The organism is Halorubrum miltondacostae, assembly GCF_041379815.1.
GTDB lineage: Archaea > Halobacteriota > Halobacteria > Halobacteriales > Haloferacaceae > Halorubrum > Halorubrum miltondacostae.
This window is the reverse complement of sequence record NZ_JBEDNY010000009.1, coordinates 1-112,239: the sequence shown is the minus strand read 5'-3', so window position 1 is coordinate 112,239 and position 112,239 is coordinate 1. Positions and strand designations below refer to the sequence as shown.

Below are 112,239 nucleotides of genomic sequence, written 5' to 3'. Positions count from 1 at the left end.
CCTCAATTATTATCGGATCTATCATTGGGTGAGGTTCCCGGTCGGTAGATAATTGATGGAGGCCATTATTGTCAAGTATATTAACACCCCATGAGATAACATAGCCATCCCTAATGGTAATTCTATCTCTACATTGTAATCGTAAATCACCACTCATCCATACAGATCCTAAAATTGATTCACCACCATCAACCTGAATAGTAGATTGGGCCCTACAGCTGGAGATCTAGATGATGTTTTATTTTCCGTTAGATGAAACAGTCAGATATGATTTTCCTAGATAGTGGTGGGCGAGTTGTTTTGTAGTAAAGCCAAAAACAAATGGTCCAGATAATTGGGATGTGGCGTTTCTGTTAAACCTAGTTTTTGTACGTTTCCCGAGCAATATCGGAGATCTAAAATTCATTCACTACTGAATGGAACACAGATAATAAAGCCCCTCTAATGCCGATATTAGCAAGGGGGTACGAATAATTGATGAGTTGTAATAATCTGGAATCATAGTTATAGAGTCGTAATTATTGTAGTACAAATAAATTCTCACATTGTGTTATAGGATGGGCCAACCGAGTCATTAATATCTGAGCAGAGGTGATAGATGGATCTATGGACATACTACAAGTTTCCAAATATTTTAAGCCTGCTTGGCAATCGGGGGGAGTAGCCAGATATTGTTATGAAGTCTCTAGAGCCCTTCAGGAGCGAGGTCACACGGTTTCAGTATATACGACAGACAAGTATATTCCTCAAGACACACGTAGAGATGATCTCATTAATGTAGATGGCATAAAAACCAGATATTTTGAAAATAGGTCAGATTATATGGCCAATAATTTCAGAATTACAACCCCATCTGCGTTACCATCAATCATAAGAGCAAATATTGATGAGTTTGATATCATTCATATTCATGAGCACCGTTCATCACTAGCTGCTATTGTATTCTATTATGCGAATAAGACTGGAGTTCCTTACGTCATCCATGAACATGGGTCGCTCCCGTATGATCGTGGTAATAAATATTTAAAATATGGATTTGATTTACCGTTGGGTAGAAAAATTGTTTCAGAAGCTGCTTCTATGCTAGCATTGAATGAAGATGAGGCAAATGCGTTCCAGAAATGGGGAATAAAAAATTGCCGAATAAACATTGTTCCGAATGGGGTAAGGGTAGAGGAAACGAGTCTAAAAGGTGAAGTCAGATTGCACGAAAGAGACCATTTAGAGCTATTATATATTGGAAGGATTAGTGAACGCAAGGGTATAGATATCCTACTTGATGCCGTATCACAGTTGAAAAATATTAATCTGAAAATTGCAGGGCCCGACGATGGCTATCTTAAACAGATGAAAATGAAAATGTCGAATATGAATAGCAATAATAATATCGAATATCTTGGTTTTATTTCTGAAGAGAAAAAAAGAAAGTTATACGTGAATTCTGATGTTCTTATACTTCCATCTCTCTATGGAGAAGGTTTTCCTACCACAATCTTAGAAGCAGCCTCATTCGGGACACCAACTATTGCATCGACTGCTTGCAACGTCAATTTCTTAGGTGACTATGATGCTGGATTAATCATAGAACCAGATACCGAGGCTCTTATTGATGCGTTATTAAAGTTACAAAGAGATGATGAATTATTGAGAAAGATGAAGCGAAGGTCAAAGGAGGTGATCCAAGAGGAATATTCTTGGTCTGATGTTTCAGGACAACTTGAAAATCTATATCAAGATATCGTACACAAGGAATAAGTAAATTATGGTCCGTATTTCAGCTGTTGGCGATGTATCGTTAAGAACCGAATCCTATCCCTTCCAAGAGGTCCAAGAGATTTTTTTGGAATCGGATATATCCATTGCAAATTTAGAGACAGTTATTTCAAATCGAAAGGAATCGAGCCCAGAGAAATCTGTAATATTGGACTCAGATCCAACCAATCTTCAATATTTATCACAATCTGGCATTGACCTAGTTAATATTGCAAATAATCACATCCTTGATAAGGGAATTCCGGGTCTTGAAGATACGGTATCAAATTTATCAGATTGCGATATTGAATATATCGGGGGAAGTAGTTCAAAAAAGTATAATAAATTTGAGATTGATGGTGTTGATATCGGTTTCGCCGGGTTTACAGAAAGTACTGGGTTTGGGCGGCTTCCAAAAAAGGATATATTAGACACAATTATACAGAATAAACGCTTTATCACTGGACGTACAAACGTTCTACAGCGTAATCACGCTATATCTGAAATTAATACAATAAATGAAGATGTGGTCCATGATATGACAGAGAAGATAGATGAAGAGTGTGATTTGTCTGTTATCTCGCTCCATTGGGGGGTAGAGAACGTCCGATATCCATCACCGTGGCAGGTAGAGTTTGCCCGTTCCCTGATCGATCATGGGGCTGACGTCATTCTAGGACATCACCCCCATATATTACAAGGAATTGAGGAATACAATAATGGGCTGATTTGCTATTCGTTGGGAAATTTTCAATTTAATCCAGATATATCAAAGAGCCCCGATGATCGATCGGTGATAGTAAATATATGTTTAGACAAAAGCGGTTATAATGAGTTTGATCTTATTCCAGTTCGCATACTGAATTCAAAACCTAATATTATCCATGATTCTAATGACACGATCCAATTATCTAAAGATATGGAAAACTATTCAGCAAATTTGTCGGGTGGGAAAGAGTATGACTACCCATGGTGGTTTAGGAATATTGGTGGTACATACCTGAAAGACAATATTAAATCATATAGAGAGAGAATTCGGAAATTCGGGCTTGCCCATGCTCTAGAATTATTGGTCTGGTTATTCATGCCTTTTACTGTGAGATCAGCCTTAGGCTATATCCGAGATCTACTCTATGATTAGGTATTAACTATCTATATTTCGAATAAATAGTTTTTGTTTCCCAGAATCTGTTAATTCTACCCCCTTAACTAAAGTAGCGTTAATTTGATTTCCACATTTCCGCCGAACATCCTCGAGAATCCGTTGCTTATCCACATCATCAAAAGTACTCGTAACCTCTACCCTGATCTCTATCTCTCCGGGCTGTTCTTGGTAGAACTGGACAGAGTACACGTTTTCTAGAGTGTCCCCGTGCATCGTATAGTAAAGAGAATGGAGCGGGAATGTAGTTCCATCATCTTTCACCACGGGGAGTTCTTTCTCATTCTTCCCCGTAACCTCTTGAAATATCGGGTAGGCTCGCCCACATTCACAAGTGTCTGGTGAGAGTGATCCCATATCACCAGTCTGATATCGAATAAAGGGCATTGAATAGTTCAGGAGGCTTGTTCCTAATATCTCCCCCGTCTCACCATGTGAGACGGGTTCACCGGTGCTGTCTACGACTTCTGGGACGCAGTATTGTGGATAGACGTGATAAGTAGTATTTTGTTCACATTCAGCTGCCAGAATTGCCTTCTCGCTGAGACCGTAGTGAGAAAAGACGCGTACGTCAAATACATCCTCCATCAGTTTTCGTTGGTGATCGTAGATATTCTCAGATGCGGCAAATATTGCTTGTACAGAAGGAATTGTGATATCATTCTGCTTGACATAGCTTGCGAGGGTTGTAATCGCAGATGGATATCCATGAATATACCTCGGTGATTCGCTCTGGATCTTTTCGATATATCGAGGGAGCGTAGCGTCATTCATATGGAATGGAGACATCTCATATGAGTTATAGAACGGGTTGAATTGCCAGTAAACGCCTTTGTCAGCGTCAGGAAATTCAACCCCACGGAACGAAACCATCTTGTCTCCGGGAGAATATCCGACTCGTTTCCATCCTGTCATGATGAATGCCCACTCTCGTCCGTATACGGAGTTATCCAACCTGAACCGGAACGGGTTACCGCTTGTACCCCCTGTGGTTACCTCGTGGGTTTTATGATCCGGAATGTTTACTGCTTGGAATAATTCTCTGTTCTCTTGTATATCTTTTTTTGTTATAATTGGAAATTCCTGAAGGTTGTCGAATGGATTATCGTGGAACAGTTCGATATCAGAGTAGTATGGTACATTATCAACAGCGTGCTGAAGTAAATCTGAAAGACGATCTCGTTGTAACTGTTTAAGTCGATGCTCTCCCCATTGCTCTGAACGCTGTAGTAGTTGCCATTCCGACGAGAAATCGTCTCCACCGAGTCGGTATCGAATTGGGATGGCTGTGACTAGTTTCCGTAAACTGTCCGGTGATTTTCTGAAAAGATCGTGTATCCAATTATAGAGCATACTCGAGATTACTCACCCAATGACCCTAAATCAACAGATATAGGTTGATTCTTCGACATCGAGTTATGAATACGAAGGGTCGCCAAGGAAGAACTTGCAATTTCTTCAATCGAAATCGGATTCGGGGACCCGTCTCGAATCGTATCGATAAATGCACGGTATTCCGTAGTATGTCCCTTATCCTGTCGAGCACCAAAGAGCCCATGTTTGAAGTTATTGATGAGCTGTGATTTTCCGGCGCCGAAGACCTCGATACGCTCCTTGGGAAGAGAAGAATCACCGATTGCAGTATACTGGACAACGGCTGAGCTTCCATCCTCGAAATCGACGATGATGTTCGCATTTTCGTGAGCAGTGATATTGCCGTCAGGAGAAAGACCACTTGCGTACACTCTCGATGGTGGAGACCCAGTAACGAACTGAGCGAAGTCGATAAAGTGGCAGACCTCACTGCGGATGCGCCCGCCTCCTTGCTCGATATCGTGAATCCAATGATCTCCCGGGACAGATTCCGCATTGACACGATAGTTTATCATCACAGGCGATTGCTGGTCTCCAAGCTCTGCCTTCAGTTCCTCAGATAGATGGGAGAACCGACGATTGAACCCGACCATGAGCCGACCATCGGACTGTTGCTCTGCACTAAGTACGTCGTGTAATTCTGATTCGGTAAGTGCAAGCGGCTTTTCAACGAATACGTGCTTGCCTTGATTGAGAGCATCCTCAGCCATCTCAGCATGAAGATGGTTTCGTGTGGCGATGACCACAAGATCAATCTCAGGATCATCCAACAGATCGTGGTAGTCAGTCGTTACGTACTCACAGGAATGATCCTTCCCGATACTCGAAGCTGTCTTCCCGGTTGCGGTAGCTACTGCCCGGAGCTCAACCGACGAGATATCCGAGAGTGCCGGTAATATCGTCGTTCGTGCAAAGTTTCCACCTCCAATTAACCCAGCACGTACCACAGATCCCTCTACTTGCTGTTTCTGGCGTGTACTACCTAACGAAACTTTTTGGCTGTGTGGGATATCCGTGTCGTACTCAAGGAGGACACCGGTGAAGTCCTCGTCATTTGGATTATCGAGGATTAGATCATACGCATCTAAGGCCTCAGAGAAATCAAACGAATGAGTCCGAATTGAATCCAGCGATATGCGTCCATCAGCGATGAGCCGGAGAAATTCCTTCATGTTTCGGTTCTCAGTCCACCGGACGTATTCGATCGGATAGCTCAGACCTTTCTCCTCATAGGTTTGGTCGTATCGACCGGGACCATAGGAACGAGAGATCCTCAGATCCAGCTCTTTTTCGTAGTACAGGTTACGAGGAACGTCCATTCCGACCTGCCCAACAGCAGAAATTCGGCCCTGTTCACGGACGATTTCTCCCGCCATTTCGATAGGCTGATCGCTATCTGTTGACGCGGTAATAATAACAGCGTCAACGCCATGGCCATCAGAGAACGATTGAGCGGTCTGTTCGACACCGTCATCAATAGTAACCCCTTGATCGAGACCGCAGTCAAGTCCTTTTTTTACTTGCGTGGGGTCGATATCAATTCCAAGGACAGGAGAGCCATACGCATTCAGAATTTGGGTAGTGAGAAGACCGATAAGTCCGAGACCGATTACCGCAACGTTCTCTCCAGGAGAGATATCTGCTCGACGAACGCCCTGCATCGCAATTGCCCCAATCGTGGCAAACGCTCCGTCCTCAGGATGGACACCATCAGGAAGGGGTGTAGCAAGATTCTCTGGCACATATACGACCTCTGCATGGTTTGCATATCCCGCCCCGCCACAAGCAACCATATCTCCTTCAGAGAAGGATTCGACATTTTCACCAACTTCTATGACTCGGCCACAACAGCTGTAGCCAAGTGGAGAGGGCGACTCCAGACGGCCCATAACTGCACGATACGTTGGAACCAAGCCATCATTCTTAGCCTTCTCAAAGACCTTCTTCGCAAGATCGGGACGCTCGCGGGCCTTTCCAACCAGGTTCTTCTTGGCGAGTTTGATGACTGCCTCTTCTGTACCTGCGCTCACGGAAGAGTAGTAATTTTGGACTAGAATACCGTTTGGCTTCACTTCTGGTCGTGGAACTTCCTCGATCCGAAGATCGCCGTCCTTAAAATTCTGAATTAACTGTTTCATAACTCGTAGTGTGGATAGTCTTTCAGAATCGTTATCATGGGAGTTAGCTATCGTTTTTTATCTCTCGGTTAACCAATATCTTCTGGTTTTCTAAACGTCTCAGTCTCGTCAGATTTGATGCTAATTTCTGTCACAATCTCGTTTTCAATAGACCCTTTTGCTTCTATAACTGGGCGCTGGGATTCCTGACCAAAATACTCGAAAATTCGACTTTGTGAGACAGTAGCTGATTCTGTACCCGAGAACTGAAATGAAATTGATGAACCTGTTTTTGGATAGATACTGAATCCCTGTGAATGGCTTTCGATTTCACATCCCGGTGCAAAATGAAATCGTACCGTAACTGGTTGTCTGAGATCTCCGCTTATGATATCTGAAACCTCCCAACCGGAATTGAAAGTTGTGATTCTTCGCCGGTGTGTGTATCTTTTTTTCAAAAGATCATCACGAGTGAATTCTGCAGCAATAGAGGTAGTATCTTGATCAACCACTATTGGAGCATTCCGTTTTCCCATTAAATACCGTCCACCTGTTTGTATGGGTTCAACTGTGTCAAATTGGGCAGTATTGTGAGCTTTGACGCTCCGTGAGTACTGCCGTCTGGCATTTGGGGCATAATCGTACACACCGGTATCAGTGAGGATGGGCTGGTCATCCACCCACAGAATAATACTCAGCTGATCATTGTGTGAATGGGCCGGAAGGTGAGGAGGCCCTATTTCACCGACATCGAATATGAGCGTTCCAATATCGTTCTCCAGGATTCTGTATCCAGACCCTTCCGGGACGTCTAAATCCACCGAGTTAGGCGTAAACGAACACCTATGGCCGTACTCAAGACAAGTAGATGCCGGCAATTGTTCTCCGTAAACAGAATCATTCAACAGAGGTATGTCATCTAAACTACAGGAAAGTTTATAAAGGAACCCAAGTGCGTCCTGAGTCACCTGATGAAGTCTATTGAGTTCGTGTCCTGAATCGCGGAGAATATCAGAGGCAGTGATATATCTTTGGAGGACCATCACATGGTACATTGGACTTCGTTCGAAGTGACCTCCATCCTCAAGAAATTGCGAGTTACCTGCCTGCTCTAAAATTTGTAGCCCAATATTTTTCCACTCTGGACGTTCCTGCCGAAAAACGACGCCAGCAACAATTAATGCGATCGCGTTCTCGATGAGATGGTTACCCCCAACTTCATACTCAATATGATGTTCAAGAAAAAGAGCATTCTTGTAAATTGCCCGATAGAGCGCAGTAGAAGGTGTAGAAGCCTCATCCTTCTCACACCAAGCCGCATACCGACAGAGATTCAGAACACGTAGTGAGACAGAATGCGGAATCCATGAACGTCGAAGATACTTCTCCTCTCCTATTGGGTTCTCTTTTGACCAAGAGAGAAACCAGCGTTCAAACGAATGGTTAAGCGAACGAGCATCCTCGGGATCATCATAGCCTAAGAAAAGCCACTCAAGATGTTCTAACGACTGGAGCTTCAATCGCCAGAGCAATGGGTATTCATCCATCTTCTCGTGATTCCAATTGATCTCATCGCCGAAGTCGATCGGTCGATTTAAGAACGTAAACCGTCCGTCGGCTGCATCAGCAGCTAGTGACCGGTTCTCTTCACGTTCTGTCTCGGACAGGCTTTGGCGAAGTTTCTTTGAATTCTCTCGGATCGGACCGAAATGCGGTGATAAATTCTCAGGAATTTGCTGCTCGTATCTCTTATCGAAGTCGATTGGTAAACGTGGAACGACGGCCTGTCGGATCTTTCGCTCTGCGATCCCTGCTAGCTGTTGTGTTTTCATGTTCCGTGCCGTGTGATAGAACAGTGGCCAGTTATTCGGGTTTGCGAAAAATGAGATCCGACTTTCAGATGCCGAGGACTGTGAAAATTCGGACATGTCCTCAAAGTCAGTACTTTCCTCACTCATTTAGTGTGATCTCTCTAAGAGTGTTGCTCAGTCTCCCAGCAACAACCTCTCGATCGTAGTGGTCTATCATATGTTCCCGTCCCTGCTGACCGAGTATTTCGCGTTGAGATGTATCCGTAAGCAACATCTCAATAGTATCCGCGATCTCCGAAGCATCGTTGCCAACGTACAGTCCACCGCTTGATTCAGCCATTAGCTCCTCAATCTCTCCGACTCCGGTTGCGATAACCGGGAGTTCACACGACATGTACTCGTAAGCTTTTGTGGGTATGGCGTACTCGAGAGTATCGTCCTGCTTCAGTGGGGCAACTCCGATCATGCTCTTTGATAAGATCTCAGGAATTTCCTCTCGTGAGACGAGTCCAGTGAATTCAACCTTATCTTCGACATCAATCTCCACGGCTAGCTCTTCAAGTGATCCCCTCAAATCGCCATCACCGACGATTTGAAGGACGGCGTCAGGGTGGTCCACCTTTGCCATCGCTTTCACACAGGCCTCGAGATCCTGTGCGTGTCCAACATTACCCGTGTAAACAATGACAGGCTCCTTCGGTTCGTCGCTCGGCTGAAATTCGTCCGTGTTGACACCGTTCGGAAGGTGAACCACCTTCTCAGAGTCGACAGCATACAGATCTGTCAACCGATCACCGAGAACGTTCGTAGTGACTGACACACGGTCAGCAGTTTGGAGTACGAACCGCTCATAAACACGACTCACACGCTCAAGTAGCCCACCTTCGCTGATGAACCCGAGGCCGATTGACGCGTCGATCCAGAGATCGCGTACGTCGACGATCCAAGGCTTCCACCCAAGCACTCCAAAAGGTAGACCAGCGAGTCCCGTGAAAATCGGTGGTGCAGACGTAATAATCGCGTCGTACTCATCGTGATTGAACAGCAACCAAAGGAGGGCATGTATCGGGAATAGCAGGTAGTACGCCATCCGACTGAGAAATCCCGGATCCTCATCCGTCGGCTGCCAAGCCCAGAGTCGTTGGACTACCACCCCACCGTCTTCAGAGACTGACTTTCGTTTCCACGACCGGTTGAACTCTCCATGAGGGAACGCTGGCGGCGGTGCTAAGACGGTCACGTCCCATCCTTTGTCGCTGAGGTGTGTACAGGTATCGCTAATCCGTGAGGCGTTTCCGGACTTGTCGGGAGGATAGTGTTGGGAGACGACGACGACGTGGGCGTTCTCTGTCTCCATTAATTAGATTCGAATGAGATTAACGACGGAATTGTTCCACTCATCGACATCCAACATTCCCTTAGTATCAACCATAATCGGATCTCCCATCGAATGTATAAGAGTCGACGGTTCGATGTCCTCAAATTCATCGTGATCAGTCATGAGGACGACGGCATCAGCATCTGAAATCACAGCCTCGAGCGATTCTAAATTCAGCGTACTATCGGTTACCTGAGGGTCGTGAATCGAGACATCAACGTCCATCTCCCCTCCATCAGCAATGGTAACGGGTTCGTTTGTAGTTCCTTGTAATTGTCGTGCCAGCTCAAGCCCAGGACTCATCCGCGTATCACCAACATTTCCTTTATATGCCACCCCAAGGATTGCGACCTTCTTGCCGTTCAATGTTCCTAGTTCGTCTCGGAGAATATCGACGATGTACCCGATCATCCCATCGTTTACCTTCCGAGCGTTTGCGATCAGGTCCAGTTCATCGGAGTTCTGTCCGAGGAACCAGGGATCAATAGGTAAACAGTGACCTCCTACCCCCGGGCCCGGTTGGAGGATATCCACACGTGGATGTTCGTTCGCCAAGTCGATTGCCTCCCTGGAATCGATTCCGTAATCCCGCGACAGTCGGGCGATCTCGTTCGCCAGTGCGATGTTCGTATCGCGGAACGTGTTCTGGATGAGTTTTACAAACTCTGCCGTGGTCGCGTCCGAAGTCGTCCGAATTCGCCCTTCAACAAATGAATCGTACAAACGGACTGCGGCCTGCGTCGATACACCATTTACACCCCCGATAATCCGGTTGTTCTGCTGTAGTTCGTTGATAATATTCCCTGGAAGAACAGTCTCCGGACAGTGAACGAGAGCGAAGTCTGCACCAGCAGAGTGGTCAGAGGACTCAAGAATTGGCTGTAGAACCTCAACCGTCGTCCCTGGCGGAACCGTAGATTCAAGTATAACTGTATCCCCCTCCCGAAGCACCGGAACGATAGCTTCGCCCGCTTTTTCAATGTACCCAAGGTCTGCTTCCTTTTCTTTCTCATCGAACGGTGTTGGAACACAGATAATGTGGTACTTCGCCGAAACCACTTCGTTGGTAATCTCCAATTGTCCGGAGTTGATCGCCTGAGTCACGAACGCGCGGAGTCCTGGTTCATCAATGTGGATCTCACCGTTGCCTAGCTGTTCGGTCACCTCGGGATCGGCATCATAGCCGTACACCTTGTGGTCGTAGTTGGCCAACATCGCCGCCGTCGGGAGGCCGATATACCCGAGGCCGTGGACGCAGACGGTACTCATAGGTTCACCTTTTGGCCAGTCTGTACTACCTCGTCGAGTATTCGTTGTCCAGCGCTACCATCTCCGAACGGATTCTCCCAAGTTTCGTTTGCTTCGAGCATCGATATTACGCTAGTCATGATATTCTCCGGATCGACGCCGGAAAGTCGATTGGCACCGACAGTAACCGTTTCTGGTCGTTCGGTCGAGTCCCGCATGGTTACACAGGGAACGCCAACGACACACGCTTCCTCTTGAACTCCACCTGAATCCGTCAGAATTAGCTTCGCAGCCGACTCTAACCTGAGGAAGTCGAGATAGTCCTGTGGTTCGACGAGACGTATATTGTCTGGAACCGTTATGTCAAACTCTCCTAAACTGGACTCTGCCCGAGGATGTATCGGATAGACAACCTCGGAACCATACTGTTTCGCTGCGTTACTCACACCAGCTAGGAGGTTATCAAATCTTTCCTCATCGTCGACATTCTCAGCCCGATGGGCAGTCATGAGGAAGAACTCTCCTTCCACGAGTCCTAGATCATCAAGCACAGTGCTCTTCTGCTCTGCGAGCTCGCGGTTCCGGTACAGCGCATCCACAACAGTATTTCCTGTCACGGTAATCTGCGCCTCCGAAATTCCTTCTTCAAGCAGAGACTCCTTGCTCTTCTCAGTCGGCGCAAATAGATAGTCTGCCACGTGGTCTGTCACAACCCGATTCGTTTCTTCAGGCATTTCTCGATCGAAACTACGCAGACCTGCCTCAACGTGGCCGAGTTTGATATCCAGCTTGCTTGTCGCCAGTGCTCCAGCAAGTACCGAATTCGTGTCACCTTGAACGAGTACAACCTCTGGTTCTTCTTCGCAAATAATCTGCTCGACGCCCACTAGCATATCTGCGGTCTGCTCACCATGCGTGCCGGAGCCAACGCCGAGGTGATGCTCTGGCGTCGGCAACTCGAGCTGCTCAAAGAATACGCTATCGAGCGAGTCAGAGTAATGCTGGCCGGTGTGAATAATCGAGTAATCAATCTCACGGCGTTCACAAGCCTGGATTACCGGTGAGAGTTTGATAATCTCGGGGCGGGTTCCCAGTACAATAATCACATCTGTTTCACTATTCATATACTGTGACCCATCGGTTCAGTGGTTGTATTTTCTCTTCGGTCAATACTGATCGGTTTAATCGCTTTTTGTTCCACAATACACCGGAATCGAGTGTTGTCGGTGACTGGTTTGTAATATTCCATATATAATGTTGTTGTCAAATTATTGTATATGAGTGACCATATTCCGCACCTGGCTCAAGACGAGCGCGCTGAACAGACAGAGAACTCCTGTCAACACTGAAAACCCACTAATCAGCGCACGCCACTGGTGGAATGCCGCAGTCGTCTGGTAGAGGTACGCCGTGTGGAGCAATAATCCGCCTCCGAACCCGAGAAGGACCACCGCCGGCACCCCGAAGAACAACAACGGGTGCCGATCCCGGATCAGTTTCGTCACGAACATGGCCACACTCAGCCCGTGCTTGAACGGGTTGTGCGTCTGGCCGTCGACGCCCTCGTACCGGACGTCGATCGGCACCTCCACTAGATCGAGCTCCCGGTCTGCCGCCTCGCTGATCATTTCGCTTTCGACGCCCATCCCGTCCGTCCGGAGGCTTAACCGCGAGGCCGCCTCCGGCGAGAACGCCCGGAATCCGCTCTGCGTGTCGCTCAAGTTCTCCCCGGACGAACCCAACGTCAGGTAATCGAGCACGCGCTGCCCAACCCGCCGATGGAGCGGCGTTTCAGTCTCCTCCTGGTCGACGTACCGGCTGCCGATCGAGATGTCGCAGTCGCCTTCGAGGACAGGTTCTACAACGTCCGGAATATCCTCAGGGAGGTGCTGACCGTCACCGTCGAGGACGACGAGGCTGTCAACGCCATCGGCATTGTTGGAATACTGTAGCAGCGTCCGAATCGCGCCGCCCTTGCCCTTGTTTTCCTCGTGTTCGATCACGGTCGCTCCGACGGATCGCGCGATCTGGACCGTGTTGTCGGTGCTTCCGTCGTCGACGACGACGACCTCGTCTGCGTACTGCTGTGCCCTCGAGACGACGCTGCCGATCGCGATCTCCTCGTTGTACGTCGGAATCCCGGCGACCACCGTGTCGGACACGGCATCGAGATGTTCTTGCTCGGACGTTGCCTGTCCCTCATCATCCACACCCGGTGGTGCGTGAGTCGCCATTATGCGCCCCTCGTACGGAGTGTATTGAATTCCCGCCTCGCCGTTCTTCTCCGTGACATGAGGTATTTGAAGGAAAATAAATCTATGTTAGAATAAGTGTTACGCTGTTCCCACCAGCCCGATCCGCTAAGAAATCATTCCATAATCCGCTAGACAGCGCCTTTAGTTCCGGAATTGTATGCTGTGTTGAATAGATGCTGAGTCACGGTTACAGCGGCTCGCACAGCGGTTCTATGTTAGTGATGGCGAACATCAAGACGATTTCACGGAACTGCCGATACCAGCCAAGCGCTCGCACGGCATCGCCGAGCGAGCGCTTCGTTGTCGAATACGATGTTTCGGCCATCCACCGCTGAGAGTAGCCGTTTGCTCGGTTGAGCGCGTTGTTCGCGGCTGCGTTCGCTGACGAGCCGCGGTAATGAACAAGGTACTCAACGTCATATGCGGCGATTTCGTACTCAGTGTGCCAGTCTTGGAAGCCGTTGTCGGCGGCGACGGACTGCAGGTCGTCCGCGTTTCGGCGGACGACCTGCGGTCCGGTCTTCGTATCATGCTTCCACCGAACTGCGATGTGAACATCAAGAACAGCAAGCGATTCCACATCAGTCAATGTCGTCACTTTCAGCGTCTGTATCGTCCGTCCTGCCCGCTGACGAAAGTACGACGACGCACGTCGGCGATCGAAGAACGTGCTGTCGAGAGCGGCGTGGCCAGACTGCGGGTGCTGCTGCGCGGAAACGCGCAGCAGCGCCCGCCACACCCACATTTTCAGCCGATCAAACGACTTGTAGATCGTCGTGTGATCAGGGAGGTCGTCCCGAGCTAAGTCGAGAGCGTCACGAACTTCGTCCATGTACTTCAGCCGATTCGGCGTTTCACGGTAGCTGTGGGTCTCTTCGACCCGAAAACAGTGGAGAACGACATGAACCCAGCGGGCGAACCCGCCGCTGGCGGGCTCGCCCGCATGCTTCCCCAACGCTTGTTTAGCTAGGTGACGACACTGCTCGATGAAGTCGAGGATATCGATTTCCATGTCAGGTTCGATTTCCTCGGCTTCACCCTTCTAAACCCGTGATATCGGCTGATAAGATCGCTCTTCAACAGAGCAGAATTGTACAGTCTCGTGTGATGAGTCACGAGCCGGCAACACCAACGGTTCGCCACCCGTTTGAGTATCAGCCTAACTGTCGCCTAATCGGGTCGGGCGGTAACCCGGATTACGTGGTTTTTGAACTGTGTGCGATGTTGAATCCCTCAGATATCTACTGCTCAACGTTCGCACTGAAATACAGAATACCCACACCGAACAACGTAAGCAACCCGGACATACCGGCTGCGAAGAGGCCAAGTTGCGACACAGATCCAATCCAGAAACTGATTCCAATCGCGATCGCTGAGACGACAAAGAGGAGCACAAACAGCGTGGTCATCAAGCTACCGAGTTCAAAAAGAAAGTGAGAGGTTTTTGAATAATCGAGGTAGTCTGGGAACCTGCTCATATAGCACTCCAAAAAGGAGTGTACAATATACTCTAGGGACCAGATATCGAATCTGGTAATTTGATGCGCTTCAATAATATCACCGGAAGGGAATTGGATACTAGCTGCGGCAAGGTTGGCACCACACCCGAAGCAATGCGGTACCGCTGAAATCACAGACCGTATCTCTGTGACTACAAGGCCCAAGAACCCACCTTCTCACGAGTCTTCCTCACCCACCAAACTGCTAAGGCCGCCTCCATATACATCTGAATCATGAAGGCTGTCATCCCCGCTGCCGGGAAGGGCCGTCGCCTGTGGCCGCTCACAGAGAATCGACCCAAGCCGATGCTCCCCGTCGAGAACCGTCCCATCCTCGATCACATCGTCACAGAACTCGAGGCGACGCCCGTGACTGAGGTAATACTCGTCGTCGGCTCGAACCGCGAACGCGTCCAGAGCTACTTCGAAGACGGTCGCGACAGAGCGCTCGACATCTCCTACGTCACCCAGGAGCCGCAGCTCGGGACCGGCCACGCCCTCCGCCAAGCCGAATCGCACGTCGGGGACTCGGTCGTCGTCCTCAACGGCGATCGCATCGTCGACGCCGCCGCGATCGACGCTGTCTGGGAGCGCCACCGCCAGACCGGTGATCCGACCGTCGCGATCACCCGCGCCGACCACCCGCACAAATATGGTGTCGTCGACTTTGCCGACGACGAACTCGTGGGAATCGAGGAATCGCCCCATCCCGACCGGGTCGCCTCCGAGTACATCAACGCGGGCGTCTACGCGTTGCCGCCCGAGATCTTCGCCGCGCTCCGCGAGACCGACCACCACGGCGAACACGCGCTCACCGCCACCCTCTCCGAGCTGGTTGCGACCCGACCGGTCCGCGTCGTCCGGTATCGAGGCCGGTGGCTCGACGTCTCCGAACCGTGGGACCTCCTCGCGGTCAACCGCGCGATCCTCGCGAACACCCGGACCGGCCCCCACGAAACGGCCACGGTCGCGCCGTCGGCGGTGGTCGCCGACGACGCCCTGCTCGCTGCGGGCTCCACCGTCCACCCGAACGCGACGATCGACGCGAACACCACTACGCCGGCGGCACGACCACCGTCACGCTCAACGATATAGTGTACCACGACGTCCCCTTCGGCGGGCTCGTCGGCGACAACGTGACAGTCAAGGCCAACACCACGGTCCGGGCCGGAGCGATCGTCGACATAGCGCGAAAGTCGGCATCACCACGTCGATAGATACCAACATCCGGACTGAGACAAATAATACAACATCTTCACCGCGACCGGTATCTTCGATCGGCGTTCTGAGTCGACGCCCCACGGGTACGTCGGTGGGTACGACCTAGGAACCTCGTAGACAGCTTATATAAATACAGACGATGAATCTAAATCATGGCCGATGATACCGGTTCGAAATCACTCACAAAGAGAGTAGGGTTGTGGCTCCACCGCACGCTCATCCGACTTCGGTTGCTCCCAAGGCAACCTAGAGAGCCGGACTCACAGGACCAGTCGGAGACAGAACAGCTGATCGGGAGTGTTGATTTCGACGATCAGTGGCGGATATTTCGGACGGGCTTCCTGACCGTTTCCGCACTCTTCCTCGTGGATCTTCTCACTCTCTCGGTGCTGTGGGTTTTCGTTGGTCCCACGACAGAAGAACTCCTGATTACAACGATCGGACTCGTGGTACTGAATCTCATCGTCTCGCTTTTGGTGCTGATGCGCATTCGACAGTCTGTCGTCGATTCACTGTTTGGTGCCTGACAAATAGTCTCTTGAATGCTTGAAAAAATTCTGACCCGCTGTTGAAGACGGTGAATCAAATCGTTGTGAACCCCGGTCTCATCCTCGGGATCGGTACTACCGAGTTAACGCCCAACGCGTTGTAAGACCAAACAAATGTATTCACTCACGTCACTCGTGTGGAGTGGCAAGGGTTCCTTGACGACTTCTAGGACGTGCTCCCACATACAGGGCATATCTTCGCGTCGCCGAGGAGACGCTTGCTGCCTATCAGGCCGCAGCCACTGGTGAGTGGTAGGCAGCCATCCCGTTGTGAGCGCCAGAGCAAGACGACGGCACAGAGACAGAGACATCCGAATTATTCTAGATCGACGGCCCGTTACTCAGCCTCACAAACGACGTCCCGGAGTTGCTGAAGGAGCGCCGGGTGATGCTCAGCGAGTACCTCGATATCCTCGGCAAGTTCCTCGTCGATCCACTTTTCGACTTCCAACTTGACGTTCCGGCGGCGGTACTGGTCGCCTTTCACTCCCGGGAACACCTGCCGATCAGTCTTCAAGCAGGAAATCCCGCGCCCCTTGGGACGGTGAGGAATGCGACACTTGGCCTTCTGTCCAACTACTGCATTCCGTCGGTGTCGAGTGTCTTCGCACCCTCTACCATGAGCCCCTTCCACGTGTACCCGCGCTTGTCTTTGAGTTCAGTCAGCCACTCATACTGTTCGTCTTTACACAACAAACTTCCTCAGAGCGATGGCCGCGAAGTGTACCGTTATCGCGGCCGATCACCCGAAATCGGCGGCGAACGAGGTGATCGCCGACGCCGGCTTTCTGGTCGCGCCGACGGTGGACGCGCTCACGGAGACGCTCAGTTGGAAGTTTGTCACACCAGATAGATGTTCCGATATTTGAACAATTTTAATTGCGATAAAGTCAGATTAAACCCAGTTAACTACCGATTCATATTTTATTTCCCCGGAAACTTCGCCGATATGCGCCAATACACGTACCCAAGTCCACACACAGATGATTACGAGATCAGTAACAATCGAGGCGATTCACGACTTGTACTTGACGTGGAACGACCACCTCAACGCCTCTGCCCTTTATCGCCGTGCTCTCCGTGAGGAGATGGACGTTCGCGACGTCGATCCTGACGAACTCCGTTATCTCCTCAAGCAGGCTCGCTCGCAGGGCTACACACTTGACGAGATTGCTGAGAACACCAACTGCTTTGCAGATCTCCGGTCACTCGTGGACGACCAACAGGACCAACCACCAGCTGGAGATACCGCAGATGAGTAACCCGCAATGTCACAGGACCAGATACCCTCCGACTCTGAACGTGGCACCGACCGCGAATCGATACTAACGGGCACAATCCCTCGACAGGCAGCGCTCAACATCATCCTCCTCAGCCTCGTCGCTGTGGAGCCAGTAGCCGCCCAGGACAACGCAGTCTGTAGCGCAGATAACCTCCCAAGCATGATTGAGGGATTCTTCCAGCTGACTACTGCGCTGGGGATCGTCGGTCTCGCCATCGTCTGGCAGGCCGATTCCCTCATCGAGATGTTCACAATCGGTCCAGAACAAAAGAAGGGTCTCAAGCGCCACAAGCGCTCGGCGATAAAGTCTGCGGTCGTCCTCGTCGTCCTCGGCCCGTTGTACACAGTCGCCGGGTCGATGATGGGTCTCCCACTAGCGCAGTGCGTCGATCTCACACCGTGGTGAGCCGCAATCCCGACACGAGCCCGATGATCCACCGACAGCTCTCCGTGCTCATAGCCGGCTTGCTCGCGACGAGCCTCGTCACGGGTATCGTCGCCGCTGACCCGCCACGACCAGGAACGGAAGAAAACGGGCTCACGGAAAACGAGTCGGCAACGCTGTGGTCACGTGATGCGGACAACTACATCACGCAAGCGGAGTACCGCCAGCAGTACGGCGAGAACCGCTCCGCTGTCCACCAAGTCGCGAACGGGACGGACATTACGTTCAAACGGCCGCCGGCGACTGCGGCGACGTGGACGCGGAACGACTTCGAGGACCTCGACGCCGGCGGCCCAGATACGTCCGTGCATCCACCGCACGCAGACCTCGAGGATGGCGTCTTCATTGAAGATGCTCACGCAACGATCTTCGCGGTCCAGCCCTCCACTCGTGGCCACCTCGAGTCCGGTGAAACCCCACTGTACATCGCACCGAATGGGACGATGCGCGGGTTCGTTGATTACCGCGTTCGCGTCCCCAACGGGAGTTCCTCCGGCAACACGACTATCTCGTGGTCGCTCACGGAGCACGAGATCGAAGAAGTCCGGTTGAAGAAAAACGGCGAGACCATCGCCGAGCGTGACGGGGCCCATACGCCTGCCCTCGACTACCAGATCGAGGACGACTGGAGTGCAAATCTCACGCTGGAAGCAGAGATTCACGTCCGGCTGAAGAAGACCGTCAGAACCGACCTGGGTGACCGGACGGACGTCGACGTTACCTATCAGACGGAATCACGCAACGTCTCCGATTCAATCGCCGTCGAGATCTACGACCTCTCGGCGTACCCCTACTACGCCGAGTATCCGAACGGCGATGCCGGCGTGGCGATCTTCCAGTCGCGGCCATGGCAGGGGTACACGCTCACGGAGGACGGTGAGGCACGGGTCCGTGGCATCTGGCGGTTCTACACCGCTCGGAACACCAACTGGGACACGCTCGTTCGGTCGAATCGCACGGATAGCGCCACCGTCCAGTCAGACGCGATTCCGGTGTACGTCCACGCCTATCCCTCGCGGATCGGGCCGCGTGCCGAGCCGGTTCGAGACGGGCCGGAACTCATCGAGACCTGGGGGACTGACCGCCCGTCACCAGTCGGGACCATCGGTGAGAACATCAATATCGACATCGTCAACCAGTCGTACACGACGACGTACGGCGTCGCCGTTCGAGCCGAGAACGTCGATCGAGAGGCGCTGCACGTTGCGGGCATCGTCCGGGGCGTGAATGCGTCAATCGTCGAGCCGGCTGCCGGGTCCGAGCGACAGCTCCGCCGCAGTAATCTCACTGTCGAGGTCATCCAACAGAATCAGTCGCAAGCGACGCTCAGGGTCGAACTGCGGGACAATCAAACTGGTGCGCCGATCGCGCTCGACGATAGCCGTCAGTATCCAATCGGCGGTACCACCCGAAACGGGTACATCACGGTCGCGGATCAGCGCGTCGAGACCAACGCTTCAGGCGTGGCGATCATGACTATCGACGAACCGGGCATCTACACGGCTCGGTACCACCCGGGCTCGTGGCTCGGTCACGACCCGGCGTACGTGAGCGATACTGCAACGGCCCGCTGGCACCCACTCGGGACGATCGACGGCTGGTTTGCACTGGTGTTCGAGGTCGGCTGGCAGCTCCTGCCGTTCTTCGTGATGTTCTACGCTGGCAAGCGCCTCCTCCGGATGCTCGGCCCAGAAGACATCTTCCAACGCAATTCATGAAACGAGATACCCCACCCATCAGTAGGCGAACCGCCCTCCGAACAGTCGCCGGCGCCGCACTCACAACCATTGCTGGGTGTATGAATACAAATGGGAACTCCGGAACACCCAGTAATGGGTCTCCATCCCAGAATGACCAAGGTCCACTTCAGCGTGTTGCAGTCGATGGGACAGCGATCGTGGTGGAGCTCTCGGAAGATACCGAAATTAGCCAAGTCAACCTCGTCCAGCCGGATGGAGAACAGTTCGGTCAGCGTGACGTAGCAACAGGAGTACAGCAGGTTTCTTTCGAGATTGGGACCTCCTACGCACCAGGGGAGTATCGTGTTCTCGCGTTAGAGGGCGAAGAGACTGTGCAAGAGTCCGCTCTTTCGGTTCAGCCGGATCTTAGCATCGTGGAGATGGGGATCGGGAAGAATCAGCCTGAAGAGATGTGGGATAGCTCGAGTGACAAAATCTCAAAAGAGGCCTTCGTATCTGTCGAAAACCAAGGTAATGGCCCGGATGCGATTACGCAACTTCTATTTATTGGTGATGTTCCATATCCCTCGGATGAGGAAGGGACGAACTATGATGAAAACAACGATGTTAGTGGTATATACGACCCAGAAAAGGATACAGAAGTTGACGAGGTAGTCATAGAACCGGGAGAGCAGCTTACACTGTACAGTTACCGTTCACCGTTTGCGTTCGTTCGAGGTGAGGGGACTTCGTGTGAGAGCGAGGAACAAACCGGAAGCTTCGAAGTCATTCTAGAAACACGAGTAGGGGCTAACCGAGTTTCCAATCCTTACAGTATCCACTACTCCGCGTCAGAAGAGTTCGATAATTGTGAGATCACAATTAGTGAGGACTAACGATGGTGGACCTGATTGATGTCGTCCTAGAGGGATTCAAAGACGTCGTCGATTGGGTGATTTCCCTCTTCATGGAGGGGTTGAACACCGGTTATGAAACCCTCACTGAGGAGATGTTCGGGACTCCGACGCCCGAAACGGAAGGTGCATTTGTCTTTGGTGCGCCAACAAACGGACCCTGGCCAGCAATTCGCGATGCGTTGGTTGGAGGTGAGATTATGCTTATCTCACTGCTCCTTCTGGTGATGTGCGTTCAAGGGCGACACACAGTCCGGATTTTCAATATCGGAAGTGCATATGAAGCAAGACGGACAAAGAAGACCGCTTGGGTTGGCGCATTCCTCATCATCAGCTGGTACTGGGTTAGTGTTCTTGGTCTCTACATCGTCGACGGGTTCACGATTGCGTTGATGCCGAGTCTGGAAACCCTGGGTGATGCGATGCTGAATTTCCTCAAAGAGTCACTGACCAATCCAGGGCTTGCATTCATGTTCGCAATCGTTGGCGGCCTCTCGATGTGGGCACTTGAAGCCCTCTACTACATTCGAGAGGTGTTACTTTACGTGTATGTCTACGGAATGCCGATAGCGTTTGCTCTCGCCTATGGTAATGTTCCAGTCCTTTCGGACATTGCGATGGGATTCTCGAAGCGGTTTGTCCCTTTGGCGGTTCTACCCCTCCCAGCAGCAGTCGTGTTCAAAGGATACGACCTGCTCTATTCGGAAGGAGCACTCACGCCAAATGGTGCGTTTCTGAAGTACCTAGTTGCCGCGTCACTGCCTCTTATCGCGCTTTATCTCACGTGGAAGACGTTCAAATACGCGACCCCGTTGACGGCCAAAGTCGTCGGCGGGGCGACAAAAGGTGCAGCCCTCATCGGCGGTGTCGCCGCCGGGGCCTACGTCGGTGGCGCCGGCGTCGCGACGACTGCCGCTCGGTGGGGGCCGAAAGCCGCTGCCGGCCAGGCCGTCGCGCAAAAAGCAGCTGCCCGCGGTGGACACGGAGAAGACGGTAGCAGCACGCCGTCGTACCGCCGTACCGAGAATGACCCCGGTGGAGCGACAGCGGAATCGGAGAGTAACGACCACGGTATGGACTTTGACCGCGGTATCCACTAATAATGTCAACAGACGAAGACGCAGCCGCACGGCGCATCATGGATCAGTTCGGTGAGGAGAGTCGCATCCCGTATCTCAATATCGAGGAAGGAGACGTCGGCATGCTCATCGCCTTCCCCATTATTGGGCTGTTTATCGCTGGCCTCACCGGAATCGAATCACTGGCCCTCCCGTTCGTTGCTGGCGGGCTTGGCTTTGGCGTCGCCGTCATCTACGTCTCACCAACCCACCTGAACGCTTGGACGTGGACGAAAGACGTCTATCGGTACCTCAAACGGCCCCAGGTCACGTTCAGTGCACCCACCGACGCCGACACGAGTACTAACGAGGCAGAGCGCAACGAGGGTGGAATCGCGAACTACACGCCGTTCAAGCCGGACGAGCGAACGCAAGACCTCACGAACATCAAGCGGCCATGGCCGGGCGCTGGTGCCATCCAGCGTGAAGACGGCGCGATGGAGGCGTTCATCGAGATCGATCCAGCGAACATGGATTTCGCAATGTCCGACGACTGGGCGCAGCTCCAGGACGCTGGCGAGGAGTTCGCCAACAAAGAACTGGACTCGAAGCTCAAACTCCACGCCACAACCCGTTCATTTCCGGTCGAGCAGATCACCGAGACCATAGAGGAGCGCCTCACTGACGAAGACGTCACCGAGAACCCGATCTTCCGGGAACTCCTCGAAGAGTACCGAGAGACGCGGCCGAAGGAGATGCGTGACCGGGGCATTCAGCAGGTCCGGTACTACATCGGCGTTGAAGTCAGCCCGATAGAGGTCTACGACCGCTTCCGCGACGAGGGAACACCTGCCGAGAAGCTGACCCAGTTCCCCGTCATCGGCTTCCTGTTCAACCCGTTCGTCACCCGTCGGGAGGACCTTACTGACGTCGAGCGCCGCGCTCAGATGTTCGAGAAACTCGACAGCCGCGTCAACGACGTCCGTGCCGAGTTCATCCAGCAGGCGTCGGGCTGGTCCGCACGTCGACTCAGCACGGTCGAACTGTTCGTTCTGAATATGGACTTCTGGAACGGCCGCGAACACGACTACGACGGGGCAGACCGTATCGTTCGCGACCAATCGATCATCGGCCATTCGCGCCGGGAGGACCCACACGATGCGTAACGTGATCCTCCAGACAGGTGGTGGCGTGCTTGGCCCCGTCACCGGGTGGCTTCAGAACCTGACACCAGCAGAGAGTGCAGTATTAGCCCTTTTGATGGGTCTCGGCCTTGGCGTCGGCAGTAAGTACCTCTGGGACCGCTTCACTGCGGATGATGAACCAGACGTTGACTTCACAGATATCCTCGACGAGGAGACACTCGAAGAAGGCGAGGCCGAACACAAACTCCTCGACGACATTTCCGAGTCACACAAGACGGTGACCGCACCCGGGGCTGTCGAGTGGGAAACGCGAGCCGCACGGGTCGGCGAGCAGTGGACGACGACGCTGTACATCGCTAACTATGCCGACTATCCCAACGATGGGTATCTGAGCGACCTCTTCGAGATGACTGACGTCCAGTTCGATCTGACGGCCCACATCACGCCGAAGAATCAGGAGCGGGCCCGGAACGAACTGCAAGACATCGCGGACGACCTCCAGGTCGATGCTGACCTCGAACAGAGTATCCGGAGCGCATATCTCCAAGAGCGCGCCAATGAAGCCGCAGCGACGTACAAGGCCGTCGAGAACGGCGCGAACGTCTTCGACCAGGGGATGTTCATCACGGTCAGAGCCGACGAGAAAGACGAGCTCAGAGATGCCGTCCAGACGGTCAAGAGTGCGCTCCGTGACGACCCAGCGAACCTCACGCCGAAGACGGCGATCTGTCGGCAGGATCTCGCCCTCCAGTCCGCCGCACCCATCGGTGACAACGAGTTCGGGCGGGCATCGATCGCCTTGGGCGGGGCTGTCGGCGCGTTACTCTCCTCACCGCACAACGCGACGATCCTCGAGGAGGGCGGCGTCGAGTTCGGGATCCACAAGGACAACCAGAGCCCGGTCGTCATCGACCCGTTTGCCCGGGACAACGGCTACGCGATGTTCACCGTCGGCGACACGGGCTCGGGGAAGTCGTTCAGTTCCAAGCAGAACTTCATCCGCTCTATCGAGCAGAGCAAGGACCGAATCGGTATCATCCTTGAGCCATTGAACAACTGGGCCGGCGTCTCAGAGGCTCTCGACGCCAAGCGGATTACCGTCGGCGGGACGCTCGGCCTCAACCCCCTAGAGATTCGGGAGACGCCCGAGCACGTCCAGCGGGCGATGGGCGAGGACGCGAGCCCGTTCAACGAGAAGCTCGACGACGCGATGAGCTTCCTCACCAACTTCTTCGCGCTGCGGGGCATCTCGCTGGGTGACCGCCGGACGACGCTGGAACTCGGGCTCAAGCGGGCGTACAAACGCAACGGCATTACCGACGACATATCGACGCACGACAATCCGAGTCCGACCATCCGCGACATGATGGACGTCTTTGAGGATATGGTCGACGACCCCGAGGAGTTCGTCGTCCGGTCCGACGAGGAGGCCGGGAAGATCAAAGAGGACGCAACGTGGCTCCTCGACCAGCTCCGCCCCTTCGAGGCCGACGGTCGCCACGCCAACCTCGGCCAAGAATCGGACTTCGATATCCGCGACGAGAAGGTCATCTACCTCGACCTCGCTCAGCAGGAGGGCAGCGTCGACAGCAGCACGGCGCTGACGATGCAGCTCCTGATCTCGTTGGTCTACGAGCGGGCGAAAGTCTCGGAGAAGGAGGTCGTGTTCTACATCGACGAGGCACGCTACATCATGCAGGACGCCGCGAGCTTGGCGTTCCTTGAGACGGTGTTCCGCCACCACCGCCATCACGACCTCTCGATTCGGCTGGTCACGCAGACCGTCGACGAGTTCTTCGAGCACGCGGAGAGCGAGGCGATTCTGGACCAGTGTGCGGTCAAGCAGTTCCACCGCCTCGACGGGATGGACGAGGAGTGGGCTGATGAGTTCGGCCTGAACTACGCACAGATGCGGTTCGTCCAAGACGCCGTGCCCGGCAACGAGGACGCCGGCTTCTCCGAGGCACTGGTCGGCGTCGACGGCGAGTGGCGTGGGATCCAGGTCAAAGCGATGCCCAAGGAGAAGCAAGTCATCGACTTCGAGCCAACCGAGCAACGGCGAGCCTCACTCCCCGGAACTGGTGAGAATGCTGTGGACGCGGAGGTGCAAGCGTTCCAGGACGATATTGAAAGCCGAGCGACCGACAACGGACAACGCCCACCTGAGCAGACACCAACAGAGACTGATGGTGGCGCAGCGGGAGGTGGCGACGATGCGTGAGTACCTTCGCGTGACGCCAACCTCCGAACGCCTCAATCCGGAGCGTCTACCGCAGGCATTGGAAAGTCTTCACAAACTGACCTCAGCGGACTCGGCAGGGCTAGTTGACAAACTCAATCCGCTACATAGCGACACACCGCTACGATTCGAATTCCTCGCGCTGAGCGAGGGGGCAGACGACCCCGTCGAATTCTACTACGGTGCCGACGACCATCTGGATACCTTGGAGAAACGGCTCCGGTCGATCTACCCCGAGACGTTCGACATCGAACGTACAGAGGTCGACGTCGCATCCCGACTCGTACAACCTGTTGAATTCGACCGCGAGACATTCGTCGAGTACTATGAGTCGGGCGAGCTCTCGTACGAGTTCGACCCTGACGAGCAATACGAACGAGGGACTGACGACAACAGTCAAGCGGGGCCAGGGGACGCCGAATCAGTTGCGGATGGAGGAACGGTTGGCGACCAGTTTCCCAACCACTTCATCGAGATCGGCGATACTACCCTCGAACTCGCCCCACCAGATGCGATTCCCGAGGATGAGCCACTCACCACGCTTGCCAAACCAACGGTAACATCAGAGGGGACGATACTCGCCCGGCCAGCGACCGAATCCGTCTCCCCACTCGGCGTGCGGTGGCAGGGGTCGGCGACTCGGAAGCAGGACTGGATGACTTCACTCTCACCATTTACTGCCGACGACGAAGCGGAACTCCCAGCCGTCGATCAGCCGGGGGGTGCGCTCGCGTCGCTCGTCGACCACCTAATGGAGGCGACAGCACCAGTGGCGTTCCAGGTCGTCTTCCAGCGACGCGAGAGCTGGCAGTCCGAGGCCGATCTTCGCAAGGAGGACGTCATCGACGGACGGGACACACTCGCCCAGGAGATTATTGGCTCCCTCTTCGAACTCGACAATCAGTCGGAGAACCGGGACAGAGACCAGCTTAGCGATGCGGTTGCAAAACGCATCGAGGCAATCGAGGCGAAAAATCCGAAGCGGTCGTTCACGGCGAACATCCGAGCCATCGGGATTCCATCCGGTGGTGACGGTCGAGATAATCTCGATGAGCGAATGCAATCACTTGTCCCGGTATTCGACCCGCTTGACGGGCCGTACTACGAGGTTGAGGCCGAACGGTTACGCGACAGCGGCTTCCGGACCACCACGAAAGAACAGCACGCACGATCCGCACTCCACCGACTCTTGGACCGTGAGATCACGACCGGCCGTGGGAAGACCCGACCGGAGTTCGTCCTGAGTGGCCGAGAACTCGCGAACTTCGTACTCGTACCCTCCTCGGAACAGCTTACTGTCGAGGGGACACGTGGGACGCGTGCGGAACAGCAGAGTCGGAATCCGTTGCCCCGTCCGCACCAGGACCTTATGGGTGAGTTCCGAGACGGGATGGCAATCGGGTATGCCCTCGACGACACCGGCGAGGCCGAAGACGAGCCGACACAGATTCCGCCCCGACTGCTGCCCACACATTACGGCCGGTTCGGAACAACCGGCTCTGGGAAGTCGAAAGCCCTGATCAACGATCTGCTGTCGCTGTACGACAACACCGAGGGGCCGACCATTCTCATCATCCCGAAGAACGACGACATGGCCCAGAACTACATGCGGGCTCACGCACGCCGGTTCGGAATGACCGACCTCGAAGAGAATGTCGTCCACTTCCCGGTCCCAGACGTCCTCCCCGGCTTCTCGTTTTTCGATCTCGAACCGTCGATGAAGAGTGGACGGCGCCGCGAAGACGCCGTCCAACGGAAGGCCGACCACTACGAGGAGATTTTGAAGCTCGTGATGGGAACCGACCGCTACGAGCGGGCGACTGTAGCCCCGACTCTCATCAAGACACTCATCAAGGCTCTGTTCGACGAGGAATACGGGCGTGAGAACGGGCAGTACCGAGCGTCGACGGACTACTTCGCCCACCGACAGCTCGAACACGTCGTCGACCAGCTTTGGGAGGCCGGGCCACCGAACGAGAACATCGGCGACGCCCCGCGGTCGAGCGACGAGGAGGTCACCCGGACGATTCGACGGCAGCTCCAGTTAGATCCGAACACCTTCGCGAACGTGATGGGTGGTGTCGGAAACCGCCTTGCGTACATTTCACAGGATACGCACCTGCGGCAGATCTTCAACAATACCGAGAACCAGTTCGACTTTCGGGATGTCCTCGACGAGGATACGGTCATCCTCTTCGACCTCGGCGACCTCCGCGACGACGCTGCCCGGATCATGACCGGTGTGATACTGACCAATCTCGATGCAGCCCTCAAGGACCGCAAACAGGCGCTCTCCCAGCACTCGGACGACTACGTCGTGAACTTGCTCGTCGACGAGGCAGCATCGGTCGTGGTCTCCGACATCATGAACGATCTCCTCGAGAAAGGGCGGGGATTCCGGCTCTCTGTTGGCCTGTCGATGCAGTTCCCCGAACAGATGGAGGCCGAAGGCGGACGGAAGATCTACCTGAACGCTCTGAACAACATCGGCAGTTCACTCATCGGGAAAATCAACGTCGACCGGGAACTGGCACGTGCGATGGCCCACGAAGAGATGGACCCTGCGGATTTCGCCAATCGGATCCGTTCGTTGCCGCGCGGAGAGTGGATCGCCAGCTTGCCAAGCCCGACGTTCGGTGAAACGGGGCCGTATCCGTTCAGTCTCGAACCACTCCCGATCCCACCGGGCCACCCCGAGAGCGAATCCCCGCTCACTGAGCGTGAAGAGGAGCAGTTCACTGAGACGCTCTCCTCGATGCACGAGCACATCAGCGATGAACACGGTGTGCCGGCTGAGCCAGACACCGCAACAACGAGCACACCTGCCGACGGACACGAGGTCCTCGATATCGCGAGCGACGACCTGGACGTCGCGATTGCGAACGTGGTTCGGAGTCTCCAACTTCGAGAGGGATGCCGCGAGGAGAACGGCTGGGTAGCTGTCGAAGCAGTTGACGACGAACTCAGACGACTCTTCGACGACGTCGACGCCGAGCCGCCATCGTATGATGCACTCGCGGACATTCGTGAACGATCACGATACCTCGATACGACCGTCGATATCGACGCCGACGAGCTCCGCATCCGGCTCACTGAAGCCGGAGAGGATGTCTCGACACCCGATACTGGTAGCGTGCAGGCCGCTGGTGGGAGTGCTCACGACGCAGCACTCCTCCAGATCGAAGAAGAGCTCACCGCACTCGGCTTCACTGTCTCGATCCTCGCACAGGATGGCAGCGAGAAACCTGACGCGAGGGCGAGCCACCCCGACGTTGCCGATCGATTCGCCATCGAAGTCGAAACGACGACACCCGAGAATCCCGCGAAGGTGCTCACGAACCTCCGGAAGGCCCAAGAAGCAGGGGATATCCCGCTGTTTGTCGTTCGCCCAGGAAACGACGAAACTGAGTGGGCCGAGCGTGTCGACGGCATTCTCACACCACCCGTCCGTACCCTCCAGAATGGTGAGACACGGTTCTACACGACTGACTCGAATGTCACGTTCAACGGCGGAGCGACCGAAGAGGGTGGAGTAACGGCCGTGCGACCGGCGACCGACGACGAGAACGGGACCCAGAACATCTGGCAGCGTGATGGCGACGAGATCGTCCTTCGTGATGCCAGCGGGACGGACCACATCCGCCTCCCGTCGCTTGGAACACTCTCGAAAGATCGTGTTCCGGCCATCTACAGCTACGACCACGCTGCCGACGAGTACGTCGTTTATGAGCATGGTGAGCAACACATCTACGAGACGAAACCGGCGTTCGAGGATGACTGGGTGCGTGTCAAGAAGCCATTCGTCCCCGAAGCTGACCTCCCCGTCCCAGACTACACACGTTCGACGTACGGCATCGTTATCCTTCACGATGAGGCGGAATCGGTCGTGTACGAAGACGGTGAGAAGCGGCCACTCTCGGCAATCACTGGCGGGGCACTCCGTCCCGCCTCGCGCGAATCAGCGGTCGCTGACAAACCACCTAATCAGACCGACCAGGCAGATGAGGCAGTCGAGAAAGAGCAGAAAGACCCATCGCCACCGTCGTTCGAATCGTTCGTCGACGACTATCTCGTCGAAGACGCGGATGAAGCCGTGCCGAAAGACGATGTATTCGGTCTCTACAACGACTGGGCAGAGGCACACGGCATCGACGATCCCCTGAATAAGAGCTGGTTCACACGGAAGCTCAACTCCCACATCGAGGTGGACTCCACGAAGAAGCGAATCGACGGAGAACCCGTACGGCATTACACTGGTGTCCGCATACGATCTGAAGAGAACTTTCAGCCATGAAACGGACGTACACAGTCCAATTCCCTGTTTCATCGCGAGTTCTCGGGAGTTGTTCCACCCAAGCTGAATCATGACCTCATTCGATCAAATTCGTAGGTCGGGAATCACCCGACGGCGGTATGTTCCACCCAAATTCCCAATGGGTGGAACACCAACGAACCGAGCGAAATGGGTGGAACACGCTCACGTCCAGCGGTTTGCAACCAGCCATAGTGAGTGTTCCACCCAACAACCAACTAGGATAGAACGGGGGGTCCCCGTTGGGACCAAGGGATTGGATCGCGACGTACAGCAGAGAGCGTTCTGTGCTGGCTCACAGCCAGTGAGAGCCATGCGAGGTCCTACGTGAGTATGAGTGAACCTATGATCGGCGAGCCGGAGGCGGTTCCGGAGTCGTTACGCGAACGCGACCAGTGGGTGTGCTGGCGCGAAGAGGAGCGGGACGGCAAACCGACGAAGATTCCGGTGACGCCGGGAGGTGGGGGGTTCGCGTCAGCAACAGAGTCGGAGACTTGGTCAAGTTTCGAGGCAGCACTCGACTACACCGAGACGGCACACGCCGATGGCGTCGGGTTCGTGTTTACCGACGACGATCCCATCGTCGGCGTCGACCTGGACGACTGCCGTGATCCTGAAACCGGCGACGTCGACGACGCGGCACTAGACATCATCGAGCGCCTCGACTCCTATACGGAGGTGTCACCGTCCGGCACCGGCTATCACGTCCTCATCAGGGGCGAACTTCCCGACGGGCGGAACCGTCGCGGGAGCATCGAACTGTACGACACGGCACGCTTTTTCACCGTCACTGGCGATCACGTCGAGCGGACACCAACGTGCGTTGCACGTCGACAGGACGCGCTCAGAGCGATTCACCGTGAGTACGTTCAGGAGACTGAGCGTGACACGGCAGCAGAGTCCGAACAGCGTGGTAGCGCTGACGACGAGTCACCGACGACCGGTGCAGCCGCCGTTGACGTCGACCTCGAAGACGAGGACCTCCTCGAGAAAGCGCGAAACGCATCGAACGGCGAGAAATTCGAGCGGCTCTGGAACGGGAATACGGTCGGCTACGACAGTCAGTCAGAGGCCGACATGGCGCTGTGTTGTTTGCTGGCGTTCTGGACCGGCGGCGACCGGACCCAAATGGAGCAGCTGTTCCGCCAGTCGGGATTGATGCGGGAGAAGTGGGACGAGGTCCACTACGCTGACGGGTCGACGTACGGCGAGAAGACCATCGAGCGAGCGATTGCGACCACGTCGGAGTTCTACGACCCGGACGCCGGCGACGACGTCGCAGATCCCCACGGCACACCAGACGGTGTCGCAGCTGGCGGGACGCCTGCCGAGACAGACCGGAGTCGTGCGTACCTGACGGAGAAAAATCGTTTGTTGAGCGAGCGCGTCGACGAACTCGAGGCAACACTCGAACAGAAGACTGAGCGGATCGAGACCCTCGAAGCAGAAATCGAGCGACTCACCGACGGACTCGCGGCTCGTGAACAGGAGACTACGCAATCCCACAAGGAAGAATCCGGCACGGGTGACGAGGCCGGTGATGACCCAGAGCCAGCCTCCATGTTGCGTCGATTCTTCGGTGGTCGGTCTGAGTAGCAGCGGGGACTGAAACGTCAGGACAATCATCCCTGTCTGAGGAAACTACTTCCAGAGCCCTGGTTCCGTGAACGGAGGCGGATTACCCAATGGACTCGTTATATCGTGCTCCATCCCCCACCCACCGCCCCCGACGCCCGGTGACGATGACTCCTGCCGGTCGACCATCGTGATATCCTGCGACTCGGTCTCGACGAGGCCGAAGAGTAGATCGCAGAACTATGTACGGGTTGCCAATTCCTCCGCAGTAGCGTTTATCGCGCCGACCAAGGGTGACGGCGCTCAGCGCGATGGGCACCACCACGAGAGCCGTCGTGGTGTCCAGTCTGGTGTCAGCTGAGTGCAGTCACAGGCGAATCCATGTCTACGTTCAGTAACTCCGAGGCAGCCAGTGCATCGCCGTCAGAAAACCACACGAGTCCATCAAGAGATACGGAGGATACAGATTCGCAGCCATCGTGGTCAGACGATGCAAGCAGCGAGGATGGAACGCCAACGCTCCGAATGAACCAATGTCCGGAGTGCGGAGCCCGTCGCTTCGTCTCAAAACTTCTCGTGTACGAGGTCACAGGCTACGACGAGGGCGGCGAACAAGATTTCCGCCGCCAGCACGTCCGGGCAGAGTTCGAATACACCTGCAGCGAGTGCCAGACGACACTCCGGACGCTTCCCGCAGATCGCCGCGATTACTACGACGAAGTCGCGGTCCTCGAAACGGAACGGCGGGCAGCCCTCCGTGATCAACTCCGCCAACTGGGGCAGCGGTGCTGGCGGCGTCTCGCAGCGCGAACGACGTGGCTGGCACTCGTACTCGTTACACTCGTGACCGGGCTCGTTATCGCACTCTAACAGCCCGAAGGAAGAGAGCTTCTTCGCTATTGACTCTTGCAATCCACCGGAATACGCAGGGGGTTATCGACGGTGGAGAGTTAGCTCATCAGCAGCAGGGGAGGTACGGTTTCGGCGTGCGTGCCCAGGAAGAGCAGGGTGCAAACGGCCGGGCGAGCTGACTGCCCGTGATCGTCGTTCGCGCCCGCAAAGGGGCGAGGCGCGCTCGAAGCGCGTCCAGAGCGTGAGCTTCCATGACTGGACCTGATATCCTCGACGACACGACAGACGACTACGAACGGCTCGAAACCAAACTCGTTGCCCAGGACCGGGATGCAGCCCGGGTCTCGACGGCGGACGTCGACGAGCGGAGTGCCCATCATCTCGTTGATGAACTCATCGAGGACGATGTGGTGACACCGGTCCCAGACCAGCGAATCCTCGTTCACGATCCCAGTGGTGAGGGCTTCGACTCAATCATCCAGCTCGCCGTCTTCCATCGCGGCTGGACGGCCGGCCGCAACGCCGACGCGGAGGACGACTGATGCAACAGACGCTCGCTGGGTGTGCCTTCTGCGATTCACCGCCCGGTGCAGAGATGGGCGAGGCGCATACCTGGGGAAAAGACGAACGGGTGACACACCCGATCTGTCTCGACTGTGCCGTCCAAGAGCGACCGGATCCCGAGGAACGCGATCACCACACTTGCGACGGCTGTGGGCTCGTCGTCGACGCCCTCGCGGCGCTCACGCGCTTCCGTGTGGAACTCGGCCATCTCGAGGGGGCGCTCCAGCTGTGTGCGCGATGTAGTCCTGACGGGCCCGCGACGTACTGGACGCGAGATCTCGACTCACACGTTGTCGAGTAGCCGTTCAACTCGATGGAGCGTCCCCCGGCGTCCATTCACATAAGGCCAGTAGTGTATCACTCGCCACACCGATAGTGTGAAGTACACGGACTTCGAACTAACTGCTATGACTCCTGATCGCGATCACATTCGTCCGGATGGTGGAATCGGCACGCTGAACCCGCCACCTATCGACGTACTAAACGAAGAAACGCTCGAGCCGGAGACGCTGGCCGAGAACGCGCCCCGACTCGAAACAGTCGTGGAACTGCTCAACCGCCCAGCACTGGCCCGCGTCTACGTCTACATCTGCTACTGGGGCCCGGTCGCTCCTCCCGAAATCATGGAGGCGCTCGATCTCTCGAAATCGACTACCTACGAGTACGTCGATCGGCTGGTCGACCTCGGCCTCGTCGACCGCGACGACTCGACGCGTCCCCAGCAGCTGACCGCCGACCCGATCATCATCGTCGAGCAGTACGTCCCGATCGTCATCACGCCAACCGTCCTCCACGCCCTCGCGCTCCAGGAGGTCGACGAGGACATCGAGTACTTCGTGGACCGGTACGGCCTCGGGAAGCTCATCGCCGCGTTGCGCGGCGCCGGGCTCCACTTCGCGGGGACGACCACCCAGCGGATGGTCGCCAGCGACATCGACGTTCGCGAGACGGAAGCGATGATGATCATCTACGCGCTCAAACCCGCGCTGGCCGTCGGCCGGGAGCACGACCCATTCTTCGAGTACCTCTTCCCGGATGTACACGACGAGATGGACCTCCCCAATCTCGACGAGATGGCTGACGCCCCGACGGACTCGTCGGATCCCGATAGGTGAGTCCGTCGGATGGGTCGAGACACGCCATTATCGGCTGACCAGGACGCCCTCGTCGACGCGAATATCTTCTACGCGATCGGTCGGCCATCGAATCCACAGTACCACCGATTCCGAACCGCAGTCCAACACGCCGGCGTCGTCTGCAAACTCCCACGACGTGTGATCGGTGAACTCGGTGGCACAGAGACGGACCGTGTCCGGACGGCACTCGACGAGGGCTGGGCTGAAATCATCGACGCACCCTCACCGACTGATGGGGACGCTGTCGCAGCAAGCGATATCGCCAGACGGACCATCGCGAGCGAAACCGACCAGGCCGAGCACGAGGTCGAAAAGACGGACGCAATTCTTGCAGGGCTAGCCATTCAGTACGTCAGAGACCGCTCGACAACGAGTGTAGTTGTACTCACAGACGATCAGCCGGCCAAGAAGGGCATCGAGAACGCAGTCCGAGCGCAAGGGTACACGGACGCAATCACCGTCTACGGATTGGCGGACATCATCGGCGACGATCCCGGCGACTCGATGCGACTGATCTAGGTCAGGAGGCGACTGGTATTCGAAAAGCCCTCGGCCGTTCGGCATCCCGCGCCCCACGCTGCGCGCCTCGTTCCTGTGGTGCTAGCGGGGTCGGGGGACGTCCGAGACGGCCTCGCCCTTTCTGAGTCCGCCAGGATGTCGGCTGTGTCACTAACCGTCGGTCCCGGTTGACCAGTGGTTCTCTACGGCCCGCCCCGCTCGCCGCTGCCGCCCTCCGCGTCGCTCGCGACCGACCATTCCGGGCGTGCGGGCGCTCTCCGCACCGCCCGCGCCCGTTCCGGGCTAAAATGCATGTGCCCTCGACGCCAGCGGGAAAGCGCGGGGGGTTGCGCGGCGTGGCTGCTCACCCCCCACGCTTTCTCCGCTGGTCGCTCGCTCCGGGCGGGTCGGCGCGCGGCGCTGGTTGTGTCCCTCCGTGTGGGCGCGCTCTCGCTCGCGCCCAGGAGGGCGCTCGCGAAGGCGCGAGCGAGAGCGCGCAGACGGCTCTGTTGGTCGTGGCGTCGAGGAAACCCCGTGCTGGAACACGGGGAGTCGGGCGCTGTGGTGAGCGCCTTCAGGATACCGCAATGTCGAGTAACAACGCGAGCGAAAAGACGGTTTCGGACGGACAGAGTACGAGCACCGAGGAACGCGGTCACGAGCCCACGATCGAACACGAGCCGTCGGGCCGGTCGGCCTGTCCGGAGTGTGAGGGGCGGGTGATCACCGAAGACGAGCAGTCGTTCTGCACGGACTGCGGGCTGATCGTCGCCGACGAGTGGGTGGACCTGAGCCCGACGCTGAACGACTTGGGCCTGGTCGGGGACGCCGACCAGAGCATCGAGACGGTGGATCCGCTGCGGACGGACAAGGGCCTGCACACGAAGATCGGGCGGAACACCGACGGTCGCGGCAATCCCCTGAGCAACGAGCAGTGGGAGAAAGTCCAGCGCCTCCGGAAGTGGCACAAGCGGATGCAGTTCGGCGAGAAGCGCAAGCGAACGAAGCGGCTCAACGAGGGGCTGCGGGACGTCGAGATGATCGGCGGCAACCTGAGCTTGCCGGACCACGTCGTTAAGATGGCGGCACAGTTCCTCCGGAGCGCCTCGGAAGCGCGGCTACCGGGCGGGCGGATGGCCTGGGAGGCACTCGCCGGCGGCGCCGTCCTCCTGGCCGCGCGAGCCGCATCGGTCGACCGGGACGAGATCGACGTCGCGGTCGCGACGCACACCAAAGCGCCCCACGAGCGGGTGTGCGCTGCGGCGCGGAAGATCCGGTGTGAATGCGGGTTCGACGCGCCACTCATCAGACCCAACGCCGTGATGGAGGTCGTCGACGCGCTCGATGACGACGCCATCCCCGGGGCGCGAGCCGTGCGGACGTGGTGGCTGGCTCAACACCTGATGCAACTCGGTGACCAGGTGCCGGTCGGGCCAGGAACGCCACGGTGCACCGTCGCGGCGTCGGCGCTGTACGCGGCGGATCGGCTGCTCTCGCGCAAGCACCTCACCCAAGAGCAGGTCGCCGCGGCGGCGAGCACGATCGTGCCGACGTCCCGAAACCGGATCGCGCGGTACAGTCGGGAGCTCGTCGACGCCTACGAAGCCGAACACGGCACCGACGACCCGGGTGTCGGGCTCGAAGAAGAACGGGACACCCTCCGCTGAGCGGGGCACTCCCCCGTTTTTTGTGGCGACCACCGCCCGTGGTCGCCCCACCGCCCCACCCACCGCTCCGTGCTCGCTCCCTCCGGTCGCTGCGCGCGCAGCCACGACCTCGCTAACACCAGTATGGAGTCTCAGCAATGGGGATGGCGGTGTGTGGTTTGTCGTATCCAAGAAGGACGGGGTAAGAGACGAATGAACGCTGTTCCATCGTACACAGTCGATAGAGAGACTGCAGCGACGCTCCGAGAATGGTTGTTCGAGCACGCTGTCGAGAAACACGGGGAGTCCGAGATTTCCGAGCCACTCGCCGAACTGGCGGCTGCCATCGACGGCGTGCTCTACGAGGAGGCAGAGGCCGTCGAACTCGGTGCGTGGGCACAGACGGATCCTCTGGGTCACCGAGATGCGTCACACGTCAACAGTAGCTCAGTTGATGGATCCCGATCAGACGACGCACGCGAGCCAGCCGAGCCTGGTGTTCTCGATGGAGGCGTCAGTAAGCCAAATCGCATTTTCGAAACGCTTCCCGATTCGGCCTGGCAGCTCGATCACGACCAGTCCGAGACACCCCGAGAGGACACATCGACGTCGACAGCAGCGTCAAACCCACACCCACGGCGACAACACCACCGTCCGTCAGTCCGGTATCGTACCACGTTCGAGTGCTCCGTGTGCAGTGGCATTCGTGAGGTAGAAACCCCACTTCGAGTCTGTGCGTTCGTCGACGAGTGTACAAGATGTGGAGCGGTCGCTCGCTTTACTGCAGGCGGGATTCCCACGCCGCTCAAGAAGGACTGATCACCGGCGAGACGCGCCTGTCGTTGCTACAAGTTCGTCGATGAACGTCGTGAGAAGGTCGACAGGGTCACGATCGAAATCCTCTACTGGCGGCTCCCAGAGTGCAGCATCGAACGCCCGTGCGGCCGTTGTCTGGCCTTCAGTAGCCGTGATCATAAGAATGGCACTCTGGTAGATCACGATCGTCCGATGCTCGTCGACATCGAGATACTCGATCGCAGCTGCCTCAAGCGCCTTCGGGAGATCCAGCGCCGTATCCAGCGTACACTGCTACACCGGCGCTTCGTCGTCCGTCATAGTAGCCGCTACTACTCGTTTGTACAAGTATATCCGGACGCCGTGACGGCTAAACAACCGACGTGTATAGTTCTCATCAGCGACGATGGATTTCACGCCCACAGGCACTGCCGTATCCGCTGCACCTCGTAGTCCGAGGAGTTACACAGGTCGCCAGCAAACGGACGACCATGGATCAAACACCCGACGCGTTCGCCGCTGCGCTGTCTTCGGGTGACACCGACCGCGTGAACCGTGCAATCGACTCTGTCGACGACATGGAACTTGAAGAGCGAGCGGCCCTGTTCGATGACTGCTTCGAGCGGTGTCGTGACCTCTACGCGAGTGACAATGGCTATCAGCGTAAGTCTGTCGTTCGCTTTGCGGCCGCCCTGTATCCGGGGCTTGCGTTTCGAACGGTCGGAGCTGATCGCACCGACGCAGTATTACCGGACGACTGGACGCTCGATGAGATCGCGACGCATCGTCACCGACTTCGCGAGTTCTACCTCGACGCGCTCGTCGACGACGATGGACGGGTGCGACGCGCCGCAGCCAAGGGCCTCAAGGAATTGGCAGTCGCAGCTGAACTGATCGGCGCTGAGGACGAACTACAGACGATGCTGGCTGAGCTAGAGACGCTGGCCGAGAACCACAACGACGAGAGCGTCCAGAAGCACATCAATCAAGCTCGCGAGAACGTCGCCTTTCACGCGCAGAAACCGGGCTCGTTGCTTCCAGAGGGTTTCCGAGATGCCTTCGAGTAGACTGCTCCAAGAGCAAGACTGGAGATCCAGAGACTCCTGAACACCCACAGATGACCGTGCTTGTTCCGTTGTGTCGCTTTCTTACCAAACAGAGTCTTAGAATGTCGAATGTATAATTTGGTAAGATAAGTATCCATACAGAGCGGCAGTCCACTCGTCAGTCATACCAACGGTTCCGAAGAAGACACGGAGTTTTGTGGCCTCAGAATCATATGAGGGATATGACGTACAGTGCGAGGTGGCATACCCTTCTCGAAGAAGCCGAGGAACTCGCCTCAACTGCCACCCTCGTCACGCCACTCTCGGACACGCGATTTCACATCACCGATACCCAAGAGCACCGCATCATCATCGAATTCCTGGAGTCGGGCGATTCCCAACCACTCCAGCGTGAGCAGTTCGAAACGCTCTATCGACGGCTCCAAGATACAGCCGGTGGCTTCGACCTTGATCGGCTCCCACCGGACGCCGAGCCGTACGCGGCCGTCCTCACGCTCCATCCTCGCATCGAGATCGATGTAGACGCCGGCGTGCTCCGCGAAACCGACGCTCCGACCACAACACACGGTCTCAACGACGAGCCATCGGAGCAGACAGACAGAGCCGAACCCGACATCGATGTTTATGCGGATGCGCTCCTGCTGATCGACGCCCTAGAACGCCACGATCCCACCGCGATGGCGGATCTCGAGACGGATGGACTCATCGACCTCTATACGCTGCTGTCGGACGTTCAGCGTGGCGCGGATGATCTCCGACAAGACGTCGCGGACGTCTTACTCGACCGGGTACAACACGGCCAGCCGGTACACGCTCAGTACGGCTCGATCCAGCGCACGAGCCGGCGTTCGAAGTCACTGAAAGACGACGAGGAGGTTCTCGCTGTCCTCGAGGACGCGGGCATCGATCGCGAGCGGGTCCTCGGTATTGAGCCGGACAAGGTCAATGACGCTCTCGACGTGACCAATCTTCGGGAGGAGGACGTCTACGACGTTGACGAGCGGGCCTACGTCCGGAAATCCGAGGTTGACGAAGACGTGAAAGAGACGCGCCTGCAAGGGCTCAAAGAGCAGCTGGCAGCGAGTGAGAGTGAGGAAGCTGCGGAACTGCGCGACGAAATTGAAGCTCTCGAAGCGCGGATTGAGGATCTCACCGGCTTCGATTCAGCAAAAGAATTCTATGCCGATTCACAGGCAGATCGGTAACGCGCTGATGTCGTGATCATCCTTTTTTCGACGATGTTGCGGATAAACACCTCTGTCGCTATGTCTTTGTATCTTACCAAACAGATGTATAGGTATTCCACCGGTGTTAGGTAAGAGCCTGAATCAAGTGACATTACCTTCTGACGGAACAAAATCACCAGCACTGATCATCCCAAAGACACACACCACGGTTACAAGTGAAGCACACCACAGCTGCGAGTGAACACAGTCAGAACTGACCACACCACTATTGCAAGTGAACAGGCAAAATCACTCGACAGCAGCGACTTCACTTGCAAGAGTGGTGTGTCTATGCGACGTTGTTCATCGACGCGATTTCTCGGATCGTCTCTATTTCGCTTTCTAACCGCAGAACGTCGGACATCGCTTCAATCGCACTTGTGAACGGAACGTCCAGTTCATAGCTGTAGTAGTTCCCACGAGAACCGCTCCGGTTCTCGTAGGCCGACAGAATCCCGAGCATCCGAAGATCGGACAGATGATTATGCACGGATCGTTGGGCGAGCGAGTCGGTCCCAGAGGAATCACAGAGTGCGGTGTATTCCTCGTAGATCTCCCGCGTTCGGGATGGCGTCTCGTCCTTGGCGGCTTTCGAGATAACGGCTAACAGTGCGAGACGCCCGTGCGTCGTCAGTTCTCGCATTCCTTCCTCCACACGTTCCTGTTCCAGACGAGATCGTGCTGCCTCAACGTGGTCACGCTCGATGAGATCCGCTTCGCGATTTTCCGCAATCTCGCCCGCTAATCGAAGGAGGTCAAGCGCTTGTCGGGCACTTCCACTGTCGCGAGCAGCGAGAGCCGCACAGAAGTTCAACACACCCTGCTCAACGGCACCCTCGGCGATTGCGATTTCGGCACGGGACTCGAGAATGTTCTCCAGCTCAGGCGCATCATATGGTGGGAACTGCAGTTCCCGTTCACAGAGTGTGTCTTGAACGCGAGGATCCAGCTGATCGCGGAATTTGAAGTCGTTACTGATTCCGATTACACCGACTTTCGTCGAGTCGAGGTTGTTGTTCGCCCGAGCTCGTGGAAGTTCGTACAGCAATTCGTCTCGATCACCAATCGAGTCGACCTCGTCCAAGACGATCAGAATCGTCCCACCGATTGCCTCGAGTTCCCCGTACAGTTTCTTGAAGACAGTTTGTTGGGGATAACCAGTAGAACTGATTTCACCGCCAGCAGGACGAAGCTTGTTCACGAGTTCTACGGCGACTTGATAAGAGGAATTCAGTGTCTTGCAACATCCGTCTTCAGTTAAGCAAGAAACCGCGTAACTGCGGTGGTTTATCGGGACATCTTTCGGAAGGAATGAGGAAGTCCAGTCTGTGCACGACAAGGACTCCTCATCTCGAATTATGCGTCGGCTCACTACACTGTTTCCCTCTGAGTTCCTCAAAGAGCACGCCGAGGAACTCGGCGTGGTCGAACGTGACCGAAAGCTTCAGATTCCTGCCTTCGTCTGGACATTCGTGTTCGGCTTCGCCGCAGGCGAAAGCCGAACACTCGCCGGGTTTAGACGCTGTTACAACTCGACTGCCGATGAGACGATCTCACCGAGTGGGTTTCATCAGCGGTTGACTCCGACGCTTGCGGAGTACCTCCGCGACCTCGTCGAGCACGGTCTCGACGAGGTCGCTGTTCCCGACGCTGTTGACGCTAATATCGACCGATTCAGAGATGTAATGATCGCCGATGGAACGGTGTTGCGGTTGCACGAGTTCCTTTCCAACGAGTACGAAGCCCGCCACGAGGAGCAGGCTGGAGCGAAGCTCCACCTGCTCCACAATGCCACCGAGCAGACGATTGAACGGATCGATACTGCTGACGAGAAAGCACACGATAGCACGCTGTTCAAGACAGGGCCGTGGCTCGAGAACCGCCTCATGCTGTTCGATCTCGCCTACTTCAAGTACCGCCGGTTTGCGCTGATCGACGAGAACGACGGCTACTTCGTGAGTAGGCTAAAACAGAACGCGAACCCAATGATTACGTCGGAATTACGGGAATGGCGCGGCCGCGCCATTCCCTTAGAAGGCAAGCAGCTCCGAGCTGTTCTCGATGATCTCGACCGGAGGTACATCGATGTGGAGGTCGAAGTCGAGTTCAAGCGCGGGCCGTACGAGGGGACGCGCTCGCTGGATACGAAGCGGTTCCGCGTCGTCGGCGTCCGCAACGAGGACGCCGACGACTACCATCTGTACGTGACGAATCTGTCGAGAGAGGAGTTCTTTCCGGCAGACCTAGCGCAGATCTACCGGTGTCGGTGGGAAGTTGAGTTGTTGTTCCGTGAGCTGAAGACGCAGTACAACTTGGATGAGTTCAACACGAGCGACGAACACGTGATGAAGATCTTACTATACGCAGCACTGCTGTCGCTGCTTGTAAGCCGCGAGTTATTGGATCTGGTGACTGAGCAGGCGGATGATGAGCTCGTGTTTCCGACAGAGCGCTGGGCGGCGACCTTCCGGTCGCACGCCCAGCTTTTCCTCCACAAACTCGGTGAGTATCTCGGCTACTCACCACCGCCGCTGCTTGAACGACTGACCGAAGACGCTCAAAAGATCCACAAGCAGCGACCGATCTTACAAGAGACGCTCGCTACCGCTACACAACCGAGGTGTGAGTCTTAACTGAAGACGAATGGTGTCTTGCAATTCACCGATATAACCGACAGGTCAACGTCATCGTAGTCAGCGACATCGTCCTGGAGTCTGTCGAGAAGGTAGTCGGTGACGGCGGTCTTCCCGACGCCGGTATTCCCGTAGAGGAAAATGTTGTTCGGTTCCCAACCGTCAACGACGGGTTGGAGGGCGTCCATGTACTCCTCGATCTCCTCATCTCGCTCCTCGATTTGGTCGGGTTGGTAGGATTCTCCAAGGGCGTCTTTGTTGCGGAAGATGTTCTGCTTCCGCTCGAATCGACGCATGTCACCGCTTTCTCACGTCTCCTATATAAAACCACCCCTACATCTGTTTCAAGTGAAGGACACAGACACACCACTGTTACAAGTGAAGCACTTAGACTAGTAGTGACTAGAGCAACAGTCCACAATTTCAACTAAAGCGCTGACATATCTGGGTGGTGGTGTTGTAAGAATTCACGTCCTAGAGGCTCTCTTTGTGCTGGTACCGACGTTTGTATCCCCGCAACTGCTTCTCTGTACTACTTTGTCCCCTGTCTCGAATTCTGGGCTTCACTTGCAAGAGTGGTGTGTCTCTGTCTTCCTACCACATCCCGTGGTAATCTCAATCGCGGCCCGGTCTGGTTTCTATGTCCCGTACCCCTCCTTCGATCATCGTGGTTGGTTCGAGCGGTCACACCCACCACCGTTTCAGCAATTTTCGTCGAATATGCTGATTTGCTATACTCTTCTGAGGATCACCCCACTATTTTATGAATCTAATCTGGTGTCTCTAGTATCATGGAAACGTAAAGATCCGGAACTGGCGGAAGGGTGGATACCAAACCTCCCGAGCTACTGAATTCTCGATAATCAGCCGATTCAGCGACTCTCGATAGTGATTGCTCCGGAAATGCTGGAGGGTTGCTCTCAAATCTTACCAAACATTTATTCTCTAGTAGTCCGTGTTGTTTGGTAAGACAATGACCCCTCGACCACCGGCTCCCGATTCGCTCCCGCAGTATCTCGCTGAGGGCGTCCCGAAGCAAGACGACGCAGACTTACGCACCCTCCGGGACTGGATCGACGATCTCCTCGAGTACCGCCAGGACGTCGCTGCCGAAGATATCGACGCCGGCGAAGGCGAGACGATCGAAGCCGTCGAAGAATCGAGCGGGGGGACTGTGGTGATCAAGAAAGTCAGCTGTGGCAAAGACAACTGCAAGTGCCAATCTGGCGAGCTCCATGGCCCCTACAAGTACATCGTCCGCCGACAAGGGGATAGTCTCGACTGGGAGTACAAAGGAGCGGTCACGGAATGATCGTCTCTCTTCGGCTCGGTCTATACCAATTTGGTGCTCGCCAAAGTAGTTAATGTTCAAGCGGCCATAGCTTGGGGTGAATCGACGGTCGGCCTATGATTATGAACGCCTACTATGCCATCTGATCCCTCGAACTCGGATACGCCACGGACGCTCTCCGGGATAGACAGTACCGTTGAAACTCAGCGCCAGCGTCTCAACACCGTCACCCAGGAGACCCGCTTCGTTTTGATTCAGAATATCCTATCCCATCCGAAGCAGTTACCCTCGCTCAAGGAACTCAGCTACGTGAACCCAAGCAAGAGCCAGAGTACGATCCGCGAGCATCTCGAGATCTTGATCGAGGACGGTATCGTCGAGGAACGGATGCTTCCCGACGACCGTCGACAACGAGATCTTCCCTGGCGCTTCTACGGGCTGACAGAGGAGGGACGAGCGTTGCTATCGGAGGCGGGCCTCTTGCGAGCTGAAGCGGCGTTACAGGATATGTATACGCGGCTGGACACCACGCCCGAGATCGATAAGTATGCACAAGCGCCACGTCCGGGACAAGCAACCGAGTAAGTCGAGGAATGGGTCAGCGGTTTCGAGCCGGAGAGGAAGCCGACAGCTCCGCAACAGACCACGGGCTGCAGCCGCCTTTTCGTAATGTGAAACTGACTGTTATGATCGGCATTGTAGATCACGCGCAGTTGGGCTATAGTCGCCCCACCGGGAACTCAAACGAGGGGGTACGATCTGCCTACGTAAGTCTCAACACGGTCACGCCCAGTCGTGGGTTTCCCAGCCCTCGTAGTGTTTCAGGCGGCTTTTGATCTCAAACGGTTCCCAGTCGCACTCGTGGTAGAGGACATCGGCTAGGTGACCGAACTCGCTGTTGTCGAGTTCGATTCCTCGGTTCCCTTGATTCGTGATGTAGGGCTTGGACCGCAGCTCGTCGAAGACGTCGCTGGCGGTGGGGTAGTCACTCGTCTCGATAGCAGCAATAGAGAGGAGGTTCTCTTCAACGATAGGCGAGCCCCACCGATGCTCGGCTATCATTGCTGCGAGGAGCGCACATTTCACCGACGGCTTACGCATATTCCCCTCTTTCTATGCCTCTTTGATAAGAGTGTGTTAATGCGCATTAACGCCCGGGACAACAGTTATGTGTTATCACCGGTAAACCAACAGTATGAGCGAATCACCTCAGAAACACCCAGCAGCGGAGAAGGACACCAAGGAGGCCCGCCTGGAGAATCCGAGCGGTGTCTTGTATCTCTTTCAGCACGAGAGTGTCCCAATCCTCATCGACGCCATTCTCACGCTCCCCCCGGGCCGAGAGTTCACCAAGACGGAGCTCGCGGATCATGCTGGCGTTACCCGGCAGACAGTGAGCAAGTACATCGACCTTCTGGTAGAAACCGAGATCGTCGAGGAAGTAGCGAACTCGTCACCCCGCCGGTATCAAGTCGCCAAGAGCGATGCCGTTCAGGAGCTTTTCGAGCTGAACAGTGCGCTGAACGCAGCCGGCGAATAACTCAAACTCTCCCAACCGGAGATATGAGTAACGGCTGGTTGGCACAGCCCGGAGTCTACCTGTTCGATACAACCGCAGGTGTGTTTCACCCCACACGAACAGGTAGACTGCAAACCCTAATATCCCACCGCTCGGGATTCACCCCGTCTTCAGGCGGGTGAGGATGTCAATCGAGGAGTCCGGTGAAAAAGAGCGGGGCAACTATCCGATCGTGGCCATTGCTAGGATCGTTTCTCGTCCATGATAGCAGCTGTCTCGGTCGCTGCGATTGGGTCACGCTTTTCGAGGAGTTTCTCGATCTCCTCTGGATCGTACCCCTCCTTGACGATGCAGTAGTAGTGTGAGGGAGTTCCAAAATCGTAGACCATGCTGAGCCGGTCCCCCTTCCAGAGCGCTGCGCGTTCGGCGATATCGGCAATCGTCATCTCGCTTGCCTTCCTGTATGAGGGATCGTCGACTTCAGCGAACTGGAGGTCTGGGATAACGTTGAGTGTTGAGTCAAGGTACTCGTCCTCGAGTCCGTACATACGAAGATGGAAGTCATCGAGTGTGGTGAATCGGCAGACGAGTGTATCGAGTTCTGCCATCGTCGTCTCCGGTCGGACGACGATGTCGTACCACTCCTCGCGGGCACGGCCCTTCTGCTTCCAGCGGAGGCGGTATCCAACTGTCCCGATACGCTCGTCGATGTCACCGTGTTCGTGCTGTTCTACTTTCTTGATTTGTTCGAGTACCGCTGCCCAGCAATACGAACACACTTCGTCCGGCGCATCGCCCTCGAATGTCGTCTTATCGAGATCTTTCCAGTCGGCGTAGTCTCGAAGCGCGATGTACTCACTCGCGGGTGAGCGCGTACTCCGATCACACAACTTCTCCCCCGGCAACTCACGACGAGGTGAGTATCGCGACCTGTTCGCCGGTTCTGCTTCCAGGTCGACGATGTGATCGACAGTCCCCACGCGACTAACTTCGATGACGAACCGATCTTGGATATCTGTCTCAGTCATGGGTCCAGTTGTGCTATCGCCTCTCGAACTCCTCGAGCAACTCCTCCAGCATCGGCCGGAGCTTGTACTTTTGGGAGTGCTCGTCCCGCAAGTTCTCTACGTAGGCACGCCAGTCATCGAGTTCGCCCGCGACCTCGGCTGCCTTCCCGGCAGTCTTCAGCCAGTCCACAGCGTGGCGATATCGCTGAGACTGTCCCTCCTCGATTATCGGCTCGGCCTGCTCCTTGCAGGCGTCGATCGTCCAGTGGGGGTGTTCCTCCCAGACGGCCTCGACGACCGGCTCCACTACCTTGTAATCCGAAAACCGATCCGCGATGGCGATGGCCTCGTCGTATCGCTCCGCGTACAGAAAGATCTCGACGTGCCGTCGCGCAGTCCGCTGTCTCGTGTTCCTGTCTGCAAGCGACTCCAGTAGCTCCTCGCGGACGGTCGGCCACTCCTCGCCAGCGAGTTCCTCTGTGGCCTGATAGGCCGCAAGCGTCGGCGAGGCGTCGAACACGACGATGGCTGCCTCCAGCGCAATCTCGGATTCGCCCATGCTGCTAGCTCTATCACGGAGCCACTCGGCCAACTCCGCTTGCCCGCTGCTGTCCTCGAGGGCCAATCCGTGCTGGGCAATCTCCAGCGCGGCCTCCGGCCGGTCGTGTTCCCGAAGGGCTTTGGCCAGCGTGAGTGCTTCGTCCGGGGAGTACAGGTTGCGTCGGCCGTACTCGATCGCCTGGTCGATCTGTCCCTCCTCGATGAGCATGGTCCCGTAGTCGTCGATCAGGTCCGCAGCCTCCGCCAGGTTCAGGTACTCCTCGATGCGGCCCTGGCGTTCGAGGACGTTGAGTCGGGCCCTGACGAAGTCCTCGGCATACCACGGCGGGTCGCCCTCCCAGAGGTCCGCGTAGCCGATGTCGCCCTGCATCGCCCGCTGGACCGGCTCGAAGTCCCAGCCCCGCTGTGCCGCTTCGAGGGCGACGCTGTACGGTGGCTGGTGCGTATAGCCCCCCATCTCCTGTTCCCACGCCCAGAGGCGATCCTCCCAGTCGGCACGCTCGGCCTCCGAGAGGTCGGCCGTGAGCAATGCCTCGGCCAGCACTCGGTCGACCTCGTCGAAAAACTCGAAGATGGCGTTCGAATCGTCGTACGAGAGAGCGAGCCACTCCTCGTCCATGAGTTCGTCGGCCAACGGTTCGAGGATATCCAGTGCTGTCTCGCCGTCGCCAGCCTCGACGGCTGTCCGTGCCTGGTCGAGCAGGTTTCGCAACGTCTCGACGTCAGTTTCGACGGCCTCATACGGGTCGTACGCGTGGGCGCTACGTCTCTCGGTGGGACGGAGAATGTACTGCACCTGCTGGCGGATCGACTCCCGATTGATGTCGGGCGTGCGGTCGCGAGCGTCATCATCCGCCTCTTCGGACCGAACTGTTTCGAGCCGGGACTCAACCTGCTCTGCCAGCTCCGGGCGACTCTCGACAAGGTCAACGAGAACGTCACGGAGATCCTCGGGGTCCGCGTCGGCGACCAGTTCGGAGACTGGCGGTCGCTGGTCGATCCTGTCGGGATCACGGACGTACGTCAGGAGGACGGCGACACGGTGCTTGCAAATTCCACCGTGATCGTACGGGCAGGAACACGCCGTGTCGACGACCCCGGTTTTGTCGAGCTCGATCCGCACCTGGTAGGGCTCGTACTGGCTGCCTTCAACCGCCGCTCGGATCGTCTCACCGCGCCGGACGAGTTCGACGACGGCACCCTCGTCGTAGTAGTTCTCCCCCCGGTCGTATGACTGGGGACGTGCCAGATCCCGGACTGCTGCCTCCGTGAGTGTCGGGTCGGAACCCGCCATCCTTGTACGTATCTATGGCCTGGGCCAGTAGTAATACTGTAGTGGACGGTTGGGGGACTGTGGGCCTACGAATCTGGAATCCAGACGCCTTTCACCGGCTGGAAGACGACGTAGGCGTCGACGTCCGACGTGTCGGCCGGATGCGCGGTGTGGAGCGTGAGTTGCCCCCTGCTCGTGTGTTCTCGGTTCTGTTCAGTCACCCACTCCTCTGCGTCCGCTTTCGAGCCGAACATAAGTCGACCATCCTCATCGAAATTCGCCTCCGCGAGTGGTGTCTCGCGAAAGACCGAATCTTTGAGTTCCACGATGTAGTCGGCCATGACTGTTCGTTCGCGGTAGCTCTTCTTCAGGATTTCCCGAATTGGGGTCGATTATAGTTCCGCCAGCCGTACGAACCACGTATGGAACTGACGCCCGAACATCTCCAGTCCGAGCACCTCGATCCGCTCCCGCTCTTTCAGTCCGAGGAAGCGACACTCTGGCACATCGACACCACACATCCGGACGTGGTCGCCGACGATCACGTCAGCGCCAGACTCGCCACAGCCACGATCTGGTCACTCGACGAGGATCGGACATACGCCCTGCTCGTGCTCCGGGAGAAGTATACGTGGAGTGACGAAGCGATCACCGAACTACTGCGCTATCTCGCTACCCATCTACACGGATCGGATACGGCCATAACGGAGACGTTCTCCGTCGAGGTGTTCACGGCGACTGCGGTCAGGTCGCCTGCGGGCCGGACCGTCTGGTGGCGTGAAGACTACGTCGACGACGCCGCCGGGTGAGGAACGGAGATCCTCTCGAAGCCCGATCCGAGGAATTACGCCGCCATCCGACCAACAACGTGTATGGATCACACTCGCGAGGTGTTCGCCGACGCGCTCTCCTCGGGCGACACCGAGCGCGTGAATCGGGCGATCGACGAAATCGAGAATACCGAACTCGAGGAACGAGCCGCCCTGTTCGACGAGTGTTTCGAGATGTGTCGCGACCTCTACGAGGCCGACGATGGATACCAGCGACAGTCCGTGATTCGCTTTGCGGCCGGTCTGTATCCGCGCCTGGCCTATCGAACGGTCGGTTCGGACCTCACCGACGAGGCGTTACCGGATGAGTGGACGCTCGACGAGATCGCGACCCACCGCGAACGACTGTGGGACCTCTACGTGGACGCGCTCCGCGACGACGACGGCCGCGTGCGACGCGCTGCCGCCAAGGCGATCAAGGAACTGGCGCTGACCGCCGAGATGCTCGAAGCCGAGGACCAACTCCGGTCCATGATGGACGAACTGGAAGCGCTTGCCGAGGAATGTGAGGACTCGAAGCGAAAACACGTCGAGCAGGCCTACGAGAACGTCGCCTTTCACGCGGAGAAGCCGTTTTCCCTACTTCCAGACGGGCTTCGGGACGCGCTCGAAGGTGACGAGCAAAACAGTGGACGGTAGCTCACTCGAATAGACTCGTCTGGAACGTGTGTCGGGGAAAGAGCGTTAGCCGCGGAGTTTTGTGCTCCTGGCGTCATGTATCCAGATATGCCATTCAGCGTGAGTTGGCACACGCTTCTCGACGAGGCCGAGGAACTCCTCTCGGACGCTACTCTCATCACCGACACCCAGGAACACCGCGTGATCAGCGAGTATCAGGAGTCGGGTAACTCTCGGAGCAACTCCGGCGAAGAGGTCTTTCCGGGTGACCGCGAGGCCGATCAGTCCAGACGGTCGAGCGATCCATAGAGCTCCTCGTTCTGAATGTGGGTGCAGAACTGTGCGCAGAGCCGACAGCAGTCCGCGGCATCGGCGAACGTCCGAACACTGGCGTCCCAGCGCGCGTGGACGGCGCCAAGCATCGCACTTCGAACCGATGGTTCGGTCGCGACCATAACCCGTCGCGCACGCGTTGGTGGCGTTGCATCGGCCGCCGGCCCCTGCATTCCAGCTGTCGACAGAATATCCTCGAGGACGCTCCCGATCTCGATCCCGACACCGAGGTTGTCGCCGACCTGTGGAGCGATGAAGATCGTTGCATTACTCGCTTGCGCAAAGGCGATACTCTGTGTGGCGGCATCCATCTCGTCGAGCGGGATCCCGACGTCGATTGCGAGAAAAGCATTAAACCCGCGGTCGCGGAGGCAGTCCCGCGTTTCCTGCAGGAGCCGCAACACCTCGTCTTCGGCGTACTCGCCGCTGGTCTCGTCCCACGTCGCAAACGATGGGGCATCGGTTTCGACATCGGCGTCCGCCGGCAGCAGCGCGTCGACGTCGAATGTCCGGTATGGGCCCATCAGATAGACGAGAAACTGTTCCCGCCGGACTGGAGCGAGCGCATCTGAATCACCGGCGGCACGGGGGAGATTGTCGATAATCCGTTGCCGCATTCGGCTCGTTGATTCGGAACGGTAGTATATAAATCTCGGTGTTTTCAGTAATATTCTAGTCGAGAACGACTAAGTACGTGGCGTCCCAACGTAGGACTTGAGGCACCCCCTAAATGTCCGAAACCGATCGCCAGCCAACAGAGGAGGTTCGTCAGCCGGACCCGCCGCTTCCCGAAGAGAGCGGACTGACGCTCGAGGAGTACCTCGCGATGCAACAGGCGATCGGCCACCCGACGCGGTTCCGGATCCTCCGCACGCTCGTCGTCAACGACGAACTGAGTGCTGCCGATCTCAAGGCCGCGGTCGATGTCGAATCCCACAATTTCCACTACCATCTCGACGAACTCGTCGACGTCGGGCTCGTCGACAAGCGCCAGCGACGGACCGCTGACAGCCAGGGTTTTTACACGTACTATCGGCCGACGGAAATGGGGCGGGGTATTCTTGAGTACGGTGTCGAGGAGCTGATGCGCCGTGAACGGGAGTTCAACGACGCCTATTCGTAAGCTGCCAGAGGACATTCTCGTCGTCGGTCTCCAGCGACTACTCCAGTCTTTCATAGAGGTTGCGAGGCGGATACCCCGACCCTTGAGGTCGGGGAGGAAGCCGACACTCGATGACACAAACCACGCACGATGGCAGGGCCGACTCCACCACCTCAAGTAAATACTTTCAAATATCTATAGAAGTAATTATGAAGTATGGAGGTCGTCCGTAACATCCAGCTAAAGCTCGACGTTCCCGAGGACGCTCACAGCGTTCTCGATGCAACGTTCGAGCAATTCCGTCAAGCGGCCCAACACGTCGCTGACGCTGGATGGAGCGACGACCCCACAGAAATCGAGGACACCAAAAATACGCTCCACGAACAAACCTACACAGAGGTTCGGGAGCAGACTAGTCTACAAGCCAGTCTCGTCCAATCCGCCCGCAACCTCGCCGCAGACGCACTCGGCAACTGCAAAGACCGCATCCTCGACGATGGCAAGAAAGCAGGCAAGCCCGAGTTCCGAGGGAGCGTTGTCGTGTACAACGGGCGCACCATCACGTACAACGACGACCACGTGACACTCGCCACTGTGGACGACCGCGTGACCGCCGAGTTCGTCACACCTAACGAGGAGGACGGCACGCCGTTTGCGGAGTATTGGACGCCGGAGTGGGAATGCAAGGAAGCCACGCTCCACAAGCGTGACGGTACGTACTACCTCCACGTCGCCGTGGAGAAAGAAGTCGAACCCGCTGATTCTGGCGACGAGCAGACCGAGAACGGAGTGGTTCTCGGCGTTGACCTGAACGTGGACGGATACCTCGTCGTCACCAGCACGGGAGCGTTCCTCGGTAATGCGGACTATCTCAACCACAAACGCGACGAGTATGAACGTCGGCGCGGCACTCTCCAACAGACAGGCACTCGCTCCGCGCATCTCACCATCAAGAGTATCGGCTCACGGTTCGCCCGGTGGAGCGCCGACTACCTCCACCGCGTGTCTAAAGCGATTGTGCAGGAAGCCGTGGAGAACGACTGCACGGCTATTGCGTTCGAGAACCTGACGCACATCCGTGAGCGTATCTCGAACGCCTTGAAGTTCCAGCAGTGGGCGTTCCGTGAACTTCAACGCCACGTCGAATACAAGGCCGAAGAGTACGGCATCGACGTGGACGATGTTGCCCCTGCTTACACGTCTCAGCGGTGCAGTCACGGCGAGTGCGGGTTCACGCACGAAGATAATCGAGATGGTGGCGAGTTCGAGTGCCTGAAATGCGGGAAAGAACTGCACGCGGATTATAACGCCGCTCGGAATATCGGGTGGCGTCTTGTCCAGCACTGGCTCAAGTCTGGTGCTGGACGGGCCACCAGTCAACTGGCCCTCAAGTCAGGGACGCTGAACGCGAACGGCGATTACACGCCTTCCGCCTTGCGCGGATAGAGCGGGAGTCCACTGACAAGCCTCGAGGCTTGACCCCGAGGCGGTTGACCTACCAAGATGGTGCTCCAGATATTAACCAACAAAATGTAGGTCGTGAATTCGTGACGTTGGTTAATGCATTCGAAAAAGTCACCGACGTGCAACAGATTCAGTCAGTTGCAGTGGTAGCGAGGCGAAAGTCCACATGTAGTCGAGTGGATGGTATCAGACTAGTAACCATATTCGTGATGGCACTCGAACAGACCGAAGAACGGACTCTCGCTATGGATCGTTCCCTCCGTGCTGCAGCGGGGGCAGATCAGTCGGCCAGCGAGTCGAGTTTCTGGACGATCTTCGCGTAGACATCAGGAGCGCAGTACCAGCCCTCGTCGATCATTGCATCAATTACGGTTCGGGCATCGTCGACACTGAGTGTTCCCTCGCTAGCGAGTTTTAGCACGAGATATGCCGTCCCCCCGGGTTGTGATTCCCTCAGCCGCTGCGACGTCACGGCCGTACGTCTCATCCATCACGGCCACGCCATCGTGGGCGTCGGCGCAGGCGAGAACAGCGACATCGGCGTCGCTGAGGTTGCTGTTATCCTGGAGACGGGACAGCAGCGGGGTAGTCTCCACTGACACGACATCAAACCTGTCGGCATCGACGCTGCGCTCGATGTGACGGGCCTCCGGATATCCCTGGTCAAGACCGGTTTCGACGACCTCCTCGTAGATGCGTTCAGGAATAATACACGTCGTTTCCAGGTGCTCGACGAGTATGAGTCGGTCGACCTTCGCGAGGTAGATGAGCAGCGTGGTGTCGAAGACCCACATTCACAGCGCCTCGAGATCCGCGTCGAGATGGTCGTCCGCCACCCAGGTGATATCACGTTCTTTGGCGAGCTGGGCGAAATCCCAGACCGACATCCCGGCCAGCTCAGCCGCCTTGCTGAATGTGATGGATCCGGCCGCAAGCTGATCGAGTGCCTGTTCGCGACGCCACTCTTCGAGCCCCTCGGAGAGGAGTTTCCGAACGGCCGTGCTCCGGTCGAGCTTTTCCTCCTCGAAATATGCCTCGAGTTCGGCTTCCAGCTCGTCGGGAACGCGTGTCGAGATCGTCCCCATACTGTTTACTTCGTATGCAAAGTGTACAAACGCTTCGGTGCTTCCTAGAAAGGCTCCTGTGGGGTGAAGCCCGTCCACGGCCACTGAAGGAAATCCCGCCCTCCTTCTTCGACGCCCATCAACTCACAGTAGGGGACTATCTCGAATGCTTCGTCACAACAGTCCACCCATCAGGTAGTGACGAGTGGATTGTCCCTTATCCAGCGCAGACAGCCCCGCCCACAGGCAGTAATCCGGAATTCGATCCAAACGAAATTCGGGCTACTGTTACGCAATGTGAAATTAAACTGGAGTGATCAGTGACTCATAGTCGGCAGCACGTCCCGCCAGGGATGTATCTGAGCGCAAGAAGGAACCACCCCATCCACGGTAGCAAACATCCCAAACGGCTATATTCCAACATCCCCAACACTAGGTTATGTCGAGCGGTACCATCGATATCGACGAGTTCGAGAACGCTGACGCCGACGAATTCGAGGAGCGGAATGATACCGAGCGAATCGTGCTGTTCCTCGACAAGAATGACGACCGGGCGTGGAAGGCGGCAACGATCGCCGAACAACTCGGGCTGGATACAGACGCCGTCAGTGCGATTCTCTCGCGATTGAAGGAACGCGGTCTCGTGCGGCACAAGCGCCCGTACTGGGCGATCACGGACGACAAGGAACGGCTTCAATCTGCCTACCAGCTCCACCGACACTACGAGACGGCAGACGAACAATACGGTGAGGCACCTCTCGAAGACCTCCAGACCGACGAGATGGAGGACGTACAGTGACTGCGTTCGAGGACTTGCCGAGCACTACCTGACCTCTCTCGTCGACGATCGCACCAAGGATGTGGCGAGCCAGTTGATCGACTACATATCGTCCTGAAAACCTCCCCGCACGGGCAGCCAGTATTCAAATACTCGTAGTACGATGGTACTACAATGAAATACGCGAGTGTCAGCGTCAAGTTCCCGGTTGAGCTCGACACCGAGATCGAGCGGTTCCTCGATGAAACGGGGATCTACACCAACAAGAGCGAATTCATCAAAGAGGCCTGCCGCGCCCATCTCCGCGAGCTTAATGACGATACAGCGATCGCCGCACTCCGGCTGGAGCAGCTGCTCGCTGAAGCTGAACAGAGCCACGAGTCTGCCAGTGAGATCGCCGCCGAGCTTACAGCACTCGGCGAGAAAGTCGATGCAGACGACCTCGAACGAGCCGTCGAAGAGGCACGAGAGGAGACGTCCGAACAGGTGTACGGGTCCGACGTGTGAAACGTCGACAGTGGATGACATCCTCCGCGCCGTGAACGGCGCGGTTTCCTGAGCGTTAGGAGATTATGGTTCGCAGGCCACCTGCTCTTGTGGGCGTACTCTGCCCGTGGATTTGTCGAACAGGCGAACCGCTGGCTGTGCCATCCAGCCGTTATCCCTATCTCCCCCATCACAGGCGAGATTCGGGAGTACCTTCTGTCGGATGTTTTCGGCTCCGTTCACGTCAGCATTAGCGACCAGCCCACACTCCTCACAGACGTACAGCCCGCGTTCGACACGCTGGCTGCCATCGGTGGTCCCGCAGGAACCACAGGACTTGGACGTACCGCGTTCATCCACGCGCTCAACAGAAATACCGTGTTCAGCGGCTTTGTATGCCAGCATCTTCGTGAACCTGTCGAACGCCCACCCATGTAGATCGAGGTTGCCGTGGTCACCCCAGTCGGTGTCCTCGCGAATACCATTCAGATCCCCCACAGCAATCGTCCCAACGTTTCGGGCGGCGCACTCGACTACTATGTCCTTCGAGACAGCGTGGAAGAAGTGTGTCCGGCGAGTCTCTCGCTTGCGGTCCAGCCGTTGTGCTTTGCGGGAGGAATTATCGTTGCACTTCGCTCGCTCTTTCTGGAAGTAGTAATCGTCCTCTTTGAGTGCGCCACCGGGATACAGCAGGGCATCGTCGCCAACCGCAACGGCGGCGAAGTTACAAATACCAAGGTCGATACCTGCCACTCGGTCGCCGGGTGCGTCCGAGTCATCAATCTCAACGTTGCAGACGATGTGCAACTCCCATTCGGTGCCGGTCCAGACTGCCCGGACTTGCTGGACGTTCTGGACGGTCACATCCGGGTCAACAGCGTACTCGCAGAGAATAAAGTCTCGACGCCCATCTTTCAGATTCCGCCCCTTCGAGAGTCGAATCCGATCGTGGTCGGGGTCGTGCTTGAACCCATCCTCTTTGAACGTGACCGTCGAGCGTGGATGGTCGTCGCCATGTTTGCGGTAGCCGGGTGGGTTCACGTTCTCGTCGCCATTCTCACGGAGTGCATACCACGAGTCGAACGCTTCAGCCAATTCTTCGAGAATTGCCTGGCTGGATTGTGCGTTCAAATCCGCGTAGCGTTCGTGATTCTTGAGGTACGCTTTGAGAACACCGTGATCTGGTATTGTGCCAGTTTCGGCCCAGATACGGTCACACGTCCACCGGGCGATATTCCAGAGCTTCGAGGCAGCGAATCCGAGCGAATCGAGGTCGTCACGCACCTGTTGATGGTTGCGGATGGAAGCAACGTAGGTGCGAGTGCCCTGATTCGCCATACATAGCCTGTTGTATGCCAGACTGGTAAGTTGTGTGTTATCGGAGTGAAAGTGAACGTAGAATATCCGGCCCGGCTGTTACCTCGTGGTGTCGTATTAGAGCGTACGCGATTCACTCCCGCCCTGCTCAGTCCTCGGTTCCAACAGAGCGTGGGAACGCTCGTCCTTCGCGGAAAGGGCGGGATTCTCTCGCTGTATCAAGATAGGAAGATGTCCTCTGGGCTCACGAGTTCGACCACCAAGTTGCTGGGGTTGAGGTACCGCTCGCTACGCTTCCGAATCCCGTCAGAAAGAACCAGTTTATCGATTACCTGCTGGTGAAAGATGTCGATTCGACACCCATCATCGTTCTCGAGGATTCGCTGAGCACCGAGCGCTTCGTATTCTTCGTCCGGTTCCCGAACGATATCGTAACCAAGTTCGAGCAGTACTGCTTGGAGCTGCCCGAGGTCATCACCGGATGCGACGATGAGATCGATATCCTTGGTAGTGGTCTTGAGATCCTGGAACGCCATTGCCCCACCGCCGATCAAGAAGACAGTGAGCGGATCGTCTAGCTGCTCGCCGATGCGCTCGAGTTCCGACCGAATGTACGAACTGTCGAATCGCGCCCTCATGCTGACACCCCGTAGTCCGCAGCCAATTCTTGGAACTCCTCCCACTCGGGAAGTCGAGATGCCCGCTCCTCGCCACTCGTGTCGAGATACGTGAGCAAGTCCTCGACGAGATTGTCGACGCCGTACTTTGTGGCCTGGTCACGCAGTTCGTCACGGTCGACGTCAACGTGGCTGAGCAGGAGCAGACAGTATGACTGGGTACGTGCGCCCGAATCGATCACGAGCATATGACAGCACAGCATCGCCGGCGAGAGATCATTCATCGTCTCTGAATGGAAGTAGTACCGACGGTCGCGGGCCAGAAGGGGCAGGTCGTAGGTCTGGAAACGCTCTGGCCCCGTCGAAAGGAAGTCCTCGGCGGTAATCTCATCTGCGGTCTGGACGAGGAACTCGTCGAGTGACTCCCAGAGAATGGTGTAGGTGTCGGTGTGTTGTTCGACGGTCTGGCGATGGTCGTGGTGAACGAGTTCCCGAGCAAGCGTACTCAGTTGTTCGAATCCCTCGTTCAGCACATATGCATCCTCGTCAGTTTCGTAGATGATCCCTCGATGCTGAAGTGGATCGAGGGCGCGATGGACGGTACTCCTGTGAATGTTGGCCCGGCGTGCGAGCTCCATTACGACCCGCGGAGTTTCAAGATAGTAGAGAACGCGGAGCGTCGCGCCCGACAACAGTTCAGGCCAGTCGATGTGCGAATACTCTTGGGTGATGTCTGTGAGGAGTTCGAGTGCTTTCGCGTCCGATGGCCGGATCTGCTTTGTTTTCCCTTGTCGACGCGTCTCGACGAGTCCGGTCGCTTCGAGACGATCGACAAGTTCAGACGTGTAGCTGAGACTGCGGTCCAGCTGGGTCGCAAATTCGGAGACTGTCTGTTCACCGTGAAGGACGGTGAGCGCGCGAACCTCGCCTTCGGTAAGCATCTGTTGCGTAGATACGAACCGATATTTAAATAACTTCGCTATCTCGCAACGAGTATAACTGACTCAGCTGAGGTTGCTGGGTGAGAAACACGATGAAGGCCCTCGGCCGTTCACGGGCGGCGCGCCGCCCGTTAGCTCGGAAGGGCCTGCTCTCCCGGTGACCGAGACGGCCTCGCCCTTTCTGAGTCCACCAGGACGGTAGCTGGATCGCCGAGTGTCGCGGCTGGGTGGACAGGTGTGTCCGTTATGGCCCGCACCGCTCGCCGCGTTCCGCCCTCCGCGTCGCTCGCGACCGACCATTCCGGGCGTGCGGGCGCTCTCCGCACCGCCCGCGCCCGTTCCGGGCTAAAATGGATGTGCCCTCGACGCCAGCGGGTATCCCCGTCGGTTGCGCCCCTTGCGGGCTTTCGCGTTCCAGCGCTTTATGCCGCCTGCGCTGTCGCGCGCCACACCGCGGCGCGCGTTCTCGGCGACAGTCGCCCTGGACACGGACCCGCACATCGGGCCGGACACGAGCGGGCATATCCCGCTGGCCGCTCGCTCCGGGCGGGTCGGCGCGCGGTGCTGGATGGTTAACCTCCTCGGGCGCGCTCTCGCTCGCGCCCACAGGGCGCTCGCGAAGGCGCGAGCGAGAGCGCGCAGATGGTTCTGTCGGTCGTTGTCGTCGGAAATCCGCGATGTTGAGGCATCGCGGTGTCGGCGCGTGAGCGCCTTCAGGAGCTGAACTCCAATGTCGAGTAAGAACGTCTTCGGTAATGAGGTTTCGGTCGATGAACAGGCTTTCGAGAAACACGATGACGTCGAGGTCGACGAGGACGGTTTCGAGGTCGTCGACGAGACGCCGGAGTTCCGGGCGACGGTCGATATGGAAGTGCAGGCAAAGGTCGATTCCAACCATCCGGACGCGCGGGTCGAGGAAGGTCCGGATCACCTGTTCGGGAAGACCCTCGAACAGGAAGAGCGTATCGAGGCACGGGAGGCCGAGCTGGAGCACATCAGTGCCCAGGCGGAACTCAGTCAGCAGGAGGGACGCGCGAAGCGGACGCGGGAGGTCGTCGTCGAGCAGTGTGGCCGTGACGAGCCCGAACCGGTGGAGCGCACGGATCCCCGAGAGAAGCTAACGCAGGAAGACCTCGGGGCGGTGAACAAGCAAGCGATGCGGATTAAGGAGGAAGTCGATGGCGGCTGGTCGAGGTCGGTCGTCGCGAAGCAGTTGGCCGAGAAGGTGCAGCGCGGCCAAGATATGACGAAGGCAGTGCTGGAGACGCTCGAAGAGCTAAAGGCGGTCCCCGGTGCAATCGTTCCCATCGCGGATGTGCCGGACGTCCCGGTCGGGGAGGTGACGGTTGAAGGAACAATCGAGACCCTCTGGGAGCCTTCCTCCTCAAGCATCCAGCAAGTCGGGCTGATAGCAGATGAGAGCGGGAAAATCAAGTTCACCTGCTGGGAGAAATCCGGGCAGACGGTGGTGCGAGAAGGTCAGACAGTGCGGTTCCGGGCAGCAGCCAAGAACTGGTACGAAGGCCGGTGCTCAATCGCGCTGACCGGGTGGTCGGATATCCACTTCCCGGAGCGCGGCCGCTGGTGGGAAGAGTAGCCAGCTGACGCAGCCTTCTTTTTTGCTGTGTGCCAGACCAGACCCAAGCCCCACCGCCCCACCCTCCGCTCCGTGCTCGCTCCTACCGTCGCTGCGCGCGCAGCCACAACCTCAATCACGAATCGACATCGAACTCAGAGAGGTCGACCTCTCGGTAAACCCATTCTTCGAAAGCAGCATCAACCAGCTCTTCGAGGGAGCTGTAATCGGAATTAGTTCGAATCGTTGTGTCCACGGCCTCTGGGAGATCGTCTACATCCGTCATCTCGTCAAGGTTGACCGGAAGCGCGTTCGCAAACGCCGATTGTGACTCGAACTCGGTCTGCTCACGTACGAATTCATCGGTGAACAACACTGACGCGCCCACGTGATTTAGAGCAATATCGACGATATCTTGATCGGCCCACTCCTCCAGTCGGTCTCGTTCGTCCTCCTCTAGTTCTTCGGCAGCCGCTGCGAATGCATCTTGGATGTCGCTCACGAGTTGTTCCATTCCCTTCATTTCCGCCACATGAGTCGCCGATGACTGCCACTCAATAAACGCAAACGTGATTTGCGCCAAGGAGACAGCCGTTAACTGGCCTGGACGGGCGAACCCTGCGTTCGACGGGCCAGCCAGTAGGAGGTCAGGCTGTTCAACGTCGGGGATATCGATGATACCGAGCCGGTCAAGCGTCCCCTTCGACCCCCCATGGACCGATTCGCTGGCTAACCGGTAATATGGCTGGTAGTGGTCCAGATCGCCAGCTTCCTGGAGCCCCCTAATCGACGGCCCGCCACCACCCTCGTATGCGTCTGCCGCCCACCCGGTTCCGTACCCGTTATCGTCGAAGTCGGATCCAAACCGCTCTACCAGCTCCACTTTCCCCTCTTCGAATGACTCCATCGTCTCATCCGCGATCTGTTCCTCATCAAGGTCGTCTGCGTGTTCTTGATACGTCTGAGCGAAGTAGTATTCCCAGAGATACCGGTAGTGCAGAAAACGCTCGGCTGTGTCGGAGCCTGCTTGCTTGATGAAGGAAGTGGTAATCGAGAGTTCGTGAAGGGATCTCCATCGGGCAAAGGCTCCATCAGCAAATCCGCCTTTGAGCAGGTGGTGGATCTCCATCGCGACCTGTACTGCCCGTGCGTGAAGTCGAGTCAGAGCGTCAAAGACGAAGTCCTGTTCCTGAGCTGCCTGGAGCCGATATTCCGAGTTGATTGCATCACCCGTTTCCTGCGACCAGATAATGAACCGTTCAAGCAGTTCCAAAGGTTCCCCCCAGCGATCTTCGATCCCGCGCTGAAATTCTGCCTTGGTTTCATAGAGTCGTCGCAATCCCTCGTCATCCTCGCGGACCTGCTGGTACATACTATCCCCAACAGCCTCAATGACCTCGTTGGTAGCTTCCGCGATCTCGTCTTCGGTGGGTTCCTCATCGAGTTCTCCTTCTTGGAGAAGTTCCAGAAGCTGGTCGTGGATTGCCTGAGAGAGTGGGTCAGTGTCGTTGGGCATCCTGAGTTACTCTTTCTCGTGTTTCAGCAGAGTGGATGATGGAGCTTTGGGAGCAATTGGAGTTTATTAACCCCTCAATAGGTGAGGGGCTCGCCGTACTGGCAAGTCCCTGAACACTGTGAGAACCATGGCAATCAGAGACATCTACGAAACTGACTTCGACGAGGACGTCCAGACGGAGTCGAGTGCGAACCAGTGCCCCGAGTGCGACGGCCGGGTCACCACCAACACAGTCGAAACCGTCTGCGAGGACTGTGGACTCGTCGTCGACGAGCAGCGGATCGACCACGGGCCAGAGTGGCGGTCGTTTGACGAAGACGAACGGGAGCGCACGGGCGCTCCGTTGACGGCGGCACGACACGATCGAGGGTTGTCAACGGAGATCGGCCGCGGGACCGATGCGAACGGGAACAGCCTCTCCGAACAGAAGCGACGCCGGCTGTTCCGGATGCGCCGTGAACAGACCCGTGGGCGGTTTCAGTCGAAAGCCGAACGCAACCTCGCACACGGGCTTAGTGAAGTCCGCCGGATCAGTAGTACGCTCGACCTATCCGAGACGATCCGTGACCAGGCCTGCCAGCTCTTCCGCAGCGCTCAGAACGAGGACCTCCTGCAGGGCCGCTCAATCGAGGCGATGGCCGCCGCGAGTGTCTACGGAACGTGTCGGTGCAACGGGCGGCCGCGAACCCTCGACGACATCACCGAGTCGGCGCGCGTCGAGCAACCGCGGGTGACGAACGCATACACGACGCTGAATACAGAACTCGGCCTACCAGCCCAACCCGTGACGCCCAGTGCGTTCGTCCCGCGGTTGGCGTCGGAGCTCGACATCTCCGATCAGATCCGGCAGCGGGCTCGGCAGTTGGCGGAAGCATCCGAATCGACCGGAGCAACCACGGGGGTTCGACCATCCGGGTTCGCCGCAGCCTGTCTGTACAAGGCCGGACGCGAAGACGGGATGTGGCTCACCCAGTCGGACGTCGCTGACGTTGCGAACGTCTCGGTGGTCACCGTGCGGACCCACCGCGACGCGCTGGACGAACTGGCTGTCTAACGCCCACGCCGTTGGGTTGTATTCCTGTTGAATGAGCGATTTGAGGACCATCGTTTAAAACTAAAGACGTAGCATGATACGGTCAGACGACTCTATGACCGGGCGTTACTCTGACTATGAAGCCCTCCGGCCGATCGGCGAAGCCACCCACGTTCCCGACGACCAGCTCACCGGTGGTGGCGAGCCACGGCGGCAGCGATCTGGGAGCATCGACGCGGGCTATCCAGACGACCCGACAGCAGCTGCGACCGAGTGTGAGTCCTGTGGCGCGTCAATCCCCGCCGGCCAAGCAAAGTGCCGGTTCTGCCTGACAAATCATCTCGGAAACGAAGCCATCAGGATGGACGAGACGGCAGATCCGACGCTCTTCGGCATCATCCATCTGGTCGTCGAGTCGACCACGTTCTACGGCGCCGTCGCGAAGGGCGGGGCCGCCGCAAACCTCCTGACCTCAAACGACGCGGAGCCCGCCGTCGACGACTATACGCTGCTCTACGATCTCGACGAACCGCCTGCGCCCCAACTGGCCGACCGATGGCCTCCGCTCCCCGCTGCGGTACAACTTGACTCAGCAGAGGGTGAGCAGCTTCTCAGAGCCGCCCGTGACCGGACAGGGTGGCACGGGCAGGAAGCGTCGGAGCGCCAGGAGCAGGCCCCGACGCGGCTCTACGACCAGCGTGGGGACGGCATCCGCGACACGTCACGGCTTACTGAAGTCCTCGACGACACCGACGACGCGGTGTGGCTGGTTCCAGCGATTGCCCTCCAACAATCCGGTGCAGAGAATAGTACTGGACACTCACGACACGAGCGGCCGAACAGAACTCATCTCGAGTGCCAGGAGTGCGGTCGAGAGACCGAACATCGGTTTCGTGAGTTCGAGACCGTCCCTGACGACGAGTGGACTGGGCAGCCGATGTGGGGCTGTCAGCGGTGCGGGACGCCCCGCTACGGGCCCGAACCCGAAGCCGGCCAGTGAACTATCTCGACCTACTCAGCGGCTACCGCCGCTTCCTTGAGGTCGGGGCTCCCTTGCTCTCGCGTTGGACTTCCTGTTTCAACGACGGTGCTTGCAGATACCGACCGGGAATGGTCGTCACCCGCAGAGGCTCCAGACTCCAGCAGGCGTTGTACTTCGGGCTGTCCCAGCCCTAGCTTTCCCAATCCGCGCTCAAAGACGGCGGCGGATTAACCAACATCTCTGGTCTCGGCTCGGTTTTGTTGGTTAACAGAAGCCAGCTTGCGACCAACCTCAGACTGCCCTACTGACTGCCCACCAGTGTTTTTCGACGCCGAGAATCGGCGGAGGCGCGCATATGGACCCACGAGACACACCCGGCTACCGGCTGCACCGCGCGCTCAGCAATCTCACCAGTATCGACGGCGAGCAATTGGAGCCCGCCGACCGAGAGCGGATCAGCACAGCAACGACGCTTCTGGAGCAGGCAGAACTCCTCACCCGACCGGATACGACAGCGGACATCGACATCAACGGAGAGTCCTGACCGCACGACGCGTCGGCAATGCGGGCGTCCTGTGGCCGCCACAGCCTGAGCAGTTGTTTACCCCTGAAGGGGGGTGCGGGGGAGCGAGAACGCTCCCGAGAACAATCTATGGTAACACTCCAAGCCGCAACGGCATCGACCGGCGCGCTCGTAACAGACCCACAGGCAGTCCGCGAACTCTGTGAGAACCACCGCTTCGGGACGCTCAACTGGGAGGTGGACGACGACGGCGAACTGGTCATCTGGGGCTACGACAGCTTCGACGTGTACGAGGCTCGTGAGAACGGGCTTCCTGACTACGACGGTGGCATCGTCACCCACGAGTTCCTCCGGTCGCTCGCGGAGTATCTCGAACCGAACGAAGAATTCGACATTCAGACAGCCGGATTTACCAAGTGTCGATTTCCCGTGCTGGCGAAACGGTACGTCGTCCGCGACGGTGAGGTCCTGTACGCGGACCTCAGTTCCCCCGACCCGATCGACGAGTAGCGTTGTTCGTCCCCCGGGAGGGGTGCGGGGCATCCAGTCGTGGGTCGTCCTACGAGGTGATTGTTCAATGGGCCACCTCGCACTCGTTGCGTACGAACGAACTGATGGACAGTACACGCTCCACTACACTCACTGGGGTGCTGCAGACCTGAAAATGAAGTACCGCATCACGGCCGAAACACCGTTCGGTGGCGACGACACCGACTCCAAGTGGGCGAAACAGCTCTTCACGGAGTTGGCCGATGGCCTCGAGGCAGAAGCCGTCGACGGCTACCTCGCCGACAAGGATCGACCATCGACGGTCGTCGAGCCGAAGCCCCGCGCCACCGGGCTTACCCTCGACGAGATCGTCGCGGACCATCTCGACTATCTCCATCACGAGGCGTTCTTCGTGGTGTCGACGACATTCGAGGTGACCGCCTACCGGACGCTGTGGTTTGGCCTGCAGTACGACTCGGAGACAGTCGACCACGGCGAGACGGTCGGAAACGGCGCGCTCGCGACCGTCCGATGGCACGACGGCGAGCCGGTCGGCGACGGCCACCTGCAGGGCCAGTTCGCGGCCCTCAAAGACGTCGTCGGCGATATGCTCGACAAGGGCGTCTTCACGCCGTCGACGGCGAGACAGTATCTCAAGCAGAAACTCGGCGAGTGGGTAGGGAAGCGCCAGGAGTTGCTCATCCCCAACTCCGCTCACAACCCGGTTCGTCCTGATTAAGGATTGTACGGTTCGACGACCTCCAGTACGGCGGGGGCTTCATATCGGCGGTTGCGCTGTTGACCAGTTGTCTCTCGCAACACATCGTCATCCCAGAGGCGCCGGATAGCCTGATTGACCGCCGGTTGTGACCGGTCGAGCGCCGAGACTGCCTGTGGTTCGGTGAGATAGGGATGTTCGATAATAAAATCGATGAGTTCCCGAATGACGACACCTTGGCTCTGGTACTGCTCCCGGTAGCGATCACGGAGAGCAAGCAGTTCTCGAGCAACAGTATACGCCTCACGACCCTGTTCGGCAATCGCCCCCACGAAGAACGACACCCACTCCGTCCAGGCCCCGTCGCGACTCACGGCTAGAAGTCTGTTGAGATAGGCATCACGGTTCGCGTTGAAATACGACGAGGGATAGAGATACGGGCCAGGTAGCAGATCCCACTTGTAGAGCGCCAGCATCACAAGGAGGCGACCGAGCCGTCCGTTACCGTCCTGAAATGGATGGATCGTCTCAAATTGATAATGGATAAGCGCCAAATCGACTAACGGTGCGTATGTCGGCCCTGATCGGATGTACTGGAGCAGACTCCGGAGAGCATACGGAATGCTCGCCGGTGGTGCTGGGACAAATCGTGCCTCACTAAGTGGTGTCCCTGGTTCATCGATACCCACAAGATCCTCACGAAATTCGCCTGGGTTCTTCTGCTCACCACGGGCCCCCTGTAGCAAAATTTCGTGTAGCCGACACAGTAACTCCCGATCCAACGCAGCACCCTCCCGAAGCGATTCGATCCCTGTTGTGATCGCCTCAACATAATTCTGGGCCTCCGTGATGTCAGCACGCTCTGTTGCAGTCGTCCCAGGCTCCTCGCCAGCTTCTCGCCGATAAATATCCGAGAGTGTGAGCCGCGTCGTCGTCTCAATATTCGAGGAATCCACAGCCTCGCGGTGGATGAGCGGACTCAGAATGACCTCCGGTGAATCGAGCCACGTGTCCAAATCCGAGAGCTGGCCCACGGCGTACATCGCATCCCCGTTCTCGGTAAGGAGGTCATGGGTCGCGCCAAGATCCGGTGGGAGCGGATCCGGGCTGAAGGCAAAAATCCCATCGACCATCTCAACCTCGCCAGGCGGGTTTTCAGCAAAGTCTTCAGGCCGCATTGTTATCCAATTCACGCCCTGACACAGATATAGATAACGATATGGCCAATCCCCTATCCAAATTTGTGGAAGTATACTCTAAGATAGCTCTGTCTCGAATAGCCTATCCAAATCAGCCAGAGCTTCGCCAGTAGATTTGCGTGGCATGGCTTGCCTCTATACATTCGTAGACCGATCTGTGTCGAAGCAGATGGTGGTTTTTCTGGGGCAGAAAGGACTGAGCCCCACCGTAGGCTCGTGATTTGATGCCCGAGAAACCAGACGACGATCCATTCCACGATTGCGAGTTAGATCCCGACGCGGTCCTCGGGACACGAACCTTCCACGATGTCCTGTTCACCGACGATACCGAGACGCCGGTAAACCTGCTCACCGGCGAGACACCGGCACATTCGCAAGCGACCGTCGAGAAAGCGAAGAAGTTCGCTGCGAGTATCGACACGGACACACCACAAATCGCGCTCCCGGCCTCTGTCGAGACGCAAGTCGAGACCCAGAGCAAGCCCTACACCTCAGCTGCGTTCTTCCACTTCAAGGCGACGGGGTCACTCGAACGACATCGTGCCTACCACGCCGCGTACGGCTCGGATGCGTTCACCGTCGACTTCGAGGCCGACTACGCGTCGGGCGATCTAACCATCACAGTCGAGCGAGCGAACGAGTCCTAAAAATCGACCGCTAGATCAGGTTTTTCGAGCGCCGGCGATGGGTGCCGGCGCAGCAGGAGCGAGCGAGCAACGACTCCCGGTGCGTCGGCGCTTCGAGGTGTTCGAGATGCACATGGTGATTTACGCTCTGGTAGAAGCATCGACCCACGACGACGCACTGGCCACCGGAAAGACGGTGTTCGACCGCCTGGTCGGCGCGGACCCACATGCCGGCGCAGTCTTCGACTACCACGTGACTTTTGATGAGGAAGACACGTCCGTTGCGGGGAAGGCGCGATGGGGTGAGCTCCCGACCGCGGCCCCCGTCGACTCCGACGACGGCCAGGACCTGCTCGAGCGTGGCTGGGAGGCGACGAAAGAAGAGTTCGAGCGCAACCTTGAGCGAGTGAAGGAAGCGCTCAACGAGCTCTCCGACGAGGAGATCATGCGTGACGAAGACCTCGCCCGCCACGCGTTCCATCAAGTTGGTGCGTACGACGGCCCGACGATCTTCCTGTATAACGAACACGCGAACGGCATCCGTCACCGTGAGCAGCTGGATCGAGTGCTGGAGGAGAGCGAGGAGCTCTGGATCGTGCCCGCCGACGTCCACTTTTAACAGATGCCCCGGATCACAAACTGGCGGCGTGAAAGTCGCACGCCGACGCTCGAGTATCGTAACACCAAGACTGGCGCTCGGGCTGTCCTACACCGAGCCCCGGACTCGTACCGCTACAAGTGGCGTGGCGCGATCATCGTCGACGGCTACCCAGTATGGTCGCGAGGGTACGAGACGAAGGACGCGAAATCGTTCCGTGACGAGCTCCGCGACCAACCTGCTCCCGAGATGAGTTGTCCAGAGTGTCTGGACGGCGACGTGGTCATCGGTGGGAAAACTGCTGACGGCGCGAAGGTACAGCGCTGGTTCGAGTGTCGGAACTGTGGGTACGAAGCGCCCTCAAGGATTGTGTACGGCGCCGAGCGTTGAGAGACATACCCACCTTTACCGTGTTAGAAATCGGTCTCGAATTCGTCTTCGTCAGGCAGCATCTCAAGTGCCTCCTCAGCAGAAACAGCTTCAGGAGACCCATTACCGTCTTCATCTCCGGCTTCTCCGGCTGTGGGAGCGGACATACAAAACCAGACACAGTGTAGTCAGATAAACCTTTACCGGCAGTACAGCACCAAGCAACATCCCTGACGACGAAATTCCTGAAAAGTGCGTGCACTCACTCAGACCAACGCCCAGTACAACACGGTCGTGATAGTTAGCAATTGAGAGGCGGATCTATTTTCAGCGGCATCGGTGGCGTTTATTTCTGGGCCGGAATGAGTGGCCCGTCTCAATCGGGCCAGATTCACAGATGAGTTTAGAAATCATCGACCGACACAGTGAGGCACTGTTCGAGTTCCTCTGGTGTCCCGTTTGCGGGCACGAGGTATTCAGCCACATTCCGTTCGAGGGCGTGTTCTGCAGGAACTGCAATACGCAGGTTGAACTCCAAGAATCCCGAGAGACACGCGGCTACGAGGAAGCCGTTCTCGCTTGCTTCGACACCCACTCAACGTGGAACCTCCACGTCGACGAAAAGCTCCGTCGCGACCTACCCGATGGGTCGGCGCGGGTGAAGATCCTCGGCGCACCGGGTGCCTACGAGGTCGACTGGTGGAGTCCAGCACCTGGGGAGGATTGGGAGCCAGTCGAGCGTGGTGAATTCGACGACGTGGAGGAACCAGACGAGGTGTCACATCTCGCGTAGTGGATAGCAATCCCGCTACGACTGCGTAGTGTTGTTCCTGCGCCGGCGATGGGTGCCGGCGCACATGTGCCGGCGAGTACCGATGTCGACACGGAGTCAACTCCGATTCGTCCAACGAGTCGAACAGACCGATGAGGCAGATGGCGGCGCCGACCGCGTCGCGCAGGTGTACCGGCATTCGGACGGCTACCCGGGGAGCGTCCTCCAGGATCTTGCACAGCTGAAAGAGCTGCTCGATGCGACCCGTGCCGAGCGCGGACCGGGTTACACGGCCGCGACGTTCGTGTTCCTCAACAAGCTCTCGACGGTCGACCTCTATCTGGATGGCGACCCAGAGCGAACGATCGACGCGGCTCAGCCAGCGGATCTCCTCGAGCCGTCCAATATGGAGCACCTCAACCAGCCGCTGTTCCTGCTGGGCTACGGTGTCGAGAATCCGGCTAACGGCATCCACGGCGACGAGGAGTACCTCTACGTCGTCGAACTCCCGACCCGGAACCCGTTCGACGAACTGACAGAGTGGACAGTCAAAGTGAGCGGTCACTCTGCATTCCCCCGCTGGGACGGCCCGACCGACGAGGCCTTCGAGCGGGCGAACTGGCAATTCCACGGGTCCCTCGAGGACGCGCTCGCAGAACTGGTCCGGGACGAAGCAGTCGTCAAGTAAAATGCCAAATCATATTTATATAGATAGGGTTTAGAAAGACCCAGATGATTTCGAAGGCCGGACTCGCCGTACTTGACGCGCTGAGTACCGGCCGTGAAGCAACACCGGAGGAACTTGCGGCCGAAACCGGATATTCACGAGACCATCTCTACGAGGTACTCGACGAATTCCTCGCAACGGGATTGCTCGCAGAAACCCGTAGCCCCAGCAATCAGCGTCGAGTCCGCATTGCGGAACATCCCGTCACCGAAGCGTATCGAACGCTCCAGTCGGTGTTCAGCCACGTAGACTGGACGGAACTACTCTCGCCAGCTGCCCTCCGCGTGTGTTGGTATCTCGATAGACCACGACACATCGCTGATATCGCAGACCGACTCGGAATCACTCGACAAGGTGTCCACAGCGCGTTATCGCCGCTCAAGCACCGAGCGTTACTCTCCAGATCCGATCCGAAGTATGCCCTCCAAGACGAGGTCTCGCCGCTGTTGGCGTTCGTCCGGGCCGCCGTAGAGCACGAACATCGATCACGAGTCCGAGAAATCGCTCCCAGCGCCACGATCGCGTGGTGTGATCCGAAGCGATCCCTCGTTCGCGTGCAGACCGGTGAGGATACAGACGCACTCCAAGCAGCTCCGGACTGGAAGATGACCGGACTGGGCCGGTTCGCAGTGTATGGTCTACAGTTTTTCCTCGCCGGCGAGCCTCCGTTCTGGTATGCTCCAGACGAGGAGCTACCGCCTGCTGAAGTCGTGTGCCATACGCTCCTTCTCGATAGCGGATCCCGGCGCGTCAGTTATTCGATGCTGCTGATCGAGGCGGAGGATATCGATCAGGAGACACTCGTCGAGACCGCACAGTGGTACGACCTAGAACCTACTGTGAAAGCGTTGTATCGGCCACTTCAAGGTGACTTCGACAGGCCAGATGATCTGCCCGTCATCCTCCCAAAGAAGGACGAATATATGGCACTCAAAGAGCAGTACGGAGTCGCGTAACACCAACCCAGAAGCCCAGCGGAAAATTGCGACGGGTTAGATGATACCGCCGATCACGAGTAGTCCGACGACAAGCAGCAGCGTCGCAACCACGCTCCCGCCAGCCAGCTGCTTGTTCTCCATTGCCTTCTCGTGGAGTGACATCTCGGCGTACTCCTCTCGGAACGCCTCGAGGTTCTCCTCGTCGTAGAAGTACTTCATCTTCAGCGCGAACCGTTCGGTCACCGCACAACCTGTACAGACCGGATCCCCTTCGAGCCGTTCGGTCTTGCTGTGGCTGCCGCAGGCGATCGCCCCGCAGTTCGGACAGTAGGTGTACGTCTCGTCAACGCCGCTCGTTTCGCAGTGGACGCAGCGATGAATCCCGTCCTCCAGAGTGACCCGTGAAGAGCCAGCAGCATAGTCTTCAGGCAGACCAGTACCTGAACCTCGAGATTCCTGTGGGGATGCTCGATAACGACTTCCGCAATCCCGACCTGGAACGATTCGTCGATCGGTTCTTCGAGCACGAGCCACAGGTCGGTGACATCGGTGACATCTACGAACCAGCTGACGCCGACGCCCACGTCGTTGCCGCTCGCGAGATCCAAGCGAGCTACCCCGAGGCCGATCTCATCGTCGTTCCGAAGTCAGGGCGGTGATCGACGCGATTCCCGAGACCCTCGTCCTCGGGTATTCACGAGGATACGCCGACCGCCTGGCCCACGAGTTCTCCGACCCTGCCGATTGGAGAGGGCGGCGCGTCCACATCCTCGGCGGGAGTCCGCCCAAGCAGCTCGACGCCATTCGACAGTTGACCCGACCGACACTCACGGACGAGCCACCAGCCGACATCGTCGGCGTCGACTGGAACGGGCTGCATCGCGGCGCGCAGTTCGGTGAGTTCTGGACGGCCGACGGCTGGGACGACAGCGGTCGCGACGCCGACCACGTCACCGTGCGAAAGACGGTGCGCCACAGCCTCGCTCGCGTCCGTGAGTTTTGGAGGGCCCACGGAATCTGGCCCGAAACGACACCGCAAAACGAGGGGCTCAACGTCGAGTACGAGGGTCCGAGTCCTGCCGATCTCGAGGACGCTGCCTGTACCGAGTGCGGGACGAACGTCTGGCGAACTCGCCGCGGCCCGTACGTCGCCGAATACGATATCGGCGCAATCTGTGGATACTGTAGCTACGGGTGCTACTTCAGCCACCGTCACCGGAACAACCTGGAGGAGATCGCCGGCGAGCAGAGCGTCTACCTCCCGCCGGCGTGACTTCGCGACCTGTTTTTCGTGCCCCCAGAGAGGGCGAGGGCTCCTTCGAAAGCTCTCAGAGGTGATTTATTATGAGTCAACAACAGAGCGTTGACAACGTCTCGATCGACGACATCCCAGTCGATATCGCCAACACACAATCAGGTGAGGTCGATCCCACTGAGGTCCCCGATGAAATCGAATCGATCACCCGGGGACTTGCCGGCGACCATCCGCCGACAAATCCCATAGTGGTTCTCAAAGCGGCTCGCTGGTGGTATCTACACGGGAAGGGGGGTTCAGATCCCGCCTTCCAGTGGGCCATCGAATGGACGCGTCACCTTGCGATCGACACGCCGAGCGACGTCGAGCAATTCGACGAGTTTTGCGACTACCTCGTTACGGTCGGCTTCGCTGACGAACGCCACGAACTCCGCTAACCGACAGACTCGGTTTTTTGGACGCCCCTGAGGGGTGCGGCGCGGTCTGAACAGACGCAGTCGCCGTGACATTGATTCGGTGAACACAATGGCTACGACCAGTGATTCGTCGGTCTCCTTCGACCAGACCGACACGCGATCCGACGAGATGCACAGCACGATCGAACAGTGGATCGACGACCTCGTCGCCGGCGTCGACGACGCACAGGCCAGCGCGGAATTCCAGGAGTGGCTTGACGTTCAGAGTCGCTTCCACGACTACTCGTATCGGAACGCGCTCCTCATCAAGCGGCAGTGTCCCGAGGCAACCCGCGTGGCGGGCTACCGGACGTGGCAGGAGGAGTTCAACCGCCACGTCGCGGAAGGCGAGTCGGCCATCTGGATCTGGGCGCCGATCATCACGAAACGCTGCCCGGAGTGCGAGAACTCGCCGAGCTACCACGAGGACAGTGACTGTGACTACGACGAGACGCCGCCCGAGGAGTGGTCCGAGGGCCTCGTGGGATTCAAGCCTGCGCCGGTGTTCGATGTCTCCCAGACCGAGGGGGAATCACTTCCCGACCTGGACACGGAAGCGACCGGGGACGCCGGCGACCTCGTCGAACAGTTGACTGCCGCTGCCGACGACCTCGATGTGACGGTACGAATCGTTCCGGAAGCGGAGTGGACCCACGGCGAGGCGAAAGGCATCTGCGAGCAGCTGAGTCTCGTCGATATGCAACCGCGTGTCGAGGTGCGTGATCGGGCAAACGAGGCCGACCTTGCGCGGACGCTGATCCACGAGTACGCGCACGCCTTGCTCCACTTCGACGTCGACGACGACACCGAGCGGGCGAAACGCGAAGTCGAGGCCGAAGCCGTCGCCTACGTCGTCGGGCGCTACTGCGGGCTCGACACGAGCGGGTCAGCGTTCTACCTCGCTGCGTGGGAGTCGGACGGCCCCGAGGTCTTTCGCGAGCGCCTCGGCCGGATTAGTCGAACGGCAGAGGAACTCATCGACGTTCTGGAGGACGAATCCCCGTCCTCACCCATTTAACCAACGTGGTAATGAATTTCTTCCGCCCTGTTGGTTAAGTTTTCTGCGCCCGCCAGCCTCGTGTTTCGTTAATCGATTTTAACCAAGCAGCGAAGGCTTGTACCCACAGGATCCGACATATCGCGATTTTCTCTCGTTGCGCAAAATCGTCCACTATCCGAGCAAACGAAACGAGGGCTGAGACAGTCCATCACCTATCTGATCTTAGCCAATTTTGAAATAGCCAATTCAAAATTAGTCTATTCGAGAGTGTTTTACTGGTGGAGGACGACGGGTGCCTATGGAGCGTTTCGTGGACCGGGACGAGGAACTCTCGCGACTGCGAGAGTGCTACGACTCCGATCGGGGGGAACTGGCGGTTATCTATGGCCGGCGCCGTCTCGGCAAGACCCAACTCGTGCAACACTCACTTCGGGATCGGGACGACGCTGTCGTCTACCAGGCGACCGAGACGACGACACAGTTCCAGCTCGACGAGTTCGTCGACGTCGCCGCCGAGACGTTCCCTGGCATCACGAATATCAAGCAGAACTGGGAGGCACTCCTCACATATCTCGGTGACCAGAACGCGGTCGTCGTCTTAGACGAATTCCCCTACCTCATCGACGCCGACGGGAGTCTTCCTTCCGTCATCCAGCGTCTCTGGGATCAGCACTTCCAGCAGACGTCCGGAACGCTCGTGCTCGTCGGCTCATCGATCAGTATGATGGAGGAGGCTGCTCTCCTCGGGAATAGTCCGCTCTACGGCCGCGCCACCGTGAAGCTGGACCTCCGGCCTCTAGACTTTGCCGCCGCCCAAGAGTTCCTCCCAGACACTTACACGCCCGAAGAACGCGTGTTCGCGTGGGGGATCGTCGGCGGTGTCCCGTACTACCTCGACGGAGTGGACCTGAGTCGGGATCTCGGAACAGTGCTCACTGAGGAAGTGCTCTCACAGCGAGGGTATCTCCACAACGAACCCGAGTACGTTCTCCGTACCGAGTTGACTGACCCCAATCGGTATTTCGCGATCCTCACCGCGATCGCTGCGGGGAAGACGACATCGAACGAGATTGCGCAAGCGATCGGGATCGACGGGAAGCAGATTTCTACGTACACGCAGAAACTCGAGCGATTACGGCTCATCGAGCGGGAGGTTCCGCTCACGGAGCAGAAGGCGAAATCTCGCCGCGGTCGGTATCGACTCCTCGACCCGTTGTTCCGGTTCTGGTTCCGGTTCGTCTACGGGAACGAAGACCGCTACGAGCGACTCGGCGAAGACGCCTACGAAGCACTCATCGAACCAGAACTCGCAGACTTCGTCAGTACGGCATTCGAGACGCTCTGCCAGGACGCTCTCCCGGATCTCTACCCGGACAAGCTCTTCCTCATCCGTCTTTAGTTAAGCCTCACACCTCGGTTGTGTAGCGGTAGCGAGCGTCTCTTGTAAGATTGGTCGTTGCTGGTGGATCTTTTGAGCGTCTTCGATCAGCCGGTCGAGCAGCGGCGGCGGTGAGTAGCCGAGGAACTCACCGAGTTCGTGGAGAATGAGCTGGGCGTGCGACCGGAAGGTCGCCGCCCAGCGCTCTGTCGGAAACACAAGCTCATCATCCGCCTGCTCAGTGACTAGATCCAACAGATCGCGGCTTACAAGCAGCGACAGCAGCGCTGCGTACAATAAGATCCTCACCACGTGTTCGTCACTCGTGTCGAACTCGTCCAATTCGTACTGCGTCTTCAGCTCCCGGAACAGCAACTCAACTTCCCACCGACAGCGGTAGATCTCCGCTAAATCCGCCGGAAAGAACTCCTCCCTAGCTAAATTCGTCATGTACAGGTGGTAGTCGTCGGCGTCCTCGTTGCGGACGCCGACGACGCGAAATCGCTTCGTATCCAGCGACTGTGTCCCATTGTACGGCCCCCGTTTGAATTCGACTTCGACCTCCACATCGATGTATTTCCGGTCAAGGTCATCGAGAACAGCTCGGAGCTGCTTGCCCTCTAAGGGAATGGCGCGGCCGCGCCATTCCCGTAATTCTGCCGTAATCACCGGGTTTGCGTTCTGCTTCAGCCGACTCACGAAGTAGCCGTCGTTCTCGTCGATCAGCGCAAACCGGCGGTACTTGAAGTAGGCAAGATCGAACAACACGAGGCGATTCTCAAGCCACGGCCCTGTTTTGAACAAGGTGCTGTCGTGCGTTTTCTCGTTAGCAGTATCGAGCCGTTCAATCGTCTGCTCTGTGGCATTGTGGAGCAGGTGGAGCTTCGCTCCAGCCTGCTCCTCGTGGCGGGCTTCGAATTGGTCTGAGAGAAATTCGTGTAACCGCAACACCGTTCCATCAGCGATCATCACGTCTCTAAATCGGTCGATATCAGCGTCAACAGCGTTAGGAACAGCGACCTCGTCGAGACCGCGCTCGACGAGGTCGCGGAGATACTCTGCAAGCGTCGGTGTCAACCGCTGATAGAATCCACCCGGAGAGATCGTCTCATCGGCAGTAGAGTTGTAACAGCGTCTAAACCCGGCGAGTGTTCGGCTTTCGCCTGCGGCGAAGCCGAACACGAACGCCCAAACGAAGGCAGGGATCTGGAGCTTGCGGTCACGTTCGACCACGCCGAGTTCCTCGGCGTGCTCTTCGAGGAACTCAGAGGGAAACAGTGTAGTGAGTCGACGCATAATTCGAGATGAGGAGTCCTTGTCGTGCACAGACTGGACTTCCTCATTCCTTCCGAAAGATGCCTCGATAAGCCGCCGCTATCTCGCGGTTTCTCGCTTAACTAAAGACAGATGAGCTCTTCCTCGATATCGGGCGCTGGTGGTACAAGGACCACGAGATCGACGTCGTCGGATTCGCTGACGAGGCAACGATGGTCGTTGGGGAGTGCAAATTCACGAACGCGCCTATGGACTACAGCGCGCTCGCATCGCTGGAAGAACACGCCGAAGCGGTTCGATGGACGCCACGAGACGGTGGAGACGTCGACATCGAATACGCGTTGTTCACGCGGAGTGGTGCGACCCAAGCCGTCCGCGAAGCAGTCGCCGAGCGCGACGACCTCAACCTGTTCGACCTCCGAGAGATCGTCCGTATCCCGTGACTTCTCCCACGACTAACGTCCTGTTTCTTACCCATAAGTTCACCAAGTTCCAAACAGAGGTTTCAGACGCTGTCGACCCCAATCTATACTCAGAAGATCGAGGTGAGGAGTGAGCCGGGCGATGATCTCGGCAGTCGGGGGTTACTGAGGACGCTCGCCAGATCCAGCCAGCAGACCCACACAAAGAATAATACTTTTGTCTGTTACACAAATTTGTGTAGCTATAGAATGTATGAGGTGTGCGGTGAGAAGGAATTCAAGGTCCTCCTCGCGCTCGATCCAGGCGATTCCATCTCCGGCGTCGCGCGGAAGATCGACGAGAACCGGGAGACGATTCGGCGCGTCGTGAACCGTCTCGAGGAGGCCGGCTACGTCGTGTATGATGATGGTCTCCAGTTCCTTGATCAGACGATTCGGGATGTCGGGCTCGAGTTCCTGGCCGCAGCAGCGGCTACCTCGCCGCCGTCAATCCCGGAGGCGTACGTCCTTCCGCAGTTCGCTGGCATGGACTACGCATTCACCGCTATCGATGCAGTCTACGTCTGGACTCGCGGTGGCTATCAAGTCGCTCGCGAGCCGGATGATTATCCGCTGTTCATCGCCGTCCACGAGTCAGATTTTGACGCCTGGACAGCGTTCTTCGACCGATTTGGGATCCCCACTGCGGAGGACCGCCAACCTGCCGACGGTCTCGACGGCGCTATTCAGGTTGTCCTCGAGCCACGGGCAGAGATCGAGGCTGAGATGGTCGACGGACGACCCGTCATTCCGCTTCAGGACGCTGTTGCGTTCGCAAACGAATACTACGCAACCTTCGAGTCCGCACTCGACATGCTCGACCGGATGTACGACCAGGTCGACACCGATGTGAATTATCGCCGGGAGCCAACCTGAATGAGCCAAGAAGACCGCAGTCAGTGACTCACGACTGAAGTCGTGGGCTTTTCGGTGGACTCCCGTTCTGCCGACACTGGGGTGTCGGACGCCACGTCAGTCGCGTTCACGGTCATCATCCCCGACTTCAGGGCGTACTGACAGAACGCCCCTCCAGCGGGGGACTTCTGCCCTCGCTAGAGTTTTCGCGCGAGTTTTCGCGCCACGTTCTTCGCCGCGTTGTAGTCTGCATTTGCCTGATAGGAACAGTCCAAGCACTCGAAGTGTTGACCATCCCGGTTTTCCTCCAAGATACAGCCACACTTCGAGCATTGCTGGCTCGTGTACTGTGGCTCTACTGTAGCCACGACGACCCCGCATCCGCTTTCTGTGCGTGGCTGCCGCTAAGAAATAAAGCGGCCAGAGCGAACCGACGCTGTTTATCCGCGCCTCAACAGGAGCGGAGGCGATCATCAGTGGGCAATCCTGACAGTCAATCGTCTAACACAAGCAAGCTTTCACCAGAACAACGGCTCGAATCCCCGAATACCCGACTCATCAACGCCGGCATTGTGACGATTCACGACATGGAGACGCTGCGAGCGTGCGTCGCCTACGAGAACGCGAATCAGCAGCGCGTCCAGGTCCTCCGCCGGCTCGAAGATCAGGCCAGTGAAATCCGCTCACAGGACGGCTGACGCGACAGCTAGGGGCAGTTTGTCAGGGCCTCGGTGGGTGGAGACTCGAATGAGATGACCGACCTAAAATCGAGATTCAACGACAGACCGCGTTCGGTGATGATGGCCAGCTCGAAGTGACCGAAACGAGCATCGAGACATCACTCGAGGACTTCGGCGCTGACGTGGATCACCGCGACCGCGATTCACGACTTGGCCGACCCGAGGCGAGCGAGTTCGGCGTCGACGATCGGCCCGAAGTCGAGCACTCAGAAGAAGGCGATCAGCCCACGCTCTTCGCTGATACGGCCGAGGACCAACAGATACTCGCCGGCGACGATGCGGCCGCTCGCTGTCTCTTCGAGGAGTAACTATGACACGACTCACAAATTGGACGCGAGAGAGCCGTACACCGACCCTGGCGTACCGACATACAGAGATCGACGCTCAAGCAGTCCTGCACCGAGCACCAGATTCGCACATCCACACGTGGCGGGCCGGGATTCTCGTCGAGAGCTACCCGTGTGGTCGCGCGGCTTCGCGACGAAGGACGCCACGGCGCTTCGGGACGAACTCGAAAAGCGCCCCCAGTCGGAGCTCCGCTGTCCAGAGTGCCCGAACGACGAGGTCGTCGTCGGCCAGAAGAGTGCCGACAGTGCGAAGGTCCAACGGTGGTTCGAGTACCGGGAGTGGGGCTACGAAAGCCGCTCAGCACTTGTCTACGGTCCCGAGCGCTGATTCTTAACAAGGAAGCAGACGACAAGCGGAAGACGCAGTGGACTCGACCTGACCGGTGGGTTCAAGACGATGGGTAAGGAATTCTTACGTAGAGTCACTCATGAGTACTGACGACCCGGAAGTCGCGACGGTGACATCAAAGGGGCAGATCACCATCCCAAGTCGGCTACGCAAACAGTTCGGCCTCGAACAGGGGACGAAACTGATGGTCGTTCCAACGGACTACGGCCTCGTGCTGAAGAAACTTGAGCTCCCCTCCGTCAAGGAGTTCCAGCAGCGTGTCGAGGAGCGTGCTGAAACGGTCGATCTGTCGATAGACGAGGTCAACGAGCTGGTCCACGAAGCGCGGGGCGCCGATGAATGAGAGCCGTTCTCGACACGAATGTCTTCATTTCGAGTGTCATCTCTACGGGTGTCCCCCACGAAATCGTCGTCAAGGGGTTTAGCAGCGAGTATCAGATCGTCGTCTCCGTCGCGACACTCACAGAATTTCGAGACACCCTGCTCAAATACCCAGAGAAGTTCCAGATGGACGAGGAAGACGTCCAGGAGGAGGTCGAAACGATCCGCTACTTCGCGGAGTTCGTCGACCCGGACGAAGAGATCACGGCGGTCGACGACGATCCCGATGACGACAAGTTTCTCGAAGCTGCCGTAGCCGGGAATGTCGACTACATCGTCTCCGGCGACCGCCACCTGCTCGATCTCGATTCGTTCCAGGGGATCGATATTGTCGAGCCCAGAGCATTCTACGAACGCCTCACGGCCCAGTAAGCCGCTCGTGACCCACAGGAAATGACGGCCTCCAGAGTGTCCAGCAATTCGTCTTCGCGTTCACCGAGGCTCATGCATTGAGACACGGATCCTCGTGGGACGCGTCGATATCGCGGTCGTACTCATCGGCGATCATCTCCAACGCCGGCTCGTAGTTCACCCGGTACTCCAACATGTGCTCGATTACCTCGTCCAACGGAATGACCGGATTGCCGTCAACCCACTCGCGAGTGATGTCCCCACTCCTCGGGAACAACACGTACGAGACAGTCGCATCGTAGTCGGTTGCATCCGGCCGCTCTTCGATCCGGCTCGGAATCCCGAACTCATCGAAGAACGCCGTCCACCGTTCGACGTCCTGGTCGGCGACCTGGATGAAGATCGGATAGTCGTCGTGGCCGCGGGCGATCTGATAGCCGCCGTGGGTCCAGACGTAGACGCCGTCGATTTTCGTGTACGCAAAGGGCATCCCGGCGAAGTGTGGAATGACGTAGCCGTCGTCGATCGAAGGGGGAACAGCGCGAGAGATGGCCGCGACGAGATCGTAGTAGCGATCCCTGACAGCGTACTTCTCGATGTAGACGCCGTCCTCACGCCGGATGAAGCCTGCGTCCTCCAACCGCTCGATCCAGTCGTAGACCCACGAGTAGGAGCCGTCGATCTTCTGGGCGATTCGCCGGATCGAGTCACCCGGCCGGGCCGCGACCATGATCTTCGCCGCGGTCTCGTCGACGTACTCCATCATCGTTAGTTATCGGTATCGCATCTAACGGTATTAGTCTTGTCCCCCGTATCTCCTATAGAGTTATCTCTATACAGATATACTATTCTTGGCTCCGGTAGTCCGATCCGGCTCAGCATTTGAGCAGAGATGAATTAACCAACTGAGGATACGACTGATCGCTATTCGTTGGTTAAGTCTATCAGCGCCCGCCGAGGGGCGGAGGCGCACTCCCGTCTCCACGAACTATGACCGACCGATATCTAACGACTGTTCTCGACGAGGCAGAGCGAGTCGCAGAGCACCACGAGCAGGTCGCCCAATCTTCGGGCCATCCGGAACACGAGTATCTTCGGTACGCCGTCCTTCGGCTGCTCGAAGACGAGGCTGACGAAACATCGGTGGAGATACCGCAGATTGACGGCGTGACTGTCGGATACGGGGAGGACAAGGCGATGTACGAGAGCTGGGATGACGACGTCGAATGGTGGGAGACGGTTTCGCCGCAGGAGGCGTGTACCCGTTTCCGGGTGTTCTACCCCGACGAGCACAAGGCAGTTCCGCGAGTCATCGTCGACGTGATGGCAGCACTCGGGGCGTGGCGTGTCTGGACTGGGAGCGCTGCCGCCTGTGGCTCCTACGACCATCGCGAGCGTCAGGAAGTCCACTATCTGTGGCCGGAGGGACATCCGGTCGAGGGCCTGCTTGCGAATCGGCTCCAGGATCCCGAAGCTGCGGTTGCCCCAGACGGCGGCCGCACCGGCGACGTACGCGATCGGATGGTCGTCACGGAGCACTCGCCCCAGCACGACGACCTCGAGCCGCGAACCAGCCGTGCCGTCGACGAATCGATGGCCGTCTCGCTGCTCGAAAAGGGTGGCCGCTATGAGGTCCGATCGGCGTCCGGAAACTGGTATGAAGTCGACGTGATCAGCGAGTCGTGTACGTGTCCAGACTGGCGGAAGCGTACGCCCGAGGGCGGCTGTAAACACCTCCGGCGAGTCGATCACGAGATCAAGCAGGGGCGGGTCCCACGACCTGATGGGCGCCTCCCCTCAAACTCGTAGCGTCACTGGTCCTCATGTAGTCTCACTATGCAGGAGTCACACGGGGTGAGACGAAGGAAACGACTGACTGAGAGACTTGCCGAGGAGAACCGAGCCGATCACGATGACAGCCCCACCGACGAGCATGGGATCCAGACCACCTCGAGTCGTTGTGATTCGGCCAGTGCCAGATCAAACGTCGAACTGACGCCAATCTTGAGGGCGAACGTGACACCCACACCGATTACGAACGGGAGACTCCACTCCAAGCCGGCGGTCACAAAGACATCCACCCGGGTTAGCTCGGTCGTCTGGTGTAGATAGATGCTGAATACGGTGAGCGGTGGGAAATCGAATCTGGATAGTTTTAACCAACAAAACTATTGATTCTGCCCCCAGTGTTGGTTAACACAGATCGACCCATGTCCTACGAACCACCGACGCCGCCAGCGGAACTCCCATCAGACATCGTCGATACGCTTAATGGATGCTCCCCAGACCAGCTCCAGCACGTTGCCCGCTACGCCGAGGCAGTAGCCGAACACAAGGAACGTGAGGCTCGTCTCGACGAAGAGTCAGATGAAGACGAAATCGAAGAGCGGCCCAACGACCTCCCGGACGATGTCCCAGCGAAAGCCACGATCACAATCAAGGAGATCAACGATAACCGCTACTACTACTGGCAGTGGAGAGAAGGTGACACAGTGACGTCAAAGTACAAAGGGCCGGTCAATCCGGACAAGTGAACGCAACCTGGGGCCCCCATCCCACGTTGCCGTCGTTTCCCCACGAACTCCGCATCACGATGGTATAGACGACAAGAAAATCGTAGGACACACCCCCCGTTTTCGAGTTGTAAATGGGAGATGGAAAGGGGATAGCACAGTACATCGACCGGCACGTCAAATCTCTTGGCTCACCCACCCCCCGTTTTCGAGTAGTAACGAGACATCCCGACGACCGACACCCCCCATTTTCGAGTTGTAACGCAGCACGCTGGATACGAACACCCCCCGTTTTCGAGTAGTAAGTGCTGGGAGAATCCGGAGGAGATTAGTTCTTACTCTGGAACTGCTTCAGCCGTTCGCGGACAACCGCACTGATTGTCGCCTCTTCGTGAGCTAGATCTTCGAACCGGGAATCCTCACGGATCGTCTCCATGATCGTTTCCGGATCTTCAGAGAGGGAGAAATACATATGCACTCCTTTGCCTCGCCCCTTACCTCGACGCTCAAAGTCCAACACACCGTACGTACTCTGCTCAGTGACGTGATTTACGAAGGTCTCGCGACTGTACTGGTCCGCGTCCATCGTATCAGCAATAAATTGGTACGTCTTGAACGCAGGTCCAGCAGGGATCCACTCAGGATGTTCTCTTGCGTAGTGTGCCGTCGCCGCCACAGCGTAAATCGAGAGTTTCTTTTGAGTCGATATTCCGCTGATATGGCGGAGTTTGCGGTTTTCGGTGTATTTCTCCTGGGCTTCACGGACATCAGTCTCGGTAACCGTGTCAGCTCCACGCCGCTCAGCTAATTCGCCAGCCCATCTGAGGAGATCAATCGCCTTTCGCGCATCCCCGTGCGTTTGGGATCCAAACGCGGCAACAAGCGGAATGACATCATCTGCAAGTGATTCTGGCTTGAAGGCGTCCCCCCGGTTGTGGAGAATACTACGGAGTTGCGTCGCATCGTAATCGTCGAAGAAGATGTCGTCGGGATTGTAGGAACTCTGTGCGCGGCTGTTGAGATCCTTCATGAAGTCGGCATAGTTCGTTATCGTCGTAAGTGAGATGGGACCATCAAAGTCGGCGAGTTTGCGAGCCCGTGAAAGCTGGTAGATGAGAGAATTGTACTCTGCTTCCTGATACGGTCCCTCGAGCATATCGATCTCATCGAGGATGAAGATGACACCGTCGTAATACTCTCGCATGAGTTCGTACAGTCGCTCGAGCTTCTGATCCGTTGAAACGCCAGTTTGGGGAACACCAGGATCAACGCCGAGGTCGTTGGCAGCAGCTTTAACTAACCGATAGACAGCCCGATCTGCAGTCTTCGGCCCCTCGCAGTTGATTGAAATGACCCCGAAGGTCTTGTCTTGAGATTCACACAGTTCAACGATCTGTTTGCAGACTGCATGAATGATGAGCGACTTCCCAGTTCCAGAGGGACCACTCAGAAGCATATCCGGGATGCCTTCGTTCTGGAGTACCGGTTTCAGGTTGTCGACGACACGGCCCAGCTGGTCATCACGACCGACGATACGATCCTCGTCGATGATGGTATCTGACCGAACGAGGTCTTTGTTCGCGAAGACCCCGCCGGACGACTCGGTTTGGAGTCGATCCCGGATTGAGATGCCGCCACCGTCGCCGTTGGTTGCTTCTTGAGACGAATCGGTTGGATCCGAGTCGTTCTCGAACGTCGCTTGTGATGTATCGAGCGAATCTATATCCTCGCCCGTCGACTCAGGGCTTTCAGGATCAGCAGAAGAAGATTCACGATCCCCCTCATCTTCCGCGTGATTCGATCCTGCTCTACGTCCCTCTCGTCCCATTATGAAGCCCCTCGAACTCTGGGTATAAAAATATGGACCCTTGTGGAGTTGTAACCGGGCGAAAACAGGCTATCTAACGACTATAGACCCGTATTCTCTGAATGAGTCAGATACCGTCTTCGGAATCTATCACCCTCCGTTATCGATTTGTAACGGTTCGACAATAGCGAGCTTCGTCGAACTTCCTCGATGACCTAGACTCCCCGTTTTCGAGTTGTAAGACGTTGTGAGGAGGTAACACACCTGGTTCGTGCTCCCACCCACCCTATTAGCGTGTTGTAAGGAGAAGGGAATCGAAGTGAGTCTCGGAGCAAAGTCCACATAATCTGGATTTTGTGAATGATGCTCTAGGTGATACGGTCTTACTCACACTCCCCGTTTTCGAGTAGTAAGCGCCAGAATAGTCGCAAGAGACCGACGCTCGTAGGACCCGATCACGAATGAGAGTAATACCGGGTTTCAGACATGGTAGCTGGTGAAGCTGATTTGGTGATCTCGAATGTTGTACCCTCTCCCCCCTTTTTCGAGTTGTAAGTCGATGGGAACAGGCCACACCAAACGCTATGTAACTAGCGTTGAGTTAACAGAAGTTGGCGTAGAGGCGATAAAACGTGCTAGTACACGGGAGCAGAACCAAGGACGAGATGAAGAAGTCATCTACTCCAGAGATCTCAATCATCTAGCTCCGGCTAGACGATTTGTTTTCTTTATCTCTAGTACGGTTATAGTAAGGCAAGGGCCAACATAAACTTTCCCATTTCTAGTTACAAGATAGAAGATGAGGAGCTCACCTTCTCTATCGTGTATATCAGCCACAATCAGCTATTTTGAAGTCCCTCTTGCTGTTCACCCCTCCCCGCCGTCACGAGTTTACAACTCGAAAAAGGGGGGAGGGGGGTCGTCAGATCCAGTCCATGATACCGACTATACGTGTTCCGTTGAGTTTCAAGTTCCGGCTGTTCGCCGATCACACAGACGTCATCGTGGGCGTCACCGAACACGCCCAGGGCTGCTTCCTCGTTGAGCAGGGCTACTTCACAGCCCTCGAGGAGTACTTCGCGAAGACGCACATGTTCAAACGCGACGTACAATACGATAGATGTGGACGCGATCGACACGAACGTAGCCGTCGAGAGTCCCTATAGTGGAATGCAGACCGCGATCTTCGAGATGCTCAACGATGCTAGGTGTCTCTGCCGGTGGACGACTGAAGACGGCCTCGTCGAGTGTACCGAGGCTCTCGTGAGTGATCAGGAATACCCGTAGACAGAGACGAATCGGTTACTCCCATGCCCGACGTTTCTGTCGTTTCTCCACGAAATCCTGTTCACCGATGGCCCAGACAACGAATGAACTCGAACAGGAAGACATCCCCTGTTTTCGAGTAGTAAGTGCGGGGTGAATCCGTGCAAGATTGGGTCTTCGAACCACGAACCCTCACGGGATAAGTAGTCCACTGGAGAGCGATTGCAAATGTTCGTAAATGAAATTTCGTTTAGATGCTGTCAGACACTCCACTATTGCCAGTAAAATCGGAGGACAAGACGCTATTTGATGAAATTGGCAACGGTGGTCCCGATAGTAATTAGTCGGATTGATAGGAACAAGGAAGTTACTGGCAACACCGGAGAGGGTACTGGAGAAACTGGCACTGACGGTTGCGCGGTTACTGGCAAAAGTGGAGAGGGTATTGGCAGTACTGGTGTTGACGGTTGAGAAGTCACTCCAGAACCCGATGCCGCTTGGCAGTTTCACGAATGTCGTTGAGCTCACCTAGTTCGCTCTCGAGTGCGTCGAGGGCCGACGACAGAGAGACATCAAGCTCGTATTCGTTGTAGTTCCCGCGTCCACTCGACGAGTCGACCAACCGTAAGATCCCGTGGAGGCTCAAATCCGACAGGTGGTCGTGTACTCGCCTGCGTTTCAGTGGTTCACTGCCGTGATTACGAAGAACCTCTCGATAGCGCTCATAGATCAGTTTCGTCCGCTCGGGTGTTTCTCCCTCTGCCGCTAGCTGACAGACAGTCAGCAATACATATTGCCCCTGCCGGGTCAACGAATGCATCCCTTCGACCACCTGTTGTCGCTGGATCTGATGCTCGGCCTCCCGAACGTGGTCTTCGGTGATTTTCGCCTCTCCACCCGCCATCGCGTCGTTCTCGGCGATATCAGCTGCTTTCCGGAGTAACCGTAACGCCTGCCGAGCAGATCCCGAGTCCTGTGCAGAGAATGCTGCGCACAACGGGATTACATCTGACTCGAGGACATCGTCGTAGAGTGCGATATCGGCTCGGTGCTTGAGAATATTCTGCAGTTCAGTCGCGTCGTACGGAGGGAACAAGATTTCCTCTTCGCAAAGAGTGTCCTTGACTTTCGGAGAGAGGTTTTCTCGGAACTTGAAGTCGTTCGAGATGCCGACCACACCGATTTTCACATCGAGATCCAATTGCGAGCGTGCTCGTGGAAGCTCGTACAGAATATCGTCATCCGAGCCGATGTTATCGATCTCGTCCAGAACCACGAGAATAGTCCCACCGATCGACTCAAGGTCGTTGTAGAGTTCGTTGAAGATGCGTTTTTGTTGATACCCGGTTTCGCTCATCGGTTCGCGCGAAGACGAGACTGTGGTGAGAGGGTGAGAAGGAGAGCGAATCTCGTTCACGAGATTGACCGCTACCTGATAGGATGTGGTGCAGCCAGTACAGTTGAGCTCAATAACGTTGAGATCGACGTCGTCGTACTCTCCGGCGGATTCTTGCAGCTCCTCAAGAAGATCGTGCGTAGCAGCTGTCTTCCCGACGCCGGTAACGCCATAGAGAAAGACGTTGTTTGGTTGCCAGCCCTGAATGACGGGACGGAGAGCGGCCGCATATTCGTCGAGTTCTTCGTCCCGCTCCTCGAGTGTCTCTGGCTGGTAATCATCCCGGAGGACGTCTTTGTCTTGGATGATGAACGATTCTCGATTGAAGCGGCCCATAGGCGGACTCAAGACGAAGAACCATCATAAAACCATGGGTTCCAGTATCACCACTAACCCACCACTCGAACCAATTATGCCAGTATCGCCTCCGCTTATAAAACACACACACTCCACTATTGCCAGTAAACCTTTGCAACAACTGGAGGGGGTCAACGACCCCCTCTCTAATTAGCGATACTCTTAATACATTGCACGTGAAACCAAACCCGCACTAGCGAAAACTCCACTAGCTGTAGTAGGTTTAGATAACAGTAACTAGACTAGAGACGTGACAGTTTCTGCCCTCCCGTCCATTCTCCCCTCGTTATTGGCAATGGTGGAGTGAGAGAGGTACTTAAACGACGGTATTATTGGCAATACTGGCAACTCTGGTCGCCTTCTCCCTGCTACCATCGTTGCCTGCCCGATATTCCAGTCGAAATCTACCCTTCCCGACACCAGTCGATCGATGACCGTGGACCTCTTTCGATTAACCAACAAATCGTATGTATTGACCGTCTGTTGGTTAACTGTTCATGGTCTATGCTCGATTCGCGGTCGGCACTCAGTACTAGTATCCCGTGATTTCGGGGTTTCGCGATTCCACAAGGGTTCGCTTGGTTGCCGCTCGATCTCACCCAATCGGAGACAGGATATTACTGCATCGGCGACGCAGCTTCCGAACCGACGAGTGAGTACTCCCGGTCCCGGCTCGTGCCTTCCGCATCGACGAGGTTGTACTGGACCATCTTGGAGAGATACGTCCGCACTGTCCGTTTCGTCCGAGGATCGTCGACCTTCTCGGTATAGCGGTCGTGAATCTCGCTCGGCCCGAGTGGCTCGTGATCGCGAACAATGTTGTAAACGACGCGCTGGTGTGGCGTGAGTGAATCGATGCTCTTCTGCTTAATCTGGGCCCGGGCATCCTCGGCGGCGTCCAGGAGGATGTCGTTGGTGATGCGCTCGTGGCTCTCGCGGTCGGCCTTGCTAGCCGCTGTTCGAAGGATGCCGATAGCGAGGCGGGCGTCGCCGGCGGCTGCATCGGCGATGCGGTAGAGCTGGTCGTCGGTGGTGACGTTCTCGTCGAGCCCCCATTTCGCGCGAGCGCTCAGGATGTCGTACAGCTGCTCGTCGTGGTAGTTGTCCATCCGGACATGTTCGCTGGAGCGTAGCCGACTCACGAGCCGGTCGTCGACGCGGCTGAACAGCTCTTCTTCCTTGTTCGCGATGCAGATGATCGCGAACTGCGGGAGGCTGTGGAGGTCGTAGATGACGCTGGGGTCCTCGAGTTGGTCGACTTCGTCCAGGATGACGACGGTTCGCGGGCCGTCGTGTTGCTGGAGGCGGTCGACGAGTTCGTCGTGGGGCGTCGACTGTCGGTGGATGTCGATGGTCGCGCCGAGGTCGTCGAGGATCTGGTAGAGCGTGCGGAACCGGGTGTAGTTGCGCCAGCAGTTGACGTAGATGGCCTCGACGTCGAGGACTTCTTCTCGAAGTCGTTCCGTGACGAACTTCGAGATGCACGTCTTGCCGGCGCCGCTGGGTCCGGTGACAATAGCGGTATCGACGGGCTCTCCGTTCGTGATGGGCTCAAGAACGCTGGAGAGGTGATTGACCTCGGCGTCGCGATGCTCGACTTCCCGAGGGACGAATCCGGCCCGGAGGACGCGAGCATCGCGAATCATCTGTCTCTGACAGACTGATTTCGGGTCAGGTTACAAAAGCCTGACCGGGTCGTTTCCGGAAACTGCATCTTCCCGATTCTGTAATTAGATTCCTCGCGTTGTGTCTGCCTCTTTTCCCCAATTATGGAGAGATGCTTCCGGAAATTCTCTGAAAATTCGAGATTTCCTGAATCTGTGAGTGAGTACCTCGGGACTTATTTCGTATTTGACCGTTCGAGTTTCTGGAAACGTCCTCGGAAATTCTGTATCTGGGTGGTAGATCCAGCCACGGGATGCCCTTGACACCTATATTGTTGAAACTCGGAAGCGACCCGGATTCACACTTCAGGGCGGCACACATAGTGGGGGTACTGGCGCCGTGATATCCCAAGTGTTGTCCTTCCTACCATGATCGATTTCGAGGAGCAGATCTCGTCGATACTCGCAGCCGATTCTGACGACCTCTATGAGCGTGATCCTGAGACGTTTTTTGCAGCCCATATTGGCTTCTGTCCGCGCCAGCTATACGTCAACAAGCTCGGGCTCTCGAAATCCAAAACGTACTGGGGCAAGTATCGTGCGTCGCGTCTGATCCAGGACTACTTCGAGCAGCAGCTCAGCGATCGCAATCCGACACTGGAGACCGAAGTAAGCTTGAATATTGACGAGGGCCCTGTCCGATTTCTCGGTCGGTGTACCCTGTATGATCCCGCCGACGAAATTGCGTACGTGCTGAAGGTACGGAACGGCTGGTACAAATTCTCACCACCGATCGACCGCCATCTCGACCAGCTTCACATCTATATGCAGGGATTAGGAGTTGAGCAAGGAAAACTCGTGTACGTTTCAAAAAACGACCTCAGCGATATTCGGGAATGGCCGTGTCCAGACGCTGACTCGTCTGCCGTCCAGTTCGACGAATCACGATATGAGCAGTTAGTCACGAAGGCAAAGCGGATACGCAACCAGATCTGGACGCACGGCATTGCGACAAGTGAGGCCGAAATTCCACTTGAGAAATGCGGCTGCTACTTTTGCCAAGAGGAATCGTTGGCTTTCCCGGATGCAGTGCGTCCAATGTCGGACGGGTCTGGTGAGCCAGCTCTCGATACGTCTGAAAACAGGGGTTGCATGGCAGAGGAGACTGTCGAGACCGGCGTCACTGATTCGACTGACCGGACCTCTTCTACCGAAGCGGAAACCAGGGATCTGCTTGATGTGCCTGATTCGAACGATACACGTATTTTGGACGTGGATCGTTATCATATTCCGGCGGGATTGCGTGACTTGGATATCTGGGTTGTCTGGGATGGCCGGTCGAAAGTCGCTCTCGCGCCCTGGCAGGCGGACACAATGTATCCGTGTGAATGGGCCGCTTCAAAGGATGTGAATCCACGCCGGGGCTTCCAAAAAGCGAAGATGGTAGCGGAGCTTCCGCTTCGAGAGATACATCGTGCGTGGCCGTTCCCCGATGGTGAGGATCTTCCCGAGGCTGTGCATCCAGCGGTTCTCCTCCCACATGATCCACCAGATCCTCCGCTCTCGTTCGTGGATTTCGATGATGTTCGGGATCCAGAGACGGGTGAGGTATCAGACGAGGTAGCAACTCTCGTTGATGCGCTTGATGGATACACAGAGGTAAGTCAGAGCGGGACAGGGCTCCACGTGTATGTGCGCGGTCGTCTTCCGGAGGGGGTCGGAGCCTTTGCGACGGCCCTTTCCCAGCGCGGCGCCTTGGAAATCTACGATCACGCGCGATTCACTGGTGGGACATGGCGACATGTCGCCGGGACTCCACTCGATAGCGTTCCTGAGGCGACGGATGTCCTCGAGGCAATCGTCTTCCAGTACTAGTCCTGGTCTTGCTTTGCCAATTCACGAATCCGCTCCTTCGTCTCTTCCTGATGTTCACCGAATGCCACATCGAAAATCCCTCTATAGAAATGTTTGTTCTTCTCGAGAGTGATGTCTTCACGCTTCAATTGCTTTTTTAGCCGAGTGAATGTCACCTCAATGTCCTCACTCTGCTCCGGTTCAACGTATATAGTGGCGGAATCCCAGTCCTCACGGATATTCAGCGGTTCGTCGTCTGATTCCTCAATCGACGATTCAGTCTCCGCTGTAGGGGTCTCTCTCTGCTGACGTGATTGCCCTTCGGTTGCTGTGGTCGGGTCACTGTCTCGGCTTTCTCCGTCCGGTGTGTCCTCCGTCGGCTTGTCGTCGGCCGTGGCTTCCTCGTCGTCTGCTTCCTCTGACGGATCCTCAAATCGCTCGTCCATTCCTCGGGGCATCCTTACACCTCCACCTGCGTCTTGTCGAACGCACGTTCCATTGTCTCAGCAACCTCCAGGAAGAGGTCGCGCTCAACTTGCTGGTCGTTCGCGTCCTCCCACTCGAAAATATCGCAGCCGTTGTCCCACGCGCGCTGTATCGCCACCCGCATTGGGAGTTTGAAAATCGGGGCTAGTGACGCATATGACTCGTCGAATGCATCCAGGAACTTCTGTGATTGGCCATCGTCTCGATACATGTTGGCCAGTAGCCCTACGATAGCTATCTCGATTTGCTGGTTATCTTCGATGGATTCTAGCTGATCCCAGAGGTCATCCAGAGCATCCCGTGATGTCGCTTGGGTCTGGGCAGCCAGGAAAACGTTCTGTGCCGCGATGAACGCTGCATCCGTCAAAACCGAGAGATCAGGTGGGCAGTCTATCAAGATATAATCGTAGTCGTATCCGTCGTCAATCAGCTCTTCCAGAGCAACTTTTAACGAGAGACGAGCACCTGCATCGTCCATCCAATCTCGGGCAAGCCCCATGTCCTTGTGGCTCGGCACCAGATCGAAATTCAGATGTTCGTAGTCGTCGCTGTGGATCACAATTTCTGAAAGCGTTGTGTTGTCCGTGCGCGGATTGTCAACGAGGACATCGAGGAGATTTGCGTCATCGGTCGCGAGCGTATTTGGAAGATCGTTCTTCGGGCTTGAGGGGTCGTTGTCGTCGCCCGGGCCGAGTCCCAGGCCTTTCGTCATATCGGCCTGTGGATCCATATCAATCGCGAGGACATCGTGATCTCGCGAGGCCAGTGCTGCGGCGCTGTTTATCGTCGCCGTTGTTTTCCCAGTCCCGCCTTTCTGATTGCCGAAGGCGATCGTGGGGATACCAGTCGATGGTGTGACGCCCCAGCCACGGGGTGACTCGGTCATAGTTCGATCATTGATTCACTGATTCATAAATCTACGCCAGACATCGAATCTCGTTCTGGAAATTCTAAAGGTCCGTATTCCGTGGTATAAACCGCTAACAGGCGGTTTTGGTGATGTATTTGGTGGAAATCAAAGAATCACTGATTCATTGACTCAACACATCCTGGAATCCCCGCTTTGCTGGGTCCTCGTGGAATGGAGGTTGCTACTGCAGTTGCTGAATGAGTGACTCTGCGCTTCTCGGAGTGGGGTATTCATTGAATCCCTATTTCTTGGATTCACTGATTCATTGATTCACTGACTCCATGACTCGCCACATCCTATTGGATTCCAAGAATCAAGTACTCCTTAACTCCTTGATTTATGGCTTCAGTCAACTGCTCCACGCACGGTGGCGCGGGGCTTGTCAGTGAACTCGGCCTCTGCCGACAGTTAGTCGGACGGGACGAATCCCCGGTTCGGCGTCACGGTTCCTGACTTCAGGGCGAGTTGACCGTCGCCCGTCCGCCGCGACGACTGTAGGCTCCGACGGATATACCGCCACCTAACATTCTTCGCTCCAACATAGTCCGCATTCGCTGTCGCACCACATTTCTCGCATTCGAATTCCGCTTGCCTGGCACGGTTCCCTTCGCTCGTGTGTCCACACTCGGGACACCGCCGACTCGTGTTCTCCGGATCAACGTACTCCACACAGATGCCTTCTGCATCGGCCTTGTACTCCACGAGGTCAACGAGTTGTCGGTGCGCCCACTGGTGGAACTCCTTCACCGGGGGCGCACGTTCCCGAATATGCCGCAGGTTCTCGAACGCGATGTACGCGCAGCTGTGTTCCAACGCTTCTTCGATGATGTCGTTGGCCACGCGGTGCAGCACATCCCGAACGTAGCGGGACTCCCTGCCGCTCATCTGCTGGATGGTACGGTGTGCGGACTGCGTGCCGGTCTGTTGGAGGTTGCCGCGAATCCGCTCGAACTCCCGGTGTCGATGTCCAAGTTCTCTGCCGGACGCGAAATAGGCCGTCGAGGTCGTGGCGATATTGACGATGCCGAGGTCGACGCTGTGAACTGTCTTGTCCTCGTCGTCGCCCTGTTTTTCGACCTGTTTCTCGGGCTTCGGTTTGCGAAAGCCGAGATGTAGGTAGTAGTCGCCATCACGCCGAGAGAGCGTGGATTCGGTGAGTTCCCAGTCCTCGTTGTTGAGGTACTGGTGTTGGTAGCCACCTTCGTCGTCCGGCAACGTGAGATCGCACCGAATACGGTCGTCGACCGTGGAAAGTGAGACTGTTCCGTCGTCAAATAGTGTCATCGTCCGAGTGTCGTATTTCACAGGCGGTACGAGGCGGATGTCCCGACCCTTGAGGTCGGGGAGGAAGCCGACACTCGATGAAACTAACTACGTTCTATAGATAGGCCAGCTCCCCCCCACTCTACTAATAAACTTTTATTATGCAACAGAGGTAAATGTGAGCCACAGATGGACGATGCGCTACGACGCACCGTGCCGGTCAAACTCGACGTACCAGAAGAGCGTCGTGGCGACCTCCATCAAACCAAAGCTCAGTTCTTGCACTGCGCCAACCGCACGAGCGAGTGGGCGTGGCGCTACGACGACTACTGTGTCACCAACAAGAGCAAAGCCGAAAACGCCCTGTACGACGAGTTGCGCGAGGAAACCGACCTCACCGCCAACCTCGTCCAGAAAGGCATTCGACGCGCCATCGAAGCCGTCCAAAGCGGCGTCGAGAAACTGAAGCAAGGCGAACAAACGAGTCAACCCGAGTTCGACTCGTGGAGCGTCGTCTACGACAAACGCTCTGCGTCATTCAACGACGACTACGCCACGCTCTCTACCCCCGACGGCAGAGTCACTGCTGAATACGTCCTCCCACCCGAGGACGAACGCGAAGACACGCCGTTCGGCAGGTACTACGAGAGTGAGGCGTGGGATGCGTCGATCGCCACGCTTCAGTACGACGAACAGGAGGATGCGTTCTACCTGCATGTCACGCTGAAGAACCCGAACTACGAGGGTGACGGAACGGAACGCCAAGAAAGCGAGTCACGTAGTGAGGGTGCCGAGAACGGAGTGGTTCTCGGTGTTGACCTGAACGTGACTGGCGCGTTCGCTGTCACCTCCACAGGCGAGTTCATCGGCAGTGCGGACTCCCTCACCCACAAGCGCAACCAGTACGAACAACGCCGCGCCAAACTGCAACAGACGGGTACACGGTCGGCTCACCTCACGATGCAGTCCATCGGCAGTCGGCTCTCGGATTGGTCATTGGACTGGCTCCACAACCGCGCCAACGACCTCATCACGGAAGCCCAAGACGCGGACGTGGACGGCATCATTTTCGAGACCCTTGACCACATCCGCGAGAACATTGCGAACGGGTCGAAGTTCCAGCAGTGGGCCTACGCGAAGTTCGTGGAACTCGTCGAGTACAAGGTCGAGTCTACGGAGTTGTTCGTGGATACCGTGAATCCGGCGTACACGAGTCAGCGTTGCTCGCACTGTGGGTTTACCCACGAGGACAATCGTGACGACAAGGCGTTTGAGTGCCAATCATGTGGGTACGAAGTGAACGCGGATTACAATGCCGCGAAGAACATCGCAAATCGGTACTGCGGGTATATCCATCGCGGGCAGAAGTCTCGCGGTGGATGGGCCACCAGTCAACTGGCCCTCAAGTCAGGGACGTTGAGCGTGAACGGCGACTACACGCCTACCGAACTACTCGGTTAGAACGGGAGTCCACTGACAAGCCTCGGGGCTTGACCCCGAGGTGGTTGACGGAGAATATACGTGTAGAGGCGAGCGAGCCGTGGCTCTTCGAGTAGCTGTGCCACTGAGATAAGGCCATTAACGGCGCATTCGAGGTCCCCCGTCGCTTTCGACGTACAATACATAATTCGTATACTGTATAATAACGATTAGGTTGCAACCGAAGTCGGAGGCGTCCAAGTATCACATTTCGCTTGGTTCGAATGCAGCAGCCAGCTGATCGCGCATATACTTCCGGCAGAGCGTGCGGGCCCGGGAATCTGAGAGATAATTCTGCAGGACGACGTCGGCACTCGCGCTTCCTTGTTCGGCCGCAATTTCGTCGGTATCATCGATCCCCGCCGACAGTCGCTCGTCTGCGGCTGATTCCTCAATCATTCCAGCATCAATCACGGTCAACGAGACCCCCAATTGACTCAACAATAGTCACGCTATCGGGTGTTTTTCGAGGTTTTGTTGGAGCTTCGCCAAACACTTATAGTGTTGGCCGCTATCCCAACACGTAGGGAATGCCGCAGGAGCCGCTCTTCCAGTACACGCACGTTGAGGCCGGCCTGGTCGAGAACGTCGTGCTTCGGCCGACTGATGACACTGAGACATACCCCTCAGGCTGGAAGTACACGCTCCACTTGGGCACACTAGATGACCTCACGCTCGTCCGGTATGACAACTCGCACGAGGACACGAAGGGCCACGAGCACCACACCGCGGCCGGTGACAGAGACGACGTCGAATTTCCCGGGATGGAAGACCGGCTCGTCGAGTTCTGGGCGAGCGCGGACGAGTACTGGGAGGCCGTCGGCGGCAACCCGCCCCGACCACACTGATCGAACACCCCCCGACCAACCGACATCCTGACTATGACCACGCTCCACATCACCGTCGGCGACCGAGAACAGCTTCGCCAAGACACGCTCCAGTTCGTCCAGGACAGCGACGCTGACGACCTCGACAGCCAGGATGGAAAAGCGACGCTCCAATTCGGCACCTACGACGACTTCGTTGACAGTCTTACCCCACTCCGCCTCGAGCTCATCCGGGCGATCGCGGAGGAGACTCCTGAGAGTATGCGCGAGGCGGCCCGTCTCGTCGATCGCGATGTGTCTGATGTCCACTCGGATCTGAAGCAGCTCGAAGTGCTGGGTATCCTCACCCTCGAAGCGGGCGGGCCCAGCGGCGCGATCCAGCCCGTTGTCCCGTTCGATCGGATCGAGGTTCACATCGACTACCCGCTTATCGATCGCGACGACGCCGATAGCGCCTCCGCGAGTGCGTAGCACGAGAACTCAGATATGACCATTTCTTTTTGTACACACGTGAGTGGTGAACCCCGAACGACAACTCACCACCCGCCGTCGACGGCGCGCTGGTACGCGGTCACGGCTTGCTCGACGATCACGCCGAGGTCGGACTCCGGAACGTTCTTCGCTGCCTCATCGATCACCTCGAAGTTCCGAAGGAGGGAGTCGACAGTCTTCGAGTCCTCGACGAACTCCGCGTAGTCCATTCCCTCCGTGAAGCGCTCGATCTTCTCGACGGCTTCGAGAATGTCGTCGAGATAGTCGAGGACCTCGGTCATACATAAACGAGGTCCTCGGTGACGCGGGATTCGATCCGCGGTTTCAGCGAGTCCTTCGTCACGAGGTCGACCTCGACGCCGAGTTCGTCGGTCAATTCGTTCTCCAGCCGAACGAGATCGAACAATGTCACCGACTCCTCGAACGCGACGAGGACGTCGAGATCGCTGTCGGAGCGCTGTTCGCCCCGCGCGTACGAGCCGAAGATCCCCAGCTCGCTGATCGGATACTCCCGTTCGAGTCGCGGCTTGAGCCGCGCGAGTCGCGTCGGGATGTTCCCGGCCGGAGCTATAGTATCTGCTCCGGGTTCGTCCGATAACTGTGTTGTGGTCATCCGGGGGACCGTCTGGGTGATTAATATTGTCCGTGGCTCGATCGCCTACATCCGGTACTGCTCCCGGTCTTAATGGGTCTTCGTGGCGGAGCGCACTTCAATGATTCACAGATTCATTGACTCACTGATTTGGACTATCTCGAGCGATGGATGTCGAGGTCGTGGTCACATTCCTTTTTCACATGTAGAGAAACATGTATGATGCGAGAGCCAGTACGCGTAGGTATGGCAAGTAAACTACCCCACCCTACTTCGCTCACCGCATACGCGGTTCGCTCGTTGAGGGTGGGGCTTTGATGTGGACTCCTGGCAATCAGTCGCCAGCAATAGGCTGGTAACTCTCGCCGTTCACCGTCCCACCATTCACACGCACGTCTACTGGTGCGTCTCCGCTCCCCGACTTGGGCGAGGAACGGAGTTTGTGTTGTCGCTTCCGGGCGTACCGCACGCCAATATTCTTTGCGGCGTTGTAATCCGCGTTCACCTCGTACCCGCATTTCTGGCACTCGAACTGTTCGCCGTGGCGGTTCGCTTCGTGCGTGAACCCACAATCCGTCCGAGAACAGCGCTGGGACGTGCGGTTCGGCTCAACTTGCTCCACGGAGACGCCTTGTTCTGGCGCTTTGTACTCGACGTACTCGGCGAGGCGTCGGAACGCCCAGACGTGGTGCCACTTCGCGTATGGAAGTCGCTCACGGATGTCCGTTAACTCCTCGAACACGATCACGTCGCAGTCGTGTTCGACGGCTTCCTCGACGATTTCGTTGGCGACGGTGTGGATGTACTGTTTTCTCCATGCCTCTTCGCGCTTTCCGAGGCGAAGCAGGGCATTGTGTGCGGCCTGCGTGCCACACTGTTGTATCTCACCACGCCGCTTCTCGAACTCGCGGCACCAATGGTCGTAATCGTCACCTTGCCAGAACGTGCCGGTCGAAGCTACTGCGAGGCTGTTGACGCCGAGGTCGATACCGAGGACTGTTTGGTGCCCGGTATCTGCCGAACCCTCGGACTCGTCGTCATCGTACTTCCGGGTCGTAATGTGGAAGTAGAACTCGTCGGTCGCCTTGTCGTATTGGAGTGTACTCGCCCGGAACTCATACTCGTCCGAAAGAACGTACTGTTCGTAGGGCGTCGGGCTGTCCGCCGGGAGTTCAAACTCACACTCGACGCGCCCGTTGACGGTTGAGAGTGAAACTTTGTTCCGGTAGAACGTCGCACTCCGCTTGTCGTAGACCATGCTCCACGACGTGAACTCTGGTTGGCTCACACGCTTCCCTTGTTTCCACCGTTCAATGCACCCTTTCGTCGCTTGGACGGCGCGTCGGATGGCCTCTTGAACGAGGTTGGCAGTGAGATCAGTTTCCTCCCGCAGCTCCGCGTATAGCGCGTCACGCGCAGTTGAGTTCGCCGTAACGCAGTTTGTGTAGGAGCGACCGTCCCAACAGAAGTCGGCGGCGCGGTTCGCACAGTAAAGGAACTGGCGGGCTGACTGGTGGAGGTCGTCGCGTCGCTTATCGGGAACGATGAGTTTGACCGGCGCGGTTCGACGCACCTCCATATTTCAGATTACCACCTGACGGTACTTATACTCTCGGGAGTCGGGTGGCTACTGTCGTGCGGTTGCGTCGTCCTCAGTCGGTTTCCTCTCCAACCTACTCGCTCGCTACACTCGCTCCTTGAGGTCGGAGGCTCCACCTTGAATTATGCTGAAGAAGGCCCTGAGGAAACGAAGGTGAGCGACCGGGGAATGGTGACAATCCCTGCCGACCTCCGTCGGCGTCTCGACATCGAACCGGGGGACAAGCTTCGGTGGACCACCGACGGAGAAGGGAATCTCTCCGTCGAAATCGTCCATCAGCGTGAGGGGGTCTTCGACGACTTCGAGCCGGTGGATGTTGGCGAGACGAATGCAGTCGAAGTCGAGAGCGAGTTCGGGGCGGAGTGATGCCGGTTGCCCTCCTAGACACCAACGTCCTCTTCGCCAGTGTAAGCGCCCGCGACGACTATCATAACCGCGCTCAGGAGATTGTCCGAGGTATCGACCACGGCGACCTCCCGGATGTTATACCGAACCGTCTCGCTGTTCATGAATGTTCTAATGGTTCAAAGCAACAACCCTCGGTGACAACGATACACGGAGTTCTCGAAGTCTTCTCAACTTCCTGTATCGGGGAGTAGCTGCCGAATTAGCTATGAAATTAGTCAGCTTCAGCGGTGGTGTATCTAGCCATACCGGTCTCTGTGGGACGTGTTTCTGAGGAGACGTACTCGTCACTCACCATTTAGGATTTCTTGGGCGCGCTCGCGAACGCGCTCACCGTCGCGGTCACGGTAGGACTTGTGTGTTGTCTCGATGCTCTGATGACGGAGCGCCTCCTGAGCGGCCTCTGCGTCGTGGGTATAGAGTTCGTCCCCGAGGCCACGTCGGGCGCCGTGTAGTTTCAGATGCTCGCCATCGGAGCCGACCAGCCCTGACGCGTCGGAGTGTTCGCGGAGGATGCGCCGTGCCCCGCCGATGGAGAGCGCCGGCGGCGTACCGCCGTGCTCGCGGTAGACATCCAACACCGTGTCTGGTGTGAAGCGGTCGTCGTCTTCGTCGACGCCGTCGAGTATGCGAGCGCCGGCGTAGAGTGACGGAGGGTGTCGCGTCACCCAGACAGGCCAGTCCTCATCCCTGGGGTTCTGGCGCCGATAGTGGTCCGCCAGCCGCGTCCTTCCGGCGTCAAGGAGCGGGGCTTCCTCGATGTCTTGGGACTTCCCGAGGACAGACAGCGTCCCCGCGTCGAGGTCGACATCGCGCCACCGAAGACCGTTGCGTCGGTCGTTGTCCAGGTCACGGAAGAGTTCGGCGCCGCGGGCCCCAGAGTAAGCGACCGTGGCGATGAGGGCCCGCTCGCGGGCAGCATCCGCCGGCGTGACCCATCCCTGCTTGTCGTCGAGGGCGGCGTCGAAGTACCAGTCCGTCCAGCGGACGATCTGCTTGCGCGTCGCCGGACTCCAGAACTGCTGGCCGTCGTCGGTCGTGCCGAGTGACTCATCAGGGAGTTCGTCCTCGACGTGATGGCTCTTTGCAGGGTTTTCCGAGAGGAGGTCGCGTTTGACGAGGTACTCCAGCCACGCACGCACCCGAGCGAAGTACTGGTGGGCGGTGGCTCCGCTGATGCCGTGGGGTTTTCCCTGTTGCTCGCGCGTCTGGACGCGGCGGTCGAGGTGCTGGGCGTAGCCTTCGAGGAGTCGCGTCGAAATCGACTCGACGTCCTCGACGCCACGGTCGGCGGCGAATTCTTCGAAACGCTCCAGCAGGCGTTTCGAGTCGGTGGCGTACCGTCCGGAGTCGCCGACCTTCCCCTTCGACTGGACGAACTGCTGTATTGCCGCCTCGAAGGTGGTTCTGTCGGCGTCTTCCCTGGAGGTAACGCCGTCCTGAGTGTCGTCCATTCCGTTGACCGACCCGACGGCGGCGACCTCCATAATTCTACCGTCGCTTATTCGATTAAGCACAAGTAGAATGTGTAGATGTGCTAAAATGCCGATATTAGGGTATACAGAATTGATACCCTCAGAATCAGACTCTAGATATAGATAATAAATTGTATGTCGCTATATAAAATTCGGCGCCCCGCAGAAGTTGAGACTGACCTTCTCAATACATATGGGATTCTGGCGTAGTTCATAAATAGTATGAAGACGTAGTTTGGTATAGAACGATGGCACGAATCACTGGCTCCTATCCAGACGACCTCGACCTCCTCATCGAGGGTGCTGTTGAGGCTGGTGTGTTTGGTGGCAAGAGCGATGCATTGCGAGAGTTCGTGCGTGAATACTTCGAGGACCACGAGAACGAACGTATTGCAGCTGCGGTGGCCCTCTACGAACGCGAGCGTATCACGCTCGGTGATGCCGCGAGACTCGCTGATGTCGATCGGTGGACGATGCGTGACATCCTCCGTGAGCACGGTGTTGAACTCCGCCTCGGACTTGTTGACGAAGACGACGCAGCGTACGAGGTGGAGGCAGCAAGCGAACTCGAATTCGATGATGAGGACTCGGGCAACGAGGGATCGTCTGCGAAATGACCGGTGGTGATATTCCAGCGAATCCGAGCGTCTTGAACACGACTGTCCTCTCGAACTTTTCGTACATCAATCAGCTGTGGGTAGTTGCTGGCCTCTCCGGAATCTGTACGGTACCAGTCGTTCGTGAGGAGCTCGAACACGGCGTCGATAATCACCCATATCTCCAGGAAGCACTCGATACGCTTGATGACGAAATCCTAGTCGCGACTATTTCGGATACTGTCGCAAACAGAGAAGCCGTTGTTGGTGGGCATCTCGACCCCGGGGAAGCACAGGCGTTCGCCCTCGCCGACGCACAAGACGGTCGACTGCTGACAGACGACGGAGATGCCCGGTCGTTTGCGAAAGACCAGGGTGTGACTGTTGTCGGGTCGGTTGGCGTTCTGTTGGCTGCAATCGATGCTGGGAAAATCGATGAAGCCACTGCTGACGAGTGGCTGTCGACGTGGATCGATGAGATCGGCTACTACGTCCCGTACCGAACGATCGCCGAGTATCGGTGACGGGCTTGCTCGGAGTTCGAAACACCTGATTAGTGTGACTGTGAACACGTCTATTACCAATGAGTGAAGTCGACAGGCGGCTGCCCGAAGAGAGCGAACAACGGTTTCTGGATCTGTACGCTCATCTATTAGTGTATGTCAACGACCGATTCGATGTCATCGAAGAGATCGAAACGGTCGCTGATCTTGAACAACACTACACTGACGAGCTTCTCCCGCTCCGAAACACGCTGTACAGCGAGTCGACGATGGAGTTGATAGAGGACTTCGTTGAAGAGAACCCTCCCGACCTGTCGGAGACCAATCTCGAACAGGTCGCAGCGTGGACTGACTTCGTCGCCGGTGAGTTCGTCGTCGTCCGCTATCGCGAGGACGACGCGATCTTCCTCGATTGGACAGAACCGGCGCAAGCCTACGCAGTCCGCCCGGCTCGGCTTCCGTTCGCCGAGCTGTGGGACGAGTCCGCACTTCCAGTCCCAGTTTCGAGTGTCGTCCTATTGCCGTTCGAGGACCAGATCGTCTACGACGGGTGGATCGGGGTCAAGAACATCATCTTCGGGGGTTCCCTCAGTACTGACATCGATGACGAGTACGAAGAGGCCAAACATCGCTTCGGCATCATCGACTCGCTTCCAGTACCCGAGGAAGACGAAAAGACGGACGCCGAGGAGTTGCGCTTCTACATGAAGAACAAGCGCAACCGAGAGCGTTATGCGTCGGAGATCGAGCAGTTGCGGGAGAAAACCGACGAACTGGAGCGGATCTACCACCAGGAAATGGGGAAGGCCCGAGCCCGCAGCTTGGGTCGCGAACTGCGCGAGTTGGGACTCAATGAAGCCTATGTAGCGATTTACGATGATCGGATTATCACTAGTGCCCCATCCGAATCCGAGGTTCGCAAGCTACTCGAAGGGATTATGCCTGCTGGGAAGGCTGACCAACCCTACATCTACCACTTCGATCCCTGAACGGGAGTACACAGCCTACGACCGGAGTTGCGTGACAGTCGACGCGATTTCGCTTTTGCTCGGTTCGCTTGAGAACTCGAATACTCTGTCTCCACCACCGAAGGCGTACCTCTGGTAGGAGACATCGACGTGAATCCAGCATTCGACATCGCTGTCTGTTGCCTCATACTCGGCTTCGCCTGTATTTTCTCCGTGTTTCAGCACGTTGAGCAGGTATTCTTCGATATGTTTCGCATTCGCGATTCGCAAGAGGTGGTCGGCAGCGACGTTGTCCAACACATCTGCTGGGGTTCCGTATCCGTCGCCGATGAGATAGAACTCGCCATCGTACTCGTGCGACTCGATCTGAACACGGAGCGCGTACGTCTCAGCCATACCGGTAGTTCCGAAGAAACACGTATCAGACGATCTGTTACGAACACTACCCATGTGGCCGCGTTGTGAACAAGATTTAGTCGGAATGACGCACAACCACAGCATATGTCTTTCACCGCCAGCTGGCACACGCTTCTCGACGAACTCGACGATCTTCCCGAGAGTGCGACGCTCATCACGCCGCTCTCTCATCAGCGATTTCGTATTACTGACGTACAAGAAGCTCGCGTCATCATTCACTTTGAAGACAAAGGTGAGACGCGGCCGCTCCAGCGCGATCAGTTCGAAACGCTCTATCGCCGAATCGAGGACGCCCCTGATGGGTTTGACCTCGATCGTCTCCCGGCGGATGCGGCTCCATACCCTGCGGTGTTGAGTGTCCATCCACGGTTCGAGGTTGATGAGGACGCTGGCGTCATCACACAATCAGAGGTCGCGACGGCGACGCAGGTGGTGGGCGCGGAACAGGAACCCACAGATCAAGAACGAACAGAACCCGACGGACTGGATGTCTACTCGGACGCGCTCCTCCTCATCGACGCACTCGAACGTCACGATGTGACAGATCTCCCTGAACTAGAGACGAACGCGTTGGTGAATCTTTACACACTGCTTTCGGATGTCCAGCGAGATGCCAATGATTTCCGCCAAGAGGTCGCGGATGTCCTCCTCGCTCGACTCCATCACGACCGTCCAGTGTCCGGGCAGTACGGCTCTGTCCAACGGACGAGTCGACGCAATCGCTCGCTCAAAGACGACGAGAAGGTGCTGGAACAGCTGGAGAACGCTGGCATCGACCGTGAGCGTGTACTGAGCGTCGACCGCTCGAAAGTCGATGAAGCACTTGAAGTCACTACGCTCTCCGACTCCGATGTGTACGAGGTCGGAGAAAGCGAATACGTTCGCAAAGCGGAGGTCGATGAAGATGTGAAAGAATCCCGGCTCCAGGGGCTGAAGGACCGACTCGCTGCTAGCGAGGACGATGAGGCGAACCAGCTCCGAGCGGAGATCGAAGAGCTCGAACAGCGTATCGACGATCTCACCAGTTTCCGCACAGGTACGGAGATGCAAGGATGACTGCCTACCGCTTTCGCGTCAAGTTCGACCCCGATCCGACGTCACTGTGGCGGGATCTCGTTGTCGGCGCGGATAGAACGATCACTGAATTTCAGTCGGCGATCAACCCTGCAGTCGGGCTTGACCAGGGCCACCTCTGGTTCGTCGGAGAGGGTGAAGACTACTGGGACAGCGCCGTCAAATACCAGTGCCCGCAAGAGTACGAGGAGTCGCTTGGTGGCGATCCGGTATTGCGTACGGAACGGATTGAGAATGCCGGTGAGGTGACGATCGGCGAGATGACCCGACAGCTCGGTCTCGAACAGTACGATCGCATCTGCTATCTCTACGACTACGGCGATGAATGGCGGTTCTACGCCATCTTGAAGGAGGTTCTCAGTGATGAGTCGAGCGACAAAGAACCGGAGATCGTAAAAGAGAAAGGCGATCCTATCGACGACCAGTACGCCTCTCCGGGAACCACTGAAAGCGATCCGCCGCTCCCTGATCCACTCTATTCAGTGCTCCCTGAAACTGCGGTCCCCGTTGCGGATCTTCGTGAGTTGGGGAAGCGCGATGATATCGTCCACGTCATTCCACTACTCAGTCTCGAAACTGGGTTCGGGGCGGTTTGCGAGCGGTTTGAGATTCAGTTCGAGGATACGGGGTACGTCCTCGAAAACTTCCAGCCGGGGTGGCAGGTCGTTGAGGAAGTCGATGGGGTAGACAAGACGGAGGAAAAACTCCTCGCGGCCCTTGCAGACGCAGTACGTGAGTGGCACGCTGAAATCGCAGAGATATCAGGTGTCATGACGGGACAGCATTTCGGTGAAGAGACGGTTGAAGCGATGCATGTCGAATTGGAAGCAGAACTCGAACGGAAGGGATACGGCCACCTGTAGTCTGCTCTCTTGACTGTCCGTCGAAGAGAACGAGTTCTTGGCTGTGACATGTCCAGCGTCCCGTAGTGGCACCAACCTGTGAGTCTCGCCGGAGTGTCTTTCGTCGGATCGCACACCAGCAGCACGTCGAGTGGCCCACATATGACTCGACACCGCTGTACGATCGAACCTCGCTCGCCGGGTTAGAATCGGACGTTCGAGTCGTCTCAAGTGTCTGGTTTACGCATCCTGACCATGACTCACTCGAACAGTTTGTCTGCTCGATTCCTCTGGCCTACTTCCGCTTCGAGGCCCACGACTGCTACGGAAGTTCGACACACTTCGCGCTGAGGTCGTGAAACTCGAGCGGAAGATAGCCTCCCACCCCACATTTCCGCTGCAGATCTCCGGAATATCGACGCTTCAGACGATCTCCCGCAGCCGTCTTTCTGTGGTCCACACACGGGGACCCCCAGTTTGGAGTGAGGTCCCCAGAAGACAAGAGATGGTCCAACCGACATCATGAACTCGGGAGGTCACCAGAATATAGCACGGGATATATAAAGAATCTCTAACACTAACTTCTTGTTAGCTCTAACAGACAATTACAGCACTTTATTCTCTATTTTTATTGTTTAGTGATTGCCTTTACCAATACATATATATTACAGTATTAGTGGTAGTATAGTATATGTCGAGACGAACTGATGGTTGTATTCTAGCGATTTCTTTCTAGTCTATCTCTCGGTAAAGAGGCTGGGTTGAGGTGGCTCAGACAATACGAGAAGCAGAAAAGAGAATCATCTCAAAAAACTCACACCGTGAGGGAGAGTACTAGTTCATCTGGAATTCCCCGGCTCTATTGCGCCGCCGATCCCCTTGATACACTCACTCCAAACTGGGGGTCCCCCTCTCTATTAATTTTCTGACAATCTCACTCCAAACCGGGGGTTCCCCGTATCAGATCTCCAAGATGCTCACTCCAAACTAGGGGTGGGTTGAGATGCCTCTCACTCCAAACTGGGGGGCATAGAATAATTTCTTATCTACGGCAAAACCGAGTAGAAGCCTATATACTCAGCAAACTCACTCCAAATTAGGGGCGGCAGACTTATGCACCCCACGCACAACCTCGAACCATGGGCGACACAGACGATAGCGGATTCTCGGTCGACCAAGTGATTGGGAGCTCGCCACGAATCTTCCAGAACAAGTCTCTCGTCTCGGTCGGTACTGTCCCCGACGAAGACCGAATTGTCGGGCGGCAAGAGGAAATTACGAACGTCGCACTCAGCCTCGAGGATATTATTTACAACGACGTGCCGGACAATATCCAAATCTATGGAAAGACAGGTACCGGGAAGAGCCTCGTCTCACGGCACGTCTCTTCAAAAATCACTGAACGTGCCCAAGAGAACGGCGTCCATGCGACCAATGTGTACGTCGACTGTAACGCCAACAACACCATCACCCGCGCTTCACGAACACTATATTTCTCAGTCTTCGACGAACTAGACGACAAATACGGCGTCAAAGCCCAACCTAGCATCTCTCCACCCCCTAAGCGTGGGGTCGGCTGGAAGACGTACACCGAGGAGCTCTGGGACATCGTCGACGACTACTACGACGGGCTAGTGATCATCCTCGACGAGATCGATCTGTTCAAAGACTTCAATAACCTCCTCCATGCCCTCTCTCGCGCCCGTGAAAACGACGAGATAGAGACCTACATCTCCATCGTGCTCATCAGCAACAAGACGACACAGTTCCGAAACAAGGTCAACCAGCGCGTCAAAAGCTCGATGGGCGGGTCCGAATTCGTGTTCTCGGCGTACAACGCCGAACAGCTGGAGAATATCCTCGAGAATCGTCGCGATGCCTTCGAGGAAGGTGTCCTCGGCGACAACACGATTGGAAGAGCAGCAGAGCTCGCGGCCGACGAACACGGCGACGCCCGAAAAGCGATCGAGTTGTTAAACAAGGCCGGGATGATGGCGCGACGGAACATGGATGAGACCGTCACCGAAAACCACGTCACCGAGGCACGAGACCTCGTTGAAGCGGATCTCCTCTCGAAAAGCATCAGCACACTTCCGGATCAGGCGAAGCTGGTCTTGTATACGCTGACGAAGCGACTTAACGGGAGAGGCGACACCGCCTCAACGTCGCAAGTCTATGATCGGTATCAGACCGTCGCGAAGGACGTTGAATCAAACGTCCTTGGCTACCAACGTGTTTCGGACCTCCTCGATGAATTGGAGTTCCTCGGCGTAACGATGAGCGAACGAAAGGGCCGCGGCGACAGACGTGGGATCAAAAAGGACCACGAACTGAACCACCGCCCGGCGATCGTGCTCGCAGCGACACTCGCTGAAGACCCCCGACTACAAACCCTCGAAAGCGTCTCCTCACCTGAAGATATTCTCCAGTGAACCTGCCCGCAATCGCCTGCTTCTTTGCTAGTTCAAATGCGCCAACAACAAACCAACCGGCACTCTCAGCTCGCACCTGAAACCACGCATCACAACCCCGCTAAGCCCACTGTAGTCTCAACTTCACTGGCGCGGATTGCTTGATATCGGGTCACGTACGGTTCTCGTCTGCGCATCAGCTAGCAAAGATCACAAACACCTTTTCATTTTGAATAGAAGCGGCAGTATGTTCGGAACGAGCGGCGTTCGGGGCCGCGTCGGCGATGAGATCACCGCCGCACTCGCACTCGATATCGGACGTGCACTTGTGACAGACGGCGCCGAGAGCATCGTCCTCGGCCGTGACGCACGCGAGAGCGGGCCCACGCTGAGTCGCGCCGTCTCGGCCGGTGTCACGGAGTGTGGCGGCGACGTGATCGACGTGGGCGTCCAGCCGACGCCGACCGTCGCCAGAAGCGTTGTCCGCGAGGGGGCCGACGCCGGCGTCGTCGTCACCGCATCGCACAACCCGTCACCCGACAACGGGATCAAGCTCTGGGCAGCCGACGGGCGAGCGTTTGACGAGGATGCGAACGCTCGCATCACAAAACTCATCGAGACAGGGACGTTCGAGCTCGTGGCGTGGGACGAGCTCGGCGAGTACCGTCGTCAAGGGGGCGCACGGGATCATCACGAACGTGTACTTCGCGAATCAGTGGACATTCCCGACGACCTCTCCGTTGTCGTCGATCTCGGGAACGGCGTCGGGCGCGTCACCGCTGACGCGCTCCACGCGGCCGGCTGTGACGCGAAGACGCTTAATGGGCAGCGCGACGGCCGGTTCCCGGGGCGGCCCAGCGAGCCGACTGCCGCGAACTGCGAGACGGCCTGCGCGGTGGTCGAGGCAACCGACGCTGACCTCGGCGTCGTCCACGACGGCGACGCCGACCGGATGATGGCGATCGACGAGCGAGGCCGGTTCGTCTCTGGCGACGCGCTGCTCGCGCTGTTCGCCCGGCGCGAGGTCAAGGCGGGCGACCGCGTGGCAGTCCCAGTCGACACGAGCCTCCTCGTCGCTGACGTGCTCGCCGACGTCGGCGCTGACGTGACGTACACGCCCGTCGGCGACGCGTACGTCGCCGCCGCCACGACAGAACCGGACGTGGTATTCGGCGGCGAGCCCAGCGGGGCGTGGATCTGGCCCGAGCAGACGCGGTGTCCCGACGGCCCCCTCGCCGCCTGCACCTTGGCCGCGATCGTGGGCGCCGAGGGGTCACTGGCCGCGACGGTCGACGCGCTGCCCGGCTACCCGATCCGGCGGGACTCGGTGCGGACCGAGGCGAAGCGTGCGATTGTCGACCGCGTCGCGGACCTCGCCGGCGAGGAGTTCGATGACGTCTCGACGCTCGACGGGATCCGGGTGGGGACGGACGCAGGGTGGTTCCTCGTGCGCGCGAGCGGGACCGAGCCGCTGGTGCGGCTCACCGCCGAGGCGCGCGACGAGGCCGATGCCGAGGGGCTATTCGAAACGGCCCGGGACCTCATCGATCGAGCCGCCGCCGACCATAGCGGCTAAATCCCGGCCCGCCGTCGACCCCACACATGTACGGAGTCGTGCTCGCGGCCGGCCGCGGAACCCGCATGCGGCCGCTGACGGATCGTCGTCCGAAACCGCTCCTGCCGGTCGGTGACCGCTCGCTGCTCGAACGTGTGTTCGACACCGCGATCGACGTCGTCGACGAGTTCGTCGTTGTGACCGGCTACCGCGGAGAAGCGATCCGCGAGACAATTGGGGAGTCGTACCTGGATCACCCGGTCCACTACGTCGAGCAGGCGGAGGCGCTGGGGACGGCTCACGCCGTGGCACAGGCCGAACCGGTCGTCGACGACGACTTCCTCGTGCTCAACGGCGACGTGGTCGTGGACGCGTCACTCCCCCGAGCGCTCGCCGAGGCCGAGAGGACGGCTGTCGCGGCCACCGAGGTCCCGGACCCGCGGGCGTATGGCGTACTCTCGACGGCTGATGACGGCTCGCTTGCTGGCATCGTCGAGAAGCCCGACGACCCGCCGACGAATTTCGCGAACGTCGGCTGTTACGCGTTCGGGCCAGAGGTGTTCGAGTATATCGACAGAACACCCGAGAGCGAACGCGGCGAGTACGAGATCACGACAACGATCGAGCTCCTCCTCGACGACGGCCATCAGATCGACGTGGCGCGGTACGACGGCACCTGGCTCGACGTCGGGCGTCCGTGGGAGCTCTTAGAGGCGAACGAACTGGCGCTCGCGGAGTACGACGACGACCCCGAACTCGCCGGCACCGTCGAAGACGACGTCCACCTCCACGGGCCGGTCGTCGTGGAGGAGGGCGCGCGAGTGCGCTCGGGAGCCTACGTCGAGGGACCTGCGTTGATCCGCGAGGGCGCTGACGTTGGGCCGAACGCGTACGTCCGCGGGGCGACGGTGATCGGTCCGGACGCCCACGTCGGCCACGCGGTCGAGGTGAAGAACTCGGTGCTGATGGCCGACGCCTCGGTTGGCCACCTCTCGTACGTCGGCGACTCGGTACTCGGCCGCGCGGTGAACTTCGGTGCGGGGACGAACGTCGCCAACCTCCGCCACGACGGCGAGAACGTCCGCCTCGGCGTGAAGGGCGACCGCGTCGACACCGGGCGCCGGAAGCTCGGTGTCATCGTCGGCGACGGCGCGAAGACGGGGATCAACACCTCGCTGAACGCCGGCGTGAAGCTCGGCGCCGACGAGGCGACCGGGCCGGGCGAGTCCTTGACGCGCGACCGGCTCTCGGAGTAGCGTCGCCGTCGGCCGGCGGGGCGCCGACGCGCTCGCGAGCGATTTAACACCCGGGCGGGTAAACGTCAATTCATGAACAACGACTCGGTGACCGCGGTGATCCTCGCCGCGGGTGAGGGGCGTCGGCTAGCCCCGCTGACGAACCGGCGACCGAAGCCGATGGTCCCGGTGGCGAATCGTCCGCTTCTCGAACACGTGGTCGAGGCGATCACGGCGACCGCGATCGACCGGATCGTCTTCGTCGTCGGCTACAAGCAGGAACGCATCCGGAACCACTTCGGCGACGGCGACAACTGGGGTGTGACGATCGAATACGTCGAGCAGGCCACCCAATTGGGAACCGGTCACGCCGTGTTACAGGCCGAGCCGGTCGTCGACGGGCCTTTCGTCGTGCTCAACGGCGACCGGATCGTCGACCCCGAGATCGTCTCGCAACTGCGCGACAGCGCGGTTGAAGCCGACCTCCCCGCGATGGCGGTCACGAGCGTGGCGCATCCCCGTCAGTACGGCGTCGTCAGCCTCGACGGCGAGCGTGTGACCGCCATCGACGAGAAGCCGGAGGGAACCGTCGAGACGAACCAGATCAACGCCGGCGTCTACGCGTTCTCGCCGGCCATATTCGACGCGATCCGCGAGACGCACGCGCCCGGCGAGCTGGCGATCACGGCGACGCTCGACGACCTCGCCGCGAACGAGTCGCTGTCGGCGGTGCGATACGACGGCCGCTGGCTCGACGTGTCGAACCTCTGGGACCTGCTGACCGTGAACGCGGCGCTGATCGGCGAGTCGAGCGAGACTGGGGCTGACGGTCTCGTCCTCGGCGACTCGGTGACCGTCGCCGACGACGTGGCCCTCGCGGGCAACGTCCGCGTCGGCCCCAACGTGACGATCGGTGGCAGCACCGCGATCGGGAGCAATGCGACGATCGAGGCGGGCGCGGTCGTCGAGAATGCGGTGATTTTCCCCGACGCGGTGATCGGCGCCGGGGCCGTGGTCCGGAACGCGATCGTCGCGGGCAACGTGCGAATCGGCCCGAACGCGACGGTCGCGGGCGAGGCGGCGACGGTCGTCGTCGGCGACGCGGTCCACCACGGCGTGGCACTCGCCGGCGTGGTCGGCGATAACGCGTCGGTCGGGGCGGGCGCGACGCTCACGGACGGCGCGGTCGTTGGCGATGACGTCGACGCCGACGCGGGGGTCGTCATCGACGACCGAATCGAATCTGGCGCGGTCGTCCGGAGGGGGTAACCATGTGTGGGATCACCGGCTACATCGGCGACGGGATCGTGTTGGACGACAGTGGCGACGACACCACGAGCGACGGCGGGGTCACCGGCGTCGGCGACATCGTCCACGAGGGGCTTCGCAACCTGGAGTACCGCGGCTACGACTCCGCCGGCGTCGCGCTCGTCGGCGCGTCGAGTGGGCTCACCGTCGCGAAGCGGTCGGGCGAGGTGGACAACCTCACCGTGCCGGACGTCCCGGACGCGACGCTGGGCGTCGGTCACACGCGCTGGAGCACGCACGGCCCGCCGACCGACGCGAACGCCCACCCGCACACGGACTGCGCCGGCGACGTCGCGGTCGTCCACAACGGGATCGTCGAGAACCACGAGGCGCTAAAACGGGAATTGTCTGATCACAAGTTCACGAGCGACACCGACACCGAGGTCATCCCGCATCTGATCGAGGCGGAACTCGCGGCCGATCCGGAACTAGATCTCCTCGATGCGGTCCAAGCCGTTGAAGATCGCTTGGAAGGGAGCTACGCGATCTGTGCGGTCCGCGAGACCGGCGACCGGATCGTCGTCGCGCGCCGCGGGAGCCCGCTCGTGTTGGGCCGGGACGACGACGCGACGTTCGTCGCCAGCGACGTGACCGCGTTCCTCGAGCACACTCGCGATGTGATGTATCTGGAGGACGGCGACGTGGCTGCGCTATCAGCCGACGGCGTCGAGATCTACGCCGACGGCGACCTTGTCGACCGCGGTGTGGAGACCGTGACTTGGGAGGCCGACGCCGCCGAGAAAGGCGGGTACGAACACTACATGCGCAAGGAGATCCACGAGCAGCCCGAGTCGCTCCGCCAGACGATCGCGGGACGCCTCGACGTCGACGCCGGCGACGTCGAGCTCGACGTCTCGTTCCCGCCGGGCTTTCTCGCCGATCTGGAGGAGATCCAGATCGTTGCCTGCGGCACTTCCAACTACGCGGGCCGCTACGCCGCGCAGCTGTTCGAGGAGCTCGCGGGAGTACGTGCGACAGTCGAGATCGCCAGCGAGTACGAGTTCGGCGCGGGACGCACCCCGGACCGGACGCTGGTGGTCGCTGTGACCCAGAGCGGGGAGACGGCCGACACGCTCGGCGCGGTCCGGCGCGCGAACGCCGCGGGCGCGCGGACGTTCGCCGTGACGAACACCCTCGGAAGCACGGTGACGCGGGAGGTCGACGGGACGGCGTTTATCAGGGCCGGCCCGGAAATCGGCGTCGCCGCGACGAAGACGTTCGCCTCGCAGGTGGCGACGCTCGCGATGCTCGCGGTGGCCGTGGGTCGCGACCGCGGCGCGCTTGCGGCCGCCGACGCGCGGTCGGTCCTGGAGGACCTGCAAGGGCTTCCGGGTGCAGTCCAGCAGGTGCTCGACGAGGAACCGCAGGTTCGAGAGGCCGCTCGCGAGTACCGGGACAGCGAGGCGTTCTTTTTTGTGGGGCGAGCGTTAGGGGTGCCCGTCGCTTTGGAGGGCGCGTTGAAGCTCAAAGAGATCTCGTATGACCACGCCGAGGGGTTCGCCGCGGGCGAGCTGAAACACGGGCCCCTAGCGTTGGTGACTCCCGACACGCCCGTGTTGGCCGTGTTGACCGACGGCGCCCGGGCCGACGAAACGATGAACAACGTCACCGAGGCGCAGACGCGCGGGGCGCCGGCGCTGGGGTGTGTCTCCGACGGCGAGGAGTACAACACGCTGGATGTGTCGTTCGACGTGCCCGACGTCGGGATCGTCGAGCCGTTGGTGGCGAACGTGTACCTGCAGTTATTTGCGTATCACGTGGCGAACGAGAAGGGCCGACCGATCGACAAGCCGCGGAACCTCGCGAAGAGCGTTACCGTCGAGTGAATATTCCGCTCTCGCCTCATGGAACGGACCTGTGCTCGGGGTAGAAATTGACTGACTTCGTCCAATTTGACTGATCCATAAGTCGAATCGGCAGCAGGAGACTTTTTTCGATTCCTCGCAGAGGATCGCGTATGGCCCCCGCAATTGCGCACTTTTTACTCGGCGCCACCCTTCTACTCACGGCGGCGGTGCCGTTCGTGCTTCGGTACGACTTCGATCGCGAACACGCGATCTGGCTGATCCCGCTTGGAGGCCTGTGGGGACTCGCTCCCGACATCCACAACATCGCACCCATTGCCGCGGAGTCGTTGTACGCGCTCCACAACACGCCGTGGGCAGATCTGTTCGGGTTCCACTACACGCTCGATCGGCCGGCCGTCAGAGCACGCTACGACGCGAGCGTGTTCGGCTCCATCACCGCGTTTCTGATCGGCGTTGCCGGGTTTTGGACCGCAGGTCGAGTTCGACGTGCGGCGCTCGTTGCTCGCCGACCGGTTGAACACGTGCTCGTAACGGGGGTCGCAACCGTTCTCGCGAGTGCCCTCGCGACGTTAGCACTCTGGGTCGCCGTTAGCGTCCAGGACGGTTTCTCGCTTGTGGCCGGACTTATCGGACGCTCCAGCGTGCTCGTGGGTGCGCTGCTGACGATTCTCGCTGGGTGTGCGCTCGGCGTGGTCTGTTCGGTGCTATTGGAGGTCACGCTCTCCGAACCGACGCGTATCGATCCCGTGTCAACCGCAGGCGTTGGGCTCTTGATTGGGGTGGGTGTGTGGCTGATCGTCGTTCCCGTGGCGTTCGCTGTTGTCTCCGGAGTCGGAATTCCGCTCCTCCATCTTGGTAGTTTGGCTGCGTTGCTGGTGTACGGTGTCTTCTTCGGCTCCGTCTACGGTATCGTGCGTGGAGCGTTCAGCTCGCGTGCGGCAGTGCGAATTGACATCGATTCGCTGAGACCCTAACAAGAATCAACGTATAGTATCTCTCGGCCGTTCGGACAGCGAGATATCGATGTGATCGAGAATCTCGATGATCCGCTGTCGAATCGGGTGATGTCCTAGCTGTACACGTTCTGTCTGGCCATCTTCCACGGGTGTCTCCTCGTCTAGCCGTCGGACTGTGGGGAGTACGGGACCTCGGACCCGATCGATCTATCTCGCAGCGAAACGAGGCGATACTTCGAAGCTCGCGTCATTCACGCCAGCAGCAGGCGAACTGGTCCAGGATGTAGAAAGTGGGATTCTAACAGTCGGTGATGGCGATACAACGGACGGGCGTCCAGTTCAACCGACGCTGGAAGTGTATCGCTCAACTGAACAGACCATCCCAAGGGGCAATCAGACGACTCTAATGTTCGATTCTGTCGAACTGAATGATTTCCCTGAGTCACCGCTTGATGCCAGCACGGGGGAACTCACGATCCCTTCGGATGGCCTCAATCTGATTGCCGGCCAAGTGACGTGGGGTAGAACGAACGTCACGTCGGGCGAATTCCATCGTACGCGGCTCTATGATTCAGCGGAGAGCATTCATGGAAACTTGGCACATGTCTCTGTCGTTAGTGACTTCGTAACCAATCCGTTACAGCGGGAATACGAGTTCACTGCTGGGGAAACCATTCGGATGGATGTGGATGTGG

At 57.5% G+C, this 112,239-nt stretch carries 106 protein-coding genes and 17 pseudogenes (1 of these 123 only partly in view); 80 read left to right on the top strand and 43 right to left on the bottom strand.

Features of this window, described 5'->3' with window-relative positions; all coding sequences use genetic code 11:
- A protein-coding gene (locus ABNG04_RS17775) for a DapH/DapD/GlmU-related protein (protein ID WP_371163644.1) crosses the window boundary here: on the bottom strand, positions 1-25 show its 5' end (the start). Its footprint begins 209 nt before the window's first position; the window shows 25 of its 234 coding nt (coding positions 1-25); it begins with the start codon at positions 23-25; the stop codon falls past the left edge of the window.
- A gap of 581 nt (positions 26-606) precedes the next feature.
- Here ABNG04_RS17775 and ABNG04_RS17770 point away from each other — a divergent pair.
- Together ABNG04_RS17770 and ABNG04_RS17765 are read left to right on the top strand one after the other, a co-directional pair.
- A complete protein-coding gene (locus tag ABNG04_RS17770; RefSeq protein ID WP_371163643.1) occupies positions 607-1,755 on the top strand; it encodes a glycosyltransferase family 4 protein in 1,149 nt (382 codons plus the stop codon).
- Positions 1,756-1,762: 7 nt separating this feature from the next.
- A complete protein-coding gene (locus tag ABNG04_RS17765) occupies positions 1,763-2,893 on the top strand; it encodes a CapA family protein (RefSeq protein ID WP_371163642.1) in 1,131 nt (376 codons plus the stop codon).
- A gap of 3 nt (positions 2,894-2,896) precedes the next feature.
- Here the strand turns inward: ABNG04_RS17765 and ABNG04_RS17760 are convergent, their stop codons facing one another.
- The 8 genes from ABNG04_RS17760 to ABNG04_RS17725 form a co-directional block, all read right to left on the bottom strand.
- Positions 2,897-4,267 (bottom strand): phenylacetate--CoA ligase family protein, encoded by a 1,371-nt coding sequence (locus ABNG04_RS17760; RefSeq protein ID WP_371163641.1) that lies wholly within the window; start codon positions 4,265-4,267, stop codon positions 2,897-2,899.
- 8 nt (positions 4,268-4,275) lie between these two features.
- Positions 4,276-6,318, bottom strand: coding sequence for a bi-domain-containing oxidoreductase (locus ABNG04_RS17755; RefSeq protein WP_371163640.1), 2,043 nt, complete (start codon positions 6,316-6,318; stop codon positions 4,276-4,278).
- Positions 6,319-6,494: 176 nt separating this feature from the next.
- Positions 6,495-8,363, bottom strand: a complete 1,869-nt coding sequence (locus ABNG04_RS17750; RefSeq protein WP_371163639.1) for a heparinase II/III domain-containing protein — start codon at positions 8,361-8,363, stop codon at positions 6,495-6,497.
- Complete coding sequence (locus ABNG04_RS17745) at positions 8,356-9,573, bottom strand: glycosyltransferase family 4 protein (protein ID WP_371163638.1); 1,218 nt, start codon at positions 9,571-9,573, stop codon at positions 8,356-8,358. The genes ABNG04_RS17750 and ABNG04_RS17745 overlap by 8 nt, the downstream gene beginning before the upstream one ends.
- Positions 9,574-9,576: 3 nt before the next feature.
- Positions 9,577-10,863: a nucleotide sugar dehydrogenase gene (locus tag ABNG04_RS17740; RefSeq protein ID WP_371163637.1), complete on the bottom strand. Its 1,287-nt coding sequence runs from the start codon at positions 10,861-10,863 to the stop codon at positions 9,577-9,579.
- Entirely contained in the window at positions 10,860-11,966 is a 1,107-nt protein-coding gene (gene wecB, locus ABNG04_RS17735; protein ID WP_371163636.1) for a non-hydrolyzing UDP-N-acetylglucosamine 2-epimerase, read from the bottom strand. Before wecB ends, ABNG04_RS17740 begins: the two co-directional genes overlap by 4 nt.
- Positions 11,967-12,110: 144 nt before the next feature.
- Positions 12,111-13,076 carry a glycosyltransferase family 2 protein gene (locus tag ABNG04_RS17730; protein ID WP_371163635.1) on the bottom strand — a complete coding sequence of 322 codons (966 nt, stop codon included), beginning with the start codon at positions 13,074-13,076 and terminating at the stop codon, positions 12,111-12,113.
- Between the two features lie 208 nt (positions 13,077-13,284).
- On the bottom strand, positions 13,285-14,109 hold the full coding sequence (locus tag ABNG04_RS17725; RefSeq protein WP_371163634.1) for an IS5 family transposase: 825 nt from the start codon (positions 14,107-14,109) through the stop codon (positions 13,285-13,287).
- Between the two features lie 95 nt (positions 14,110-14,204).
- On the opposite strand from ABNG04_RS17725, the gene ABNG04_RS17720 reads away from it, so the two are divergent.
- From ABNG04_RS17720 to ABNG04_RS17710, 3 genes are all read left to right on the top strand, one after another.
- Positions 14,205-14,534 carry a hypothetical protein gene (locus ABNG04_RS17720; RefSeq protein ID WP_371163633.1) on the top strand — a complete coding sequence of 110 codons (330 nt, stop codon included), beginning with the start codon at positions 14,205-14,207 and terminating at the stop codon, positions 14,532-14,534.
- A 296-nt stretch (positions 14,535-14,830) separates the two neighbouring features.
- Positions 14,831-15,691 (top strand): sugar phosphate nucleotidyltransferase, encoded by an 861-nt coding sequence (locus ABNG04_RS17715; protein WP_371163632.1) that lies wholly within the window; start codon positions 14,831-14,833, stop codon positions 15,689-15,691.
- A gap of 278 nt (positions 15,692-15,969) precedes the next feature.
- Positions 15,970-16,344 (top strand): hypothetical protein, encoded by a 375-nt coding sequence (locus tag ABNG04_RS17710; RefSeq protein ID WP_371163631.1) that lies wholly within the window; start codon positions 15,970-15,972, stop codon positions 16,342-16,344.
- A 358-nt stretch (positions 16,345-16,702) separates the two neighbouring features.
- Here the strand turns inward: ABNG04_RS17710 and ABNG04_RS17705 are convergent, their stop codons facing one another.
- On the bottom strand, positions 16,703-16,852 hold the full coding sequence (locus ABNG04_RS17705) for a hypothetical protein (RefSeq protein ID WP_371163630.1): 150 nt from the start codon (positions 16,850-16,852) through the stop codon (positions 16,703-16,705).
- Positions 16,853-17,063: 211 nt separating this feature from the next.
- Between ABNG04_RS17705 and ABNG04_RS17700 the strand changes: the two are divergent.
- The 10 genes and pseudogenes from ABNG04_RS17700 to ABNG04_RS17655 all read left to right on the top strand — a co-directional run.
- A pseudogene (locus tag ABNG04_RS17700) lies at positions 17,064-17,192 on the top strand (glycosyltransferase family 1 protein); the annotation flags it as partial.
- Between the two features lie 156 nt (positions 17,193-17,348).
- The gene (locus ABNG04_RS17695) at positions 17,349-17,627 is read left to right on the top strand and encodes a hypothetical protein (RefSeq protein ID WP_371163629.1); all 279 of its coding nucleotides are present in this window, start codon (positions 17,349-17,351) and stop codon (positions 17,625-17,627) included.
- 6 nt (positions 17,628-17,633) lie between these two features.
- A complete protein-coding gene (locus ABNG04_RS17690) occupies positions 17,634-18,053 on the top strand; it encodes a DUF7985 family protein (RefSeq protein ID WP_371163628.1) in 420 nt (139 codons plus the stop codon).
- A gap of 23 nt (positions 18,054-18,076) precedes the next feature.
- A complete protein-coding gene (locus tag ABNG04_RS17685) occupies positions 18,077-19,810 on the top strand; it encodes a DUF8186 domain-containing protein (protein ID WP_371163627.1) in 1,734 nt (577 codons plus the stop codon).
- Complete coding sequence (locus ABNG04_RS17680; protein ID WP_371163626.1) at positions 19,807-20,667, top strand: hypothetical protein; 861 nt, start codon at positions 19,807-19,809, stop codon at positions 20,665-20,667. Before ABNG04_RS17685 ends, ABNG04_RS17680 begins: the two co-directional genes overlap by 4 nt.
- A gap of 2 nt (positions 20,668-20,669) precedes the next feature.
- A complete protein-coding gene (locus ABNG04_RS17675) occupies positions 20,670-21,785 on the top strand; it encodes a TrbL/VirB6 family protein (protein WP_371163625.1) in 1,116 nt (371 codons plus the stop codon).
- Positions 21,786-21,787: 2 nt separating this feature from the next.
- Positions 21,788-22,909: a TraC-like domain-containing protein gene (locus tag ABNG04_RS17670; protein WP_371163624.1), complete on the top strand. Its 1,122-nt coding sequence runs from the start codon at positions 21,788-21,790 to the stop codon at positions 22,907-22,909.
- Positions 22,902-25,109, top strand: a complete 2,208-nt coding sequence (locus ABNG04_RS17665; protein WP_371163623.1) for a VirB4 family type IV secretion system protein — start codon at positions 22,902-22,904, stop codon at positions 25,107-25,109. Before ABNG04_RS17670 ends, ABNG04_RS17665 begins: the two co-directional genes overlap by 8 nt.
- Positions 25,075-29,421, top strand: coding sequence for a primase-like DNA-binding domain-containing protein (locus tag ABNG04_RS17660; RefSeq protein WP_371163622.1), 4,347 nt, complete (start codon positions 25,075-25,077; stop codon positions 29,419-29,421). Before ABNG04_RS17665 ends, ABNG04_RS17660 begins: the two co-directional genes overlap by 35 nt.
- Before the next feature lie 351 nt (positions 29,422-29,772).
- Positions 29,773-31,035 (top strand): phage NrS-1 polymerase family protein, encoded by a 1,263-nt coding sequence (locus tag ABNG04_RS17655; RefSeq protein ID WP_371163621.1) that lies wholly within the window; start codon positions 29,773-29,775, stop codon positions 31,033-31,035.
- Positions 31,036-31,578: 543 nt separating this feature from the next.
- On the opposite strand, the gene ABNG04_RS17650 is transcribed toward ABNG04_RS17655, so the two are convergent.
- Entirely contained in the window at positions 31,579-31,926 is a 348-nt protein-coding gene (locus ABNG04_RS17650; protein ID WP_371163620.1) for a hypothetical protein, read from the bottom strand.
- Positions 31,927-32,117: 191 nt separating this feature from the next.
- Here ABNG04_RS17650 and ABNG04_RS17645 point away from each other — a divergent pair, with 191 nt between their 5' ends.
- The 8 genes from ABNG04_RS17645 (at position 32,118) to ABNG04_RS17610 (ending at position 38,777) form a co-directional block, all read left to right on the top strand.
- Positions 32,118-32,408: a DUF8069 family protein gene (locus ABNG04_RS17645; protein WP_371163619.1), complete on the top strand. Its 291-nt coding sequence runs from the start codon at positions 32,118-32,120 to the stop codon at positions 32,406-32,408.
- On the top strand, positions 32,408-32,731 hold the full coding sequence (locus ABNG04_RS17640; RefSeq protein ID WP_371163618.1) for a DUF7558 family protein: 324 nt from the start codon (positions 32,408-32,410) through the stop codon (positions 32,729-32,731). The genes ABNG04_RS17645 and ABNG04_RS17640 overlap by 1 nt, the downstream gene beginning before the upstream one ends.
- Before the next feature lie 106 nt (positions 32,732-32,837).
- Positions 32,838-33,545, top strand: coding sequence for a DUF7437 domain-containing protein (locus tag ABNG04_RS17635; protein ID WP_371163617.1), 708 nt, complete (start codon positions 32,838-32,840; stop codon positions 33,543-33,545).
- A 9-nt stretch (positions 33,546-33,554) separates the two neighbouring features.
- Positions 33,555-34,085 (top strand): PIN domain-containing protein, encoded by a 531-nt coding sequence (locus tag ABNG04_RS17630; protein ID WP_371163616.1) that lies wholly within the window; start codon positions 33,555-33,557, stop codon positions 34,083-34,085.
- Between the two features lie 566 nt (positions 34,086-34,651).
- Positions 34,652-35,731: a transcription initiation factor IIB gene (locus tag ABNG04_RS17625; protein WP_371163615.1), complete on the top strand. Its 1,080-nt coding sequence runs from the start codon at positions 34,652-34,654 to the stop codon at positions 35,729-35,731.
- Between the two features lie 192 nt (positions 35,732-35,923).
- On the top strand, positions 35,924-36,529 hold the full coding sequence (locus ABNG04_RS17620) for a hypothetical protein (protein ID WP_152422622.1): 606 nt from the start codon (positions 35,924-35,926) through the stop codon (positions 36,527-36,529).
- A 467-nt stretch (positions 36,530-36,996) separates the two neighbouring features.
- Entirely contained in the window at positions 36,997-37,572 is a 576-nt protein-coding gene (locus tag ABNG04_RS17615; protein WP_006183542.1) for a hypothetical protein, read from the top strand.
- Positions 37,573-37,793: 221 nt separating this feature from the next.
- The gene (locus ABNG04_RS17610; protein WP_371163614.1) at positions 37,794-38,777 is read left to right on the top strand and encodes a DUF7983 family protein; all 984 of its coding nucleotides are present in this window, start codon (positions 37,794-37,796) and stop codon (positions 38,775-38,777) included.
- 310 nt (positions 38,778-39,087) lie between these two features.
- On the opposite strand, the pseudogene ABNG04_RS17605 reads toward ABNG04_RS17610, so the two are convergent.
- Positions 39,088-40,041 (bottom strand): annotated as a pseudogene (locus ABNG04_RS17605) (orc1/cdc6 family replication initiation protein); the annotation flags it as partial.
- Positions 40,042-40,156: 115 nt separating this feature from the next.
- Here ABNG04_RS17605 and ABNG04_RS17600 point away from each other — a divergent pair.
- Complete coding sequence (locus tag ABNG04_RS17600; RefSeq protein ID WP_371163652.1) at positions 40,157-41,431, top strand: IS4 family transposase; 1,275 nt, start codon at positions 40,157-40,159, stop codon at positions 41,429-41,431.
- Between the two features lie 14 nt (positions 41,432-41,445).
- Here the strand turns inward: ABNG04_RS17600 and ABNG04_RS17595 are convergent.
- Positions 41,446-41,727 (bottom strand): annotated as a pseudogene (locus ABNG04_RS17595) (AAA family ATPase); the annotation flags it as partial.
- A 677-nt stretch (positions 41,728-42,404) separates the two neighbouring features.
- Here ABNG04_RS17595 and ABNG04_RS17590 point away from each other — a divergent pair.
- Both ABNG04_RS17590 and ABNG04_RS17585 read left to right on the top strand, forming a co-directional pair.
- Positions 42,405-42,743 carry a DUF6788 family protein gene (locus tag ABNG04_RS17590; RefSeq protein ID WP_006183538.1) on the top strand — a complete coding sequence of 113 codons (339 nt, stop codon included), beginning with the start codon at positions 42,405-42,407 and terminating at the stop codon, positions 42,741-42,743.
- Positions 42,744-42,857: 114 nt separating this feature from the next.
- A complete protein-coding gene (locus ABNG04_RS17585) occupies positions 42,858-43,307 on the top strand; it encodes a winged helix-turn-helix domain-containing protein (RefSeq protein WP_049934231.1) in 450 nt (149 codons plus the stop codon).
- Positions 43,308-43,505: 198 nt separating this feature from the next.
- Here ABNG04_RS17585 and ABNG04_RS17580 read toward each other — a convergent pair whose 3' ends face one another.
- Positions 43,506-43,823, bottom strand: coding sequence for a hypothetical protein (locus ABNG04_RS17580; protein WP_015310324.1), 318 nt, complete (start codon positions 43,821-43,823; stop codon positions 43,506-43,508).
- A gap of 94 nt (positions 43,824-43,917) precedes the next feature.
- Here ABNG04_RS17580 and ABNG04_RS17575 point away from each other — a divergent pair, with 94 nt between their 5' ends.
- Both ABNG04_RS17575 and ABNG04_RS17570 read left to right on the top strand, forming a co-directional pair.
- Positions 43,918-44,262, top strand: a complete 345-nt coding sequence (locus tag ABNG04_RS17575) for a MarR family transcriptional regulator (protein ID WP_006183402.1) — start codon at positions 43,918-43,920, stop codon at positions 44,260-44,262.
- Positions 44,253-44,382: pseudogene (locus ABNG04_RS17570) on the top strand (RNA-guided endonuclease TnpB family protein); the annotation flags it as partial. The gene ABNG04_RS17575 and the pseudogene ABNG04_RS17570, both read left to right, overlap by 10 nt.
- 101 nt (positions 44,383-44,483) lie before the next feature.
- Here the strand turns inward: ABNG04_RS17570 and ABNG04_RS17565 are convergent.
- From ABNG04_RS17565 to ABNG04_RS17555, 3 genes are all read right to left on the bottom strand, one after another.
- Positions 44,484-45,269, bottom strand: coding sequence for a hypothetical protein (locus ABNG04_RS17565; RefSeq protein ID WP_006183401.1), 786 nt, complete (start codon positions 45,267-45,269; stop codon positions 44,484-44,486).
- 13 nt (positions 45,270-45,282) lie between these two features.
- A complete protein-coding gene (locus ABNG04_RS17560) occupies positions 45,283-47,103 on the bottom strand; it encodes an SWIM zinc finger family protein (protein ID WP_006183400.1) in 1,821 nt (606 codons plus the stop codon).
- Positions 47,104-47,168: 65 nt separating this feature from the next.
- Positions 47,169-47,423 (bottom strand): DUF8081 domain-containing protein, encoded by a 255-nt coding sequence (locus ABNG04_RS17555; protein WP_006183399.1) that lies wholly within the window; start codon positions 47,421-47,423, stop codon positions 47,169-47,171.
- 81 nt (positions 47,424-47,504) lie between these two features.
- On the opposite strand from ABNG04_RS17555, the gene ABNG04_RS17550 reads away from it, so the two are divergent.
- The 3 genes from ABNG04_RS17550 to ABNG04_RS17540 all read left to right on the top strand — a co-directional run bounded on the left by ABNG04_RS17550 (position 47,505) and on the right by ABNG04_RS17540 (position 48,839).
- On the top strand, positions 47,505-47,891 hold the full coding sequence (locus ABNG04_RS17550) for a hypothetical protein (protein WP_006183398.1): 387 nt from the start codon (positions 47,505-47,507) through the stop codon (positions 47,889-47,891).
- Between the two features lie 63 nt (positions 47,892-47,954).
- Positions 47,955-48,551 carry a hypothetical protein gene (locus ABNG04_RS17545; protein ID WP_371163613.1) on the top strand — a complete coding sequence of 199 codons (597 nt, stop codon included), beginning with the start codon at positions 47,955-47,957 and terminating at the stop codon, positions 48,549-48,551.
- Positions 48,552-48,638: 87 nt separating this feature from the next.
- The gene (locus tag ABNG04_RS17540; protein ID WP_371163612.1) at positions 48,639-48,839 is read left to right on the top strand and encodes a hypothetical protein; all 201 of its coding nucleotides are present in this window, start codon (positions 48,639-48,641) and stop codon (positions 48,837-48,839) included.
- Here ABNG04_RS17540 and ABNG04_RS17535 read toward each other — a convergent pair.
- Positions 48,812-49,480, bottom strand: a complete 669-nt coding sequence (locus ABNG04_RS17535) for a DUF7509 family protein (protein ID WP_371163611.1) — start codon at positions 49,478-49,480, stop codon at positions 48,812-48,814. The genes ABNG04_RS17540 and ABNG04_RS17535 overlap by 28 nt on opposite strands.
- A gap of 113 nt (positions 49,481-49,593) precedes the next feature.
- Between ABNG04_RS17535 and ABNG04_RS17530 the strand changes: the two genes are divergently transcribed.
- Together ABNG04_RS17530 and ABNG04_RS17525 are read left to right on the top strand one after the other, a co-directional pair.
- Positions 49,594-49,986: a winged helix-turn-helix domain-containing protein gene (locus tag ABNG04_RS17530; RefSeq protein ID WP_371163610.1), complete on the top strand. Its 393-nt coding sequence runs from the start codon at positions 49,594-49,596 to the stop codon at positions 49,984-49,986.
- Between the two features lie 195 nt (positions 49,987-50,181).
- The gene (locus ABNG04_RS17525; protein WP_006183394.1) at positions 50,182-51,411 is read left to right on the top strand and encodes an RNA-guided endonuclease InsQ/TnpB family protein; all 1,230 of its coding nucleotides are present in this window, start codon (positions 50,182-50,184) and stop codon (positions 51,409-51,411) included.
- A gap of 298 nt (positions 51,412-51,709) precedes the next feature.
- On the opposite strand, the pseudogene ABNG04_RS17520 reads toward ABNG04_RS17525, so the two are convergent.
- Both ABNG04_RS17520 and ABNG04_RS17515 read right to left on the bottom strand, forming a co-directional pair.
- Positions 51,710-52,223 (bottom strand): annotated as a pseudogene (locus ABNG04_RS17520) (PIN domain-containing protein).
- Entirely contained in the window at positions 52,224-52,514 is a 291-nt protein-coding gene (locus tag ABNG04_RS17515; RefSeq protein WP_006183393.1) for a UPF0175 family protein, read from the bottom strand.
- Between the two features lie 418 nt (positions 52,515-52,932).
- Between ABNG04_RS17515 and ABNG04_RS17510 the strand changes: the two genes are divergently transcribed.
- Both ABNG04_RS17510 and ABNG04_RS17505 read left to right on the top strand, forming a co-directional pair.
- Positions 52,933-53,292: a MarR family transcriptional regulator gene (locus tag ABNG04_RS17510; protein WP_079235398.1), complete on the top strand. Its 360-nt coding sequence runs from the start codon at positions 52,933-52,935 to the stop codon at positions 53,290-53,292.
- A 153-nt stretch (positions 53,293-53,445) separates the two neighbouring features.
- Positions 53,446-53,778 carry a ribbon-helix-helix domain-containing protein gene (locus ABNG04_RS17505; protein ID WP_006183391.1) on the top strand — a complete coding sequence of 111 codons (333 nt, stop codon included), beginning with the start codon at positions 53,446-53,448 and terminating at the stop codon, positions 53,776-53,778.
- Between the two features lie 63 nt (positions 53,779-53,841).
- On the opposite strand, the gene ABNG04_RS17500 is transcribed toward ABNG04_RS17505, so the two are convergent.
- The 3 genes and pseudogenes from ABNG04_RS17500 to ABNG04_RS17490 all read right to left on the bottom strand — a co-directional run bounded on the left by ABNG04_RS17500 (position 53,842) and on the right by ABNG04_RS17490 (position 56,632).
- The gene (locus tag ABNG04_RS17500; protein ID WP_371163609.1) at positions 53,842-55,095 is read right to left on the bottom strand and encodes an RNA-guided endonuclease InsQ/TnpB family protein; all 1,254 of its coding nucleotides are present in this window, start codon (positions 55,093-55,095) and stop codon (positions 53,842-53,844) included.
- 203 nt (positions 55,096-55,298) lie between these two features.
- Positions 55,299-55,712: pseudogene (locus ABNG04_RS17495) on the bottom strand (hypothetical protein); the annotation flags it as partial.
- Positions 55,709-56,632, bottom strand: coding sequence for a helix-turn-helix domain-containing protein (locus ABNG04_RS17490; RefSeq protein ID WP_371163608.1), 924 nt, complete (start codon positions 56,630-56,632; stop codon positions 55,709-55,711). The pseudogene ABNG04_RS17495 and the gene ABNG04_RS17490, both read right to left, overlap by 4 nt.
- A 730-nt stretch (positions 56,633-57,362) precedes the next feature.
- Here ABNG04_RS17490 and ABNG04_RS17485 point away from each other — a divergent pair.
- Positions 57,363-58,229, top strand: coding sequence for a DNA-binding protein (locus ABNG04_RS17485; RefSeq protein ID WP_371163607.1), 867 nt, complete (start codon positions 57,363-57,365; stop codon positions 58,227-58,229).
- A 115-nt stretch (positions 58,230-58,344) separates the two neighbouring features.
- Here ABNG04_RS17485 and ABNG04_RS17480 read toward each other — a convergent pair whose 3' ends face one another.
- Positions 58,345-59,724 (bottom strand): DUF5677 domain-containing protein, encoded by a 1,380-nt coding sequence (locus ABNG04_RS17480; protein ID WP_371163606.1) that lies wholly within the window; start codon positions 59,722-59,724, stop codon positions 58,345-58,347.
- A gap of 127 nt (positions 59,725-59,851) precedes the next feature.
- On the opposite strand from ABNG04_RS17480, the gene ABNG04_RS17475 reads away from it, so the two are divergent.
- The 5 genes from ABNG04_RS17475 (at position 59,852) to ABNG04_RS17455 (ending at position 63,490) form a co-directional block, all read left to right on the top strand.
- Positions 59,852-60,778 (top strand): transcription initiation factor IIB, encoded by a 927-nt coding sequence (locus ABNG04_RS17475; protein WP_371163605.1) that lies wholly within the window; start codon positions 59,852-59,854, stop codon positions 60,776-60,778.
- Positions 60,779-60,872: 94 nt separating this feature from the next.
- Positions 60,873-61,757, top strand: a complete 885-nt coding sequence (locus ABNG04_RS17470) for a biosurfactant protein 1 (protein WP_089769697.1) — start codon at positions 60,873-60,875, stop codon at positions 61,755-61,757.
- Positions 61,758-62,094: 337 nt separating this feature from the next.
- Positions 62,095-62,283 (top strand): DUF8012 family protein, encoded by a 189-nt coding sequence (locus tag ABNG04_RS17465; protein WP_089769695.1) that lies wholly within the window; start codon positions 62,095-62,097, stop codon positions 62,281-62,283.
- Between the two features lie 108 nt (positions 62,284-62,391).
- The gene (locus ABNG04_RS17460) at positions 62,392-62,772 is read left to right on the top strand and encodes a hypothetical protein (protein WP_089769692.1); all 381 of its coding nucleotides are present in this window, start codon (positions 62,392-62,394) and stop codon (positions 62,770-62,772) included.
- Between the two features lie 67 nt (positions 62,773-62,839).
- Positions 62,840-63,490, top strand: coding sequence for a DUF6735 family protein (locus ABNG04_RS17455; protein WP_371163604.1), 651 nt, complete (start codon positions 62,840-62,842; stop codon positions 63,488-63,490).
- On the opposite strand, the gene ABNG04_RS17450 is transcribed toward ABNG04_RS17455, so the two are convergent.
- Positions 63,487-64,647, bottom strand: coding sequence for a Fic family protein (locus tag ABNG04_RS17450; protein ID WP_089769768.1), 1,161 nt, complete (start codon positions 64,645-64,647; stop codon positions 63,487-63,489). The two genes, ABNG04_RS17455 and ABNG04_RS17450, sit on opposite strands and share 4 nt — an antisense overlap.
- A gap of 245 nt (positions 64,648-64,892) precedes the next feature.
- Between ABNG04_RS17450 and ABNG04_RS17445 the strand changes: the two genes are divergently transcribed.
- The 3 genes from ABNG04_RS17445 to ABNG04_RS17435 all read left to right on the top strand — a co-directional run bounded on the left by ABNG04_RS17445 (position 64,893) and on the right by ABNG04_RS17435 (position 66,282).
- On the top strand, positions 64,893-65,315 hold the full coding sequence (locus ABNG04_RS17445) for a DUF8025 family protein (RefSeq protein ID WP_371163603.1): 423 nt from the start codon (positions 64,893-64,895) through the stop codon (positions 65,313-65,315).
- A 106-nt stretch (positions 65,316-65,421) separates the two neighbouring features.
- Entirely contained in the window at positions 65,422-65,913 is a 492-nt protein-coding gene (locus ABNG04_RS17440; RefSeq protein ID WP_089769359.1) for a DUF7995 family protein, read from the top strand.
- Between the two features lie 3 nt (positions 65,914-65,916).
- A complete protein-coding gene (locus ABNG04_RS17435; RefSeq protein WP_371163602.1) occupies positions 65,917-66,282 on the top strand; it encodes a DUF7568 family protein in 366 nt (121 codons plus the stop codon).
- A 23-nt stretch (positions 66,283-66,305) separates the two neighbouring features.
- Here ABNG04_RS17435 and ABNG04_RS17430 read toward each other — a convergent pair whose 3' ends face one another.
- Positions 66,306-66,428 carry a hypothetical protein gene (locus ABNG04_RS17430; RefSeq protein WP_255246173.1) on the bottom strand — a complete coding sequence of 41 codons (123 nt, stop codon included), beginning with the start codon at positions 66,426-66,428 and terminating at the stop codon, positions 66,306-66,308.
- Positions 66,429-66,658: 230 nt separating this feature from the next.
- Between ABNG04_RS17430 and ABNG04_RS17425 the strand changes: the two genes are divergently transcribed.
- From ABNG04_RS17425 to ABNG04_RS17415, 3 genes are all read left to right on the top strand, one after another.
- Complete coding sequence (locus tag ABNG04_RS17425) at positions 66,659-67,054, top strand: DUF7567 family protein (RefSeq protein ID WP_006181022.1); 396 nt, start codon at positions 66,659-66,661, stop codon at positions 67,052-67,054.
- An 82-nt stretch (positions 67,055-67,136) separates the two neighbouring features.
- Positions 67,137-67,721, top strand: a complete 585-nt coding sequence (locus tag ABNG04_RS17420; RefSeq protein ID WP_089769351.1) for a hypothetical protein — start codon at positions 67,137-67,139, stop codon at positions 67,719-67,721.
- 44 nt (positions 67,722-67,765) lie between these two features.
- On the top strand, positions 67,766-68,716 hold the full coding sequence (locus tag ABNG04_RS17415; protein ID WP_015310258.1) for a MarR family transcriptional regulator: 951 nt from the start codon (positions 67,766-67,768) through the stop codon (positions 68,714-68,716).
- Positions 68,717-68,752: 36 nt separating this feature from the next.
- On the opposite strand, the pseudogene ABNG04_RS17410 reads toward ABNG04_RS17415, so the two are convergent.
- Positions 68,753-69,124: pseudogene (locus tag ABNG04_RS17410) on the bottom strand (restriction endonuclease); the annotation flags it as partial.
- Between ABNG04_RS17410 and ABNG04_RS17405 the strand changes: the two are divergent.
- From ABNG04_RS17405 to ABNG04_RS17390, 4 genes and pseudogenes are all read left to right on the top strand, one after another.
- A pseudogene (locus ABNG04_RS17405) lies at positions 69,124-69,971 on the top strand (DUF6610 family protein); the annotation flags it as partial. The pseudogenes ABNG04_RS17410 and ABNG04_RS17405 overlap by 1 nt on opposite strands.
- 71 nt (positions 69,972-70,042) lie before the next feature.
- Positions 70,043-70,390, top strand: coding sequence for a DUF8013 domain-containing protein (locus tag ABNG04_RS17400; protein WP_006181015.1), 348 nt, complete (start codon positions 70,043-70,045; stop codon positions 70,388-70,390).
- Between the two features lie 88 nt (positions 70,391-70,478).
- A complete protein-coding gene (locus tag ABNG04_RS17395; protein ID WP_006181014.1) occupies positions 70,479-71,426 on the top strand; it encodes an ArdC-like ssDNA-binding domain-containing protein in 948 nt (315 codons plus the stop codon).
- A gap of 280 nt (positions 71,427-71,706) precedes the next feature.
- A pseudogene (locus ABNG04_RS17390) lies at positions 71,707-72,795 on the top strand (ATP-binding protein); the annotation flags it as partial.
- A gap of 12 nt (positions 72,796-72,807) precedes the next feature.
- Here the strand turns inward: ABNG04_RS17390 and ABNG04_RS17385 are convergent.
- Positions 72,808-74,082, bottom strand: coding sequence for an IS4 family transposase (locus ABNG04_RS17385; RefSeq protein WP_050033723.1), 1,275 nt, complete (start codon positions 74,080-74,082; stop codon positions 72,808-72,810).
- A 101-nt stretch (positions 74,083-74,183) separates the two neighbouring features.
- On the opposite strand from ABNG04_RS17385, the pseudogene ABNG04_RS17380 reads away from it, so the two are divergent.
- Positions 74,184-74,504, top strand: a pseudogene (locus tag ABNG04_RS17380) (DUF234 domain-containing protein); the annotation flags it as partial.
- Positions 74,505-74,732: 228 nt separating this feature from the next.
- Positions 74,733-75,398 (top strand): helix-turn-helix domain-containing protein, encoded by a 666-nt coding sequence (locus ABNG04_RS17375; protein WP_006181012.1) that lies wholly within the window; start codon positions 74,733-74,735, stop codon positions 75,396-75,398.
- Positions 75,399-75,418: 20 nt separating this feature from the next.
- Here the strand turns inward: ABNG04_RS17375 and ABNG04_RS17370 are convergent.
- Positions 75,419-75,754, bottom strand: a pseudogene (locus ABNG04_RS17370) (zinc ribbon domain-containing protein); the annotation flags it as partial.
- 99 nt (positions 75,755-75,853) lie between these two features.
- Between ABNG04_RS17370 and ABNG04_RS17365 the strand changes: the two are divergent.
- From ABNG04_RS17365 to ABNG04_RS17345, 5 genes and pseudogenes are all read left to right on the top strand, one after another.
- Entirely contained in the window at positions 75,854-76,075 is a 222-nt protein-coding gene (locus ABNG04_RS17365) for a DUF8129 domain-containing protein (protein ID WP_089769349.1), read from the top strand.
- A gap of 68 nt (positions 76,076-76,143) precedes the next feature.
- Positions 76,144-76,425, top strand: a complete 282-nt coding sequence (locus ABNG04_RS17360) for a hypothetical protein (protein WP_049804884.1) — start codon at positions 76,144-76,146, stop codon at positions 76,423-76,425.
- A gap of 2 nt (positions 76,426-76,427) precedes the next feature.
- Positions 76,428-76,792: pseudogene (locus ABNG04_RS17355) on the top strand (DUF7568 family protein).
- Positions 76,793-76,892: 100 nt separating this feature from the next.
- Entirely contained in the window at positions 76,893-77,156 is a 264-nt protein-coding gene (locus tag ABNG04_RS17350) for an AbrB/MazE/SpoVT family DNA-binding domain-containing protein (RefSeq protein WP_006181008.1), read from the top strand.
- Positions 77,153-77,566, top strand: coding sequence for a putative toxin-antitoxin system toxin component, PIN family (locus ABNG04_RS17345; protein WP_006181006.1), 414 nt, complete (start codon positions 77,153-77,155; stop codon positions 77,564-77,566). Before ABNG04_RS17350 ends, ABNG04_RS17345 begins: the two co-directional genes overlap by 4 nt.
- A gap of 70 nt (positions 77,567-77,636) precedes the next feature.
- On the opposite strand, the gene ABNG04_RS17340 is transcribed toward ABNG04_RS17345, so the two are convergent.
- Positions 77,637-78,308 carry a helix-turn-helix domain-containing protein gene (locus ABNG04_RS17340; RefSeq protein WP_089769347.1) on the bottom strand — a complete coding sequence of 224 codons (672 nt, stop codon included), beginning with the start codon at positions 78,306-78,308 and terminating at the stop codon, positions 77,637-77,639.
- Positions 78,309-78,535: 227 nt separating this feature from the next.
- On the opposite strand from ABNG04_RS17340, the gene ABNG04_RS17335 reads away from it, so the two are divergent.
- Together ABNG04_RS17335 and ABNG04_RS17330 are read left to right on the top strand one after the other, a co-directional pair.
- The gene (locus tag ABNG04_RS17335) at positions 78,536-79,354 is read left to right on the top strand and encodes a hypothetical protein (protein WP_089769345.1); all 819 of its coding nucleotides are present in this window, start codon (positions 78,536-78,538) and stop codon (positions 79,352-79,354) included.
- Between the two features lie 401 nt (positions 79,355-79,755).
- The gene (locus ABNG04_RS17330) at positions 79,756-80,079 is read left to right on the top strand and encodes a DUF6788 family protein (protein WP_089769343.1); all 324 of its coding nucleotides are present in this window, start codon (positions 79,756-79,758) and stop codon (positions 80,077-80,079) included.
- Positions 80,080-80,386: 307 nt separating this feature from the next.
- Here the strand turns inward: ABNG04_RS17330 and ABNG04_RS17325 are convergent, their stop codons facing one another.
- Positions 80,387-81,886 carry a Cdc6/Cdc18 family protein gene (locus ABNG04_RS17325; protein WP_217635397.1) on the bottom strand — a complete coding sequence of 500 codons (1,500 nt, stop codon included), beginning with the start codon at positions 81,884-81,886 and terminating at the stop codon, positions 80,387-80,389.
- A 1,101-nt stretch (positions 81,887-82,987) separates the two neighbouring features.
- On the opposite strand from ABNG04_RS17325, the gene ABNG04_RS17320 reads away from it, so the two are divergent.
- Positions 82,988-83,152, top strand: coding sequence for a hypothetical protein (locus ABNG04_RS17320; RefSeq protein WP_371163601.1), 165 nt, complete (start codon positions 82,988-82,990; stop codon positions 83,150-83,152).
- A gap of 454 nt (positions 83,153-83,606) precedes the next feature.
- On the opposite strand, the gene ABNG04_RS17315 is transcribed toward ABNG04_RS17320, so the two are convergent.
- Together ABNG04_RS17315 and ABNG04_RS17310 are read right to left on the bottom strand one after the other, a co-directional pair.
- The gene (locus tag ABNG04_RS17315; protein WP_004594472.1) at positions 83,607-84,863 is read right to left on the bottom strand and encodes an orc1/cdc6 family replication initiation protein; all 1,257 of its coding nucleotides are present in this window, start codon (positions 84,861-84,863) and stop codon (positions 83,607-83,609) included.
- Between the two features lie 638 nt (positions 84,864-85,501).
- Complete coding sequence (locus tag ABNG04_RS17310; RefSeq protein WP_089769341.1) at positions 85,502-86,530, bottom strand: Cdc6/Cdc18 family protein; 1,029 nt, start codon at positions 86,528-86,530, stop codon at positions 85,502-85,504.
- 387 nt (positions 86,531-86,917) lie between these two features.
- Here ABNG04_RS17310 and ABNG04_RS17305 point away from each other — a divergent pair, with 387 nt between their 5' ends.
- Positions 86,918-88,363: a hypothetical protein gene (locus ABNG04_RS17305; RefSeq protein ID WP_371163600.1), complete on the top strand. Its 1,446-nt coding sequence runs from the start codon at positions 86,918-86,920 to the stop codon at positions 88,361-88,363.
- On the opposite strand, the gene ABNG04_RS17300 is transcribed toward ABNG04_RS17305, so the two are convergent.
- The 3 genes and pseudogenes from ABNG04_RS17300 to ABNG04_RS17290 form a co-directional block, all read right to left on the bottom strand.
- On the bottom strand, positions 88,360-88,788 hold the full coding sequence (locus ABNG04_RS17300) for a DUF8160 family protein (RefSeq protein ID WP_371163651.1): 429 nt from the start codon (positions 88,786-88,788) through the stop codon (positions 88,360-88,362). The genes ABNG04_RS17305 and ABNG04_RS17300 overlap by 4 nt on opposite strands.
- 14 nt (positions 88,789-88,802) lie before the next feature.
- Positions 88,803-89,714 (bottom strand): ParA family protein, encoded by a 912-nt coding sequence (locus tag ABNG04_RS17295; RefSeq protein ID WP_371163599.1) that lies wholly within the window; start codon positions 89,712-89,714, stop codon positions 88,803-88,805.
- Between the two features lie 432 nt (positions 89,715-90,146).
- Positions 90,147-91,043, bottom strand: a pseudogene (locus ABNG04_RS17290) (RNA-guided endonuclease InsQ/TnpB family protein); the annotation flags it as partial.
- Positions 91,044-91,190: 147 nt separating this feature from the next.
- Between ABNG04_RS17290 and ABNG04_RS17285 the strand changes: the two are divergent.
- A complete protein-coding gene (locus ABNG04_RS17285) occupies positions 91,191-92,462 on the top strand; it encodes an RNA-guided endonuclease InsQ/TnpB family protein (RefSeq protein ID WP_006180995.1) in 1,272 nt (423 codons plus the stop codon).
- Positions 92,463-92,506: 44 nt separating this feature from the next.
- Here ABNG04_RS17285 and ABNG04_RS17280 read toward each other — a convergent pair.
- Positions 92,507-92,626, bottom strand: a pseudogene (locus ABNG04_RS17280) (DUF7437 domain-containing protein); the annotation flags it as partial.
- 58 nt (positions 92,627-92,684) lie between these two features.
- Positions 92,685-92,828, bottom strand: a pseudogene (locus tag ABNG04_RS17275) (tyrosine-type recombinase/integrase); the annotation flags it as partial.
- Between the two features lie 182 nt (positions 92,829-93,010).
- Here ABNG04_RS17275 and ABNG04_RS17270 point away from each other — a divergent pair.
- The gene (locus tag ABNG04_RS17270; RefSeq protein ID WP_015310253.1) at positions 93,011-93,328 is read left to right on the top strand and encodes a toxin-antitoxin system TumE family protein; all 318 of its coding nucleotides are present in this window, start codon (positions 93,011-93,013) and stop codon (positions 93,326-93,328) included.
- 33 nt (positions 93,329-93,361) lie between these two features.
- A complete protein-coding gene (locus tag ABNG04_RS17265) occupies positions 93,362-93,778 on the top strand; it encodes an HVO_A0114 family putative DNA-binding protein (RefSeq protein WP_089769330.1) in 417 nt (138 codons plus the stop codon).
- A 65-nt stretch (positions 93,779-93,843) separates the two neighbouring features.
- On the opposite strand, the gene ABNG04_RS17260 is transcribed toward ABNG04_RS17265, so the two are convergent.
- From ABNG04_RS17260 to ABNG04_RS17250, 3 genes are all read right to left on the bottom strand, one after another.
- Positions 93,844-94,080 carry a HepT-like ribonuclease domain-containing protein gene (locus ABNG04_RS17260; protein WP_285271187.1) on the bottom strand — a complete coding sequence of 79 codons (237 nt, stop codon included), beginning with the start codon at positions 94,078-94,080 and terminating at the stop codon, positions 93,844-93,846.
- The gene (locus ABNG04_RS17255; RefSeq protein WP_089769327.1) at positions 94,077-94,412 is read right to left on the bottom strand and encodes a nucleotidyltransferase family protein; all 336 of its coding nucleotides are present in this window, start codon (positions 94,410-94,412) and stop codon (positions 94,077-94,079) included. The genes ABNG04_RS17260 and ABNG04_RS17255 overlap by 4 nt, the downstream gene beginning before the upstream one ends.
- Before the next feature lie 313 nt (positions 94,413-94,725).
- Positions 94,726-95,970 (bottom strand): RNA-guided endonuclease InsQ/TnpB family protein, encoded by a 1,245-nt coding sequence (locus tag ABNG04_RS17250; protein ID WP_089769325.1) that lies wholly within the window; start codon positions 95,968-95,970, stop codon positions 94,726-94,728.
- A gap of 174 nt (positions 95,971-96,144) precedes the next feature.
- On the opposite strand from ABNG04_RS17250, the gene ABNG04_RS17245 reads away from it, so the two are divergent.
- Both ABNG04_RS17245 and ABNG04_RS17240 read left to right on the top strand, forming a co-directional pair.
- Positions 96,145-96,357 (top strand): AbrB/MazE/SpoVT family DNA-binding domain-containing protein, encoded by a 213-nt coding sequence (locus tag ABNG04_RS17245; RefSeq protein ID WP_371163598.1) that lies wholly within the window; start codon positions 96,145-96,147, stop codon positions 96,355-96,357.
- Positions 96,357-96,477: pseudogene (locus tag ABNG04_RS17240) on the top strand (VapC toxin family PIN domain ribonuclease); the annotation flags it as partial. The gene ABNG04_RS17245 and the pseudogene ABNG04_RS17240, both read left to right, overlap by 1 nt.
- 206 nt (positions 96,478-96,683) lie before the next feature.
- Here the strand turns inward: ABNG04_RS17240 and ABNG04_RS17235 are convergent.
- Positions 96,684-97,883, bottom strand: coding sequence for a tyrosine-type recombinase/integrase (locus ABNG04_RS17235; RefSeq protein WP_371163597.1), 1,200 nt, complete (start codon positions 97,881-97,883; stop codon positions 96,684-96,686).
- A 236-nt stretch (positions 97,884-98,119) separates the two neighbouring features.
- On the opposite strand from ABNG04_RS17235, the gene ABNG04_RS17230 reads away from it, so the two are divergent.
- From ABNG04_RS17230 to ABNG04_RS17220, 3 genes are read left to right on the top strand one after another with little or no spacing between them, the layout of a single operon-like run.
- Positions 98,120-98,488, top strand: a complete 369-nt coding sequence (locus ABNG04_RS17230) for a UPF0175 family protein (protein ID WP_053968309.1) — start codon at positions 98,120-98,122, stop codon at positions 98,486-98,488.
- Positions 98,485-98,991: a PIN domain-containing protein gene (locus tag ABNG04_RS17225; protein ID WP_371163596.1), complete on the top strand. Its 507-nt coding sequence runs from the start codon at positions 98,485-98,487 to the stop codon at positions 98,989-98,991. Before ABNG04_RS17230 ends, ABNG04_RS17225 begins: the two co-directional genes overlap by 4 nt.
- 59 nt (positions 98,992-99,050) lie before the next feature.
- Entirely contained in the window at positions 99,051-99,959 is a 909-nt protein-coding gene (locus ABNG04_RS17220) for a hypothetical protein (protein ID WP_371163595.1), read from the top strand.
- A gap of 15 nt (positions 99,960-99,974) precedes the next feature.
- Here the strand turns inward: ABNG04_RS17220 and ABNG04_RS17215 are convergent, their stop codons facing one another.
- Positions 99,975-100,334 (bottom strand): hypothetical protein, encoded by a 360-nt coding sequence (locus ABNG04_RS17215; RefSeq protein WP_371163594.1) that lies wholly within the window; start codon positions 100,332-100,334, stop codon positions 99,975-99,977.
- 105 nt (positions 100,335-100,439) lie between these two features.
- Between ABNG04_RS17215 and ABNG04_RS17210 the strand changes: the two genes are divergently transcribed.
- From ABNG04_RS17210 to ABNG04_RS17165, 10 genes and pseudogenes are all read left to right on the top strand, one after another.
- Positions 100,440-101,411 carry a DUF7983 family protein gene (locus ABNG04_RS17210; protein ID WP_371163593.1) on the top strand — a complete coding sequence of 324 codons (972 nt, stop codon included), beginning with the start codon at positions 100,440-100,442 and terminating at the stop codon, positions 101,409-101,411.
- Positions 101,408-102,292 carry a DUF7964 domain-containing protein gene (locus ABNG04_RS17205; RefSeq protein WP_371163592.1) on the top strand — a complete coding sequence of 295 codons (885 nt, stop codon included), beginning with the start codon at positions 101,408-101,410 and terminating at the stop codon, positions 102,290-102,292. Before ABNG04_RS17210 ends, ABNG04_RS17205 begins: the two co-directional genes overlap by 4 nt.
- Positions 102,293-103,410: 1,118 nt before the next feature.
- Positions 103,411-104,703, top strand: a complete 1,293-nt coding sequence (locus ABNG04_RS17200) for a Cdc6/Cdc18 family protein (RefSeq protein WP_371163591.1) — start codon at positions 103,411-103,413, stop codon at positions 104,701-104,703.
- Positions 104,704-104,929: 226 nt separating this feature from the next.
- Entirely contained in the window at positions 104,930-106,258 is a 1,329-nt protein-coding gene (glmM, locus tag ABNG04_RS17195) for a phosphoglucosamine mutase (RefSeq protein ID WP_371163590.1), read from the top strand.
- A gap of 26 nt (positions 106,259-106,284) precedes the next feature.
- Positions 106,285-107,493 (top strand): bifunctional sugar-1-phosphate nucleotidylyltransferase/acetyltransferase, encoded by a 1,209-nt coding sequence (gene glmU, locus ABNG04_RS17190; RefSeq protein WP_371163589.1) that lies wholly within the window; start codon positions 106,285-106,287, stop codon positions 107,491-107,493.
- Between the two features lie 72 nt (positions 107,494-107,565).
- The gene (locus ABNG04_RS17185; RefSeq protein ID WP_371163588.1) at positions 107,566-108,741 is read left to right on the top strand and encodes a sugar phosphate nucleotidyltransferase; all 1,176 of its coding nucleotides are present in this window, start codon (positions 107,566-107,568) and stop codon (positions 108,739-108,741) included.
- Positions 108,742-108,743: 2 nt separating this feature from the next.
- Positions 108,744-110,606, top strand: coding sequence for a glutamine--fructose-6-phosphate transaminase (isomerizing) (gene glmS, locus ABNG04_RS17180; RefSeq protein ID WP_371163587.1), 1,863 nt, complete (start codon positions 108,744-108,746; stop codon positions 110,604-110,606).
- A 131-nt stretch (positions 110,607-110,737) separates the two neighbouring features.
- On the top strand, positions 110,738-111,562 hold the full coding sequence (locus tag ABNG04_RS17175; protein ID WP_371163586.1) for a hypothetical protein: 825 nt from the start codon (positions 110,738-110,740) through the stop codon (positions 111,560-111,562).
- Between the two features lie 157 nt (positions 111,563-111,719).
- Positions 111,720-111,854: pseudogene (locus ABNG04_RS17170) on the top strand (hypothetical protein); the annotation flags it as partial.
- 96 nt (positions 111,855-111,950) lie between these two features.
- The coding region (locus ABNG04_RS17165) for a hypothetical protein (RefSeq protein WP_371163653.1) at positions 111,951-112,239 on the top strand (289 nt) is incomplete at its 3' end.

Bases quoted from the DNA above. Each gene is read 5' to 3' on its own strand.
- ABNG04_RS17490 (WP_371163608.1), bottom strand. From the start codon at position 56,632: ATGCTTACCGAAGGCGAGGTTCGCGCGCTCACCGTCCTTCACGGTGAA.
- ABNG04_RS17740 (WP_371163637.1), bottom strand. From the start codon at position 10,863: ATGAGTACCGTCTGCGTCCACGGCCTCGGGTATATCGGCCTCCCGACG.
- ABNG04_RS17250 (WP_089769325.1), bottom strand. From the start codon at position 95,970: ATGGAGGTGCGTCGAACCGCGCCGGTCAAACTCATCGTTCCCGATAAG.
- ABNG04_RS17395 (WP_006181014.1), top strand. From the start codon at position 70,479: ATGGCTACGACCAGTGATTCGTCGGTCTCCTTCGACCAGACCGACACG.
- ABNG04_RS17550 (WP_006183398.1), top strand. From the start codon at position 47,505: ATGGAACTGACGCCCGAACATCTCCAGTCCGAGCACCTCGATCCGCTC.
- ABNG04_RS17445 (WP_371163603.1), top strand. From the start codon at position 64,893: ATGCCCGAGAAACCAGACGACGATCCATTCCACGATTGCGAGTTAGAT.
- ABNG04_RS17325 (WP_217635397.1), bottom strand. From the start codon at position 81,886: ATGGGACGAGAGGGACGTAGAGCAGGATCGAATCACGCGGAAGATGAG.
- ABNG04_RS17695 (WP_371163629.1), top strand. From the start codon at position 17,349: ATGATTACGAGATCAGTAACAATCGAGGCGATTCACGACTTGTACTTG.
- ABNG04_RS17660 (WP_371163622.1), top strand. From the start codon at position 25,075: ATGGTGGCGCAGCGGGAGGTGGCGACGATGCGTGAGTACCTTCGCGTG.
- ABNG04_RS17220 (WP_371163595.1), top strand. From the start codon at position 99,051: ATGAGTGAAGTCGACAGGCGGCTGCCCGAAGAGAGCGAACAACGGTTT.
- ABNG04_RS17515 (WP_006183393.1), bottom strand. From the start codon at position 52,514: ATGGGGACGATCTCGACACGCGTTCCCGACGAGCTGGAAGCCGAACTC.
- ABNG04_RS17455 (WP_371163604.1), top strand. From the start codon at position 62,840: ATGGGCCACCTCGCACTCGTTGCGTACGAACGAACTGATGGACAGTAC.
- wecB (WP_371163636.1), bottom strand. From the start codon at position 11,966: ATGAATAGTGAAACAGATGTGATTATTGTACTGGGAACCCGCCCCGAG.
- ABNG04_RS17255 (WP_089769327.1), bottom strand. From the start codon at position 94,412: ATGACCACAACACAGTTATCGGACGAACCCGGAGCAGATACTATAGCT.
- ABNG04_RS17315 (WP_004594472.1), bottom strand. From the start codon at position 84,863: ATGGGCCGCTTCAATCGAGAATCGTTCATCATCCAAGACAAAGACGTC.
- ABNG04_RS17665 (WP_371163623.1), top strand. From the start codon at position 22,902: ATGCGTAACGTGATCCTCCAGACAGGTGGTGGCGTGCTTGGCCCCGTC.
- ABNG04_RS17730 (WP_371163635.1), bottom strand. From the start codon at position 13,076: ATGGCGACTCACGCACCACCGGGTGTGGATGATGAGGGACAGGCAACG.
- ABNG04_RS17230 (WP_053968309.1), top strand. From the start codon at position 98,120: ATGGCACGAATCACTGGCTCCTATCCAGACGACCTCGACCTCCTCATC.
- ABNG04_RS17540 (WP_371163612.1), top strand. From the start codon at position 48,639: ATGCCATTCAGCGTGAGTTGGCACACGCTTCTCGACGAGGCCGAGGAA.
- ABNG04_RS17510 (WP_079235398.1), top strand. From the start codon at position 52,933: ATGTCGAGCGGTACCATCGATATCGACGAGTTCGAGAACGCTGACGCC.
- ABNG04_RS17235 (WP_371163597.1), bottom strand. From the start codon at position 97,883: ATGGAGGTCGCCGCCGTCGGGTCGGTCAACGGAATGGACGACACTCAG.
- ABNG04_RS17770 (WP_371163643.1), top strand. From the start codon at position 607: ATGGACATACTACAAGTTTCCAAATATTTTAAGCCTGCTTGGCAATCG.
- ABNG04_RS17590 (WP_006183538.1), top strand. From the start codon at position 42,405: ATGACCCCTCGACCACCGGCTCCCGATTCGCTCCCGCAGTATCTCGCT.
- ABNG04_RS17470 (WP_089769697.1), top strand. From the start codon at position 60,873: ATGACCGGGCGTTACTCTGACTATGAAGCCCTCCGGCCGATCGGCGAA.
- ABNG04_RS17305 (WP_371163600.1), top strand. From the start codon at position 86,918: ATGATCGATTTCGAGGAGCAGATCTCGTCGATACTCGCAGCCGATTCT.
- ABNG04_RS17400 (WP_006181015.1), top strand. From the start codon at position 70,043: ATGAGTCAACAACAGAGCGTTGACAACGTCTCGATCGACGACATCCCA.
- ABNG04_RS17610 (WP_371163614.1), top strand. From the start codon at position 37,794: ATGACGTACAGTGCGAGGTGGCATACCCTTCTCGAAGAAGCCGAGGAA.
- ABNG04_RS17625 (WP_371163615.1), top strand. From the start codon at position 34,652: ATGTCGAGTAACAACGCGAGCGAAAAGACGGTTTCGGACGGACAGAGT.
- ABNG04_RS17375 (WP_006181012.1), top strand. From the start codon at position 74,733: ATGTATGAGGTGTGCGGTGAGAAGGAATTCAAGGTCCTCCTCGCGCTC.
- ABNG04_RS17285 (WP_006180995.1), top strand. From the start codon at position 91,191: ATGGACGATGCGCTACGACGCACCGTGCCGGTCAAACTCGACGTACCA.
- glmS (WP_371163587.1), top strand. From the start codon at position 108,744: ATGTGTGGGATCACCGGCTACATCGGCGACGGGATCGTGTTGGACGAC.
- ABNG04_RS17725 (WP_371163634.1), bottom strand. From the start codon at position 14,109: ATGGAAATCGATATCCTCGACTTCATCGAGCAGTGTCGTCACCTAGCT.
- ABNG04_RS17175 (WP_371163586.1), top strand. From the start codon at position 110,738: ATGGCCCCCGCAATTGCGCACTTTTTACTCGGCGCCACCCTTCTACTC.
- ABNG04_RS17200 (WP_371163591.1), top strand. From the start codon at position 103,411: ATGGGCGACACAGACGATAGCGGATTCTCGGTCGACCAAGTGATTGGG.
- ABNG04_RS17345 (WP_006181006.1), top strand. From the start codon at position 77,153: ATGAGAGCCGTTCTCGACACGAATGTCTTCATTTCGAGTGTCATCTCT.
- ABNG04_RS17475 (WP_371163605.1), top strand. From the start codon at position 59,852: ATGGCAATCAGAGACATCTACGAAACTGACTTCGACGAGGACGTCCAG.
- ABNG04_RS17535 (WP_371163611.1), bottom strand. From the start codon at position 49,480: ATGCGGCAACGGATTATCGACAATCTCCCCCGTGCCGCCGGTGATTCA.
- ABNG04_RS17480 (WP_371163606.1), bottom strand. From the start codon at position 59,724: ATGCCCAACGACACTGACCCACTCTCTCAGGCAATCCACGACCAGCTT.
- ABNG04_RS17205 (WP_371163592.1), top strand. From the start codon at position 101,408: ATGACTGCCTACCGCTTTCGCGTCAAGTTCGACCCCGATCCGACGTCA.
- ABNG04_RS17645 (WP_371163619.1), top strand. From the start codon at position 32,118: ATGACTGGACCTGATATCCTCGACGACACGACAGACGACTACGAACGG.
- ABNG04_RS17300 (WP_371163651.1), bottom strand. From the start codon at position 88,788: ATGGACGAGCGATTTGAGGATCCGTCAGAGGAAGCAGACGACGAGGAA.
- ABNG04_RS17435 (WP_371163602.1), top strand. From the start codon at position 65,917: ATGCCCCGGATCACAAACTGGCGGCGTGAAAGTCGCACGCCGACGCTC.
- ABNG04_RS17710 (WP_371163631.1), top strand. From the start codon at position 15,970: ATGGCCGATGATACCGGTTCGAAATCACTCACAAAGAGAGTAGGGTTG.
- ABNG04_RS17225 (WP_371163596.1), top strand. From the start codon at position 98,485: ATGACCGGTGGTGATATTCCAGCGAATCCGAGCGTCTTGAACACGACT.
- ABNG04_RS17340 (WP_089769347.1), bottom strand. From the start codon at position 78,308: ATGGAGTACGTCGACGAGACCGCGGCGAAGATCATGGTCGCGGCCCGG.
- ABNG04_RS17460 (WP_089769692.1), top strand. From the start codon at position 62,392: ATGGTAACACTCCAAGCCGCAACGGCATCGACCGGCGCGCTCGTAACA.
- ABNG04_RS17560 (WP_006183400.1), bottom strand. From the start codon at position 47,103: ATGGCGGGTTCCGACCCGACACTCACGGAGGCAGCAGTCCGGGATCTG.
- ABNG04_RS17620 (WP_152422622.1), top strand. From the start codon at position 35,924: ATGAACGCTGTTCCATCGTACACAGTCGATAGAGAGACTGCAGCGACG.
- ABNG04_RS17600 (WP_371163652.1), top strand. From the start codon at position 40,157: ATGCGTCGGCTCACTACACTGTTTCCCTCTGAGTTCCTCAAAGAGCAC.
- ABNG04_RS17720 (WP_371163633.1), top strand. From the start codon at position 14,205: ATGAGTCACGAGCCGGCAACACCAACGGTTCGCCACCCGTTTGAGTAT.
- ABNG04_RS17185 (WP_371163588.1), top strand. From the start codon at position 107,566: ATGAACAACGACTCGGTGACCGCGGTGATCCTCGCCGCGGGTGAGGGG.
- ABNG04_RS17675 (WP_371163625.1), top strand. From the start codon at position 20,670: ATGGTGGACCTGATTGATGTCGTCCTAGAGGGATTCAAAGACGTCGTC.
- ABNG04_RS17310 (WP_089769341.1), bottom strand. From the start codon at position 86,530: ATGATTCGCGATGCTCGCGTCCTCCGGGCCGGATTCGTCCCTCGGGAA.
- ABNG04_RS17630 (WP_371163616.1), top strand. From the start codon at position 33,555: ATGGGTCGAGACACGCCATTATCGGCTGACCAGGACGCCCTCGTCGAC.
- ABNG04_RS17425 (WP_006181022.1), top strand. From the start codon at position 66,659: ATGAGTTTAGAAATCATCGACCGACACAGTGAGGCACTGTTCGAGTTC.
- ABNG04_RS17765 (WP_371163642.1), top strand. From the start codon at position 1,763: ATGGTCCGTATTTCAGCTGTTGGCGATGTATCGTTAAGAACCGAATCC.
- glmU (WP_371163589.1), top strand. From the start codon at position 106,285: ATGTACGGAGTCGTGCTCGCGGCCGGCCGCGGAACCCGCATGCGGCCG.
- ABNG04_RS17545 (WP_371163613.1), top strand. From the start codon at position 47,955: ATGGATCACACTCGCGAGGTGTTCGCCGACGCGCTCTCCTCGGGCGAC.
- ABNG04_RS17485 (WP_371163607.1), top strand. From the start codon at position 57,363: ATGTCGAGTAAGAACGTCTTCGGTAATGAGGTTTCGGTCGATGAACAG.
- ABNG04_RS17745 (WP_371163638.1), bottom strand. From the start codon at position 9,573: ATGGAGACAGAGAACGCCCACGTCGTCGTCGTCTCCCAACACTATCCT.
- ABNG04_RS17295 (WP_371163599.1), bottom strand. From the start codon at position 89,714: ATGACCGAGTCACCCCGTGGCTGGGGCGTCACACCATCGACTGGTATC.
- ABNG04_RS17210 (WP_371163593.1), top strand. From the start codon at position 100,440: ATGTCTTTCACCGCCAGCTGGCACACGCTTCTCGACGAACTCGACGAT.
- ABNG04_RS17580 (WP_015310324.1), bottom strand. From the start codon at position 43,823: ATGCGTAAGCCGTCGGTGAAATGTGCGCTCCTCGCAGCAATGATAGCC.
- ABNG04_RS17575 (WP_006183402.1), top strand. From the start codon at position 43,918: ATGAGCGAATCACCTCAGAAACACCCAGCAGCGGAGAAGGACACCAAG.
- ABNG04_RS17530 (WP_371163610.1), top strand. From the start codon at position 49,594: ATGTCCGAAACCGATCGCCAGCCAACAGAGGAGGTTCGTCAGCCGGAC.
- ABNG04_RS17330 (WP_089769343.1), top strand. From the start codon at position 79,756: ATGTCCTACGAACCACCGACGCCGCCAGCGGAACTCCCATCAGACATC.
- ABNG04_RS17215 (WP_371163594.1), bottom strand. From the start codon at position 100,334: ATGGCTGAGACGTACGCGCTCCGTGTTCAGATCGAGTCGCACGAGTAC.
- ABNG04_RS17420 (WP_089769351.1), top strand. From the start codon at position 67,137: ATGTCGACACGGAGTCAACTCCGATTCGTCCAACGAGTCGAACAGACC.
- ABNG04_RS17450 (WP_089769768.1), bottom strand. From the start codon at position 64,647: ATGCGGCCTGAAGACTTTGCTGAAAACCCGCCTGGCGAGGTTGAGATG.
- ABNG04_RS17270 (WP_015310253.1), top strand. From the start codon at position 93,011: ATGCCGCAGGAGCCGCTCTTCCAGTACACGCACGTTGAGGCCGGCCTG.
- ABNG04_RS17690 (WP_371163628.1), top strand. From the start codon at position 17,634: ATGTCACAGGACCAGATACCCTCCGACTCTGAACGTGGCACCGACCGC.
- ABNG04_RS17465 (WP_089769695.1), top strand. From the start codon at position 62,095: ATGGACCCACGAGACACACCCGGCTACCGGCTGCACCGCGCGCTCAGC.
- ABNG04_RS17715 (WP_371163632.1), top strand. From the start codon at position 14,831: ATGAAGGCTGTCATCCCCGCTGCCGGGAAGGGCCGTCGCCTGTGGCCG.
- ABNG04_RS17385 (WP_050033723.1), bottom strand. From the start codon at position 74,082: ATGCGTCGACTCACTACACTGTTTCCCTCTGAGTTCCTCGAAGAGCAC.
- ABNG04_RS17685 (WP_371163627.1), top strand. From the start codon at position 18,077: ATGATCCACCGACAGCTCTCCGTGCTCATAGCCGGCTTGCTCGCGACG.
- ABNG04_RS17585 (WP_049934231.1), top strand. From the start codon at position 42,858: ATGCCATCTGATCCCTCGAACTCGGATACGCCACGGACGCTCTCCGGG.
- ABNG04_RS17335 (WP_089769345.1), top strand. From the start codon at position 78,536: ATGACCGACCGATATCTAACGACTGTTCTCGACGAGGCAGAGCGAGTC.
- ABNG04_RS17260 (WP_285271187.1), bottom strand. From the start codon at position 94,080: ATGACCGAGGTCCTCGACTATCTCGACGACATTCTCGAAGCCGTCGAG.
- ABNG04_RS17635 (WP_371163617.1), top strand. From the start codon at position 32,838: ATGACTCCTGATCGCGATCACATTCGTCCGGATGGTGGAATCGGCACG.
- ABNG04_RS17615 (WP_006183542.1), top strand. From the start codon at position 36,997: ATGGATCAAACACCCGACGCGTTCGCCGCTGCGCTGTCTTCGGGTGAC.
- ABNG04_RS17525 (WP_006183394.1), top strand. From the start codon at position 50,182: ATGGAGGTCGTCCGTAACATCCAGCTAAAGCTCGACGTTCCCGAGGAC.
- ABNG04_RS17415 (WP_015310258.1), top strand. From the start codon at position 67,766: ATGATTTCGAAGGCCGGACTCGCCGTACTTGACGCGCTGAGTACCGGC.
- ABNG04_RS17640 (WP_371163618.1), top strand. From the start codon at position 32,408: ATGCAACAGACGCTCGCTGGGTGTGCCTTCTGCGATTCACCGCCCGGT.
- ABNG04_RS17350 (WP_006181008.1), top strand. From the start codon at position 76,893: ATGAGTACTGACGACCCGGAAGTCGCGACGGTGACATCAAAGGGGCAG.
- ABNG04_RS17505 (WP_006183391.1), top strand. From the start codon at position 53,446: ATGAAATACGCGAGTGTCAGCGTCAAGTTCCCGGTTGAGCTCGACACC.
- ABNG04_RS17760 (WP_371163641.1), bottom strand. From the start codon at position 4,267: ATGCTCTATAATTGGATACACGATCTTTTCAGAAAATCACCGGACAGT.
- ABNG04_RS17440 (WP_089769359.1), top strand. From the start codon at position 65,422: ATGCACATGGTGATTTACGCTCTGGTAGAAGCATCGACCCACGACGAC.
- ABNG04_RS17680 (WP_371163626.1), top strand. From the start codon at position 19,807: ATGAAACGAGATACCCCACCCATCAGTAGGCGAACCGCCCTCCGAACA.
- ABNG04_RS17565 (WP_006183401.1), bottom strand. From the start codon at position 45,269: ATGACTGAGACAGATATCCAAGATCGGTTCGTCATCGAAGTTAGTCGC.
- ABNG04_RS17555 (WP_006183399.1), bottom strand. From the start codon at position 47,423: ATGGCCGACTACATCGTGGAACTCAAAGATTCGGTCTTTCGCGAGACA.
- ABNG04_RS17750 (WP_371163639.1), bottom strand. From the start codon at position 8,363: ATGAGTGAGGAAAGTACTGACTTTGAGGACATGTCCGAATTTTCACAG.
- ABNG04_RS17670 (WP_371163624.1), top strand. From the start codon at position 21,788: ATGTCAACAGACGAAGACGCAGCCGCACGGCGCATCATGGATCAGTTC.
- glmM (WP_371163590.1), top strand. From the start codon at position 104,930: ATGTTCGGAACGAGCGGCGTTCGGGGCCGCGTCGGCGATGAGATCACC.
- ABNG04_RS17500 (WP_371163609.1), bottom strand. From the start codon at position 55,095: ATGGCGAATCAGGGCACTCGCACCTACGTTGCTTCCATCCGCAACCAT.
- ABNG04_RS17265 (WP_089769330.1), top strand. From the start codon at position 93,362: ATGACCACGCTCCACATCACCGTCGGCGACCGAGAACAGCTTCGCCAA.
- ABNG04_RS17430 (WP_255246173.1), bottom strand. From the start codon at position 66,428: ATGTCCGCTCCCACAGCCGGAGAAGCCGGAGATGAAGACGGTAATGGG.
- ABNG04_RS17655 (WP_371163621.1), top strand. From the start codon at position 29,773: ATGAGTGAACCTATGATCGGCGAGCCGGAGGCGGTTCCGGAGTCGTTA.